The organism is Erwinia rhapontici, assembly GCF_012271765.1.
Lineage (GTDB): Bacteria > Pseudomonadota > Gammaproteobacteria > Enterobacterales > Enterobacteriaceae > Erwinia > Erwinia rhapontici.
Map to the genome: position 1 here is coordinate 802,460 of NZ_VRKO01000016.1, position 115,343 is coordinate 917,802.

105 protein-coding genes (2 of these 105 running past the window's edge) are annotated in these 115,343 nt (G+C 54.0%); 84 read left to right on the forward strand and 21 right to left on the reverse strand.

The window, feature by feature from the left end; translation table 11 throughout:
- The 42 genes from FVB43_RS20775 to acpS form a co-directional block, all read left to right on the forward strand.
- Window positions 1-680, forward strand: the 3' portion of a protein-coding gene (locus tag FVB43_RS20775; protein WP_167864669.1) for an antitermination protein Q. 85 nt of this gene lie to the left of the window's left edge; 680 of the gene's 765 nt are visible here — the last part of the coding sequence; its start codon lies off the left edge, out of view; it ends in the stop codon at window positions 678-680.
- Between the two features lie 208 nt (window positions 681-888).
- Complete coding sequence (locus tag FVB43_RS20780; protein ID WP_167864670.1) at window positions 889-1,080, forward strand: TrmB family transcriptional regulator; 192 nt, start codon at window positions 889-891, stop codon at window positions 1,078-1,080.
- 147 nt (window positions 1,081-1,227) lie between these two features.
- The gene (locus FVB43_RS20785; RefSeq protein ID WP_167864671.1) at window positions 1,228-2,292 is read left to right on the forward strand and encodes a DNA-methyltransferase; all 1,065 of its coding nucleotides are present in this window, start codon (window positions 1,228-1,230) and stop codon (window positions 2,290-2,292) included.
- 285 nt (window positions 2,293-2,577) lie between these two features.
- Window positions 2,578-2,883, forward strand: coding sequence for a hypothetical protein (locus tag FVB43_RS20790; protein WP_167864672.1), 306 nt, complete (start codon window positions 2,578-2,580; stop codon window positions 2,881-2,883).
- On the forward strand, window positions 2,884-3,423 hold the full coding sequence (locus FVB43_RS20795; protein ID WP_167864673.1) for a lysozyme: 540 nt from the start codon (window positions 2,884-2,886) through the stop codon (window positions 3,421-3,423).
- Window positions 3,420-3,791: a hypothetical protein gene (locus FVB43_RS20800; protein ID WP_167864674.1), complete on the forward strand. Its 372-nt coding sequence runs from the start codon at window positions 3,420-3,422 to the stop codon at window positions 3,789-3,791. The genes FVB43_RS20795 and FVB43_RS20800 overlap by 4 nt, the downstream gene beginning before the upstream one ends.
- A 111-nt stretch (window positions 3,792-3,902) precedes the next feature.
- Complete coding sequence (locus FVB43_RS20805; protein WP_167864675.1) at window positions 3,903-4,538, forward strand: putative metallopeptidase; 636 nt, start codon at window positions 3,903-3,905, stop codon at window positions 4,536-4,538.
- Between the two features lie 32 nt (window positions 4,539-4,570).
- Entirely contained in the window at window positions 4,571-5,050 is a 480-nt protein-coding gene (locus FVB43_RS20810) for a DUF2280 domain-containing protein (protein WP_167864676.1), read from the forward strand.
- On the forward strand, window positions 5,037-6,509 hold the full coding sequence (locus tag FVB43_RS20815; RefSeq protein ID WP_167864677.1) for a phage terminase large subunit family protein: 1,473 nt from the start codon (window positions 5,037-5,039) through the stop codon (window positions 6,507-6,509). Before FVB43_RS20810 ends, FVB43_RS20815 begins: the two co-directional genes overlap by 14 nt.
- 11 nt (window positions 6,510-6,520) lie before the next feature.
- Window positions 6,521-7,966 carry an anti-CBASS protein Acb1 family protein gene (locus FVB43_RS20820; RefSeq protein WP_167864678.1) on the forward strand — a complete coding sequence of 482 codons (1,446 nt, stop codon included), beginning with the start codon at window positions 6,521-6,523 and terminating at the stop codon, window positions 7,964-7,966.
- Between the two features lie 10 nt (window positions 7,967-7,976).
- Complete coding sequence (locus FVB43_RS20825) at window positions 7,977-8,897, forward strand: phage minor head protein (protein ID WP_242462172.1); 921 nt, start codon at window positions 7,977-7,979, stop codon at window positions 8,895-8,897.
- 26 nt (window positions 8,898-8,923) lie between these two features.
- The gene (locus tag FVB43_RS20830; protein ID WP_167864679.1) at window positions 8,924-10,303 is read left to right on the forward strand and encodes a DUF2213 domain-containing protein; all 1,380 of its coding nucleotides are present in this window, start codon (window positions 8,924-8,926) and stop codon (window positions 10,301-10,303) included.
- Window positions 10,303-10,749, forward strand: a complete 447-nt coding sequence (locus FVB43_RS20835; RefSeq protein ID WP_242462173.1) for a hypothetical protein — start codon at window positions 10,303-10,305, stop codon at window positions 10,747-10,749. The genes FVB43_RS20830 and FVB43_RS20835 overlap by 1 nt, the downstream gene beginning before the upstream one ends.
- A gap of 11 nt (window positions 10,750-10,760) precedes the next feature.
- Window positions 10,761-11,792: a major capsid protein gene (locus FVB43_RS20840; RefSeq protein ID WP_167864680.1), complete on the forward strand. Its 1,032-nt coding sequence runs from the start codon at window positions 10,761-10,763 to the stop codon at window positions 11,790-11,792.
- A gap of 33 nt (window positions 11,793-11,825) precedes the next feature.
- Window positions 11,826-12,152, forward strand: a complete 327-nt coding sequence (locus FVB43_RS20845) for a hypothetical protein (protein WP_167864341.1) — start codon at window positions 11,826-11,828, stop codon at window positions 12,150-12,152.
- Between the two features lie 2 nt (window positions 12,153-12,154).
- Complete coding sequence (locus tag FVB43_RS20850; RefSeq protein ID WP_167864681.1) at window positions 12,155-12,535, forward strand: DUF7370 family protein; 381 nt, start codon at window positions 12,155-12,157, stop codon at window positions 12,533-12,535.
- A 168-nt stretch (window positions 12,536-12,703) separates the two neighbouring features.
- On the forward strand, window positions 12,704-13,057 hold the full coding sequence (locus FVB43_RS20860) for a hypothetical protein (protein WP_167864683.1): 354 nt from the start codon (window positions 12,704-12,706) through the stop codon (window positions 13,055-13,057).
- A 1-nt stretch (window position 13,058) separates the two neighbouring features.
- The gene (locus FVB43_RS20865) at window positions 13,059-13,427 is read left to right on the forward strand and encodes an HK97 gp10 family phage protein (protein WP_167864684.1); all 369 of its coding nucleotides are present in this window, start codon (window positions 13,059-13,061) and stop codon (window positions 13,425-13,427) included.
- Window positions 13,424-13,807: a phage tail termination protein gene (locus tag FVB43_RS20870; protein WP_167864685.1), complete on the forward strand. Its 384-nt coding sequence runs from the start codon at window positions 13,424-13,426 to the stop codon at window positions 13,805-13,807. The genes FVB43_RS20865 and FVB43_RS20870 overlap by 4 nt, the downstream gene beginning before the upstream one ends.
- 24 nt (window positions 13,808-13,831) lie before the next feature.
- Window positions 13,832-14,572: an Ig-like domain-containing protein gene (locus tag FVB43_RS20875; protein ID WP_167864686.1), complete on the forward strand. Its 741-nt coding sequence runs from the start codon at window positions 13,832-13,834 to the stop codon at window positions 14,570-14,572.
- Between the two features lie 59 nt (window positions 14,573-14,631).
- A complete protein-coding gene (locus FVB43_RS20880; protein ID WP_167864687.1) occupies window positions 14,632-15,303 on the forward strand; it encodes a DUF6246 family protein in 672 nt (223 codons plus the stop codon).
- 81 nt (window positions 15,304-15,384) lie between these two features.
- Window positions 15,385-15,669, forward strand: a complete 285-nt coding sequence (locus FVB43_RS20885) for a hypothetical protein (RefSeq protein ID WP_167864688.1) — start codon at window positions 15,385-15,387, stop codon at window positions 15,667-15,669.
- 60 nt (window positions 15,670-15,729) lie between these two features.
- Window positions 15,730-18,843: a tape measure protein gene (locus FVB43_RS20890; protein WP_167864689.1), complete on the forward strand. Its 3,114-nt coding sequence runs from the start codon at window positions 15,730-15,732 to the stop codon at window positions 18,841-18,843.
- Window positions 18,844-18,855: 12 nt separating this feature from the next.
- A complete protein-coding gene (locus tag FVB43_RS20895) occupies window positions 18,856-19,206 on the forward strand; it encodes a phage tail protein (protein WP_167864690.1) in 351 nt (116 codons plus the stop codon).
- Window positions 19,203-19,907, forward strand: coding sequence for a phage minor tail protein L (locus FVB43_RS20900; RefSeq protein ID WP_167864691.1), 705 nt, complete (start codon window positions 19,203-19,205; stop codon window positions 19,905-19,907). Before FVB43_RS20895 ends, FVB43_RS20900 begins: the two co-directional genes overlap by 4 nt.
- Window positions 19,904-20,632 (forward strand): C40 family peptidase, encoded by a 729-nt coding sequence (locus FVB43_RS20905; RefSeq protein ID WP_167864692.1) that lies wholly within the window; start codon window positions 19,904-19,906, stop codon window positions 20,630-20,632. The genes FVB43_RS20900 and FVB43_RS20905 overlap by 4 nt, the downstream gene beginning before the upstream one ends.
- Window positions 20,575-21,105: a tail assembly protein gene (locus FVB43_RS20910; protein WP_167864693.1), complete on the forward strand. Its 531-nt coding sequence runs from the start codon at window positions 20,575-20,577 to the stop codon at window positions 21,103-21,105. Before FVB43_RS20905 ends, FVB43_RS20910 begins: the two co-directional genes overlap by 58 nt.
- 8 nt (window positions 21,106-21,113) lie before the next feature.
- Window positions 21,114-24,251 (forward strand): TipJ family phage tail tip protein, encoded by a 3,138-nt coding sequence (locus FVB43_RS20915; RefSeq protein WP_167864694.1) that lies wholly within the window; start codon window positions 21,114-21,116, stop codon window positions 24,249-24,251.
- 9 nt (window positions 24,252-24,260) lie between these two features.
- Window positions 24,261-24,569 carry a hypothetical protein gene (locus tag FVB43_RS20920; protein WP_167864695.1) on the forward strand — a complete coding sequence of 103 codons (309 nt, stop codon included), beginning with the start codon at window positions 24,261-24,263 and terminating at the stop codon, window positions 24,567-24,569.
- Between the two features lie 35 nt (window positions 24,570-24,604).
- Window positions 24,605-25,234: a hypothetical protein gene (locus tag FVB43_RS20925; protein ID WP_167864696.1), complete on the forward strand. Its 630-nt coding sequence runs from the start codon at window positions 24,605-24,607 to the stop codon at window positions 25,232-25,234.
- An 80-nt stretch (window positions 25,235-25,314) separates the two neighbouring features.
- On the forward strand, window positions 25,315-25,605 hold the full coding sequence (locus tag FVB43_RS20930; protein WP_167864697.1) for an energy transducer TonB: 291 nt from the start codon (window positions 25,315-25,317) through the stop codon (window positions 25,603-25,605).
- 39 nt (window positions 25,606-25,644) lie between these two features.
- A complete protein-coding gene (locus FVB43_RS20935; protein WP_167864698.1) occupies window positions 25,645-27,402 on the forward strand; it encodes a hypothetical protein in 1,758 nt (585 codons plus the stop codon).
- Window positions 27,399-27,785, forward strand: a complete 387-nt coding sequence (locus tag FVB43_RS20940; RefSeq protein ID WP_167864699.1) for a tail fiber assembly protein — start codon at window positions 27,399-27,401, stop codon at window positions 27,783-27,785. Before FVB43_RS20935 ends, FVB43_RS20940 begins: the two co-directional genes overlap by 4 nt.
- A gap of 109 nt (window positions 27,786-27,894) precedes the next feature.
- Window positions 27,895-28,137 carry a DNA polymerase V gene (locus tag FVB43_RS20945; RefSeq protein ID WP_167864700.1) on the forward strand — a complete coding sequence of 81 codons (243 nt, stop codon included), beginning with the start codon at window positions 27,895-27,897 and terminating at the stop codon, window positions 28,135-28,137.
- A complete protein-coding gene (locus FVB43_RS20950; protein ID WP_167864701.1) occupies window positions 28,137-28,460 on the forward strand; it encodes a S24/S26 family peptidase in 324 nt (107 codons plus the stop codon). The genes FVB43_RS20945 and FVB43_RS20950 overlap by 1 nt, the downstream gene beginning before the upstream one ends.
- Before the next feature lie 192 nt (window positions 28,461-28,652).
- On the forward strand, window positions 28,653-30,452 hold the full coding sequence (gene lepA, locus FVB43_RS20955) for a translation elongation factor 4 (RefSeq protein ID WP_133845832.1): 1,800 nt from the start codon (window positions 28,653-28,655) through the stop codon (window positions 30,450-30,452).
- 29 nt (window positions 30,453-30,481) lie between these two features.
- Complete coding sequence (lepB, locus tag FVB43_RS20960) at window positions 30,482-31,417, forward strand: signal peptidase I (RefSeq protein ID WP_133845833.1); 936 nt, start codon at window positions 30,482-30,484, stop codon at window positions 31,415-31,417.
- Between the two features lie 140 nt (window positions 31,418-31,557).
- Window positions 31,558-32,238 (forward strand): ribonuclease III, encoded by a 681-nt coding sequence (rnc, locus tag FVB43_RS20965; protein WP_133845834.1) that lies wholly within the window; start codon window positions 31,558-31,560, stop codon window positions 32,236-32,238.
- Window positions 32,235-33,140, forward strand: coding sequence for a GTPase Era (era, locus tag FVB43_RS20970; protein WP_133845835.1), 906 nt, complete (start codon window positions 32,235-32,237; stop codon window positions 33,138-33,140). Before rnc ends, era begins: the two co-directional genes overlap by 4 nt.
- A 5-nt stretch (window positions 33,141-33,145) precedes the next feature.
- Window positions 33,146-33,883: a DNA repair protein RecO gene (gene recO, locus FVB43_RS20975; protein WP_133845836.1), complete on the forward strand. Its 738-nt coding sequence runs from the start codon at window positions 33,146-33,148 to the stop codon at window positions 33,881-33,883.
- Between the two features lie 74 nt (window positions 33,884-33,957).
- A complete protein-coding gene (gene pdxJ / locus FVB43_RS20980) occupies window positions 33,958-34,689 on the forward strand; it encodes a pyridoxine 5'-phosphate synthase (protein WP_133845837.1) in 732 nt (243 codons plus the stop codon).
- Window positions 34,689-35,069: a holo-ACP synthase gene (gene acpS, locus FVB43_RS20985; protein WP_159338031.1), complete on the forward strand. Its 381-nt coding sequence runs from the start codon at window positions 34,689-34,691 to the stop codon at window positions 35,067-35,069. Before pdxJ ends, acpS begins: the two co-directional genes overlap by 1 nt.
- Here acpS and FVB43_RS20990 read toward each other — a convergent pair.
- The 3 genes from FVB43_RS20990 to FVB43_RS21000 form a co-directional block, all read right to left on the reverse strand.
- Window positions 35,066-35,320, reverse strand: a complete 255-nt coding sequence (locus FVB43_RS20990) for a YfhL family 4Fe-4S dicluster ferredoxin (protein ID WP_167864702.1) — start codon at window positions 35,318-35,320, stop codon at window positions 35,066-35,068. The two genes, acpS and FVB43_RS20990, sit on opposite strands and share 4 nt — an antisense overlap.
- Before the next feature lie 9 nt (window positions 35,321-35,329).
- Window positions 35,330-36,238, reverse strand: coding sequence for a glycosyltransferase (locus tag FVB43_RS20995; RefSeq protein WP_167864703.1), 909 nt, complete (start codon window positions 36,236-36,238; stop codon window positions 35,330-35,332).
- 131 nt (window positions 36,239-36,369) lie between these two features.
- Window positions 36,370-37,209, reverse strand: a complete 840-nt coding sequence (locus tag FVB43_RS21000) for a MurR/RpiR family transcriptional regulator (RefSeq protein ID WP_133845964.1) — start codon at window positions 37,207-37,209, stop codon at window positions 36,370-36,372.
- 187 nt (window positions 37,210-37,396) lie between these two features.
- Here FVB43_RS21000 and murQ point away from each other — a divergent pair, with 187 nt between their 5' ends.
- Genes murQ through tadA form a run of 4 tightly spaced genes read left to right on the forward strand, consistent with a single transcriptional unit; the run spans window position 37,397 to window position 40,868 of the window.
- Entirely contained in the window at window positions 37,397-38,293 is an 897-nt protein-coding gene (murQ, locus tag FVB43_RS21005) for an N-acetylmuramic acid 6-phosphate etherase (RefSeq protein WP_133845840.1), read from the forward strand.
- 17 nt (window positions 38,294-38,310) lie between these two features.
- Complete coding sequence (locus tag FVB43_RS21010) at window positions 38,311-39,675, forward strand: PTS transporter subunit EIIC (protein ID WP_133845841.1); 1,365 nt, start codon at window positions 38,311-38,313, stop codon at window positions 39,673-39,675.
- A gap of 3 nt (window positions 39,676-39,678) precedes the next feature.
- Window positions 39,679-40,317, forward strand: coding sequence for a phosphatidylglycerophosphatase C (gene yfhb / locus FVB43_RS21015; protein ID WP_133845842.1), 639 nt, complete (start codon window positions 39,679-39,681; stop codon window positions 40,315-40,317).
- A 41-nt stretch (window positions 40,318-40,358) separates the two neighbouring features.
- Complete coding sequence (tadA, locus tag FVB43_RS21020) at window positions 40,359-40,868, forward strand: tRNA adenosine(34) deaminase TadA (RefSeq protein ID WP_197931309.1); 510 nt, start codon at window positions 40,359-40,361, stop codon at window positions 40,866-40,868.
- Between the two features lie 43 nt (window positions 40,869-40,911).
- Here tadA and mltF read toward each other — a convergent pair whose 3' ends face one another.
- Window positions 40,912-42,369 carry a membrane-bound lytic murein transglycosylase MltF gene (mltF, locus tag FVB43_RS21025; RefSeq protein ID WP_133845844.1) on the reverse strand — a complete coding sequence of 486 codons (1,458 nt, stop codon included), beginning with the start codon at window positions 42,367-42,369 and terminating at the stop codon, window positions 40,912-40,914.
- Between the two features lie 270 nt (window positions 42,370-42,639).
- On the opposite strand from mltF, the gene purL reads away from it, so the two are divergent.
- The 5 genes from purL to glnB all read left to right on the forward strand — a co-directional run bounded on the left by purL (window position 42,640) and on the right by glnB (window position 51,152).
- Window positions 42,640-46,524, forward strand: a complete 3,885-nt coding sequence (gene purL, locus FVB43_RS21030; protein ID WP_159338032.1) for a phosphoribosylformylglycinamidine synthase — start codon at window positions 42,640-42,642, stop codon at window positions 46,522-46,524.
- Window positions 46,525-47,144: 620 nt separating this feature from the next.
- Window positions 47,145-48,575: a sensor histidine kinase gene (locus tag FVB43_RS21035; protein ID WP_133845846.1), complete on the forward strand. Its 1,431-nt coding sequence runs from the start codon at window positions 47,145-47,147 to the stop codon at window positions 48,573-48,575.
- Entirely contained in the window at window positions 48,575-49,306 is a 732-nt protein-coding gene (gene qseG, locus FVB43_RS21040; protein ID WP_167864704.1) for a two-component system QseEF-associated lipoprotein QseG, read from the forward strand. The genes FVB43_RS21035 and qseG overlap by 1 nt, the downstream gene beginning before the upstream one ends.
- Window positions 49,303-50,637, forward strand: a complete 1,335-nt coding sequence (gene glrR / locus FVB43_RS21045) for a two-component system response regulator GlrR (RefSeq protein WP_133845848.1) — start codon at window positions 49,303-49,305, stop codon at window positions 50,635-50,637. The genes qseG and glrR overlap by 4 nt, the downstream gene beginning before the upstream one ends.
- Before the next feature lie 176 nt (window positions 50,638-50,813).
- Window positions 50,814-51,152 (forward strand): nitrogen regulatory protein P-II, encoded by a 339-nt coding sequence (glnB, locus tag FVB43_RS21050; RefSeq protein WP_062744629.1) that lies wholly within the window; start codon window positions 50,814-50,816, stop codon window positions 51,150-51,152.
- A 57-nt stretch (window positions 51,153-51,209) separates the two neighbouring features.
- Here the strand turns inward: glnB and hmpA are convergent, their stop codons facing one another.
- On the reverse strand, window positions 51,210-52,394 hold the full coding sequence (gene hmpA / locus FVB43_RS21055; protein ID WP_133845849.1) for an NO-inducible flavohemoprotein: 1,185 nt from the start codon (window positions 52,392-52,394) through the stop codon (window positions 51,210-51,212).
- 332 nt (window positions 52,395-52,726) lie between these two features.
- Here hmpA and glyA point away from each other — a divergent pair, with 332 nt between their 5' ends.
- Window positions 52,727-53,980 carry a serine hydroxymethyltransferase gene (gene glyA, locus FVB43_RS21060; RefSeq protein ID WP_133845850.1) on the forward strand — a complete coding sequence of 418 codons (1,254 nt, stop codon included), beginning with the start codon at window positions 52,727-52,729 and terminating at the stop codon, window positions 53,978-53,980.
- A 121-nt stretch (window positions 53,981-54,101) separates the two neighbouring features.
- Window positions 54,102-55,238, forward strand: a complete 1,137-nt coding sequence (locus tag FVB43_RS21065; RefSeq protein ID WP_133845851.1) for a 3-phenylpropionate MFS transporter — start codon at window positions 54,102-54,104, stop codon at window positions 55,236-55,238.
- Here FVB43_RS21065 and csiE read toward each other — a convergent pair whose 3' ends face one another.
- Window positions 55,239-56,507, reverse strand: coding sequence for a stationary phase inducible protein CsiE (gene csiE / locus FVB43_RS21070; RefSeq protein ID WP_133845852.1), 1,269 nt, complete (start codon window positions 56,505-56,507; stop codon window positions 55,239-55,241).
- A gap of 201 nt (window positions 56,508-56,708) precedes the next feature.
- On the opposite strand from csiE, the gene FVB43_RS21075 reads away from it, so the two are divergent.
- Both FVB43_RS21075 and FVB43_RS21080 read left to right on the forward strand, forming a co-directional pair.
- Entirely contained in the window at window positions 56,709-57,287 is a 579-nt protein-coding gene (locus FVB43_RS21075) for a DUF1007 family protein (RefSeq protein WP_241008257.1), read from the forward strand.
- Window positions 57,278-58,279, forward strand: coding sequence for a nickel/cobalt transporter (locus FVB43_RS21080; protein ID WP_167864705.1), 1,002 nt, complete (start codon window positions 57,278-57,280; stop codon window positions 58,277-58,279). The genes FVB43_RS21075 and FVB43_RS21080 overlap by 10 nt, the downstream gene beginning before the upstream one ends.
- 62 nt (window positions 58,280-58,341) lie before the next feature.
- Here FVB43_RS21080 and suhB read toward each other — a convergent pair whose 3' ends face one another.
- Entirely contained in the window at window positions 58,342-59,145 is an 804-nt protein-coding gene (gene suhB / locus FVB43_RS21085; RefSeq protein WP_133845855.1) for an inositol-1-monophosphatase, read from the reverse strand.
- Between the two features lie 268 nt (window positions 59,146-59,413).
- Between suhB and trmJ the strand changes: the two genes are divergently transcribed.
- From trmJ to sseB, 5 genes are all read left to right on the forward strand, one after another.
- Window positions 59,414-60,139 (forward strand): tRNA (cytosine(32)/uridine(32)-2'-O)-methyltransferase TrmJ, encoded by a 726-nt coding sequence (trmJ, locus tag FVB43_RS21090; RefSeq protein ID WP_133845856.1) that lies wholly within the window; start codon window positions 59,414-59,416, stop codon window positions 60,137-60,139.
- A 168-nt stretch (window positions 60,140-60,307) separates the two neighbouring features.
- Window positions 60,308-60,805: a Fe-S cluster assembly transcriptional regulator IscR gene (iscR, locus tag FVB43_RS21095; RefSeq protein ID WP_133845857.1), complete on the forward strand. Its 498-nt coding sequence runs from the start codon at window positions 60,308-60,310 to the stop codon at window positions 60,803-60,805.
- Between the two features lie 141 nt (window positions 60,806-60,946).
- Window positions 60,947-62,146, forward strand: a complete 1,200-nt coding sequence (locus FVB43_RS21100) for an IscS subfamily cysteine desulfurase (RefSeq protein WP_167864706.1) — start codon at window positions 60,947-60,949, stop codon at window positions 62,144-62,146.
- A gap of 183 nt (window positions 62,147-62,329) precedes the next feature.
- Window positions 62,330-63,619, forward strand: coding sequence for an aminopeptidase PepB (gene pepB / locus FVB43_RS21105; RefSeq protein WP_133845859.1), 1,290 nt, complete (start codon window positions 62,330-62,332; stop codon window positions 63,617-63,619).
- A gap of 86 nt (window positions 63,620-63,705) precedes the next feature.
- A complete protein-coding gene (sseB, locus tag FVB43_RS21110; RefSeq protein WP_133845860.1) occupies window positions 63,706-64,485 on the forward strand; it encodes an enhanced serine sensitivity protein SseB in 780 nt (259 codons plus the stop codon).
- 86 nt (window positions 64,486-64,571) lie between these two features.
- Here the strand turns inward: sseB and sseA are convergent, their stop codons facing one another.
- Window positions 64,572-65,426 (reverse strand): 3-mercaptopyruvate sulfurtransferase, encoded by an 855-nt coding sequence (gene sseA, locus FVB43_RS21115; protein ID WP_133845861.1) that lies wholly within the window; start codon window positions 65,424-65,426, stop codon window positions 64,572-64,574.
- Between the two features lie 182 nt (window positions 65,427-65,608).
- On the opposite strand from sseA, the gene FVB43_RS21120 reads away from it, so the two are divergent.
- The 14 genes from FVB43_RS21120 (at window position 65,609) to FVB43_RS21185 (ending at window position 87,522) form a co-directional block, all read left to right on the forward strand.
- Complete coding sequence (locus FVB43_RS21120) at window positions 65,609-71,563, forward strand: alpha-2-macroglobulin family protein (RefSeq protein WP_167864707.1); 5,955 nt, start codon at window positions 65,609-65,611, stop codon at window positions 71,561-71,563.
- A gap of 24 nt (window positions 71,564-71,587) precedes the next feature.
- Window positions 71,588-73,903 (forward strand): penicillin-binding protein 1C, encoded by a 2,316-nt coding sequence (pbpC, locus tag FVB43_RS21125; protein ID WP_167864708.1) that lies wholly within the window; start codon window positions 71,588-71,590, stop codon window positions 73,901-73,903.
- 219 nt (window positions 73,904-74,122) lie between these two features.
- Window positions 74,123-74,554: a nucleoside-diphosphate kinase gene (gene ndk, locus FVB43_RS21130; protein ID WP_062744669.1), complete on the forward strand. Its 432-nt coding sequence runs from the start codon at window positions 74,123-74,125 to the stop codon at window positions 74,552-74,554.
- 169 nt (window positions 74,555-74,723) lie between these two features.
- The gene (rlmN, locus tag FVB43_RS21135) at window positions 74,724-75,893 is read left to right on the forward strand and encodes a dual-specificity RNA methyltransferase RlmN (protein ID WP_133845864.1); all 1,170 of its coding nucleotides are present in this window, start codon (window positions 74,724-74,726) and stop codon (window positions 75,891-75,893) included.
- Between the two features lie 87 nt (window positions 75,894-75,980).
- Window positions 75,981-76,712, forward strand: coding sequence for a type IV pilus biogenesis/stability protein PilW (gene pilW / locus FVB43_RS21140; RefSeq protein ID WP_133845865.1), 732 nt, complete (start codon window positions 75,981-75,983; stop codon window positions 76,710-76,712).
- On the forward strand, window positions 76,702-77,685 hold the full coding sequence (gene rodZ / locus FVB43_RS21145) for a cytoskeleton protein RodZ (protein ID WP_167864709.1): 984 nt from the start codon (window positions 76,702-76,704) through the stop codon (window positions 77,683-77,685). Before pilW ends, rodZ begins: the two co-directional genes overlap by 11 nt.
- 40 nt (window positions 77,686-77,725) lie before the next feature.
- Window positions 77,726-78,847, forward strand: coding sequence for a flavodoxin-dependent (E)-4-hydroxy-3-methylbut-2-enyl-diphosphate synthase (ispG, locus tag FVB43_RS21150; RefSeq protein WP_133845867.1), 1,122 nt, complete (start codon window positions 77,726-77,728; stop codon window positions 78,845-78,847).
- Window positions 78,848-78,911: 64 nt separating this feature from the next.
- Entirely contained in the window at window positions 78,912-80,189 is a 1,278-nt protein-coding gene (gene hisS / locus FVB43_RS21155) for a histidine--tRNA ligase (protein ID WP_133845868.1), read from the forward strand.
- A 37-nt stretch (window positions 80,190-80,226) separates the two neighbouring features.
- Entirely contained in the window at window positions 80,227-80,847 is a 621-nt protein-coding gene (locus FVB43_RS21160; RefSeq protein ID WP_133845869.1) for a YfgM family protein, read from the forward strand.
- A 44-nt stretch (window positions 80,848-80,891) separates the two neighbouring features.
- Window positions 80,892-82,073, forward strand: coding sequence for an outer membrane protein assembly factor BamB (gene bamB / locus FVB43_RS21165; RefSeq protein WP_133845870.1), 1,182 nt, complete (start codon window positions 80,892-80,894; stop codon window positions 82,071-82,073).
- A 219-nt stretch (window positions 82,074-82,292) separates the two neighbouring features.
- Window positions 82,293-83,792, forward strand: a complete 1,500-nt coding sequence (gene der, locus FVB43_RS21170; protein WP_133845871.1) for a ribosome biogenesis GTPase Der — start codon at window positions 82,293-82,295, stop codon at window positions 83,790-83,792.
- A 65-nt stretch (window positions 83,793-83,857) separates the two neighbouring features.
- Entirely contained in the window at window positions 83,858-84,076 is a 219-nt protein-coding gene (locus FVB43_RS21175; protein ID WP_133845872.1) for a zinc ribbon domain-containing protein, read from the forward strand.
- A gap of 261 nt (window positions 84,077-84,337) precedes the next feature.
- Window positions 84,338-86,764: a glucose/quinate/shikimate family membrane-bound PQQ-dependent dehydrogenase gene (locus tag FVB43_RS21180; RefSeq protein ID WP_167864710.1), complete on the forward strand. Its 2,427-nt coding sequence runs from the start codon at window positions 84,338-84,340 to the stop codon at window positions 86,762-86,764.
- Between the two features lie 224 nt (window positions 86,765-86,988).
- Window positions 86,989-87,522 (forward strand): hypothetical protein, encoded by a 534-nt coding sequence (locus FVB43_RS21185; protein WP_167864711.1) that lies wholly within the window; start codon window positions 86,989-86,991, stop codon window positions 87,520-87,522.
- Between the two features lie 61 nt (window positions 87,523-87,583).
- On the opposite strand, the gene xseA is transcribed toward FVB43_RS21185, so the two are convergent.
- Entirely contained in the window at window positions 87,584-88,969 is a 1,386-nt protein-coding gene (gene xseA, locus FVB43_RS21190) for an exodeoxyribonuclease VII large subunit (protein WP_167864712.1), read from the reverse strand.
- 170 nt (window positions 88,970-89,139) lie between these two features.
- Between xseA and guaB the strand changes: the two genes are divergently transcribed.
- Together guaB and guaA are read left to right on the forward strand one after the other, a co-directional pair.
- Complete coding sequence (gene guaB / locus FVB43_RS21195) at window positions 89,140-90,606, forward strand: IMP dehydrogenase (protein WP_133845876.1); 1,467 nt, start codon at window positions 89,140-89,142, stop codon at window positions 90,604-90,606.
- An 84-nt stretch (window positions 90,607-90,690) separates the two neighbouring features.
- Entirely contained in the window at window positions 90,691-92,271 is a 1,581-nt protein-coding gene (gene guaA, locus FVB43_RS21200; protein WP_167864713.1) for a glutamine-hydrolyzing GMP synthase, read from the forward strand.
- Window positions 92,272-92,367: 96 nt separating this feature from the next.
- Here the strand turns inward: guaA and FVB43_RS21205 are convergent, their stop codons facing one another.
- From FVB43_RS21205 to FVB43_RS21215, 3 genes are read right to left on the reverse strand one after another with little or no spacing between them, the layout of a single operon-like run.
- Window positions 92,368-92,994 carry an SMI1/KNR4 family protein gene (locus FVB43_RS21205; RefSeq protein ID WP_167864714.1) on the reverse strand — a complete coding sequence of 209 codons (627 nt, stop codon included), beginning with the start codon at window positions 92,992-92,994 and terminating at the stop codon, window positions 92,368-92,370.
- A gap of 22 nt (window positions 92,995-93,016) precedes the next feature.
- Window positions 93,017-93,586 carry a hypothetical protein gene (locus FVB43_RS21210; protein WP_167864715.1) on the reverse strand — a complete coding sequence of 190 codons (570 nt, stop codon included), beginning with the start codon at window positions 93,584-93,586 and terminating at the stop codon, window positions 93,017-93,019.
- Window positions 93,586-94,518, reverse strand: a complete 933-nt coding sequence (locus FVB43_RS21215) for a hypothetical protein (protein WP_167864716.1) — start codon at window positions 94,516-94,518, stop codon at window positions 93,586-93,588. Before FVB43_RS21215 ends, FVB43_RS21210 begins: the two co-directional genes overlap by 1 nt.
- 139 nt (window positions 94,519-94,657) lie before the next feature.
- Here FVB43_RS21215 and FVB43_RS21220 point away from each other — a divergent pair, with 139 nt between their 5' ends.
- Both FVB43_RS21220 and FVB43_RS21230 read left to right on the forward strand, forming a co-directional pair.
- Entirely contained in the window at window positions 94,658-95,434 is a 777-nt protein-coding gene (locus FVB43_RS21220; protein WP_167864717.1) for a DUF3750 domain-containing protein, read from the forward strand.
- Between the two features lie 485 nt (window positions 95,435-95,919).
- On the forward strand, window positions 95,920-96,429 hold the full coding sequence (locus FVB43_RS21230; protein ID WP_159338048.1) for a helix-turn-helix transcriptional regulator: 510 nt from the start codon (window positions 95,920-95,922) through the stop codon (window positions 96,427-96,429).
- Here the strand turns inward: FVB43_RS21230 and denD are convergent.
- From denD to FVB43_RS21250, 4 genes are all read right to left on the reverse strand, one after another.
- Entirely contained in the window at window positions 96,383-97,369 is a 987-nt protein-coding gene (gene denD, locus FVB43_RS21235) for a D-erythronate dehydrogenase (RefSeq protein ID WP_167864718.1), read from the reverse strand. The two genes, FVB43_RS21230 and denD, sit on opposite strands and share 47 nt — an antisense overlap.
- Window positions 97,370-97,386: 17 nt before the next feature.
- Complete coding sequence (locus tag FVB43_RS21240) at window positions 97,387-98,706, reverse strand: MFS transporter (RefSeq protein WP_133845887.1); 1,320 nt, start codon at window positions 98,704-98,706, stop codon at window positions 97,387-97,389.
- 222 nt (window positions 98,707-98,928) lie between these two features.
- The gene (gene mgtE, locus FVB43_RS21245) at window positions 98,929-100,365 is read right to left on the reverse strand and encodes a magnesium transporter (RefSeq protein ID WP_133845888.1); all 1,437 of its coding nucleotides are present in this window, start codon (window positions 100,363-100,365) and stop codon (window positions 98,929-98,931) included.
- Window positions 100,366-100,488: 123 nt separating this feature from the next.
- Window positions 100,489-100,671, reverse strand: coding sequence for a YfgG family protein (locus tag FVB43_RS21250; protein WP_133845889.1), 183 nt, complete (start codon window positions 100,669-100,671; stop codon window positions 100,489-100,491).
- A 314-nt stretch (window positions 100,672-100,985) separates the two neighbouring features.
- On the opposite strand from FVB43_RS21250, the gene FVB43_RS21255 reads away from it, so the two are divergent.
- Window positions 100,986-103,232 (forward strand): EAL domain-containing protein, encoded by a 2,247-nt coding sequence (locus FVB43_RS21255; protein WP_167864719.1) that lies wholly within the window; start codon window positions 100,986-100,988, stop codon window positions 103,230-103,232.
- Here FVB43_RS21255 and tehB read toward each other — a convergent pair.
- Genes tehB through ppk1 form a run of 3 tightly spaced genes read right to left on the reverse strand, consistent with a single transcriptional unit; the run spans window position 103,222 to window position 107,524 of the window.
- Window positions 103,222-103,908 carry a tellurite resistance methyltransferase TehB gene (tehB, locus tag FVB43_RS21260; protein WP_133845891.1) on the reverse strand — a complete coding sequence of 229 codons (687 nt, stop codon included), beginning with the start codon at window positions 103,906-103,908 and terminating at the stop codon, window positions 103,222-103,224. The genes FVB43_RS21255 and tehB overlap by 11 nt on opposite strands.
- A gap of 23 nt (window positions 103,909-103,931) precedes the next feature.
- Window positions 103,932-105,458 (reverse strand): exopolyphosphatase, encoded by a 1,527-nt coding sequence (gene ppx, locus FVB43_RS21265; RefSeq protein ID WP_133845892.1) that lies wholly within the window; start codon window positions 105,456-105,458, stop codon window positions 103,932-103,934.
- A gap of 5 nt (window positions 105,459-105,463) precedes the next feature.
- Entirely contained in the window at window positions 105,464-107,524 is a 2,061-nt protein-coding gene (gene ppk1, locus FVB43_RS21270; RefSeq protein ID WP_133845893.1) for a polyphosphate kinase 1, read from the reverse strand.
- A 144-nt stretch (window positions 107,525-107,668) separates the two neighbouring features.
- On the opposite strand from ppk1, the gene FVB43_RS21275 reads away from it, so the two are divergent.
- Genes FVB43_RS21275 through pstB form a run of 3 tightly spaced genes read left to right on the forward strand, consistent with a single transcriptional unit; the run spans window position 107,669 to window position 112,259 of the window.
- The gene (locus tag FVB43_RS21275) at window positions 107,669-109,825 is read left to right on the forward strand and encodes an ABC transporter permease subunit (RefSeq protein ID WP_159338052.1); all 2,157 of its coding nucleotides are present in this window, start codon (window positions 107,669-107,671) and stop codon (window positions 109,823-109,825) included.
- Window positions 109,822-111,468, forward strand: coding sequence for a phosphate ABC transporter permease PstA (gene pstA / locus FVB43_RS21280; RefSeq protein WP_167864720.1), 1,647 nt, complete (start codon window positions 109,822-109,824; stop codon window positions 111,466-111,468). Before FVB43_RS21275 ends, pstA begins: the two co-directional genes overlap by 4 nt.
- 23 nt (window positions 111,469-111,491) lie before the next feature.
- The gene (pstB, locus tag FVB43_RS21285) at window positions 111,492-112,259 is read left to right on the forward strand and encodes a phosphate ABC transporter ATP-binding protein PstB (protein ID WP_420361221.1); all 768 of its coding nucleotides are present in this window, start codon (window positions 111,492-111,494) and stop codon (window positions 112,257-112,259) included.
- Between the two features lie 63 nt (window positions 112,260-112,322).
- Here pstB and purN read toward each other — a convergent pair whose 3' ends face one another.
- On the reverse strand, window positions 112,323-112,961 hold the full coding sequence (gene purN, locus FVB43_RS21290) for a phosphoribosylglycinamide formyltransferase (protein WP_133845897.1): 639 nt from the start codon (window positions 112,959-112,961) through the stop codon (window positions 112,323-112,325).
- On the reverse strand, window positions 112,958-113,998 hold the full coding sequence (purM, locus tag FVB43_RS21295) for a phosphoribosylformylglycinamidine cyclo-ligase (protein ID WP_133845898.1): 1,041 nt from the start codon (window positions 113,996-113,998) through the stop codon (window positions 112,958-112,960). Before purM ends, purN begins: the two co-directional genes overlap by 4 nt.
- Before the next feature lie 245 nt (window positions 113,999-114,243).
- Here purM and upp point away from each other — a divergent pair, with 245 nt between their 5' ends.
- The gene (gene upp / locus FVB43_RS21300) at window positions 114,244-114,870 is read left to right on the forward strand and encodes a uracil phosphoribosyltransferase (RefSeq protein WP_133845899.1); all 627 of its coding nucleotides are present in this window, start codon (window positions 114,244-114,246) and stop codon (window positions 114,868-114,870) included.
- 337 nt (window positions 114,871-115,207) lie between these two features.
- Window positions 115,208-115,343, forward strand: partial view of a uracil permease gene (gene uraA, locus FVB43_RS21305; protein WP_133845901.1) — the beginning only. 1,154 nt of this gene lie beyond the right edge of the window; 136 of the gene's 1,290 nt are visible here — the first part of the coding sequence; the start codon lies at window positions 115,208-115,210; its stop codon lies beyond the right edge, outside the window.

Consider the following 115,343-nt stretch of genomic DNA (forward strand, 5'->3'; position numbering starts at 1 on the left):
TAAGCGGCACTGACGTGATGGCCGCTATCGGCATGTGCCAGGCGTCCGCCAGTTTCGGTATGAGCGCTTACCTCGGTAAAGCGGGCATCAGCCAGCACGATCGGGAAGATGCCGCCAAAGCACTGGCGCTGTATGCCCGTAAAACCGCCCCTGCGCTTCTCAGTAAGGCCGCTGGCAGAAAAATGGGACAGTGCATGATAGTGCTGGCTAAATTCGCCTACGACGATTACGCGCGTTCTGCTGCTGACACCAAAAATTGTCCTGACTGCCGGGGGCGAGGTGTCACGAATACACTGGCAAATGTCATGACGCATCCGGGGTGTGGGGAGAAAACTCCGCCAACTTATCAGTTGCAGCTGGTGGAAAATCAATGCGTGACATGTCACGGCAAAGGAAAGCTGTCAGCGCGCTGCCGCTGCGGTGGTACCGGGCGGGTTCGTGACATCGAGAAATCAAAGCTGGTGGGTGCTCCGGTTGAGAAAGATTGCGAGCGGTGCGATGGGCTTGGATTCAAGCGCCAGCCTTCCACGCTGGCGTTTACCGCCATCAGGCACCTGGTCCCTGACCTAAACGAACGCACGTGGCGCCGCAACTGGAAACCGTTCTATGAAAAGCTGATCACTAAGTGCGAGATTGAGGAGAGTTGTGCAGGGGATGAGTTCCAGAAAATTACCCGCTGATGAACAAATTACAGCAAATGCCTATTGCTTTTTGTCCGAAATTGGATAAATATCTCTCCCATCGTGGGATTTTAATGCCCACAGACAATTAAACGAATTCGAAGGCTCCGCAAACGCGGGGCCTTTTTTCTTTCTGCGTGCTGAAAAGAGTTGCTGGATAAGTGAACGAGAGTTATTTGTGTGTCACGGTAAGAATTAGGAAAAAGACATGCAAAACCAGCAACATATGACAGAGGCAGCAAAGGCTGTTTTAAATGAATTGAATGATATTCCGGCTACTGCCGGGGAAATTGCACAGAATACGTACCTGACGCTTGAGCGCTGCCAGTTGATACTTACGCAGTTGGTGATGGCAGGTTTTTCAGAGTGCGTGTTCGGATGCTATAAGCGCCTCCACTAACGGAGGCTTATGCTGTGAAATGGGCGGCTGGTAGATGTTGGTAGCATCGACCAGCCATTCTCCCGTTGAAGAGATCACGGGTGAACCAAGGCCCACCGCTTAGTCGACAAGCGAGAATGAGCCTATCAAAAAAGGCCCAAACGATCCATGAAAAACACTGGTTATTTATCCAGTATAGAGTTGGTGAACGCTGACTCACTCTCTTACATCAAAACTCTGCCTGATAACTCCATCGACCTCATAGCCACTGACCCCCCGTATTTCAGGGTAAAGGATTGCGCCTGGGATCGTCAGTGGGAAAATATTGCTGACTATCTGGCCTGGCTGGATGAGTTTCTTTCCGAATTCTGGCGTGTTCTGAAGCCGAACGGCAGCCTGTATATGTTTTGCGGCTCAAAACTGGCGGCTGATACTGAGTTGCTTGTGCGCCAGCGAATGCAGGTGTTGAATGTTATCACCTGGGCTAAACCCAACGGGCCGTGGTTGAGACAGAATAAAGAATCCCTACGCGCATTTTTTCCGGCCACTGAGAAAATCATCTTTGCCGGACATTATGGGTCTGAAGGTTTCGCGAAGGGGCAGGCGGGGTATGCCTCAAAGTGTGCTGCACTAAAAGGTCAAGTCTTTGGGCCTCTGATTGATTACTTCATCAGTGCGCGTGAAGCTCTGAATATCTCAGCAAAAGAGATTAACCAGGCCACTGGAAGCAAGATGTGTAGCCACTGGTTCTCGCGGTCGCAATGGCAGCTTCCCAATCCCGCCCAGTATGAACAGCTGCAAATGTTGTTTGAGCGCAAAGCAAGGGAGATGGGTATCACCAGCCCGCTGGTGGGTGACCATTCTGGCCTTACTGAGAAATACCAGGGTTTACAGGCGCAGTATTCAGCGTTACGCGACGAATATGATGATCTTCGCCAGCAATATGAAAACCTGCGACGTCCTTTCAGCGTCACCCGAGACGTGCCTTATACCGACGTCTGGACATTTGCACCTGTTGCCAGCTATCCCGGCAAGCATCCCTGCGAGAAACCAGCGGATCTGATGGAACACATCATTTCAAGTAGCAGCAGGCCGGGGGATGTTGTTGCTGATTTCTTCATGGGATCGGGGGCAACTGTCAAAGCGGCTAAGAAGCTGGGCCGCCGTGGGATCGGTGTCGAGCTTGAAGAAGAGCGTTTTTTACAGACTAAAGCAGAGATAGAAGCAGAATAAAAAAATGCGTCCACTGCGTCAGTGCGGGCTATTAATGTGAAAATGCACCCACACAGTGGCCTTTCAGCTTTTATGGGATGTCACGATGTGGGGCATAGAGCTTTCCTTCAACAACGATGGCAAGTGGCATTCACTGCATATTTCAAGGCTGCCATAGAGCTTCCTTATTTCGTTTCAACGCCATCCCAATCCATAACTTTCCCCTGATTTCACTGCGGGGTGGCGTTCTTTTATTCCCTTTCCCATCACACACACGGCACCAACGGCAATCGCCGAGGTGAGAATATGAAAATGGATCAACAACCTGGCAATATCGTCACCCAATTCTTTGCGTGGCTCGGGATCATTGCGTCGGGCCTCGGATGGTCCACCCAAGAACTGATTTATTTCATCTTCGGTGCTGTGGGCCTCGTCATTTCACTCGCTTCATATATCAACGGGCGTATTGATGCCCGGGCGGCCCGGAGAGAAGACGAGCGCCGGACAAAAATCATGGAAGACTACATCCGCGATGTTCAGCAAAAACCATTAGAGCAGCGCCCCAGTGCTGTTGAAGTCATCTCTGAAGCAGCAGCAAAAGCAGAGGCGTGAATGGCAAACCTGAAAACAAAGCTGAGCGCTGCGGTTCTGGCGCTAGTGGTCGGTGGTGCGTCAGCCCCGGTGATTCTGGATCAGCTGCTGGACGAGAAAGAGGGCAATCACCTCACGGCTTACCAGGACGGTTCGAACATTTGGACAATCTGCCGTGGTGTCACCCGCATTGATGGCAAGCCTGTTAAACCCGGCATGAAGCTGACCTCTGAAAAGTGCAGGTCCGTTAATGCTATCGAGAATCGCAAGGCTTTGGCCTGGGTTGAGGCTAACGTACGAGTCCCTCTGACTGAGCCACAGAAAGCGGGTATTGCCTCTTTCTGCCCGTATAACATTGGACCGGGCAAGTGCTTCACTTCAACGTTTTACAAAAAGCTCAATGCCGGGGACAAGCCGGGTGCCTGCGCTGAGATTAAGCGCTGGGTGCATGACCGGGGGCGCGACTGCCGGCTGACGAAAGGTCAGGTGAATGGCTGCTATGGTCAGGTCGAGCGCCGGGATCAGGAAGCCGAATTAACGTGTTGGGGGTTGGATAAATGACGTGGCGAGCTTTCATCATCACTCTGGCAGTGATAGTGGCTATCTCCATCGGCTATGGAGAGGTTCGCTACCTGAACGGCTGGTATGCGCATTCAGCGAAGGTTAACGCCGATGCCGCGAAGAAGGTTACTAAAGCCAATAAGGCGCTTGAACCAGCAGAGGCGAAGGCGGCAAAAGCACAGGCCGAAGCAACTGTTATTTACCGGACAATAACCCGTGATGTGGTGAAATATGTTCAAGACCCGAATCGCACTGTCTGCAAGTTTGATCCTGATGCTGTCAGCATGCGGCAACGCGCCATCGACGCTGCCAACAATATCCCAGGATTTGATGCAGGAGCCGTGCAGACTCAGCCCGGCCGGAAGTGATAGCGATGCTGACCTGCAATCGGATGTGGAGAGTGCTGCATGCGTTGCACAGCTACGCCTGAACAACTACCGATGGCAGGAATGGTATAAGGCAGCACAGTGAGCATCAATATGAGCGAATCAGAAGCGGGATATGATCGCCCCTCGCCACATGGCAGTTTACTGAATGAATTCCATCCGTACACACGTCTTATTCCCGCCCCGGAAATCAACGATTGGGTTAGCGATCAAATCCTTTCTGCTGATGGACACCTGCATAATCCTGATCATATTCACTTAATTGACGCTGATATCCGCTTTATGTGGGCATCCTCTGCGTTCACGAAAAAAGGGCGCACCGTGCTGGGCCAGGCGGAAGAGGTATCTATGCGCGCCGGTGGCTGGCAGAAGGCCCGCATGGAACAGCAGATGCATGAATGGTTCGGCGAGGTGCCGAAGTACATCATCACGCTGGCTGCCGACTTCTGCGCGCAATGTACGGATCTGGAGTTCTGCGCATTGGTAGAGCATGAGCTGTACCACATTGCCCAGCAGACGGATGAATTCGGCGCACCGGCATTCACCCGGGAGGGCCAGCCGAAGCTGACAATGTGTGGTCATGACGTGGAAGAGTTCATTGGTGTGGTACGGAGATACGGTGCCAACAACGAAGTACAACAGCTGATCGACGCCGCATCGGAGCGGCCGGAGGTGGCGAAATTAGACATAGCCAGAGCGTGCGGTACCTGCATGCTGAAACTGGCCTGATTACCTGGACTGACCTGGACGGATGGTGAATTATGGCGGCGCTAAAAAATGACGTTAAAGCGTACATAGTTCAATCGCTTGCGTGCTTCGATACTCCCTCTCAGGTTGTCGAATCTGTCCTGGTAGAATTCAAGGTGAAGATCAGCCGCCAGCAGGTCGAATCCTATGACCCCACGAAGGCCAGCGGCAAAGCACTCGCGGCACGCTGGGTCGAGATGTTTAACGCTACCCGCGCGCGCTTCCAGAACGAAATTGCCGACATCCCGATCGCGAATAAAGCGTACCGACTTCGTGTGCTCGATCGCATGGCGACCAAAGCCGAGGGAATGAGGAACCTCTCTATGACCGCTCAATTGATCGAGCAGGCAGCGAAGGAGTGCGGCGACGCTTACACGAATAAGCAAAAGGTGGAGCATACCGGGGCGAACGGTGGCCCAATTGAATCGGCCACCCTGACAAAGGAAGAATACAAGAAAGCTCGACAGGAGATGCTGGAGGATGACGACTGTTGAGCAGCGGAACTATGCCCGCAAGATAGAGTGTGAAGAGGACGGGCTATATTACTCCCGCTACTTCTTCAAACAGCGCACCGGCGGCAAGATGATTGTCGCTCCGCATCATAAGGTGATTCAGGACACGCTGGACCGAGTTATATCCGGTGAAATTAAGCGCCTGATCATCAACGTTCCGCCTGGCTACACGAAGACCGAACTGGCCACCATTAACATGATGGGGCGCGGTCTGGCGCTGAACCGCCGCGCCCGCTTCATGCACCTGTCTTATTCGCACAATCTGGCGCTGCTGAACTCCTCAACCACGCGCGGCATGATCAAATCGAAACTCTACCAGGCTATGTGGCCGATGGAGTTGCGCGACGATGCCGACAGTAAGGCGATGTGGTGGAACGAGTTCGGCGGAGGCGTGTACGCCTCTTCGGCAGCTGGTCAGGTTACTGGCTTTCGTGCCGGGCACATGGAACCAGGCTGGCAGGGCGCGCTGATCATCGATGACCCGGTCAAACCCGATGACGCATACAGCGAAATCGTGCGCGACGGTGTGAACAACCGCTTTAACGAAACCATCAAATCGCGACTGGCCGTCGAAACGACGCCGATGATCGTGATTATGCAGCGCATTCACTACCACGACCTGAGCGGCTATCTGCTGCGTGGTGGTAGCGGCGAGGAGTGGCACCACCTCAATCTCCCGGTAATCATCGACAACAGCCAGAGCTATGCCGATGTGTACCCCGAGAACACCCACGCTATACCCATCGACCATGGCCTGCCTGATGGCTGGCTGTGGCCGTTTAAGCATAACGAGGCGCACCGGGTTTCTCTGTTCTCGCACCGGCGCACCGCCGACGCGCAGTACATGCAGAATCCGAAGCGCTTCAATGCCGAGGGCGCGCTGTGGAACGAGGAGATGATCAACGCCGCGCACGAAATGCGGATCACGCAAGAGCTTGCGCGAACGGTGGTCGCCATCGACCCGCAGGCCACCAATAGTGATGAGAGCGATGAGTCAGGCATTGCGGTTGCCAGCGTTTATGGCAGCGGCGATGAACGCCAGTACACGCTGGACGCTGACTACAGCGGAAAATACTCCCCGAACGGCTGGGCTACCCGCGCTATAGAGGCGTATCACCATCACGATGCTGATGCGATCGTCATCGAGACAAACCAGGGTGGTGATATGGCCGAGGACACACTGAAAAATGCCGGATTTACCGGGCGCATCATCCGTGTGCACGCCAGTAAGGGTAAGTATGCCCGCGCCGAGCCTATTTCAGCGCTCTATGCTCAGGGCCGTGTGGCTCACCGGGGCAGCCTCTACCAGGTGGAAAACCAGTTTATGGAATATGTGCCTGCCACTGCCAAGAAATCACCTGACCGACTCGACGCAGCCGTTTACGCGCTGACCGAACTGTCTGAACCACAATCAATCGGCATGTTGGTGCGCTCGCGCTGACGGAGGAAACCGTGAACGAAAGCCAAATGAAATCGCAGAGAGCCAACAACTCGGTGATCGAGAAGGAGCGGGTAAGAGTGCTGGCCTCGCTATTCAACGGAACCAGCAATACTAAGCGCCAGCGCCTGTATCAGGAGTTTGGCTACCCTGTCGAACTGACATTTGAAGACTTCTATCGCGCCTACACCCGAAACGCGATCGCCGGTGCATCGGTTAGCCGCATGGTTGATGGCTGCTGGGAAGACTTACCAGAAATTTACGAGGGAGACGAAACCAAAGACGCGACCAAACAGTCAGCGTGGGATAAGAGCATCAACAAGCTGCTGAAGCGCTGCTGGAAGCAGATTAAAGGCGCCGACCGCCGCAATCTGGTGGGCCGCTATGCCGCGCTCCTGATCCAGGTGAAGGACAGCAATCCATGGAGTGCACCGGTCGATAAGACCATCGTTTCCCGCATGGCTGAGAAAGCGCTGGTAAAGCTGATCCCCGCATGGGAAGCGCAGATTGAGCCGATAGAGTGGGACAGCGACCCGGATAGCGAGACGTTCGGCGATGTGAAAATGTACTCGTTCACGGAACTGTCAGTTGGCAACAATCAGGACGCGCGGCCAGGGCGAATTATCAACGTCCACCCGGACCGTGTAATTCTCCTGGCTGAAGGCTCTGAAGATGGGTCTATCACCTCCGGCCGGTCGATGCTCGAGGATGGCTTTAACAAGCTGCTGGATATCGAGAAGGTGAGCGGCGGCGCGTCGGAGGGCTTCTTAAAGAATGCCAGCCGACAGCTGAACTACTCATTCAGCGAAAAAACCAACTTTGCTGCGCTGGCCAAAGCGCTCGGGGTGCCGGAGAGCCAGCTGTCTGAGGGGCTGGATATGCAGGTACGCCGGCTGAACGACAGCACCGACAGCGCGAGCTTCATGCAGGCAGGTACTGCTGAGGTGCTATCAGTAGCCGCTGCCGACCCCGAACCAACGTGGCGAACGGCGCTGAGCGAGTGGTGCGCCACCGTGCCGATCCCGATGAAGGAGCTGGTGGGCATGCAGACGGGCGAGCGCGCATCCACAGAGGACGGCAAGAGCTGGGCTAAAACCCGCATGTCGCGGCGCAATGGCATTCTCACCGAGTTCATCACCGATATCATCACGCGCTTTTGGACGCTGGGGATCGTCCCGGCGCCCGAAGGTGATGAAATTACCGTCGGCTGGTCCGATTTACTGGCGCCAAGCCGCGCCGAGAAGATTGCGAACATGTCCGCTATGGCCGATGTCGGCGTGAAGACGGCCAGTGCCTTCGGCAGGTCTGCTATAACCGAAAACGAGGTGCGCGCCGAAGGCGAGATGCAGGCAATAACCGATCCGGGTGATGATGATGGCGAACCAAAGCAGCAGCGTCCTGACCCTCTTGCCGACGATGAGTCTGAAGCCGAAAAGTCCGGTAGTGCCAAGGTCGCGTAATGATCCGACGATGTCAGGCAGTGCAGTCAGCCGGATGGCAAAGGATATTGATGAACGGTATTACCAGATAAAGCTGGCGCTCAAGGCGCTGTTCGACGAGCGCATGACCGGGCGGGAGCGTGAGTGGAACGGCCAGAAATGGAATTTCCTCTGCCACCAGTCCGGTGATATGCCAACGCTTTACGCGGCGAATGCCTCCACCTTTGTCTATGACATGACGGCGGCGCAGATCTCTGACCTCTTGAAGATTGTTCAGACCATTCTTGATGATTATCTGCTGGAGGGTGGAGAGCAGGACCTGTGGTCGCTGCAATACGTAGCCGCAGAATACGAGCGCGGCACGCACCAGGCGTTCACAAACCTCTCGACCCAGTCTCAGGCATACGCCCAGCAGACCACCATGGCACAACTGCTGAGCAGCCCCGCTTACCAGAACCAGATAGCAGCAGCCTATGTGTCTACCTACAGCGACTGGAAGGGCTTAAGCGACGCCGCGCGCACCGACCTGGCTAATGTGCTTTCAGACGCCATCGGTCGGGGTGTCAATCCTCGCGACACTGCCAGGGTGATCAGCAAGCGCCTGGATGTGTCGATGGCCCGGGCAAAGAATATTGCCCAGACAGAGCAGGTTGGCGCGCTCCGACAGGCGCAGTGGGCTGAAACCGACTGGAGCGCTGAACGGCTTGGACTGCGGACCGCGCTGCTGTGGATCTCTGCGCTGAAGCCAACCACGCGCCCCTGGCACGCATCGAGGCATGGACAGGTATACACGACTGAAGAGGTGCGAGCCTTCTATGCCGTGAACGGCAACCGCTACCGCTGCTATTGCAGCCAGATACCGTGCCTGGTGGACGAGAAGGGCCAGATAGTGAATCAGGGGCTTATCGACCGCCTTATCGAAGAGAGAAAGCAGTGGAAGAAGGCTGCCTGACAATTCAAACCAAATGAGGATCCAGCGTGAAGCTATCAAGCATCCACGTTAAATCCTTCGCTGTTAACGCCTCCAACATCTCAACTAAAACCATCGACGGTGACGAGCATTACGTCATTCGCGGCGTTGTGCCTGTCGTTGATGACGTGGTGATGAATGGTGGCCTGTACCCGGCGGAGGAAATTAACAGTAGCTATGGCAGCATCGAGGGGAAACTTACCCCACTGCCACACCCCAAAGTCGACGGCAAGTTTGTCAGCGCCAACGATGCCCGCGCGCTGAACAAGTTCCACGTTGGCGCATGGGCCCAGAACGTCACCAAATCCGGCGACAAGGTGGTGATGGACGTTTATGTGAATAAGCGCGTTGCCGACCAGTCGCCGGACGGTAAGCGCCTGATTGCTCGCCTCGACGATATGATCGCCGGGAACAGCGTCGAACCCATCCACGTTTCCACCGGCCTGCTGCTCAACAAAGAGAACAGCAAGGGAGAGTCAAAAGGCAAAAAGTACAGTTGGATAGCCCGCAACATGCGCTTTGACCATGTGGCCATCCTGCTGGACGAACCAGGTGCGGCTACACCAGCTGAAGGCGTTGGCATCTTTGTGAACGCTGACGGCGAGGAGGGGGCAGTAGAAGCGGCCAGCCTGACGGAAACCGCTAACAATATGAAAGACGGCCTGATCAACAAGGCGAAGTTCTTCCTGCACCATAACGGCGACGCATCGTTTGACGAGATTTATTCGATGCTGCGCGATGCCATCCGCTCAACAGCCGGCACCGACCTTTATCGCTACGTCACCAGCGTTTGGCCGGACAAGTTCATTTACGAGGAAGGGAAGCAGCTCTTCCAGCAAAAGTACCTCATTGACGATGGCGCGGTGACGCTGGTCGGTGAGCCTGTCGAAGTTATTCGCAAACCCACTGAATATGAAGTCAAAACCAACGGAGATAGTAACCCGATGAAAGAGAAGATGATCGCCGCGCTCAATGCCGCAGGCGTTAAAACCGAAGGGCTGACCGACGATCAGGTCTGGGATGCCTTTAACCAGCAGACGCTAAAGAAAGAAGGTGGCGGCGATCCGGCTGGTGCGCAGCAGGCTAATGCCGCTGCCATTACTGCCGCAGTCAATGCAGCCATTGCACCGCTCACTGATAAGTTGACCACGCTGGAAACTCAGCTTCAGGCGAACTCGGTGAACGAGCTGAAGCAGAAACGCGATGCGGTGAAACTGTCCATGAACATGAGCGACGAAGAAGTGGCTGACCTGCATGGTAAAGCTCTCGACCGTCTGTATGCCAACTGCCAGAAGTCCCACGGTCTTATTGGTGGGTTCCATCCCAATAGCCAGGCTCCCGATCAGTGGGCTGACTACGACCTTAACGCTGAAATGGAGAAAAAATAATGGTGGCACATGTCATTTATCGCGGCCCGGTCGAGCGTGAGCCGGAAACCATCAACCTGCCAGTGGCTGGTGCTTACCTGCCCGGTGTGGTGGTAAAGAAAAACACGACTGGCGGTGTGACTGTTGCTGCGGATGCTGCAGGCCGCCTGCTGATTTTGGGCAACCGCCGCTTCATTGGTCAGGACATCAACACCGCATACGCGGCGAACGAAACTGGCGTCCAGTATCGTGTTGAAGTTGATCAGGAATACAACGTGCGCCTGGCCGCAGCTGCTTACACCGTCGGCCAGGAGCTGACCGTTGGTGCTGGTGGCATCTTCAAAGCCGCAGTTGCTGGAGACATCGTTGTGGCTACCTTCGACGAAAAAGCAGGCCGCACTCTGGCCGCCGCTGGCTTCGCTGATGTTGTGATCGTTAACTCTTACGCTAAGCCGGCTTCGGCCTAAGGAATTACAGAATGCTGAAGTTTACTAAAGAGCAGCAGGCGCTGATCCTCAACGGTCGCCGCCGCTGGGAGCACTCCCACAACATGATGGCTGCGCAAAACGGCTTTGATGTGAACCATGCCAACGGCGCACTAATCGCTCACAACGAGCTGATGGGTAATGCCTCCACCCTGCCCAAGGATGTATGGGGTGAGTGGGACCGTTCGGCGATCACCGTGCAGCGCGATGTGCTGTCAGTGTTTAATGACCTGGCTGCATCCGTATCCCGCCCGATGCGCCTCGGAAAAATCATCCACTACTTCATGACCCTGTCTGATTCCGGTGATGTGAACATCAGCCTGGACGGTCGCGGGAAGGCGAAGGCGGATTCACCAGTAATGAACTATGAAGGCACGCCGCTGCCGATCATCGACTCAGAACTGAGTTTCGGCTGGCGTCAGATGCTGGCGGCACAGACTGAAGGCTACTCGTTGGACAGCGACGCGATCGGTAACCATCAGCGTAAAGTGGCTGAGAAGATGGAAGACATGGTGCTGAATGGCGACACAACCATTCGCGTCGGCGAGTCGACCATCTACGGCTTCCGCAACGCTCCTCAGCGCGCAACCGGGACGCATGGTTTTGATCTGGCCGCTGCCACCGGCGCACAGTGGGTGAGCGTTATCACAGCAGCCATTGCAGCGCTGCATGCGAAGAATTATTACGCCCCGGTAACGCTGTATGTGAACTACTCGGACTGGTTCTATGCATCCGTGACCGACTATGCAGCTAATTATCCGAAAACCATTCTGACACGCCTGATGGAGATCCCAGGTCTTGCTGGCATCGTTCCGGCTTCCAAGGTTCCAGCCAATGAAGTGCTGGGCGTTGTGAAACGTCCTGACGTTGTGCAGATCCTCAATGGTATGCCGCTAACCATCCGTCCGAAAGCGCGCATCAACCCTGAAGATGATTATATCTACAGCGTATTGGCCGCTGTGGCGCCGCAGTTCAAACACGATGATGAAGGTAACGCCGGTTACGTTCAGCTGACCAAAGCATAAGGGGCATCGGCCCCTCTTTTCTGGAGATTTACCATGTCAGACAAAAAGCAGAAATGGATCCTCACCCATGACAGCCACAAGCTGAAAAAGGGTGAAGTTTACGAAGGCACCACCCTCCCGGCTTGGCTGAACGGCAAGGCGACTCTGGTATCAGCTGATATTTTTGAAGTAGCCACGCCGGGTGGTGCTGATCTGGAAAAGCTCAACGCTGAGCTGGCAGCGCAAACTCAGCGCGCTGACGCGGCAGAGAAAGACCTCACTACGGCGCAACAGGCACATGTCGCAGCTCTCGAAGCAGAAACGAAACGCGCTGACGCGGCAGAAGCCGCACTGATTGAAGCAACCAAAAAAGGTAAATAGCGATGGCAGCCCAGATCACTCCAGCGGATGTTAAGTCATTGCTCACTGAGCTGGGCTATACCATCCCTGATGCTTTGCTTACGCCGATCCTGTGTAGCGTCAATAAAATCGATGACTGCCTCGATGGCGCTGGTTACGACGAGTGCACGCAGACGCTGATCAAACTGTATGCGGCGTCGCTGATGTCGGCATCTTCCGGGGCGCGGCGCATCAAATCGCAGGGCGCGCCATCCGGTGCTTCCCGGTCATTTGAATATGGCGAGGACAGCACCACTTGGCTGCGTAACTCGCTCTCCACGCTGGATACGTCAGGGTGCGCGTCTGGCCTGCCTATCAGCGCTGGATCCAGCATAGGTTTCTTCATGGTTGCTGGAGGTTGCTAATGTCGACATCAGCATCAGAACGCCTACCCCGGAAATTCCAGCGTGTGTGGGTGAAGACGGATAGCGGGAAGGAAACGACCGCTTACGTTAACGCAGCGGGTGAGTGGCGCATTAACTGCCCGCGCATTGCTGCTGAGAATCCCACTGTCGTTAGCTGGAGGGAATAGAGTGAGTTCACTTGCTGCGTGGAGTTACACCGCGCCGTGCACGATCTGGAAGCGGCTGCCAGACGCCTCGACAGAGTACGGCGATGAAGCGGTTTATGCCGAACCGATAGTTATCATGGCTGACTACCAGGGCGGCCTTTCTAAGCGCATCGGTAGCCTGGGTACAGAGCGCGTGGTTAAAAACACGTTCTGGACTGAGTTTGATCTGGCTGATGCCGGGGATTACATCCTGATTGGCGAATCGACTGCGCCGGATCCGCTGGCCGCTGGCGCTGACGAGGTGATGCAGGTCATCCGGTATGCTGACACCTTTGAGCGCATTGCTGACGATTTCGCGATAATTACGGGAGTCTGATATGGGCGTGAAAATTAAAGGTGTGCGTGAAGCCAAGCAGAACCTCAATCGTCTGGTGGATGATATTCAGGGGCGCAAGGCTGTGAGGGCGTTGCAAAGTGCGCTGATTATCGGTTCATCTCAGGCAGCGCTTTACACGCCTATCGACACCTCAACGTTAATCAATAGTCAGTTTCGCGAACTGGAAGTCAAAGGGACGCGGCTAACCGGGAGAGTGGGCTACTCAGCAAACTATGCGGTTTATGTTCATGATCCAGAGGTAACTCAGACATTCCGGCGAGCCACTGCTCAGAAAGAGTTCCTGACGAGAGGCTTCGAAGATACGCGCGAGTTGATCGACCGCACCATTAAAAAGGAGATGGCACTGTGACCCCTCCTATGCACAAGCGTGTGCTCAATTATTTCAATGATGCCGCTCTAACTACTGGATATCTCGCTCAACTTCTGGTGTGGAATGACACCGGAAAGCTCACCGATAACTTCATGATTTTCCGTCCTAATGGTGGCAGTGCTGTCCGCAACCAGCTTGGCGGTGATTATTACGTGATGGTCGATGTTATCGGTGCGAAAGGTGCCAATGGTGCGGTAGACGAGCGCGTACAGGCGATCATCGATTTCGTTCAGCAAAACCCAATGGTCGACGCCTGCGTTGGCTATCTGGAAAATCTCGGCGGCATTCCTGCCCCCGTTCAAACAACCGAGGGCCGCCTGGTCTATCGGCTTCAGTTTGTTGCCACCTTCGGCAGCTAAATAAACGTCAAAGAGGAATTACCCATGGCAGATTGCCAGAACAGCAACGAACGTTTGTTCGGTGGCGCCGTTGTGCTTGAAGTTGCCGATGGCTGTAGCGACACGCTGCCGCAGGAATCGGAATGGAAAGCACTGGCTGCCGGAACGAGCAAAGGGTGGGACTTCTCACCAAACACAGTCACATCGGATGCAGATGACGGTGGCGGCTTTGTTGAGAGCATTATCACCAACTCTGATTTCACTATCAGCTTTGAAGGTGAGGTGCGCAAGAAAGGCAAGCTGGACCAATACGGCGTAGGCCGATTCATCAAGTATTTCGCCGCAGAGCTGAAGGCCCGGCGCCAGCCAGGCATCTGGGTGCGCATGGAGTACGGTGAGGTCACTTTCCGTGGCTACATGGTGGTTACGGCGCTGAGTTCCGATGGCGGCACTAATGACATCGTGACGTTCACCACTGAGTTCAAGGTGGGTGATGCTACAACCATCGAGGTTCTGGATAGCGATGACACAGTGCCAGCTACAGGCGTCACTGTTACTCCTGCCACGACATCTCTGACCGTTGGTGCGACCCGCCAGTTGACCGGAACAGTGCTGCCGGCTGACGCAACAGATAAATCCGGCACCTGGACAACCTCTGACGCGACAAAAGCCACGGTCAGCTCTACCGGGTTGGTTACTGGTGTTGCAGCAGGAACAGCAACAATCACCTTCACCTCAACTGACGGTGCATTTACTGGCTCTACTGCGGCAACCATCACCGCATAACTGCCATTTCAGGGGCTTCCGCCTGGTGGCCCCGAAAATGTCTGTTACAGGATTAACCCATGACACCATACAAAGAAATCGGCGAGTGCCTGATTACTGCGGGAGAGGATGAGTATTTCTTCAGGCCATCATTCGCCGCCATGAGCCGTATTGGTGAGCCACAGGAGATTGTGCAGGCATTCCATGATGTCCATTACAACATCATTCAGAACGCCTACCAGGCTTACGGAATGATTCCGAAGTGGGTAATGGAGAAGGCTTCATCGCCAGATTATGTGAGAATCCCGGCTCTGGCCTCAATGGCGATACTTCAGGCTTGCTGCCAGACAGACCTGGGGAAATTAATTGGTGAAATAGTCCCAAGTAAGTCTGGAAAGTTTGGAAGAGGCGCATTCGTCTACCGAAAAGGGGTAATGCCACTGAGTGACATGATACTCATCGCCCAATCACTAATTACTCACGGCATCATCGGAAAAGCGAAGGTGCGGCAGCTTCAGCGCCACGAAAGCAACCAGGCTACATCTGAGTTCAACGCTTTCGAATATATCAGCGCAGCACGAAACCACTTCGGCATAAGCCGGGGTGAAGCTGAGCAGCTATCGATGACCGAGTTTCAAATGATGCTGGCAGCGAAATACCCCGATCAGAAGGGGTTCACTCGCGATGAATACGAGGCAGTGGCTGATGATTATCTGGCTAAAAAAGCGAGAAGGTTGGCGAAGGCTGCATAGCAGATCTTGCTGCTTTGTTGCTTCCCATTGCATCAGCTTCCCTTTAGGATTATCGCCATACTTATGAATGGGGATAGGGATATGAAGAAAGGTTTTTTTCTGCTGGTGATGACCATTTTTTTTCCGCAGATATCTTCGGCTGAACAACAATCAATGGACATGTTGAACCAGCTACATGAGGGGGTCTGCAAGGACCATCAGAAGCCGGAGCTTTGCAAAAGGATTGTTGGAATCATCATGAAGGGCGTAAAGCAAAATGACGATATCTATATTGAGTGCATGAAAAATAAACCATCTACTCCAGAAGATGCGATGTACTGCCAGAGCGCAAAAGACATCAGAGCAAAAATAGACTCGTACAACTGAATTAATAAAACATTAACAAACCTCGCTCCGGCGGGGTTTTTTTATGCCCGGAGATAAGCAATGGCAGGTGAGCAGCAGGTAGGAAATATCGTTTATGAAGTAGAAATGAACGTAGCCAAGCTTATCGAGTCACAGCAAAAAGTTAATGCTCGCCTCGATGACATGGAGGGGAAATTTGAGAAAACTGGAAAAGCAGTCTCTGGTACAGAGAGGTCATTCTCATCACTAACAAGAGTAGCTAGTGCTCTCACGGCTGCATTATCAGTGCAGCAGGTTGCGAACTATGCTGATGCATGGACCACGCTTAACAACAAACTGGCGAACTCCATCAGGACAGGGGAAAGCCTTGTTCAGGTGACGCAGCGCGTGTTTGATATTACGCAGTCTACCCGCTCAAGCCTTGACGCTACCGCATCGCTCTACGCTCGATTGGAGAGGGCTACCCGTGAGTACGGCACCAGCGCAGAAAACGTGGCGAAGCTCACCACGATCATCAACCAGGGGTTTGTCGTATCTGGCGCCACGGCGCAGGAAGCAGAGAACGCCATTATTCAGCTTTCACAAGGACTGGCGTCCGGCGCCCTTCGCGGAGAAGAGTTCAACTCTGTGAACGAGCAGGGCAACCGACTGATCGTAGCCCTGGCGGATTCCATGGGGGTTTCCATAGGTCAGATGCGTGCAATGGCTGCGCAGGGCAAGCTGACTACTGATGTCGTTGTTAATGGGCTGCTGGGCCAAGGCGATGTGATCGGCAAAGAGTTCGCCAACACCACACAAACTATCGGGCAGGCATTCCAGACAGCCGGGAACAACATCACGCAGTTCGTCGGTAGCTCGACAACTGTTAAAGCGGGCGTGGCAATCTTCAATGATGCCGTGGTTACCCTGAGCGAAAACCTTGATGTTGTATCAACTGTAATTTTGGCTGTGACTGCCGTGATGGGATCGCGTTACGTGGCGGCGCTTGTTCTTGCCACACAGAAACAGTTAGCTCTTGCAGCCAGTTCATACAGCGCAGCAACAGCGCAGGGGGCGTTAGCAGCTGCCTCATCTGGATTACGCGGAGCAATGGCTTTAGTAGGCGGGCCTGCGGGCGTGGCAACTCTTGCAGCAACAGCAATATTCTTTTTCTATCAGAAAGCGCAGCAGGCGAAACAGGAAGCCAATGACCTGGCAGATGGCGTTGGTGCACTGGTAGCAAAGTTCAAGGAAATGTCAGCGACAGAACTTGGCGCATCAATAGCCAGAATGCGTGAAAGCATGGGCAGCCTCAGCGATAGCGTCGATGACGCGCAGAAAGCATATGACAATGCTACATATCGGGTCAGCGACCTGCGAAAAGAAATTGATAACTGGGGCAAAGGCACTACCAGAGGAAGGCAGGCTGCTGACGCTCTATCTGGCGCCATGGATGATCAGTATATTGCCGCCGATGCACTTGAGAGGGCACAGAAAAGGCTCAGCCAGACACAAAGCGCTATAACTCTCGGTCAGGCACAGCTTACTACCGGCCTGAAAACAGGTATCGACCTGCTGAGTCGCGAATCAACAGCGGCAGGTGATGCCGCTGGAATGATGAATCATTTCGCTAAGTCGATAAATCTGGCGGCTGCTGCGAAAGAAAAATTCAACGCTTCCAGCCTGCAAATTCCCCGAAGCGAAAAAGCAGACGATTACAATAAAAGCCTTGAAGATGAAAACGCGCTACTGGCTATCACTGATAAGCGTCTCAGGGCTGTTACTAAAGCCAGAATGGAGGCTACAGCCAAAGGCGGAAACCAGAACCAGATCAATACTGCTGCAGAGCTTGCTGGGGCGCAATATGACCTCCAGAGAGCAGAGGAACAACGTAACGCGGCAGTGAAAGAAGGTACGTCCCTGAGCAATAAAGCAGCAACCCAGGCGGAGAGCGTTGCGCAGAAACTGGAAAATCTCAAAGAACAATCAGAGATGGCAGCAGACTCAACTCGGGAATTAAGTCGTGAGCAGGCTATTCTGGCGGCTCAGCAGTCTCTTGGTAATGCCGCGACTCAGGCTGACATTAAGCTTGCTGGACAGTATGCAGCAGCTAAATGGGATACAGGCAACGCAATTCGGGCGCAGGCCGCAGCGGAAAAGCTTCTCCCTGAAAGAAGAGAGAACGCCAGCTATCAACAAGACGTATCGGATCTTAATACAGCCTTGTCTGCGAAGAAAATCAGCCAGGAGCAGTACAACGCCACATCTGAACAACTCGAGCAGCAACACCAGATTAATCTTGCGAAGATTCGCTCAGAGCAAGCTGTGTCGCCTCAGTTGGCAGCGGCAGGAACAGTTGACCCGGTACAGGCTCTGGCGAATGAAAACGCTCAGAAATTAGCTCTTATTCAGCAGTTCGAGCAGCAGAAAGTGATAACGCAGCAGCAGTCTATCGCCCTGATGAATGCAGCGAACACCCAGTATGAGCAGGCTCGGATCAATGCTGCCTGGCAGATATGGGAAAACCAGAACACTGCTAACCAGCTTCTCGGTAGCGCTATCGACTCACTGCAAGGTGGTGCTACCAACGCAATCACTGGTCTTCTTAATGGTACTCAAAGCCTGAGTGAGGCGTTTGCCAACATCGGCTCCACAATCCTGAATAGCGTAGTGAGTGGCCTTGTTGAGATGGGCCTGCAGTACGTCAAAAACATGATTATGGGCCAAGTTGCTGCCACTGCCGCACTTGCATCCACTACAGCGCAAGCCACCGCCGCCGCTGCCGCATGGGCACCAGCCGCAATCAGCGCATCGATTGCAACGATGGGAGCTGCGTCGGCAACAGGCACCACTGCCTACAGCACTGCGTTGGTTGCTTCGAAAGGCCTGGCAATAGCAGGGGCACGTAAAGATGGCGGCCCGGTCAGCGCTGGTAGCATGTACCAGGTAGGCGAGGGCGGAAAGCCGGAAATCTATCAGGCGAGCACTGGCAAGCAGTACATGATTCCCGGTGACAACGGCAAGGTGATCAGCAATAAGGACATGATGGGTGGTTCAGAAAGTGGTGGCGGGGTTGTTATGAATGTGGCGTTCCACGTCCAAACCACGAACGGCATTGACGAAGCAACGCAGAAGCAGATGGCGCAGATGATGCAGACTGTGGCGATCCGTACCATCAAAGACCAGCAGCGGCCAAACGGCTTACTCCGCAAGTAACAGGAAAACCCCATGCCAGAAACATTTACATGGAGTCCTCAAAAAGGCTACACGATTAGCCGTGCGCCGAATGTGGCCGTCGTTAAGCTCGGTGACGGCTACGAGCAGCGGCAGGTTAAAGGAATCAACCCACTGATGGACAGCTACCCACTGACGTTTATCGGTGTTGATGGGCTGTGCGGCAGGACTAACTTTGCGAAGGAAGCAGAAGCGTTCCTGAAGGCACGGATGGCTGTCGAGTCGTTTTACTGGACGCCATCTGATACCGGAGTGCAGGCGCTCTTTGTTTGTCGGTCATGGCAGGGAAAGAAAACAGGTGGCCAGTACGAGCTGACCGCCACTTTTGAGCAGGTGCCACGATGAGAGACATACCAGCAGAACTAATCATCGACAGCGTTGATGCCGGAGTTGGCGCGATGCTTGACCTTTTCGAAGTCGACCTGCAGTCGTTCGGTGGTGATGTAATCCGGTTTCATGGCGGCACCAACGGCTATTACGGGAACGTTATCTGGAAGGGTTTGGCTTACTCGGCATATCCGATATCGGTAGAGGGCTTCGAAACCAAATCAGAGGGAACTTATTCGCGACCGACGATGAAGGTAGCGAACATTACCGGGCTGATTACCGGAATAAACAGCGATTTTGATGATGCTCTTGGTGCGGTGATTACGCGGCGGCAGGTTCCTGTTAAGTACCTCGATGTCGTTAACTTCCCCGGTGGCAATCCGGATGCGGATCCGACGATGGAGGCTGTTTCCCGGTACGTCATTGAAGAGATGACGGAAGAGACATTCGAAACCGTCACCTATAGCCTGGCAACTCCTGTTGACTGCGATAACGCTATCATCCCGGCCAGAACCATCCTCGCTGATGTTTGTCAGTGGATTTACAGGGGAGAAGGTTGTGGCTATGACGGCCCCCCGGTAGCTGACGAAAAAGATGTTCCCACCAGTGACCCGACAAAGGACAAATGCTCAAAGCACACATCCGGATGCCGGAAACGTTACCCGAAGCCGTCAGCGATGCCGTATGGCGGATTCCCCGGATCTGCGAAGGTCTCATGATGATTGACGATGAGTGTCTGGAGTATGCCGCCACCTCCTCTGACGAGGTCTGTGGGCTGATTATCGATGGTAATACGCTTGTGCGCTGCCGGAATATTCACCCGGATCCGGGGCTGCACTTTCGAATAAGTGATGATGACTGGTTATCAGCAGAAGCGGCGGGAGAAATCACCGCCGTTTTTCATTCTCACCCTATGCCAAAGCTGGCGTTATCCGGTGCTGACCGTCAGGCGCAACTGGCTACCGGGGTTGAGTGGTGGTTGGTCAGTGATGGAGAACTTCGAAAATTCCGGCCTGTACCTCACCTGCTGGGCCGCACATTCAGCCACGGGTTCATGGACTGCTACACCCTGTTCCGTGACGCCTATCACCTGTGCGGTATTGACCTGCCGGATTTTGAACGCACTAACGGGTGGTGGCTGCGTGGCGAGAACCTGTATCTGAAAAACATGGCTGCTAACGGCTTCCATGAAGTAAGCATGTCTGACATCCAGCCCGGTGACGTGATTATCCGGCGGGCATTCGCTGAAACTGACCCGTGCCACGCGATGATTTACCTCGGTGATAACACCATTCTGCATCATGAAACGCATGGCCGGCTAAGCCGTCGCGAAGTCTTACGGCCCGCTTACCTGCGCCTGACCCACTCTGTCTGGAGGCATGAACAATGCTCATCTTTAGATTTGCGGGGAATCTCAGACGACATTTCCGCCAGATCGCTTTAAACGTCGAAACCCCCGCACAGGGGCTTCGCTTGCTACTCGCACAGCTTCCTGAGTTCAAGCGTGATTTTTACAAATCCCGGATCCGCATGCGCATTGATGGCGCTGATGTTTCTGCCGACACTCTCGGGTTTCACATGGACAGACACCTGAAGGACGGTGCGACCGTTCTCTTTGTGCCGATTGTTGAGGGTGCTGCGCTCTCAGCTGCAGCAGTGATGTGGGTAATGGTGGCAATCACCGTGGCATCAGTCGCTTATTCGCTCTACATGACGTCGAACATGAAGACAAAAAACTCAGCTGATGCAGCTCAATCCAACTCGATAACTAACAACTCTTTCACCAGCGCAGAGAACCGTGTTGGGCAGGGGCGACCTGTACCGTTGTTGCTGGGTGAAATGGTCGTTGGTTCGAATGTTGGCTCGCTGGGTATCGACACAACGAACAATAAAAACTGGAATATTTCCATAAGTTAAGGTGAATCATGGGTTCAGGTGGCGGCGGCGGTAGCACTCCTACTCTTATTAACGACAACCTCAATTCTAAGCAGTTTTACAAAGTCCTCGACATCATCTCAGACGGTCCAATTTATGGGCCTGTAGACCAGCGCCACCTCTCTTCATTTCGTGTAAACAAGACCCCTGTAACAAGCGCGTCAGGCACCGTGAATATCCCCGGGGTCAGCGTTGCATGGCGTCCCGGTTCTGCTGACCAGTTACCCATTACCGGATTCGCTGCGATTGAGGCAACGGTGATCATAAACACCGATGTCACGCAGGCAACTCCCCTGGTGCGCACGGTCACTGATAGCGATGTTACCCGGGTTCGCTTCAACCTTGGCGTTAATGCGCTGGTTCAGCAAGACACGAAAGGGAACCAGGAGAACACCAGTGTCACGATGGTCATAGAGACCCGCACTGGAAATAATGCATTCCAGATTGCGCAGACGGTCACCATAAGAGGGAAAATCTCCGGCGAATATCTCGAAGCGCACGTTATCAATGCGCCGCAGACAAAGCCATTCGATATCCGCGTTCGCCGCATCACACCCGACAGCACAAGCGACTTGCTGAATAACGGCACTGTGTGGAACAGCTACACGGAAATCACAGACGACAATCTGTCATACCCATTCACGGCTGTGTGTGGAGCGGTCATAGACCGTGACCAGTACACCGACACCCCGAACCGCACCTATCATCTGCGCGGCATCATTGTTGACGTGCCGGATAATTACAACCCGCTAACGCGGACCTACACCGGAATATGGACGGGTGGATTTAAATCAGCCTGGACAAATAACCCGGCGTGGATTTTCCGTGCCCTGGTAAAAAACACACGCTACGGGCTGGCACGCAGGGCGGGATATATCGATGTCGATGACGGCAGCCTTTATGTGCTGTCGCAGTTTTGTGATCAGGAAGTTGACGACGGGTATGGCGGCAAAGAGCCACGCTTCACGCTAAACGCCTATATCACTGAGCAGAAGAGTGCCCGTGAGTTGCTGGACGATATCGCCGGGATGTTTCGGGGTATCGCTCTGTGGGATGGCATGCGCTTTTCCATCATGATTGACAGGCCGCAAGACCCGGTTGCAGCGGTAACCAACGCTAGCGTAGTGGATGGACTGTTTACGTATAGCTCTATGAAGCGCTCAGAGCGATTTAACGCCGTGGTCGTATCATGGACTGACCCGAACAACGGCTGGGAGCAGGTGAAGGAGTATTACTCAGATGACGCGATGATCGGTCGCTATGAGTATAACGAAACCACGATTGAGGCATTCGGCTGTACATCTCGTGGTCAGGCACTTCGCACCGCAAAATGGCTGGTAGAGAGCGCCAAGCTTGAAGATAAAAAGGTCACATTTAAGATGGCAAGGGACGCTATAGCATTTCTGCCAGGCGACATTATTGAGGTAATGGATAACAACCATGCTGCCACGCGACTTGGTGGCCGGATAATCTCTCACGCTGGTGCTGTTATCAATGTAGATGCCGATGTGTCTGAGCTTGTTGGTTCAGGTGACAAGATGTCGATCATGGGCGCAAACGGTAAGTTTGAGAAGCACGATATTGTCAGTGTGTCCGGCGCAATCATCACATTGAAATCTGTGCCTGCCTGGGTGAAGGACGGCACGGTATTCGTCATCTCAACAGGGGAGGTCAGCACTCGCCTGTGGCGAATCATGGCCGTGTCGGAAGATGATAATAACTCGCTGTATAGCATCTCTGCGACACTGCATAACCCCAACAAGCAGGCGATTGTTGATGAGGGAGCCGTGTTCGAAACGCCATCTGACACGCTGAATGGCTACCGGGTTCCGAACATTGAGAACCTGAAAATCATCAACACGAACAGCGAGACGGTACAAGTTACAGCAACGTGGGAAACGGCGACAACAACGAAAAAGTTGATGTTTGAGCTGTACGTGTACACGACAGAAGGAGCGCTGGTCGCACAGTACGAAACAGACCAGTTCCGCTATGAGTTTTACGGGCTGGATGCTGGCGATTACACACTGGGTGTGCGTGGGCGTAATGAGAACGGGATGAAGGGCGCAGAAACCCAGGTCAGCCTTGTTATAGGTGCACCATCAGCACCGACTTATGTGCAGTGGATTGCTGGCCTGTTCTCTGCGGTCATTGTCCCTGTGATGTCTGTAACGGCGACAACTGATACCAGCTATGAATTCTGGTGGGCTGGAGAGACGCCAGTTACCGGGATTGATGACGTGGAGGATACAACGCAATTCCTGGGTCGTGGAACGCAGTGGAGCGTCCAGGGGCTGAAAGCAGATACCACGTATTACATGTACGTTCGTACCAAAAACGCATTTGGCGTTTCTCCGTTCGTTGAGGTTTCCGGCGAGGCTTCTGCTGATATCCCTGGCATGATTGACCTCATTGATGAGGCTATTCGCGACTCTGAAGCATTTGAACGCCTCGATGGGAAAATTGATACAAACATCAATGGACTGCTGGAACTTGCATCTGCAGTTAACGCCTCGGTGGATCATCAGTGGAAACAGTACGGAACAGTGCGCGCAGATATCCTCATTGTTAAAACCACTGTCGCTGATGCAGCTAAGGCGATGGCTGAACTTTCCACACGGATTCAGGCTCAGTTTGATGACGTCACCGCCTCAGTAAATGAAAAGCTCACTGCCACGGTAAAATCAGATGGAACTGCATCAGCATTCTATGATGTCGGACTGCAAATAGAGCGTAACGGGGTTTATTACAAAAGCGGAATGTCGATGGGTATTGAACCAGACGGCAGTTCGTATAAATCCACAATTGCTTTTAATGCTGATCAACTTGGAATTTACACAGGAAATGAGGCTAACGGGTATCAACTGGTATTCGCAACCATAAACGGGCAAGCATTCCTTGATACAGTTTTCATTAAAGACGGCTCAATTGATAATCTGAAAATTGGTCAGTACATCCAGTCAGATAATTTTGTTACAGGCGTTTCAGGATGGCGACTGGATAAGGGCGGAACTCTTGAACGTAATGCTTCAAATGGAGCTGGTCGCACCTGGGATAATGGCATTGAACGACGCGTATATGATGCCAATGGCACACTGCGCATCAGAGACGGCATCTGGGACGAGTAAGGGGAAATTATGCCAGCTGGTTTGCAGTGCTGGGATGCTAATGGGAAACTGATTGTAGATATCGGAGACTATAATCTTTTGCTCTTCTCAACAACTTCAGTTACTTTTCCTCAAAATGGAACTGTAATCACAGTACCTTATTCAGGTGTCACGGCAGAAGGTTTTTTTGCTGCGATAGTCGCTCCTGGTGACTGGGCTAATAATTATTACGTGGAAAGCCTTGTAACCCGAACTTATAACGGTGGGTTTAGAGTGATAAACACAGCTGGTGACATGTCTCGCGTTGTCCTAAATATTAATATTTATAGGTTTATATGAGTGGGTATCAGATATTCAATGACAAGGGTGCCTTGGTGATAAGCTCTGATTATGTCGGTGTTAGATATTTAGACTCAACCATACTGCAGATAGAATCAAACACTAAAGGCTCAGCAGCATTCATTACGTCTATCGGTCGTGGTGAGGATATGTACCTCACGCGTAATGTACCTATACCAAATTTTAATCTTCAGTGGTTCAGGTTTAATGAAGGTGGTCAGGCAATGTTCTCGGCAGGAACAGGCCCTTACATATCTCCGGGAGCCGGGATTATAGTAAGAGCCAATACAAAGGTACCTATTGTATCGGGCTATAGGAATGTTTATAGCAGCAAAGGCGAGCTGGTCTGGTCCGCTGTTTCTGCTGCGCTTACACCAAGGGTTATTGGTTTTTTTGACATACCAGCTGGAATTGATATCGACAACGGGAGGGTGTACTCGCAGAACATAGGTACTGGGAGGTTCATTCTTTCCAGTATGTCTCCGGGTAACATATCTGCTGGCGATGGTGAAGCGTCACCGGCTGCATGGTCTGGTTTATTGTTCAGATTTTCTGGTGGGGTGCTAAGCACAACATGGGTGACTAAGTATCAAAATTCTTGGGCTGGGACACTGAAGCCATATGGACTAAGAATACCATATGCTATATTCCCAAACCTCAATTAAATAAAAAGATCTGTTCGATACAAGACGTGATTTGCCGTGATGGGTTAACAAGGGTAGATTGCAATAAGTATAGGGAGGTTATGATGAATTTTTTTATTACAGTGGCTTTGTCATTATTACTACTGGGCTGCTCTCAGCAAAACCGCAACGTGACTTATCCAGAACAAGCCAACATGCTGCGCATTGGTGGCACAGTAACTATCATCTACAACATTAACTCGCAGGGAATGGCTGAAGATGTGCGCGTACTTAAGGCTGACCCATCCGGCGTGTTTGAAAAATCACTGCTGAATGATGCACGCGGTTGGCGATTCGATAAAGGCAAGCCGCTATGTGATCAAACATTAACCGTACATTACGGCCAAAAATAAATAACCGCTTCGGCGGTTTTTTTTCGTCTGGAGAAAATTATGCCAGCAGGCACTATTGCACTAACGAACAACTCAAGCGCCGCAACCGGAACAGGAACATCTTTCGATACTGAGCTAAACGCCGGAGATTTTCTCTCTGCTGTCGTTGGGCAGGTGCGTTATACGCTCGGGATTAAATCTGTAGACTCCGCCACCGGAATAACCCTCATCCGCCCATTCAATGGCCCGTCAACTTCTGGACTGGCTTGGACGCCTATCCCGCGAGACGTGCTTGTTGATACCACCGCTCAGATTGCAGCAGACCAGGGGTTAGTCATTCGTGGCTTTTTGCTGGATAAAGCCAACTGGCAACAGGTGTTTAGCGACGAAGACGACATCACTGTTACGCTGCCGGACGGAAGTCAGTTCCAGGGCCCAAGCTGGCGCAAAATCTCCGAACTGCTCGCAACGCTGGACGTCGGCAGCATTACTGAGATTGCAGCTCAAATTCATGCTGATGCGGAACAGGTCGCATCTGATAGTTCTATCGCAGAGAGCGCAAAGACCGATGCTGTTTATGCTAACGAGAATGCGCAACAAGCAAAGACAGATGCTCAGGCTGCAAACACATCGGCCCAACAAGCAAAGGCGGACGCAACTACACAAGCTGAGATAGCCACGACCGAGGCTGACAGAGCAAAAGCGGAAGCAGACCGGGCTGCGGCATCGAACCCTGATAACTCACTGCTGAAAAGCCAGAATCTTTCTGACCTTCCTGATAAATCCGTGTCTCGTAATAACTTGGATGTGTACTCAAGGGCGGAGGTAGACGGTAAAGGCGGGGGCTATGTTGGCCGGGTGTTCTGGCACCCTCTGCGTACATCCGTGCCGGGCGGGAACTCCCCAGGCGATGGTCAGATGGTCAACAGAACGGGTACCTACGCGTCCGTGTGGGCTGAGTGTGCAGCAGGGCGGCTACCAGTCGTCACTGATGCGGTGTGGCTTGCTGATCCGACCAAACGCGGGTGCTACTCAAGTGGTGATGGCTCAACAACATTTCGCTTCCCCGACTACAACGGCGTTCAGTCTGGCTCAATCCCAGCTCCTGTAATGCGTGGTGACGGCGGCTTGACGGACGGGACAATTCAACAGAACGCCGCACCAGCAATCCGAGGCAGTGTTGGCGGATATTGGCGGGCAATTACTGCACCTGATGGTGCTTTTGCTGCGAGTGCCCCGGTTAGTAGCAACACCGCAGGCACAGCAACATCGACTTACACTGATACTAACTTTGATGCCGGTCGTTCAAGCCTTGCTTATGGCCGCGATGGCGCACTTGAAGTTCGCGGTAACAGCATTGTCGGGTGCTGGGTTATTCAGTTTGCCGGGGTTGCAAATAACTCAGGCAGCATTGACGCGCTAGCTCTGGCAACACACATCGAGCAAGTATCGCAGTCAGTTACTGCCGTGAGCAATAGAATAGGCTACGCGCTAGTGACTGCAACTGACCTTGCGTTGGGGTCGCGTACATCCTTTGCCAATCCCTTTGGTAACACAACCCCGGTAATCCTCGTTGCTGAGTTTTATCACCAGACGTTGGGGGTATGGGTGAGCACTGGTCTGGGTTGGAATACGGGCAACGGCAACAGCTACGGAATAGCTGCTTACCAGAACATGTCAGCAGGTTTGGTGCTATGTATCGGCTCCGCAGGGTATGCTGCCAATACTGCTGCGTTTCCCTTTTCAAGCAGCACTCTATCCATTAACTACACAACGCCGGGTCCAATAAGGGTCCACGTTTGGAAGGTAACGCAATGATAATCTACGTATCAACACACGACTACCGCTCGTATGGCTTCAGCCCAGACCTGTGGGAGGGGGCCGTGATCCCGGTAGAAGTGCCTGAGGAGTTTAGCGGCGGGAATATGACCTATGATCCGGGGGCAGACACCTGGATCGTGGATGTGCCCGCGAAGTGGGACTACGTAGGCGAAGCTAATTCTAAAAAACAGGAGCTGACTGCACTATTCTGGTCAGAAACTGAAAACTGGCGCTTAGACTTGCAGCTGGGCGACATCAGCGAAGCGGACTCCGACAGCCTGAAATTGTGGGTGGCATGGCGCAAAGCCGTTGAGGCTATCGACACGTCTACAGCATCAGAAGAAACCCCAGTCGAGTTCCCTGCACCGCCTGCAAGCTAAATTTCCCGCCAGATCATTGCCCTGACAATTTTCCCCGCATGGCACGGTTGATCATTATTGTTAGCTGATCAAATAATACTGTATATCCAAACAGTTCTAGGGGTGAGTAGTGGGCAGACGAGATGACATACCGGCGGCGTTCCGTGCGAGCATTAAAATTGAGTCAAGCGGGCGGCGAACAGTAGCCACCGCTGACTTTATCGTAGCGTTAGCGCGGGTTAACTACGAATGGACGCTGAAAGAGGCTAACCAGTGGATAGAGCACTATCAGAGCACGTTCCGTGATATTTCCACTGAAGAAGGTGAGCGCCGAACGTTCCAGTTGTTTAATCCGAATAACGGAGGTTACTGATGGGCTTTCCATCCCCAGCTGCTGATTACGTTGAAGATCGGTTTTGCCTGAATAGGGCATTCGTTCCACACCCGTCAGCGACATCGCTTGTTGATTTCGGTGGCATTACATATGTCATTGATGCTGCGCTTACTCCCCGTGATGGAGATACGCTGTGTTATGAGATGTTCGGGGAACTGGCGATCGGTAAAATGATGGGTGGGTGCATAATCACGCCCGAAGGTGAAGCAATTGAAGGCGAGGCGCTGAGTGAAGTGATCGTGATCGGGAAGGTCGTACTGACGATAACGCCGCTTTACGATTTTAACGGCCCTGCAATATAAGGTGCATGCTGGTCATTAACATTGAGTTTTGCTTACCCCCGGTTACGTCATGTTCTTTCGCGTGCGGGTCTAACAGTGTAAGATGCCGCTCATATTACAGATGGGTGTAACGTGGGTGCATTACAAGAAGTGTCCATAGGTGTGTCCATTCTGAAGAAATCAACGATTCAACATGCGAAAAAATTCATATAAATGAAGCACATAAGAAACTTTTCTATCATCGCCCACATCGACCATGGCAAATCAACGCTTTCTGACCGTCTGATCCAGATTTGTGGTGGATTGTCTGAACGTGAAATGGCTGCGCAGGTTCTGGATTCTATGGATTTGGAACGCGAGCGCGGTATTACCATTAAAGCGCAAAGCGTTACCCTCGATTACCATTCGCCAGATGGTAAAACTTACCAGCTCAATTTTATCGACACCCCAGGTCACGTAGACTTCTCGTATGAAGTTTCACGCTCTCTGGCCGCCTGCGAAGGTGCATTGCTGGTGGTAGATGCCGGGCAAGGCGTAGAAGCCCAGACCCTGGCAAACTGCTACACCGCAATGGAAATGGAACTGGAAGTCGTACCTGTATTGAATAAGATCGATTTACCTGCTGCCGATCCCGATCGTGTTGCCCAGGAAATTGAAGACATCGTCGGCATTGATGCCACCGATGCCGTGCGCTGCTCGGCAAAAACGGGTATTGGTGTGCCTGACGTGCTTGAACGTCTGGTCCGTGATATCCCGCCACCACAGGGTGACCCGGATGGCCCGCTGCAGGCGTTGATTATTGACTCCTGGTTCGACAACTACCTTGGCGTCGTCTCTCTGGTGCGTATTAAAAACGGCACCATGCGCAAAGGCGAAAAAATTAAGGTGATGAGCACCGGTCAGACGTACAATGCTGACCGTCTGGGCATCTTCACCCCGAAACGCGTTGATACCGATGTCCTGAACTGCGGCGAAGTCGGCTGGTTGGTCTGTGCGATCAAAGACATCCTCGGCGCACCAGTAGGGGATACCCTGACGCTGGCTCGTCACCCGGCAGACAAAGCACTGCCTGGTTTCAAAAAGGTTAAACCTCAGGTTTATGCCGGTCTGTTCCCGATCAGCTCTGATGATTATGAAGCCTTCCGCGATGCGCTCGGTAAACTGAGCCTGAACGATGCGTCTCTGTTCTATGAACCAGAAAGCTCTACCGCGCTGGGCTTTGGTTTCCGCTGTGGCTTCCTTGGTTTGCTGCACATGGAGATCATCCAGGAACGTCTGGAGCGTGAATACGACCTTGAGCTGATCACTACCGCGCCGACGGTGGTTTATGAAGTCGTCACAACGGACAATCAGACCATTTACGTTGATAGCCCGGGCAAACTGCCACCGCTGAACAACATCGAAGAATTGCGTGAGCCGATTGCAGAGTGTCATATGCTGTTGCCGCAGGAGTTCCTCGGTAACGTGATCACGCTGTGTATTGAGAAGCGTGGCGTGCAGACCAACATGGTTTACCACGGTAATCAGGTTGCGCTGACGTATGAAATTCCGATGGCGGAAGTGGTGCTCGATTTCTTCGACCGTCTGAAATCCACCTCTCGCGGTTATGCGTCACTGGATTACAACTTCAAACGTTTCCAGGCATCGAACATGGTGCGCGTAGATGTGTTGATCAACTCCGAGCGCGTGGATGCGCTGGCGCTGATTACGCACAATGATAACGCGCCGTACCGTGGCCGTGATCTGGTTGAGAAGATGAAAGAATTAATCCCGCGTCAGCAGTTTGATATTGCGATTCAGGCGGCGATTGGTAACCACATTATCGCCCGTTCTACGGTTAAACAGTTGCGCAAAAACGTCCTTGCCAAATGTTATGGCGGTGACGTCAGCCGTAAGAAAAAGCTGCTGCAGAAACAGAAAGACGGTAAGAAACGCATGAAACAGGTCGGTAACGTTGAGTTACCGCAGGAAGCGTTCCTTGCCATCCTCCACGTGGGTAAAGACAGTAAATAAGCCCGGCTTCGGGCTTCGAGGGAACTGGAATGGCTAATATGTTCGCCCTGATTTTGGCGATAGCAACGCTGATTACCGGCATTGTCTGGTGTATCGACAAATATAAATGGGCACCGGCCCGGCGTGCGAAACGTGCTGCCGCGCAGGCACAAGGTATCGAAGCCACCAAGGCAGACAAACAGCCAGGTTGGGTAGAAACAACGGCTTCGGTTTTCCCGGTGCTGTTCGTGGTGTTTGTGGTGCGTTCGTTTATTTATGAGCCGTTCCAGATCCCGTCAGGTTCAATGATGCCGACGCTGTTAATCGGTGATTTTATCCTGGTGGAGAAATATGCCTACGGCATTAAAGATCCGATTACCCAAACGACGCTGATCGAAACGGGTCATCCGAAGCGTGGCGATATCGCGGTGTTCAAATACCCGAAAGATCCCAGCATGGATTACATCAAGCGTGTCATCGGGTTGCCGGGCGATCGGGTGACTTACGATCCGCTGAGCAAAACCGTGTCGATTCAGCAGACATCTACTGCGCTGCCCGTCACTTACTCGGATGTTGAAGAGAGTGACTTCATTCAGACCTTCAGCGGTTTCAGTGGTAATGAACTGGGCAACGGGTTCTTCCAGAAGCCGAAAGGTGAAACGATGCAGGGTGGCGTGCGTTTAGCCACCCGCAACGAGACGCTGGGGGATGTCACTCACCGTATTTTACTGATTGCACAGGCACCGAGCCAGCCAGGCTCTTACTACCAGCAGGCAGGTCAGCCGCAGTCCACCTGGGTCGTGCCTGAAGGCATGTACTTTATGATGGGCGATAACCGTGATAACAGTGCTGACAGCCGTTACTGGGGCTTTGTTCCTGAGCGTAATCTGGTGGGTAAAGCGACCGCAATCTGGATGAGCTTTGATAAGCAGGAAGGCCAATGGCCAACCGGCGTTCGCCTGAGTCGTATCGGCGGCATTCATTAATGATCGCCTGCGGGCGACATTAGCAAAGGGTGGTCTGCCAGGTTTGGCAGGCCACTGCACACGAAACAGATCGTGTTGGTGTTCAGGCTCAGCCCTGTTCCGTGTGCAGGATAATTGACGCATTAAGAAATTGGTAACGCATGAACCCCATCGTAATTAACAAGCTTCAACGAAAGCTGGGCTACACTTTTACCCATCAGGAATTGTTACAGCAGGCGCTGACTCACCGTAGTGCCAGCAGTAAACACAACGAAAGACTGGAATTCCTGGGCGACTCTATTCTGAGCTACGTGATTGCTAATGCCCTTTATCAGCGCTTCCCGCGCGTGGATGAAGGTGACATGAGCCGTATGCGTGCCACGCTGGTTCGCGGCAACACGCTGGCAGAGATGGCACGGGAATTTGACCTTGGCGAGTGTCTGCGCCTTGGGCCGGGTGAACTGAAAAGCGGCGGCTACCGCCGTGAATCGATTCTGGCTGACACCGTAGAAGCGCTGATTGGCGGGGTATTCCTCGACAGCGACATTCAGTCGGTGGAACAACTCATCCTGAGCTGGTACGCCAGCCGTCTTGATGAGATCAGCCCGGGCGATAAACAGAAGGATCCAAAAACGCGTCTGCAGGAGTTCTTGCAGGGTCGTCATCTGCCGTTACCATCCTATCTGGTGGTACAGGTTCGGGGCGAAGCGCACGATCAGGAATTTACTATTCACTGTCAGGTAAGCGGCATGGCAGAACCGGTTGTGGGAACCGGATCCAGCCGTCGCAAAGCTGAACAGGCAGCAGCCGAACAGGCGCTGATTAAGCTGGGAATTGAATGAGCGAACAAACTACCCATTGCGGCTTTATTGCTATTGTAGGCCGTCCGAACGTTGGTAAATCTACCTTACTGAACCAGTTACTGGGACAGAAGATTTCCATCACCTCGCGTAAGCCACAAACCACGCGTCACCGCATTATGGGCATCCATACCGAAGGGGATTATCAGGCGATCTATGTCGATACCCCGGGCCTGCATATGGAAGAAAAACGGGCGATCAACCGCCTGATGAACCGTGCTGCCAGCAGCTCGATCGGTGATGTTGAAATTGTGATCTTCGTTGTTGAAGGGACCAAGTGGACTGCCGACGATGAGATGGTACTGAATAAGCTGAAAGACGGCAAAGTACCGGTGCTGTTAGCGATCAACAAGGTCGACAACCTCACAGACAAAAGTATTCTACTGCCACACCTGCAATTCCTGGGTCAGCAGATGAACTTTATGGATGTGGTGCCGATCTCAGCCGAAAAAGGCACTAATGTTGATACTATCGCCAGTATCGTCCGTAAGCGCCTGCCGGAAGCGGAACATCACTTCCCGGAAGACTACATCACCGATCGTTCCCAGCGCTTTATGGCGTCTGAAATTATCCGTGAAAAACTGATGCGCTTCCTCGGTGCCGAACTGCCGTACTCCGTCACGGTTGAGATCGAACAGTTCCTGACGAACGAGCGTGGTGGTCTGACGATCAATGGTCTGATTCTGGTCGAACGTGAAGGCCAGAAGAAGATGGTGATCGGTAACAAAGGCGCCAAAATAAAAGTCATCGGTACGGAAGCTCGCCGTGATATGGAAGAGATGTTTGAGGCGAAAGTTCACCTCGAACTGTGGGTGAAAGTGAAGTCCGGCTGGGCGGATGATGAACGCGCCTTACGCAGCCTGGGCTACACCGACGACCTCTGATACTGATGGATGGCTGGCAACGCGCATTTGTCCTGCATGGACGTCCCTGGAGCGAAACCAGCCTGCTGCTTGACCTGTTTTCTGAACAGCATGGCAGGGTACGGGTGCTGGCTAAAGGCGCCCGTTCCAAGCGCTCCAGTCTGAAGGGCGCGTTGCAACCCTTCACGCCGCTGCTGGTACGCTGGGGCGGCCGTGGCGAGGTGAAAACCCTGCGCGGCGCTGAACCTGTGTCGCTGGCGCTTCCTCTCAGCGGTACAACGCTCTACTGCGGCCTCTACGTCAATGAACTTCTTTCGCGCGTGCTGGAAGATGAAACCCCCTTTAGCGAGCTTTTCTTCGACTACCTGCACTGTATTCAGGCGCTGGCGGCTGACGCCGGGTCACCCGAACCTGCACTCAGGCGTTTTGAACTGGCTATGCTGGGTCATCTTGGTTATGGCGTCGATTTTCTTCACTGCGCAGGCAGCGGCGAAGAAGTCGCCGATGGCATGACGTACAGTTATCGTGAAGAGAAGGGGTTTATTGCCAGTCTTGTGGTCGGGCATCGCAGTTTTACCGGTCGCCATTTACGCGCACTGTATCTGCGCGAATTCCCGGATGCAGACACCCTGCGCGCAGCCAAACGTTTTACCCGCATTGCCCTTAAACCTTATCTGGGGGGCAAACCGCTAAAGAGCACGGAACTGTTTCGCCAGTTTTTGCCGAGAAAACGACCAGATGCAGCCCTTCCTGGTGATGAATAGCCACGGGTAATATCCCTGCGTGCCGTGAACGTTGTACACTCCCTAAAACCTTTCGCGATCTTCAGAGGACTATCATGGCAGAGCTGTTGTTGGGCGTTAATATCGATCATGTTGCTACCGTACGTAATGCACGTGGTACGCATTATCCGGATCCGGTACAGGCGGCATTTGTCTCTGAGCAGGCAGGAGCAGACGGTATTACCGTGCATCTGCGTGAAGACCGCCGTCATATCACCGATCGCGATGTGCGCATCCTGCGTCAGACCATCCAGACACGCATGAACCTGGAAATGGCCGTTACGGATGAAATGGTGGACATTGCCTGTGACATCCTGCCGCACTTCTGTTGTCTGGTCCCTGAGAAGCGCGAAGAAGTGACGACCGAAGGTGGGCTGGATGTGGCCGGACAGCAGGACAAAGTGACGGCGGCGGTAAAACGGCTGAATGATGCCGGCATCCTGGTATCACTGTTTATCGATGCTGACCATCGCCAGATTGATGCCGCTGTTGCTGCCGGTGCACCTTATATCGAGATCCACACCGGTGCTTACGCTGAAGCCGAAGAAGGCACGGCACGCGATGCTGAGCTGGCGCGGATTGCTGAAGCTGCCACCTATGCCGCCGGGAAAGGCCTGAAGGTCAATGCCGGACACGGCCTGACGTACCACAACGTGCAACCGATCGCCGTTCTGCCAGAAATGCACGAGCTGAACATCGGGCATGCCATTATTGGGCGTGCTGTATTTAGCGGTCTGGCTGAGGCAGTGAAAGAGATGAAACTGCTGATGCGTGAAGCACGTCGTTAATGGCAATCCTGGGTCTGGGTACAGATATTGTCGAGATCGCCCGCATTGAAGGGGTGATCTCCCGGTCCGGCGACCGCCTGGCAAAGCGTGTGCTGAGTGATAATGAGTGGGCACAGTACCAGGCACACCAGCAGCCGGTGCGTTTTCTCGCCAAGCGTTTCGCGGTAAAAGAAGCGGCAGCCAAAGCCTTTGGCACCGGGATCCGTGGTGGCCTGGCGTTTAATCAGTTTGAAGTCTATAACGACGAGCTGGGTAAACCCGGACTGCGTTTTTTCCAGCATGCTGAAGAAGTGGCGAAGAAGCTGGGGGTGGCGCACGTGCACGTTACGCTGGCTGATGAACGACACTATGCCTGTGCGACGGTAATTATTGAGAGCTAGCCCGCAGGATGCAGCACCACGAACTTTTCCCACAGTCGGTCATGACTCTCGATATGCAGCGGATCAACGATAATCGTATGATCAATCGGGCACACCTGCTGGCAGGTGGGGGAGTCGTAATGGCCGATGCACTCCGTACAGCGATCGGTATCGATCTCGTAGAATTCATCCCCCATTGAGATCGCTTCGTTAGGGCACTCCGGTTCACACATATCGCAATTGATACAGCGTTTGGTTATTAACAGTGCCATTGCGTCGGACTACTCCACGTTAACCAGGGTGTTAAGGATCAGCTTATCAGGACGCAGGCTGTTCTCATAGTAACGACGGTTTTCAACCATCATGGCATATCGAGCCTCGTGATTTTCCAGCAAATGATTGATTGAAGATACCAGACTACTTTCATCACTGAAGCTAAGAAAGTTTTTTCCATCAGCAAAATTACCGGGAAGGTTGTAGTGAAGCGGTTCCGAAATAATAGCCCTTGAAGCCGCAATATACTCACCAAAACGCCCACCAATTGAACCATGTAGTCCACTGGTGGTAATGCAGATATCGTGCTGTTTCATCACTTTAATAAAATAAGGTCTGTCGGTCATTTTTTCTGCCAGGATCATATCGCTTGCGAATTGACGAGTAAAATCACGATTACCATTCACGCCGAAAGTGGAACAATGCGCAAAATGACTCTTTATCACTTTTAGTGCATCAAGGCGATTTTGAGTAATTTGCGCGACTTCTGCTTGTACAGCAGGATCGACGAATTCTGCTGGATCCCACAGGCCGGTAATAAACAGGATCTTAGGCTGTTTTGAAAGTGATGGCAGTGCTTCCAGGTCCTTATGCCGCATATCGCCTTTCCCTCTTAGACGACGAATATTCTGCGAAAGATAGTCTAGTATGCCGTAGGCGGGGGTCAGGCTATAGTTAAAACCAAGAGGGCGGCATTTGGGATATTGAGCAGCCAGTTTTTCGCTACAGCTTCTTTTATAGTAACGAGCGCACCAGTTGTAATCTGCCTGAGAGAAGAACCCGCGTTCAATCTGAGCACCGTCTTCTGCGTCATAAACAAATTTAATGCCGTTAACGGTTGCCCGTAGAATATTCTTCTTAATCGCGCTGTCCCGTACAATCTTTTCAATTTTAATCACGCCCGCTTTTTGTAACATTAAAAAGCCATAAATATATTGGTTTATATGTCGTGATTTTTGGAATCTCAACGTTACGTTTAGCATGATTAAAAATTTTTCCCCGGACATATCTTAAAAAAATCCGCGAGTAGTATACGCGCACTCACGACTCAAACCAGCTTTTTCACCAGTGCTTCACTGTGGCGAATATGACTGGAGGCACGTTCTGGATCGCGCTGAATCAGTGCCATAAACAGCAGGTCTGTCAGCGCCAACTGCGCAGTGGTTGACGAGATGGCGGCGCTGCGTGTTGTCTGCTCTTCTGCAACGGTATACAGACAGTGGCTGGCCGACTGTTGCAGTGTATTCGGTGTAAAGCCTGTAAAGGCCAGCACGGTGGCACCAATGCGCTGTGCTTCCTGTGCTGCGAGGTTGATTTCGCGGCGTTCACCGGTATAGGAGATAGCCAGTAGCACATCACCCACATCTAGTGCCTGCACGCTGGACAGCAGTGCATGCATATCCTGCTCGGCCACGGCACTGATGCCAATCTTCATTAGCTTCCAGGAAAAATCTTTCGCTACCAGACCTGAAGCACCAATCCCGACCAGCACAATACGCCTTGCCTGCTTCAGCAGACGCAATGTCTCCAGCAGCATCTCTTCACTGTTAATATCCAGCGTAGCGCGAATGGCAGAGCTTTTCTCGGTGAACAGTTTTTCGCCAACCACCTTCAGCGCATCATCGCTGAGAATATGGTTATGCACGGTAATCGCATCTTTCTCGGCCAGCGATTCACTCAGCGCCAGCTTCAGTGCAGGGAACCCTTTATAGCCGAGTTTTTGCGCAAATTTTACCACGCTTGACTGACTGACGCCTGATTCATCCGCCAGCTTTTGTGAACTCAGGTGGCGTGCCCGGTCAGGCTGCGACAGCAGGTAGTCAGCTAACCGACGTTCGTTCAGCGCCAGGCTAGGATAAAGCTGACGGATACGCAGCAATGAACTCATCATTTTTCCTCTTGCGAAATCAGGCCCATCATATTGAATTATCTGTAATGATAACATTCAGCAGGCTAAGTCTAACGCGACATTTAATGGTTTCCATGATTAAGAACGGGAAAATGTGTCGTCGCGTAGAATAAAATATTCATTTATTATAACTTAAGTGCGAATTAAAAATTCAAAAGGAGAAATAATGAATCTCGGTTCACTGGTATCAGAAACGCGTAACCCGGACACATTCGACCTCGACAATCTGTCAACGCTTGAGATGGTGTCTAAATTTAATCAGCAGGATGCGACCGTTGCTGCGGCCGTTGCCCTGACATTACCGCAGGTTGCAATGGCGGTGGATGCGGCCGCTGCTGCGCTCACCGCGGGCGGCCGCCTGATTTATATGGGGGCGGGCACCAGCGGCCGTCTCGGCGTGCTGGACGCATCCGAATGTCCTCCTACCTTTGGGGTGGCGCATGGCGTTATTGTGGGGCTGATTGCCGGTGGCCCTGGTGCGTTACTCAAGGCGGTGGAAGGAGCAGAAGATAACGAGCAGTTGGGCATCAGCGATTTACAGGCGCTGAATCTGACGGTGAACGACATGGTGGTGGGTATTGCCGCATCTGGCAGAACGCCTTACGTCATTGGCGCGTTGCGGTATGCCCGGCAGTTTGGCTGCCGCACTGCGGCGATCTCCTGTAACCCGGACTCACCGATCGCACACGAAGCAGAGATTGCTATTTCACCGGTTGTCGGGCCGGAGGCACTGACCGGTTCAACCCGCCTGAAGTCCGGCACAGCACAGAAGCTGGTGTTGAATATGCTCTCTACTGGCGCCATGGTGAAAATCGGTAAGGTGTACCAGAACCTGATGGTGGACATGCAGGCGACCAATATCAAACTGGTCGATCGTGCGCGGCGTATGGTGTGTGAGGCGACGGGCTGCGATGCAGAACAGGCCGAAACAGCCTTGCTGCAGGTGCACTACGAAGTTAAGACGGCCATTTTAATGATCCTGGCGGATCTCCCGGCCGAGCAGGCAAAGCAGCGGCTGACACAGCATAAAGGATTTTTACGCGCGGCACTTTCTAACGAATAACGGAAAAAGGATCCCTCATGGACAAATCCACCCGGCTGGCACAGGCGCTGTTACAGGGCATTGGCGGAGCCGCCAATATTGCCCGACTGGAAAACTGTATGACGCGGGTACGCGTTGAAGTCATTGATGAGAGCAAACTGGCGCTGGATAACCTGCGTCAGCTGGAGGGGATAAAAGGGTACGTGAAGCAGGGAAGTCAGCACCAGTTTATCGCAGGTCCCGGAGCGGCAGCAAAAGTGACGGACGCGATGCGCAACCTCATCTCACCCGCAGGCGTTATCGCGGCGGGCGACACTGTGCAGCAGAACAAGGCACAGGCGAAAGCGAAATATCGTGCGCCGCTGAGTGATGCATTACGTCAGTTGGCGAATGTGTTTATCCCGCTGATCCCGGCATTTATTGCCTCCGGTTTGATCACCGGGCTGATCAATATCATCAAACGTCCGGATATCGTGGGGAATATTGCTACGCAGTACCCTAATCTGATCGGTCTGGCCGCGATCTTCGGCAGTGCCGTTTTCACGATAATGAATATTCTGGTTGGGGTGAATACCGCCAAAGTTTTTGGCGGTTCCACCGCGCTGGGTGGCGTGATGGCGGGCATTCTCTCCAGCCCCGCACTGGCGCAGATCACGTTATTTGGTGAGCCGCTACAACCGGGGCGCGGTGGGGTAATAGCGGTTCTGCTGGTGGTGGTACTGATGTGCTGGATTGAAAAACGTCTGCGCCAGCGTCTGCCCGAATCGCTGGAGCTGATCCTCAACCCACTTCTGACTACACTTATTACTGCGTCACTGGCTATTGTACTGTTACAGCCTGTCGGTGGGATGATCTCTGATACGATTGCCCATGGGGCGACACTGGCGATCGACCGCGGTGGTGTGCTGGTCGGTGCCTTGTTGGCCGGAACCTTCCTGCCACTGGTGCTGACCGGTTTGCATCAGGGACTGGTGCCGATCCACGTTGAACTGGTTCAGGCGCACGGTGCGAATGCGCTGCTGCCGATCCTGGCCATGGCCGGGGTAGGGCAGATTGGCGCATCGCTGGCGGTACTACTCAAAACACGTAACGCAAGGCTGAAAAAACTGGTCAAAGGTGCACTGCCGGTAGGTATTCTTGGGATTGGCGAACCGTTGATTTTTGGTGTCACCCTGCCGCTGGGGCGCCCGTTTATTGCCGCCTGCCTCGGCGGCGCTGTTGGCGGAGCGGTCATTAGCTATGCTAAGGTCGCCACGTTGATTACGTTTGGCCTTTCCGGGCTGCCACTGGCACTGACGATTGTGGCCGGTAAGGTCATGATGTATCTGGCAGGCTGGTTGACCGCAGTTATCTGTGGTTTCCTGTTTGCCTGGTTTATGGGCTTCAATGACCCTGAGGAGTAAGGTTTGACAACCAGTCGGGAACGACGCGTGGTATTTTTTGACCTTGATGGCACCCTGCACCAGCAGGATATGTTTGGCACTTTTATGCGCTGGCTATTGTGGCGTCAGCCGCTCAATTTATTGCTGGTGGTGCCACTGCTGCCGGTGACAGGGCTTGGGTTGCTGATTAAAGGTCGTGCGGCGCGCTGGCCGATGAGCCTGCTGCTATGGTCGATTACGTTTGGCCGCAGTGAAGCGCGTCTGGCAGAACGAGAGCAGCAGTTTGCCCATTGGTTCCGCCAGCGAGTGACCGCATTTCCCGTAGTGCAGCAGCGGCTGACAGATTATCTCAGCAGTGAAGATGCCGATGTCTGGCTGATAACCGGTTCACCGCAGCCGCTGGTCGAACAGGTCTATTTTGACTCCGCATTTTTGCCGCGCGTCAAATTGATCGCCAGCCAGATGTCACGCGCTTATGGTGGCCGGGTACTCTCGATGCGCTGCCTCGGCCATGAAAAGGTCGCGCAGCTGGAAGAGCAAATTGGCACGCCGTTACAACTTTACAGCGGTTACAGCGACAGCAAGCAGGATAACCCACTGCTGTTTTTCTGCCAGCATCGTTTCCGAGTGACACCTGTAGGTGAGTTACAACAGTTGGAATAAGCGTCTGGCAGGATAGTCTCTCCGCGACATTTAACGCTATAATGCCGCGCTTTTTTTTGCTGGAGACTCAGGTGACCGACATTAACGATGAATTCTGGATGCGCCACGCGCTTCAACTGGCTCAGCGCGCCTGGGACGAGGGCGAAGTGCCGGTGGGTGCCGTTCTGGTGCATGAAGGAAGGGTGATTGGTGAAGGCTGGAACCGCCCGATTGGTCACCATGACCCAACGGCGCATGCCGAAATGATGGCAATACGTCAGGGCGGCAAAGTCATTGAAAATTACCGCCTGCTGGATACCACACTGTACGTCACGCTGGAACCCTGCGTGATGTGCGCGGGGGCGATGGTACACGGTCGTATTGGACGTCTGGTCTTTGGCGCGCGAGATGCAAAAACCGGGGCAGCCGGTTCGCTGCTTGATGTGCTGCGACACCCGGGGATGAATCATCAGGTGCAGATTGAGCAGGGGGTCCTTGCTGAAGAGTGTGCTGCGCTGCTGAGTGAATTTTTCCGCCAGCGGCGTGCCGAAAAGAAGGCCCAGCGCCCGTAGGGACGGACCTTCTTTTTTCTGTCCGCCTGTCTGAGCTGAGTCATCAGTTCAATGCGATTTTCGCTTCAACCGTTGGATAGCCGTTACCCAGTTCGGCTTCCGTTGCCGCCTGTTGTGCCAGCTTTCTTTCCTGATCCTGCAAATAGCCGACAAGGCTTATCTGGTATTTGCGGATATTTTCCACATAGGCATAGGCTTCATGGCCGCGGGCATAGCCGTAACTGGTCTGGCTGTAATAGCGTTTCTGGCTGAGCATCGGCAGGCGAATCTTCACGTCGGCCCAGCTATCCGGATTACCCTTCTGTTTATCCGTCAGTTTACGCGCGTCCAGCATATGGGCGTAACCCATGTTATACGCCGCCAGAGCAAACCAGATGCGTTCGTCTTCAGGGATCGTTGGCGGTACCTTTTCCATCATACGCACCAGATACTCACTGCCGCCACGAATGCTCTGTTCCGGATCGGTCCTGTCACTGACATTCAGGCTATCCGCAGTATTGCGCGTCAGCATCATCAGGCCACGCACGCCAGTCGGGGATGTGGCCTGTGGGTTCCAGTGGGACTCCTGGTAAGAGATGGCTGCCAGTAAACGCCAGTCAATAACCTGCGCGTACTTCTCGAAAAGTGGCTGGAAGTCTGGCAGCGTTCCGTCAATGGCACGCAGAAAGGTGCGAGTATCGACATAATCGAACGTGCCGACGTGCCCCAGGTACTTCTCATCCAGACGGGCCATTGCGCCTTCTTCGCCCATCTGATTAAAGAAGTCGAGTAGCGCGGCATTCATGCTGTCATCCTGTTCACGCTGGACATACCAGGTGACCGGCTCTTCATCCGTGATATCAAAAGCCACTGCCAGCTGTGGATGGATGCGCTGCATCAGCGCGATAGTGACGGAATCGCCCACGGTATAGTCGAGTTTGCCATCGGCCACGGCTTCCAGCAGGCCCTGAGGCGTTTGATCGGTCGAGATCGCCCAGTCAAGATCGGGGTACTGATGCGCTTTCATTTCACGCAGGGTCGACAGATAAGCCGATCCTGACGCCGCCGTCAGGCGCCCCTTCAGATCGCCCAAATTTTTCGGCCGTGGTGCGCCGATACGGTACACCAGCTGTTGTGAAACAGAATAGTAAGACGGACCCGCACGAAAACGCGCCAGCCGTTCATTATTGTAAATTAACCCTGCCGCCAGCATGTCGGCTTTATCATCTTCGAGGTCATCAAACAGATCGCCCAGGTTCGGACGCACGGTGATTTCCAGCTTAACCCCTAAATAATCGGCGAAGCGCTTCGCCAGCTCGTAGTCCATACCCGCTGGGGATTGATTGACTGTGTAGTAAGTCAGCGGAGAATTTATGGTGCTGATACGCAGCACTCCCCGCGATTTTATCTGTGCGATACGGTCGGTCGAACCGCCGTACCACGGTATCGAGGGCCACAGTGCCAGCGCAAGAAGCACGGTGATCAGCCCGACCAGCAGATAATTAAATTTAAGGCGTTTCAAATAGTTATCTCTCGATGGTTCTCAGGTATCTGTCTTCTATGGCAGTATTTATTGTCTATAATTGGTCCTGAGCGTGGGGCATTCTGCTCAACTCCGCGCAGCTCCGCAACTGAAATCCACCTGTTTTGTGCGTTTTTCAGTCAATTCCTTATCGCGATTAATTCTGCGCAAACGGTTTCGTAACCGGTGGGGATTCTCTATAATACCGCCCGTTTTCCCCTGTTGCGCCCAATGAAGCGTCGCCCGGCGCTTCGAGACGAGAGATCTTTAATGATGGAAATTCTGCGTGGTTCGCCCGCTCTGTCGGCATTTCGTATTAACAAACTGCTGACCCGCTTTCAGGATGCTCACCTGCCGGTGAGTGATATTTACGCTGAGTACGTCCATTTTGCCGATGTCAGCGCGCCGCTGAGCGAGGATGAAAAATCCCGTTTGCAGCGTCTGCTGAAATACGGTCCCTCTCTGGCTGAACATACCCCGGAAGGCCGCCTGCTGCTGGTCACTCCGCGTCCTGGCACTATCTCGCCGTGGTCTTCGAAAGCGACAGACATCGCCCACAACTGCGATCTCCCTCAGGTACTGCGTCTTGAGCGCGGCTTGGCCTTCTATGTGAAGGCACCGCAGTTGAGCGAAGCGCAGTGGTCAGAGCTGGCTGCACTGCTGCATGACCGCATGATGGAAACCGTCTTTGCCGATCTGAGCCAGGCCGATGCGCTGTTTGCTCATCATCAGCCTGCACCGCTGCAAAGCGTCGACCTGCTGGGTGAAGGCCGCAACGCGCTGGTTCAGGCCAATATCAAACTGGGCCTGGCACTGGCCGATGACGAAATCGACTACCTGCAGGCGGCGTTTGAAAAACTCGGGCGCAACCCGAACGATATCGAGCTGTATATGTTTGCTCAGGCTAACTCTGAGCACTGCCGTCATAAAATCTTCAACGCCGACTGGGTGATTGATGGCAAAACGCAGCCGAAATCGCTGTTCAAGATGATCAAAAATACCTTCGAGAAAACCCCGGACCATGTGCTGTCAGCGTATAAAGACAATGCGGCCGTTATGGAAGGTTCTCAGGTAGGGCGCTTCTACGCCGATCCACAGGGCCGCTATGATTTCCATCAGGAAGATGCGCATATCCTGATGAAGGTTGAAACCCATAACCACCCAACGGCGATTTCTCCGTGGCCGGGTGCGGCGACCGGTTCCGGTGGCGAAATTCGTGATGAAGGTGCAACCGGGCGTGGCGCTAAACCGAAAGCGGGTCTGGTCGGCTTCTCTGTTTCTAACCTGCGTATCCCGGGCTTTGAACAGCCGTGGGAAGAAGATTTCGGTAAGCCGGACCGTATTGTGACGGCACTGGACATCATGACCGAAGGCCCTCTGGGTGGCGCGGCATTTAACAACGAATTTGGTCGTCCGGCGCTGACGGGTTACTTCCGTACCTACGAAGAACGCGTTAACAGCCATAACGGCGAAGAGCTGCGCGGTTACCACAAACCGATCATGTTGGCAGGCGGTATCGGTAACATTCGTGCCGACCACGTGCAGAAAGGTGAAATCACCATTGGTGCCAAGCTGATCGTGCTGGGTGGCCCGGCAATGAACATCGGCCTGGGTGGCGGAGCGGCGTCTTCAATGGCCTCAGGCCAGTCTGACGCGGATCTCGATTTCGCTTCCGTACAGCGCGACAACCCGGAAATGGAACGTCGTTGCCAGGAAGTGATTGACCGCTGCTGGCAGTTGGGTGAAGAGAACCCGATTCTGTTTATCCATGACGTGGGCGCGGGCGGTCTGTCTAACGCCATGCCGGAGCTGGTGAGCGACGGCGAACGTGGCGGTCGTTTCAACCTGCGTGACATCCTTAACGATGAGCCAGGCATGAGCCCGCTGGAAGTGTGGTGTAACGAATCTCAGGAACGTTATGTTCTGGCTGTATCGCCGGATAGCCTGGCGCTGTTTGATGCGCTGTGTAAACGTGAGCGCGCACCGTACGCCGTGATCGGTGAAGCGACCGAAGAGATGCACCTGTCGCTGGCTGACAGCCATTTCGACAACACGCCAATTGATATGCCGCTGGACGTGCTGTTGGGTAAAACCCCGAAAATGACCCGTGACGTGACCACACTGAAAGTGAAAGGTGACGCGCTGGTGCGTGAGGGAATGACTGTTGCAGATGCCGTGAATCGCGTACTGCACCTGCCAACCGTGGCGGAAAAAACCTTCCTGATCACCATCGGTGACCGTTCGGTAACCGGTATGGTTGCCCGTGACCAGATGGTCGGCCCGTGGCAGATCCCGGTAGCGAACTGTGCGGTGACTACCGCCAGCCTCGACAGCTACTACGGTGAAGCGATGTCGCTGGGCGAACGTGCTCCTGTCGCGCTGCTGGATTTTGCGGCCTCCGGTCGTCTGGCCGTCGGCGAAGCACTCACCAACATTGCGGCAACCGACATTGGCCCGCTGACGCGCATCAAGCTGTCAGCCAACTGGATGGCCGCTGCCGGTCACCCGGGTGAAGATGCCGGCCTGTATGAAGCGGTGAAAGCGGTGGGTGAAGAGCTGTGTCCGGCGCTGGGTATCACTATCCCGGTCGGCAAAGACTCTATGTCGATGAAAACCCGCTGGCAACAGGGGAATGAGCAGCGTGAGATGACTTCTCCGCTGTCCCTGGTGATCACCGCATTTGCCCGAGTGGAAGACGTGCGTAAAACCGTCACCCCGCAGTTGCAGACCGGTGATAACGCGCTGCTGCTGATCGATCTGGGCAAAGGGGCCAACGCCCTCGGCGCAACGGCGCTGTCACAGGTTTACCGTCAGCTGGGTGATAAGCCTGCCGATGTGCGTGATGTGCAGCAACTGGCTGGCTTCTATAATGCCATCCAGGCGCTGGTGGCCGACGGCAAACTGCTTGCCTACCACGACCGTTCTGACGGCGGCCTGCTGGTCACGCTGGCTGAAATGGCCTTCACGGGTCACTGCGGTGTAGACGTCGACATCGCGGCACTGGGCAGCGATAGCCTGGCTGCCCTGTTTAACGAAGAGCTGGGTGCGGTGATTCAGATCGCAGCGGCCGATCGGGCGGCGGTTGAGCAGGTCTTTGCCTCTCATGGGTTAGCTGACTGTGTGCATGTGCTGGGCCAGGCCGTGGAAGGGGATCGTTTTGTGATCACTTCCGGCGGCTCTGCCGTGTACAGCGAAAGCCGTACCACGCTGCGTACCTGGTGGGCTGAAACCACGTGGCAGATGCAGCGTCTGCGCGATAATCCAATCTGTGCCGATCAGGAACATGACGCGAAGAAAGACGATCGCGATCCGGGCCTCAACGTTGCACTGACCTTTAAGCCACAGGAAGATATTGCTGCGCCTTATATTGCGACCGGTGCACGTCCTAAAGTGGCTGTGCTGCGTGAGCAGGGCGTTAACTCTCATGTTGAAATGGCTGCGGCCTTCCATCGTGCCGGGTTTGATGCGGTAGACGTGCATATGAGCGACCTGCTGGCTGGCCGTCGTGGTCTGGATGACGTGCAGGCGCTGGTTGCCTGCGGCGGCTTCTCTTACGGTGACGTCCTGGGTGCGGGTGAAGGCTGGGCGAAGTCGATTCTGTTTAACGCCCGCGTACGTGACGAATTCGAAACCTTCTTCCACCGTCCACAGACACTGGCTCTGGGCGTCTGTAACGGCTGTCAGATGATGTCTAATCTGCGTGAACTGATTCCGGGCAGTGAAGAGTGGCCACGCTTTGTGCGCAATCAGTCCGAGCGTTTTGAAGCCCGCTTCAGCCTGGTTGAAGTGGCTGCCAGCCCTTCTCTGCTGCTGGACGGCATGGTCGGTTCCCGTATGCCAATCGCCGTATCGCATGGTGAAGGCTTCGTGGAAGTGCGTAATGATGCTCATCTGGCCCAGCTGGAAAGCAAAGGTCTGGTGGCGCTGCGCTTCGTGGATAACTTTGGCAAAGTGACCCAGCAGTACCCGGCGAACCCGAACGGTTCCCCGAACGGTATCACGGCGGTGACCAATGAAAGCGGTCGCGTGACCATCATGATGCCGCACCCGGAGCGTGTGTTCCGCACGGTCAGTAACTCATGGCACCCGGCAGAATGGGGCGAAGACAGCCCGTGGATGCGTATCTTCCGCAATGCGCGTAAACAGCTGGGCTAATCCTCTGCGTTGACGCGATGGTAATAAACCGGCCTGAACGTGTGGCCGGTTTTTTTCGCCTGTCTTAAAGGGATTAGCAGGGGAGTGTTGCCATTTCACAACAAATTAGATGTGAGTTGTCGTTAAATGGAGACGTTTAATTTATTGATTTTAATGGTAAAAATTAAATTTATCTGTGGGTGTTGTTATATGGCGACACTTAACCGGACCCGATGGTCAAAATTACCTGCCCGATGAATACTTCCAATGTATAAGGTTTTATTTATTAATGGCTTATAAATTTATTTTCAATGTGGCATGTTAATTGCTATAATCACCTCAGTGGCTCATTCACCTGGTTATAACAGCCCTGCGTAAGCGGACAAGTGCTCATAACACCCAGAATGACGCACAATACGGTGCCTGTCGTCCACCTCACCGATAATCGTTCACTCTGTGACGTTATCAAACATCGGACGCAACGTTGAGTAAGGCACCACCTATTCAGTTACGCTGGCTCACCAGCGTAACGCCAGTGGCCGGTTCAGTGAACCGGCCATTTTCATTTTACGCTTTCACACTTTCTTCTCTGCTCACTCTCAGCTAGCATCGCCCTAACTCCTGGAAAGAGAAATTGTGTCGTGAAGAAATGGCGTCTGTTACCGCGATCGCTACGTCAGCTGGTGCTGATGGCGTTTTTACTGGTGTTATTACCGCTGCTGGTGCTGGCCTGGCAGGCATGGGAAAGCCTCTCGGCGCTGAGCGACCGGGCGGCCGATACCAATCGCACCACGCTGACCGATGTGCGTCGCAGCGAAGCCATGGCCCGTACCGCCCTGGAACTGGAACGTAGCTACCGCCAGTATTGCGTGTTAGATGATCCGATGCTGGCACGCCTCTACCAGACGCAGCGCAGCCGCTATTCACAAATGCTGGATGCCCACGCCCCGGTACTGCCGGATATTCGTACCTGGCAAAGCCTGCGTCAGAACCTCACTCAACTCAGCCAGATGAAATGCGAAAACAGCAGCCCGGTGTCGCAGGCCGCCGATCAGCTCGAGCTGTTCTCTGCCGCCAACGGTCAATTGGTTCAGGCTACACGTGAAGTGGTGTTCTCACGTGGGTTACAACTGCAACGAGAGATTGCCGAACGCGGCCAGTATTTTGGCTGGCAGGCATTGATTCTTTTCCTGCTCAGCCTGGGGCTGGTGTTGCTGTTTACCCGTATGATTATCGGCCCGGTAAAAGCGGTAGAGCGCATGATTAATCGTCTGGGGGAAGGGCGGCCGCTGGGGCACAGTCTGGCGTTCAAAGGCCCGCGTGAGCTCCGTTCACTCGGACAGCGTATTATCTGGCTCAGTGAGCGGCTGGCCTGGCTGGAGTCGCAGCGTCATGAGTTTCTCCGCCATATTTCCCATGAATTAAAAACACCGCTGGCCAGCATGCGTGAGGGCACTGAATTGCTGGCTGACGAGGTTGCCGGGCCGCTGACTGCTGACCAGAAAGAGGTGGTCAGCATTCTTAACGACAGCAGTCGTCATCTACAAACGCTGATTGAACAGCTGCTGGACTACAACCGAAAGCTGGCTGATGGCCCGGTAGCGCTGGAAGATGTTCAGCTGCGGCCGCTGATCGACTCACTGGTTGCCGCTCACAGCCTCACGGCCCGCGCTAAACAACTCCATATCAACATCGACCTTAAGGCTGACAGCTGTCGTGCCGAACCGACGTTGTTGTTGAGGGCAATCGATAATCTTTACTCCAATGCGGTACACTACGGCGCTGAATCTGGAAATATCTGGATCCGCAGTCTTCAGCAAGGAAACCGCGTGGTGATTGAGGTCGCAAATACCGGCCCGCCTATTCCTGCGGCTGAGCGAGCAATGATCTTTGAACCGTTCTTCCAGGGAAATCTACAGCGCAAAGGCGCGGTAAAAGGAAGCGGGCTGGGATTAAGCATTGCGAAAGACTGCCTGCGCCGGCTGCAGGGCGATCTGCAACTGATCGACAGCGTTGATGCTGATGTCTGCTTTCGCATCGAATTAAACACTACCGCCGGGACGTTATTATAATGCAATCATCACGTTTTTCTGCCTTACTGCAACACGGGCGTATAGGCAGACTGACCGGCGCCTTCATACTGGCGTTTGGCCTGCTGGGGTGTAGCCAGCAGCCGTCGCAAAAGGTGGCCAGCCGCGCCGATATCACACTGAATGAGCCTGATGTTAAAATCGTCGACTATCAGCTGGTGTCCTGTGAGCATATATGGGCATTTAACGATGAGGCCGCAACGGGTAATCCTCTTTACTGGCTGCGCGCTATTGACTGTGGCATCCGGCTATCGCCAGCCGATGCACGTGCTGAAGCACGGCGCTGGCCAACGGATAACTGGCAGAGTGCCTTCAAACAGGCCGTATTGTTGAATAATGGCAATATTACCCCCGTTGAGCGTCGCCAGTATTTGAACCGTCTGGACAGTTACAGCTATGATTATCCGGCCTCTGTGCGCCCGTTAATGATGTTGTGGCGTGAAGGGCAGGGATCGCTTTTACAGCTATCCGAAGAGCGGATGCGTTATGCCCACCTTCAGGAGAGCAGTGATGGTCAACTGGATGGGCTGCGTCAGCAGCAAATCGCCCTGAAGAACGATCTCGCTGTCACCCGGCGCAAACTTGATACGCTGACGGATATTGAACGCCGACTCTCTTCGCGTCGCTCCCCGGATGCCACTGACACCAACAGCCACGGTAATGACAAAAACAACCCGGCTGATAACGCGTCACAGGATGATGACAATCCATGATCAAAAAATCGGCACGGTTACTGCTGGTAGATGATGACCCCAGCCTGCTGAAACTGCTGGGGATGCGTCTGAGCAGTGAAGGGTTCAGCGTTACTACCGCTGAAAGTGGTCCGGACGCGCTGCGCGTGCTTAACCGCGATACGCTTGATCTGGTGATCAGCGATCTGCGTATGGACGAAATGGACGGTATGGCGCTGTTCGCTGAAATCCAGAAGCTCCAGCCAGGCATGCCGGTCATTATTCTTACCGCCCACGGTTCCATTCCGGATGCCGTGGCGGCAACTCAGCAGGGCGTATTCAGTTTCCTGACTAAACCGGTCGATCGTGATGCGCTGTATAAAGCGATAGATGATGCCCTGGTCCATCGGGCGCCGACCAGCGATGAAGCCTGGCGCGAAAGCATTGTCACCCGTAGCCCGCTGATGCTGCGCCTGCTGGAGCAGGCGCGCATGGTGGCGCAGTCGGATGTCAGTGTACTGATTAACGGACAGAGCGGAACTGGCAAAGAAGTGCTGGCGCAGGCTATCCACGCGGCCAGCCCGCGTGCAGGTAAAGCCTTTATCGCTATTAACTGCGGCGCGTTACCGGAACAACTGCTGGAATCAGAACTGTTTGGTCATGCGAAAGGGGCCTTTACCGGTGCCGTCAGCAGTCGTGAAGGGCTGTTTCAGGCCGCAGAGGGCGGCACGCTGTTCCTCGATGAAATTGGTGACATGCCGCAGGCGTTGCAGGTGAAATTGCTGCGCGTCTTGCAGGAGCGTAAGGTACGCCCGCTTGGCAGTAACCGCGACCTCGACATTGATGTGCGTATTGTCTCTGCCACCCATCGCGATCTGCCAAAAGCGATGGAAAAGAAAGAGTTTCGCGAAGATCTGTTTTATCGTCTTAACGTGGTGAATCTGAAGATCCCTGCACTGCATGAGCGGGCAGAAGATATTCCCCTGCTGGCCAATCATCTGTTGAAGCAGTCGGCTGAACGGCACAAACCTTTTGTACGTAGCTTTTCCACCGATGCCATGCGACGTCTGATTGCCGCTGCCTGGCCGGGCAACGTCAGGCAACTGGTGAATGTGATTGAACAGTGTGTCGCGCTGACCTCCGCGCCAGTGATTGGAGAGGCGCTGGTGGAACAGGCGCTGGCAGGAGAAAATACCGCGCTGCCTACTTTTGCTGAAGCCCGCAACCAGTTTGAACTCAATTATCTGCGTAAATTGTTGCAAATGACCAAAGGCAATGTGACTAACGCGGCAAGGCTGGCGGGGCGTAACCGTACTGAGTTCTATAAACTGTTATCGCGTCATGAGTTGGATGCTGCCGATTTTAAAGAATAATTTTCACTGCGGTAACGCTGCCTGATTATGGTAGTTTAGCTGCCTGAAAAGAGACGGACGTCCGGTATACCTCAGACATGTTCGGTCTGCTGCCCGTACGCAGGCAGGCTGAGCGTAACGGGTATATAGTTAACTGATTATCCGTCCGGGCACGGAGGGAGAGAAAAGGGTCTGCCATGAAAAAGATTGATGCAATTATCAAACCGTTCAAACTGGATGATGTGCGTGAAGCGCTGGCGGAAGTCGGCATCACCGGGATGACCGTGACTGAAGTGAAAGGCTTTGGTCGTCAGAAGGGCCACACCGAGCTGTATCGTGGCGCAGAGTACATGGTCGATTTTCTGCCAAAAGTGAAAATCGAAATCGTGATTGCGGACGACATCGTGGATACCTGCGTTGATACCATCATGCGTACGGCGCAGACCGGTAAAATCGGCGATGGTAAAATCTTCGTGTTCGACGTTGCGCGCGTGGTGCGTATTCGTACTGGCGAGGAAGACGAAGAAGCGATCTGATTGTCGTTTTCGGGGTCCCAACGGGCTGACCGCATTGCGCGGCCAGCCCGTTTGCTTTTATAACGCTTTATGCGGCCCGAACACTTCGTAGTGGATGTGCTCTTTTTTAACCCCTAACTCTAGCAGCCCCTTTTCTTCCGCTTCCATAAAGGCCAGTGGGCCGCAGAGATAATAGTGCATTGCCGGATCGCTGACGCGTGATTCCAGCGGCAGCAAGTTCATCAGCCCACGCTGGTGATATTTCCCTTCATCCTGCGCCTGCGGATGGTTGTACCAGATGTGTTGCCAGAACTGCGGCAACTGCGCCCCCAGCGCGGTCACTTCCTCAGCGAAAGCATGGGTTGCGCCATTCTCGGTGGCGTGCAGCCACTGTACTGTGGCGGGATGTTTATCTTTCGCCAGCTGGTTTAGCATCGCCAGCATCGGCGTCAGGCCGACACCACCCGACATCAGTGTCACCGGCGTCTCAGCCGTGATATCAAGGAAGAAATCCCCGGCAGGGGGGGCCAGATGAACGCGCTGGCCGGGCTGCTGCTGATGCAGCCAGCTGGACATCACACCGCCTTCATCATGGCGCACGGCAATACGATAGTCACGACCGTTGGGCGTGCGCGTCAGGGAATACTGGCGAATCTCCTGATTCTCAAAACCCGGGTCTTTCACCCATACCGCCAGATACTGCCCGGCTTTATAATCTGCGACCGGTTGGCCATCGACGGGAGTCAGGATAAAACTTTTGATCACGGAACTCTGCGGGACGATCTCGCTGATAACAAATTCACGATGGCCACCGCGCCAGCCGCCGACTTTTTCTTCGGTTTCTTCATAAATCTGCTCCTCACGCTGTACAAAAATTCCGGCCAGTACGCCGTAGGCTTTGCCCCATGCTGCCAGCACCTCTTCACCCGGATGCAGCATTTCATCAATACTCGCCAGCAAGTGCTCACCGACGATCGGATAGTGATCGGGACGAATAGCGAAACTGGTGTGTTTCTGCGCAATTTTCTCTACGGCAGGGCCCAGCGCGGCGAGGTTATCCAGATTGCTGGCGTAGGCGCAGATGGCATTAAACAGCGCTTCCGGCTGATTACCTGTGCTCTGGTTGCTCATATTAAAGATGTCTTTCAGCTCAGGGTTGTGGGCAAACATCCGCTGATAGAAATGCGAGGTCAGGCGAGGGCCGAGTGCAGCAACGGCGGGGATAGTAGATTTGACGATGGCAATGGTTTGGCTGTCCAGCATGGTGTGCTCCTTAGCAAGAAATTAAACATGTATTTAAAATGCATGTTATTCGCAACATACTCCGCTGTAAATACACCTTTAGAGTGAGAGGGTATTTTTCCGCACGCGATGTACGGTCTTGTTGAAAAAACAGCATCTGGCAGATGAGGAGAATTCCTTATCCGGGACTTGCAAAGAACAGTAACTAACCCTTGCCACACCTGAAGCCAATCGTTTGCGTAAAAAGGCAGTGGTTAAGCTATTCAACAGGTGCATAAACAGTTTAAACTATTGCCCATCGCTCCCCAGCGGGGGCATTCATTATTGCAAGTCAGTTGAGTCAGGAGATGCAAATGTTAAAACGTGAAATGAACATTGCCGATTACGATGCCGATTTATGGCAGGCGATGGAGCAGGAGAAAGTGCGCCAGGAAGAGCACATCGAGCTGATTGCTTCAGAGAATTACACCAGCCCACGTGTTATGCAGGCTCAGGGATCTCAGCTGACGAACAAGTACGCTGAAGGTTACCCGGGCAAGCGCTACTACGGTGGTTGTGAGTACGTGGATATCGTTGAGCAGCTGGCTATCGACCGTGCTAAAGCCCTGTTTGGTGCAGACTACGCCAATGTGCAGCCACACTCCGGTTCCCAGGCTAACTTCGCGGTATACACTGCGCTGCTGCAGCCGGGCGATACCATTCTGGGTATGAACCTGGCACACGGCGGTCACCTGACTCACGGTTCCCCGGTTAACCTGTCTGGTAAGCTGTATAACGTCATCCCTTACGGCATCGACGAGACCGGCCAGATTGATTACAACGAACTGGCTGAACTGGCGAAAAAGCACCAGCCAAAAATGATCGTTGGTGGTTTCTCTGCTTACTCTGGCGTGTGCGACTGGGCAAAAATGCGCGAAATCGCAGATACCGTTGGCGCTTACCTGTTCGTTGATATGGCGCACGTGGCGGGTCTGATTGCGGCTGACGTGTACCCTAACCCGGTACCTCATGCGCACATCGTGACCTCCACCACGCACAAAACCCTGGCAGGCCCACGTGGCGGCCTGATCCTCGCGGCTGGCGGTGACGAAGACCTGTACAAAAAACTGAACTCTGCTGTCTTCCCTGGTGGCCAGGGTGGCCCGTTAATGCACGTTATCGCGGGTAAAGCGGTTGCCTTCAAAGAAGCGATGGAACCTGAGTTCAAAACCTACCAGCAGCAAGTGGCTAAAAACGCTAAAGCAATGGTGGAAGTGTTCCTGGCACGCGGCTACAACGTGGTTTCTGGCGGTACGCATAACCACCTGTTCCTGCTGGACCTGGTAGACAAAAACCTGACCGGTAAAGAAGCTGACGCAGCCCTGGGCCGTGCCAACATTACCGTGAACAAAAACAGCGTGCCTAACGATCCGAAAAGCCCGTTTGTGACTTCAGGTATTCGTATCGGTTCCCCGGCTGTCACCCGTCGTGGTTTTAAAGAAGCAGAAGTGCGCGAACTGGCAGGCTGGATCAGCGATATTCTCGACAATATCAATGATGAAGGCGTGAGCGAGCGTGTGAAGAAGCAGGTGCTGGAAATCTGTGCACGCTTCCCTGTATATGCATAAATCCGTCCTTACCTCCTGATTTAATGGGAGCCTGAGTACAGATAGCGGGACACGAAAGTGTCCCGCTATTTTTTTATCCTGTGCGGCGGTGTACATTAGCCTCCACTTTGTCGGAGGGAAAATGACGATACGTTCCACGTACTGGCTTGGACTGAGCTACTTCACCTATTTCTTCGCCTATGGCGTCTATTTACCGTTCTGGGGCGTCTGGCTAAAAGACAGCGGCCTGCAACCGGAAAAAATCGGCCTGCTGCTGGGCTGCGGCATGATTGCCCGCTTTGCCGGTAGCCTGCTTATCGCCTCACGCGTCACTAACCCTTCACGACTGATTAGCGTCCTGCGCCTGCTGGCTTCGCTGACGCTGTTATTTGCGCTGGGCTTCTGGGCAGGTTCCCAGTGGGTGTGGCTGCTGCTGGTGATGGTCGGATTCAATCTGTTCTTCTCACCGCTGGTGCCGTTGAGCGATGCGCTGGCCGCAACCTGGCAGCGACAGATCGCCCTGCCTTACGGTCCGGTGCGGTTGTGGGGTTCCCTGGCGTTTGTGATCAGCTCGGCGCTTACCGGTGTGCTGGTGACACATTTTTCCTATCACGCCATCCTGATGCTGCTGTGTGTGGGATGCGGGGCGATGATTGCAGGTATGATGCTACGCCCGGCGGTGATGCCGCAGGGGATGGAAAAACAAACCGAACATAGCGGATGGGCGCAGTGGAAGCAGATGCTCAGTGAAACCGCCGTCTGGCGCTTCCTGCTATGCGTGACGCTGATGCAGGGGGCGCATGCCGCCTACTACGGCTTCAGTGCCATTTACTGGCAGGAAGCAGGCTACTCGTCGAGCATTGTGGGCTATTTATGGTCGCTGGGCGTCGTGGCTGAAATCGTGGTGTTTGCCGCCAGCAACCGACTGTTCCGCCGCTGGAGCGCACGCGATCTGCTGTTGCTGTCCTGTGTCTGTGCTGTTTTACGCTGGAGTATGATGGCGTCGTCCACGGAACTGGGTTGGCTTGTCGTTGCACAAATTCTGCACTGTGGCAGTTTCACTATTTGTCATCTGGCGGCTATGCGCTTTATCGCTGCCCGCGACGGGAGCGAGGTGATCCGCCTGCAGTCAGTCTATTCCGCACTGGCAATGGGTGGTGGCATTGCTCTGATGACCATGGTGTGTGGTGTGCTGTTCCAGCACCTGCAAGGCGGCGTGTTCTGGGTGATGGCACTGCTGGTTGTGCCAGTGCTGTTCCTGCGGCCAAAAGTGACCTGATTATGACTCCAGCAGCAGGCGGATACTGCGCTGCTGGTGTTCGCCCAGCGGCAGTTCAGCATGGATCAGCGGTGGTGAGTAGAGCGGCAGCGGCGTGGCATAAGGCGTGATCACCAGCGCGATCCCTTTCGGTGCGCTGTGGCGCTGAAAGTCGGCAACATCCTGGTACTTAATCGTCAGCGGCAGCAGCGTCAGTTCACGCAGCTGCTGCTCAACCTGCTGCTCCAGTTCGCTATCACGACCAATCAATAACAACACCTGCTTCTCTTGCAAGGCGCTTTCCTGCATCAGCCATGCGCCAAAAATAATCGCAATCAGACCCATCTCTTCATCGGTGAACTGCACGCTGTATTGTTGTTCCAGCGCGGCGATAGCCTCACGCGTAGTACGCAGCAGACGCGGGTACTGCTGGGCGATATCGTCAACCAGATTGTGATCGATGCCGATGGAAAACAGAGTACGCTCCAGCGCCTGCGCCAGATGCGTATAAAGTTGTGCGCTTAGGCCCGCGTCATTACTGAATACCATGCCAGACAACGCCTGAAAGCGCTGAATTAACAGCTCCACGGACTGGAGAAGTTGGCGTTCATGAGCGCTGAGGGTGTGTTGTCTCTGGGGAACATGCAGTTGGCTGAAGAGCAGGGCGAGTAACGCAACCTCATTAACCGCCGCCTGATAGCCGCGTTTACTCCAGCAGCGGGCAATCGCCTGTGCCAGTGAAAACTCCGGTTTACCTTCGATCCAGTGCAGTTGCTGTGCGGTAAAGTCCGGCTGGCAGTGCCAGGCGAGAGCATAGCGCAGCCAGACCTGTAAAAATTGGGTATCGCGAGCGCTGAACTCGCGGTCCAGATGAAGTGAACAATACTGGACCAGTGCTGCCAGGTTATGCTCATCGTACAAGGCCTTATCCACTGGCAGCGTCTGAAGTTGTTGCTTAATGACGGAGGAAAAGTCGTTATGGATAAACGCCGGAGACAGCCGCAGAGCCCGCCGTAAGTTATGTAGCAGGCACAGACGCTGATCTAAATGCGTTCCACGAAGGCGCAACGCGCCCAGCTCATCCAGCTCAATGGCAAGATGGTGATAGCGCTGGATTTCCTCTGCCACCTCCGCTATATCTTGCCGGGTTACGGCGTGATCCACACCGTTAAGCTGGCAAACCGATTCCACAGTGACGAAGGATTCAGGCAGGCAGAGCATTAAAAGCAGGTGGCAACGGCGCTGTGGACTGGAGAGGACAGACATTTCAGGTGAGTGTGTACTCATCATCTGTGATCCCAGTAGCGATTGATTATGCTAAGAATAGCCTTAGCCAGCCACGTTGTGGTCAATCGAGTCAGTTTTATTCAGAGCTTTTAAGACAGGTCACAAAAATAATCGACAAAAACTGGAGTGGAGTTTAATTTGTTACATTATAACAGGTGTGCAGTGGGGGCCGCAGGGCTGATAATCGTTTTGTCCCCGGTTGCCATGGCGCATCCGCACAGCTTTATCGATATGCAGACCACGCTGGTTCATCAGGGCGATCGGCTCACCGGGCTGAAAATGCGCTGGGTGATGGATGAAATCACCTCTGCCGATCTGTTATACGATGCAGGAACGGCAAAACCGGATTCAGTGGTTTGGAAAAAACTGGCGGCAGAAGTGATGGCTAATGTGTTAGGCCAGCATTACTTCAGCGAATTCTGGCACCAGAAGCAGCCGGTGAAGTTCGATAATCTGCCGCCGGAATACCATCTTTCACGGCAGGGGCATCAGGCGGTGCTGGAGTTTATTCTGCCGCTGGCACATCCGCAGTCGCTAAAAGGCCAGCGGTATACGTTTTCCACTTTTGATCCCACTTACTTTGTAGATATGTATTACGACTCTGAAAAAGCACTGACAGTCCCGGCAGAACTGGTATCACAATGTCATTTCGAGCTGCAAACCCCCAAACCGGATGCCTCCATGCAAGCCTATGCGCTGTCACTGGATAAAGCAGATGCGCCAGCGGAAGAGATGGATCTTGGTCGCCAGTTTGCCCAGACGGTGACGCTGATATGTCAGTAAGTGGCCTCAGCCGCGCTCCGCGTAGAGGGGCGATATGGCCGTTCGCGCTGTTGATGTCAGGGATGCTCCTGGGAGGGCTGTGGATTTGGCAGCACTGGCCGCAAATCCTGTTGCAAAGCATTATGTGGCAGAAGAGTCTGCATCAGCAGATGACCGGGCTGTTACAACAGGTTGCCAGCAATCCTCATCAGGCCGGGCTGGCGCTAATGGGTTTCAGCCTGCTTTATGGCGTATTACATGCGCTCGGCCCCGGCCATGGCAAAGTGGTGATAGCCACCTTTCTTGCTACCCACCCGACGAAAATGAAAACCAGCCTGCAACTGACGCTGGCCGCGGCTGTAGTGCAAGGGGCAGTGGCGATTGCGCTGGTGACGATAATGCTGGGCGTGTTGCAACTCTCTTCGCGCCAGATGCATCTCAGCAGCTACTGGCTGGAAAAAGGGAGCTATCTACTGGTGATCGGCCTGGGCCTGTGGCTGTGCTGGCGAGCCCTGAAAAAATTGTGGCTGCAGCTGCGCCCGGCACCTGTCCGAATGACCATCACCCGTATTTTGCCTGCGGGGCATCAGCACAGTGAACACTGTGGTTGTGGGCATCAGCATGTGCCGGACAGTGCGATGTTGTCGCAGGCGACGGGATGGAAAACGAAGGTCGCGGTGGTACTGTCGATGGGGTTACGGCCCTGCTCGGGGGCCATTATGATGTTGCTGTTTTCAAAGGTGATTGGTGTTTACTTCTGGGGGGTGCTATCCGCGCTGGTGATGGCGGTGGGAACGGCGTTAACGGTATCGTGCATGGCGCTGGTGGTACAGCTCTCGCGCTCCCTCGCACAGCGTTTAACACGTAATACAGGATCTGCTGCCTGGCATGTAGTGGCATTGAACTGTCTGGCTCTGACCGGTGGCGTGCTGCTGATTGCCGCTGGAGCCATGCTGTGGCTGAGTGCGCAACCCGCGATGTCAGGCGGTATCCGACCGATGTTCCTGCAGTAAATCTTGCGCAGGGGGCAGGCATGCCTGACTCAGGGCGCGGCATGCCGCGCCCCTGGGACGAATTAACGCTTCAGCGCTTCACTCAGTTCATCACGCATGTTGGCCAGCATCGCTTTCACGACGCGTGGGTTACCTGCAACGATGTTACCTGAATGCATATAACCATGCGCGCCAACAAAGTCAGTCACCAGACCGCCAGCTTCACGCACCAGCAGCTCACCCGCGGCGAAATCCCATGGCTTCAGACCAATCTCGAAGTAACCGTCCACGCGACCCGCAGCCACATAAGCCAGATCCAGCGCAGCAGATCCGGTGCGACGGAAGTCAGCACACTGGGTGAACAGTTTGCCGAGGATATTGATATACGGAGTGGCGTGCTGCTTCAGTTTGAACGGGAAGCCGGTGGCCAGAATGGTGCCATCCAGATCGCGGGCGGTGCCGCCGCGCAGACGATAGCCGTTAAGCTGGGTGCCCTGGCCGCGTACGGCGCTGAACAGCTCATTACGCATTGGATCGTAAACAACGGCAACTTCAGTACGGCCTTTGATGCGAACGGCAATAGAAATACAGAAGTGGGGAAGGCGTTTGATGTAGTTGGTGGTGCCATCCAGTGGATCGATAACCCATTGCACATCCTGGTCTTCGCCTGGCAGTTCACCGCACTCTTCAGAGATGATGGTGTGCTGTGGGTAAGACTTGCGGATCACTTCAATAATCTGGCGTTCCGCTTCACGGTCAACATTGGTGACAAAGTCATTGCTGCCTTTCTGGCTGGCTTCGACGGAGTCCGGGGTTTCATAGTGCTTGGCAATTACGTTTCCGGCCTTGCGCGCAGCGCGCACGGCAATGTTGAGCATTGGATGCATAGTTAAGTTTCGTCTCGCTGGATGTTAAAGAACGGTTTACCCTTCATGCTTGAAGCTGTCGCTGTGTTAGCTGCACTCACTCACCCGAATCACTTACTTAAGTAAGCTCAGTGGGATTCGCTCTCTTGCTGCCTTGCTACAGCATCAATCACTTTGGATAAATATCATAATCTGATAGAAAACGGCGCGTAGTATAGCAGGGCAGAACGGCAAATGTCCTGGAAATATGTTAGCATCGTCGAATTAACTCTCAGACCCCAGAATCCTTATGCTGCAAAATATCCGAATTGTGCTGGTGGAGACCTCTCACACTGGCAACATGGGCTCTGTCGCTCGTGCGATGAAAACCATGGGTTTAACGAACCTTTATCTGGTCAATCCTCTGGTCAAACCGGACTCACAGGCTATTGCCCTGGCGGCCGGTGCCAGCGATGTGATTGGCGATGCGAAAATTGTCGACACTTTCGATGAAGCGATTGCCGGGTGTGGCCTGGTGGTCGGCACCAGTGCGCGCTCGCGCTCTCTGCCGTGGCCGATGCTCGACCCACGCGAGTGCGGTTTAAAAAGTGTGGAAGAGGGCCAACAGGCGCCTGTTGCGCTGGTATTTGGTCGCGAACGCGTTGGCCTGACCAACGAAGAGTTGCAGAAGTGCCACTACCACGTCGCCATTGCTGCTAACCCGGACTACAGCTCGCTGAACCTGGCGATGGCTGTGCAGGTCATTACCTATGAAGTGCGTATGGCCTGGCTGCAGTCGCTGGAAGCGGAGCAAGAAGCGCCGGTTGAGTCACCTTATCCACTGGTCGATGAGCTTGAGCGCTTCTATCAGCATATGGAGAAAATGATGATCGGCAGCGGTTTTATCCGTGAAGCCAGCCCGGGGCAGGTGATGAGTAAAATGCGTCGCCTGTTTACCCGTGCTCGCCCTGAACGTGACGAGCTGAATATCCTGCGTGGGATGCTCTCTTCACTGGAGAAGCCACGGGGCGAGTAAGGGTGTATCGGTGAATAAAATAACAGCATAATAGTTGAGTATTTTACTTGGTTAAATAGTTGAGTGTTTTAGTAGGTTAAATACTTGACCAATTTAGTCAGGAATGTCAGACTTGCGTCCATATTTTGTTAACACCCATCCAGGGTTATAACCGAGGTTGTAAACGCCATGAGACTGACATCCAAAGGCCGTTATGCTGTTACCGCTATGCTTGATGTTGCACTGCATTCCCATGAAGGCCCGGTGCCTTTAGCGGATATTTCAGAGCGTCAGGGCATTTCCCTTTCTTATCTTGAGCAGCTGTTCTCCCGTCTGCGTAAGAATGGTCTGGTGGCCAGCGTACGTGGTCCGGGTGGCGGTTATCTGTTGGGCAAAGGCTCTGATGCCATCGCAGTGGGCGCAGTGATTACTGCCGTTGACGAATCTGTCGATGCCACTAAATGTCAGGGTAAAGAAGGCTGCCAGGGCGGCGAGCGTTGCCTGACTCACGTGCTGTGGCGTGATCTGAGTGAGCGCATCAGCGACTTCCTCAACAATATTACACTGGCAGAACTGGTCAATAACCAGGAAATCCTGGAAGTGGCTGACCGTCAGAACAGCAATGAAATCCGTCGTGCGCCAAACGGCCGCATGCAGGAAACAATTAACGTCAATCTGCGCGCCTGATCGCAGTCTGGGCGGGGTTTGTTCTTCGCCCCCGGAAATGAATAAAAGGCCTGACGGGCCTTTTATTCATTTCTGCTTCCAGCAAAGATTTCAGGGCGCAGAAGGGCGGCAATCAAGAAACCTCCCGGAGCTTAACGAGCAATGAAATTACCGATTTATCTGGATTATTCCGCCACCACACCCGCCGACCCTCGTGTGGCCGCAAAAATGATGCAGTATCTGACTCTGGACGGAACCTTCGGTAATCCGGCCTCGCGATCGCATCGTTATGGCTGGCAGTCAGAAGAAGCGGTGGATGTTGCCCGCAACCAGATTGCAGAGTTAGTGGGCGCTGACCCACGTGAAATCGTCTTTACCTCCGGTGCAACAGAAGCCAACAACCTCGCCATCAAAGGTGCAGCCACTTTCCATCAGGAAAAGGGTCGTCACATCATCACTTGTACCACGGAGCATAAAGCGGTCCTGGATACCTGTGCTCAGTTAGAGCGTGAGGGATTCAGCGTCACTTATCTGAACCCGCGCCCTGATGGCACGTTGGATCTGCAACAGCTGACCGCGGCGCTGCGTGATGACACGGTGCTGGTGTCAATTATGCACGTCAATAATGAGATCGGGGTGGTGCAGGATATTGCCACTATCGGCGAACTGTGCCGTGAGCGCGGGGTGATTTTCCATGTTGATGCCACGCAGAGTGTGGGTAAATTACCTATCGATCTGAGTATGCTGAAAGTCGATCTGATGTCTTTCTCTGCGCATAAAATTTACGGACCGAAAGGCATCGGTGCGCTCTATGTCAGCCGTGCACCGCGTATCCGTCTGGAAGCCCAGATCCACGGTGGCGGTCACGAACGCGGTATGCGTTCCGGTACGCTGCCGGTGCATCAGATTGTGGGAATGGGTGAAGCCTATCGCATCGCCAAAGAAGAAATGGCCAGCGAGATGGCACGCCTGGGTGCGCTGCGTAGCCGCCTGTGGGCGGGTATTGGCCATATCGAGGAGGTGTACCTCAATGGTTCACTGGAGCAAGGTGCGGCGAATATTCTCAACGTCAGTTTTAATTACGTTGATGGTGAATCACTGATTATGGCGCTGAAGGATCTGGCGGTCTCAACCGGCTCAGCCTGTACCTCTGCCAGTATGGAGCCGTCTTACGTGCTGCGGGCCATTGGTCTCAACGATGAGTTGGCACACAGTTCGATCCGCTTCTCTCTCGGGCGTTTTACCACCGAAGAAGAGATCGACTACACCATTCAGCTGGTGCAAAAATCCCTTAGCCGTCTGCGTGAGCTCTCCCCTCAATGGAAAGCGTTTAAAGCCAGCGGTGCTGTTCAGGCAGGTTGATCCTCACTCCCGCACAAACAGTAACGGGCCAGATTCTGGCCCGTTCTGCGTAGTACGCAGCATCCCGCGAAAACATCCCTGTCACATTTCTGTTAGTCTGGTTGTACAATCCTCCTGCGGAAAAATCGCAGCGGCCGGTCAAACCCCGGTCTGAAAGATGAAATAATGAAAAGGAGCCATGCGATGACCACCTCTATGAATATTACCCTGTCAACGGCTGCGGCCGATCTGCGTTGGGGCGAAAAAGCGATCCTGAGCAGCAACGACAGCGGCCTGACTATCCATCTTACCGGCAGTGAACCGCTGGCCACTATCCAGCGCGCTGCGCGCAAAATTGATAGCCAGGGTATCCGTCATGTCAGCCTGAGCGGCGATGGCTGGGATCTGGAGAACAGCTGGGCGTTCTGGCAGGGCTACCGTGGTCCAAAAGGCGAGCGCGAAGTGCAGTGGGCCGCGCTGGCAGATGCCGAACAGGCGGAGCTGAACAACCGTCTGAAAATTATCGACTGGGTGCGTGACACTATTAACCTGCCCGCTGAAGAGCTGGGGCCGGAACAGTTAGCCACCCGTGCCATTGACCTGCTGTGTGATGTGGCCTGTGATGCGGTCAGTTACCGCATTACGAAAGGTGATGACCTTAAAAAGCAAAACTATCTGGGGCTGCATACTGTCGGGCGCGGTTCATCGCGCAGTCCGGTACTGTTGACGCTGGATTATAATCCCGGTGGCAACGATGAAACCCCGGTATACGCCTGCCTGGTCGGCAAAGGAATCACCTTTGATACCGGCGGATACAGCCTGAAACAGAGCGGCTTTATGGACTCCATGAAGTCGGATATGGGAGGGGCGGCAACGCTGACCGGTGCTCTGGCGCTGGCAATCAGCCGTGGTCTGAACAAACGTGTGAAACTGATCCTGTGCTGCGCGGATAATATGGTCAGCGGCAATGCCTTTAAACTGGGCGACATTATTCGTTACCGCAATGGCAAAACCGTTGAGGTGATGAATACCGATGCTGAAGGCCGTCTGGTACTGGCCGATGGGCTGATTGATGCCAGTGCGCTTAACCCTGAACTGATTATTGATGCGGCGACCCTGACGGGTGCAGCAAAAACCGCATTAGGTAACGATTACCACGCGTTGTTCAGCTTTGACGATGCACTGGCGCAGTCGTTGCTGGAAAGTGCTGCCGGGGAGAACGAGCCGTTCTGGCGTCTGCCGCTGGCGGAGTTCCACCGCAGTCATCTGCCGTCAAATTTTGCTGATTTGAACAACATTGCCAGCCCGTCGCACTCTGCCGGGGCCAGCACCGCCGCTGCGTTCTTGTCGCATTTCGTGAGTGAATACAAGCAGGGCTGGCTGCATATCGACTGTTCTGCTACCTACCGTAAAGGTGCCGTGGATCAGTGGTCTGCGGGTGCCACCGGGCTGGGTGTGCGTGCCGTTGCGAACCTGCTGTTAAACAAAGCGTAATATAACGGGCCGATCGCAACACGATCGGCCCTTGTAGGGACGGACCCTTTTTCCGGTCCACCCGCAGTCTTGTCTGGAACACATTCATGAACGATCTTAACCCGCGGCTGGAAGAGGTGCTGAAACTGGCAGCAGTAGAGCCGGCGCACCGTCCGGAGTTTTTTGCCCTGCTGATGGATGCCAGCGTTGTGGTCCCCGGCGAAAGCGCCCAGCCTGAGCAGGCGATCGATGCCAGCACTCCAGTTGATTTACAGCACTGGGAAAAAGAAGACGGCACCAGCATTATTCCGTTCTTCACCTCAGCGGAAGCACTGCAACAGGCCGTGAGTGGCGAGCAGGCTTATCTGGTGATGCCGGTGCGCACTTTGTTCGAAATGACTCTGGGCGAAGCCCTGTTTCTGAACCCCAAATTGCCTAACGGCAAAGAGTTTTCTCCGCGTGAAATTGCCCACCTGTTAGATGAGGGCAGCAGTGCTCTCAGCCAGCAGACGGTGCTGGAAGGCGGAACCTCGCTGTTGCTGTCGGAAATTGCTGAGCCTCCGGCACAGATGATCGATTCGCTGACCCAGCTTTTTGCCAAGTATAAAACCGTGCGCCGCGCCTACGTGGCGGAGATCAAAGAACATGCTGACCAGCCCGCTAATCTGCTGATTGGCATTGAAGGCGATGGCGATCTTGAAGCAGTGATTCAGGCGGCCGGCAGTGTGGCAACGGATACGCTGCTGGACGATAGCCCAATTGATATTTGCCAGGTCGTGGAAGGGGAGAAAGGTATCAGCCACTTCTTTATTGCCCATATCACGCCATTCTATGAACGGCGTTGGGGAAGTTTCCTGCGAGATTTCAAAGTCAAAAACATCGATTAACGATCGTTTGCTGCATGGGACGACCCTTTTTTAGTCGTCCCACGGGCGATCCCCGTTGCTGCTGGCGGATCGAAGACGATCCGCCGCTACAGTGAATCGTTAACGATCGGCAGGTCGTTACGGGCTCCCCATTCGCCCCAGGAACCGTCGTATAACGCGACGTTTTTCACGCCGAGGCTGGTTAACGCCAGAATCACCACCACCGCGGTGACGCCAGAACCACAGCTGGCAATCACAGGCTGCGACAAATCCACACCCTGCTGACTGAATATTGCCTGTAATTCCGCAGAGGGTTTCAAACGCCCTTCGGTGACCAGCGAGTTCCAGGGAACGTTCAGGCTGCCTGGAATGCGTCCACGGCGCAGTCCAGGACGCGGTTCATCCACTTCTCCGTGAAAACGGTTAGCAGCACGGGCATCAATAATCTGCGCGCCACCTTCATGACTAACCAGCAGGACATCAGTGACGCGTTTGACTTCGCCTTCACCCTGTTCGGCCTCGAACTCGCCTTCCGCGATGTCCAGGGCACCACTTTCCAGCGGCAGTTGCGCCTGTTTCCAGCCCGCCAGCCCGCCAGCCAGAATGGAAATTTGCTTCACACCAAAGTGACGCAGCATCCACCAGGCGCGGGGAGCCGAGAACAGATTGCCCTCATCGTAGATAACCAGATGTTTGTCATCGCTGATCCCCAGTTCACGCATTGCCACTGCGAACGTTTCCGCTCGCGGCAACATATGCGGGTAAGCACTGGTATGGTCCGACAGGGCCTCAATATCGAAGAAGGGCGCATTTGGCAGATGCTCTGCCAGATACTCTTCCTGGATGTTGCGGGTTTTCTCCTGCCCTGGCGGCAGCATACGTGCGTCCAGAACCTGGATGTTGTCATTGGTCAGATGCTCTGCCAGCCAGTCAGCAGAAACAAAAAGAGAGGGAGTCGTCATCGCGGCCTCATTGTCAGTAACGTTTAGCTGAGTGTCAGCGATTTTGTTAGCTATCACAAGGCGAAATGACACTATTCAGAGCCACCTCTGGATTCCTGCAAATTGTTTGCATTCGCAGATAGAAATTGCGCAGATAAACTATTACTCTTTGACCAATTTTGTAACAGGGAAGGTTCTATCTGATGGATGTGCTCAAATTTCTCCTGCGCTTACCGTTCACCGTGCTGAAAGCACTGTGCTGGCTGCTCTCGCGCCTTTTTCGCGTGCTGGGACTGTTGCTGCGCCCGCTGCTGGGTGAGATCAACTGGCGCGGCCCAGGCTGGGTTTCACCCCTTAAAGCAGGCTTCGCCCGGCTTGAGCAGGGGATTGACCGACATCCGAAGACCATTGCCCTGAGTGTGCTGCTGCTGGCGGCTGCAGGTGTTGCCAGCGTGTATGGCTGGCAGTGGTGGCAGAACCGACCTAAACCGATTGACGTTGCCCCGCTGGCCATCCAGAACAGCAGGGTAGAGGTCGTCAACCCGGAAGGGATTGACTACACCGCCGCAAAACCTGCCGTGCAGGTGCTCACCCTGAGGTTCAATCAGTCGGTTGCCCCGGTCACGCTGGTCGGAAAAAAGGTCAGCGCAGGGATTAGCCTGAAGCCCGCCTTAGCCGGGGAATGGCAGTGGCAGAATGCCTGGACGCTGATTTTCACCCCGCAGCAGCCGCTGCCAATGGGGGCGAGCTATGAGGCGACTCTTGAGCCTGACACTTTGCTGGCCCCGCAAATCCGTATTGAACAGACGCGCCACCGCTTCATTGTGCCTGCTTTTGACTATCAAATTGGCAGCAGCGAGTACTATCAGGACCCGCAGGACAGCAGCCAGCACAGCGCTATTTTCAATATCAAATTCAACGCGCCGGCCGATGTGCAGAGCGTGGAAAAACAGTTGTCGCTCGGCCTGAGCGCCGCGCAGGGGCAGCCAGAACAGCCGCTTAAGTTCAGCGTAACCTGGGATGAAAAGAAACTGAATGCCTGGGTGCGTTCCACTGCGCTACAGCCAATGGATCACGGCGGAGCTGTGCATTTGCAGGTGAGCAGCGGGGTGAAATCCTCACGTCCTGGCAATCCGGTGACGCGTAAAAGTGATGGATGGGTGACGGTCCCGAATCTTTACAGCCTTAGCCTGAGTGATGTCAGTGCGGAAGTGGTCGATAAACCCGGCAGCCAGGGCGAACGCGCACTGATTGTTGGCTTTAGCGATGCCGTACGTGACAACGATGTTCGCAAAGGGGTGAAAGCCTGGCTGTTGCCACAGAAGGACCCACGTCGTCCGGCCAGTGAGCAAACAGAAGAGGAATTCATTCCCTGGGATGTGAGCAATATCGATCAGAGCGTGATTAACCGCTCTCCGGTCGTGTCGCTCAGCCTGAACGAAGCAGAAGAAACCTGGCAACCGCAGTTCAGCTTCAAATTTGATGCCCCGGCAAAACGTTATTTGCTGGTGTCGGTGGATGCTGCGATGACGTCCAATGGTGGCTACAAAATGCCGGAAAAACAGTGGCGCGTGGTTCAGGTGCCAGACTATCCGAAGCTGCTGCAGTTTGCCGCTCAGGGGGCGCTACTGTCAGTTAACGGCGATAAACGCATTAGCGTGGCCGCACGTAACGTGCCGGGGCTGCGCGTGGACATCAAACGTGTTATTCCCAGCCAGTTGCAGCATATCGTCTCATTTAAAAGCCGCCAGTTCGCTTCGGCTGATTTCAATCGCCTGAACGACGAATACTTCACCGAGCGCTTTCGTTATCAGACGCCGGTGAATAATGATAAACCCGGTGAGGTCAGCTATCAGGGCATCGACCTGTCGCGCTATCTCTCAACCCGTCCCGATTCCCATCGCGGCATCTTCCTGCTGACCCTGTCTGAATGGTCTCCACAGCAGAAAGAGGCCCAGCCTCAGGAAGAGGAGTATCAGGAAGAGGAATCGCAGCAGGCGATCACCGGGGATTCACGCTTTGTGGTGGTGACCGATCTGGGCATCATTGCCAAACGTTCGCAGGATAAAACGCGTGACCTGTTTGTGCAGTCGATCAGCGGCGGTCAGCCAGTGGCGGGTGCGCAGGTCTCGGTCGTGGCGAAGAACGGTGAAAAACTGCTGACCCGTCAGACGGGCAGCGATGGTCACGTCAGTTTCCCGTCGTTGGAGGTGTATACCAACGAACGTGAACCGGTGATGTTCCTGGTGGAAAAAGAGGGGGATGTCTCCTTCCTGCCGACCGGCCGTGACAACGATCGTGGCCTCGATTTCTCCCGTTTTGATGTGTATGGCGAAACCACACCGGACGATACCCGCACTCTCGGAAGCTATCTGTTCTCTGATCGTGGTGTCTATCGCCCGGGCGATACCTTCCATATTGGTCTGATCACCCGCGCCGCCGACTGGTCCGTGCCGGTAGGCGGCATACCGGTTCGCGCTGAAATTCGCGACCCACGCGATAAACTGATGCGTACCGTTCCGTTGACCCTCAGCGCCAGCGGATTTAACGAACTGAGTTTTACCACGGAAGAAAGCTCGCCTACGGGCGAATGGAATATCTATCTCTATCTGCCGGGTAAAGACGACGACTCAACACGCCTGCTCGGCAGCACGGCGGTTAACGTCAAAGAGTTCGAACCGGATCAGCTCAAGGTCAAGCTGACCCTGACCCCCGACCATCAGCAAGGCTGGGTCAAGCCGGATGCACTGAAAGCCAATATTGATGTCCAGAACCTGTTCGGCACCCCGGCACAGGGGCGCCGTGTGGCGTCCAAAATGACGCTGCGTCCCGTCTACCCGGCGTTCGATCGCTATGCAGATTACGCCTTCTATGAAGCGCGTTCGGCCAGTGACGGTTATGAAACTGAACTGGAAGACAGCACCACGGATGATAACGGTGCGGCAGCGATTAAACTGGATCTGAGCGGTTTCGGTGAGTCGACCTATCAGCTGCAATTACTGTCGGAAGCCTTTGTCGCTGGCGGCGGTCGTTCAGTGGCAGCTACCGCCCGTACGCTGGTCTCTCCGTATGATTATCTGATTGGTGTGAAAGCCGATGGAGAGTTGGGTTACATTCATCAAAATGCCCAGCGCAACGTGAATCTGATCGCGATTAATCCGTCGCTGGATACCATTGCGCTTAACGGCCTGACGCTGCGCCTGTTAGAGCAAAAATATCTGTCGGTGCTGACGCGTCAGGAGTCCGGTGTCTATAAATATCAATCCAGGCTGAAAGAGATCCCGGTTTCCGATGCTGCATTTGACTTGCCTGCCAGCGGTCACTCGATGGCACTGGCGACCAATAAGCCCGGTGATTTCGTGCTGGTGGTAGAAAATGCCAAAGGTGAGGTGCTGAACCGCATCGCTTATAGCGTGGCGGGTGAAGCCAACCTGACCCGTTCGCTCGATCGTAATGCCGAACTGAAACTAAAGCTAAACAGCGACAAGTATCAGCCGGGCAGTGAAATTGAAGTGGCGATCAACGCACCCTATACCGGCAGCGGCCTGATCACCATTGAAAAAGATCGTGTCTACAGCTGGCAGTGGTTCCACACCACCACCACTAACTCGGTACAGAAGATCCGCATTCCGGCAGAGCTTGAGGGCAATGCCTATATTAACGTGCAGTTCGTCCGTGATATTAACTCGGATGAGATCTTCATGAGCCCGCTCAGCTATGGTGTGATGCCGTTTAAAATCAGTAATGAAGCGCGGAAAAACACCCTGAAACTCGATGTGCCAGAGGTGATTAAGCCAGGTGAAGATCTCACCATTAACGTCACCACGGATGCCCCGCAGCAGGTGGCCGTTTTTGCCGTAGATGAAGGGATCTTGCAGGTGGCGCGTTATCGTCTGACCGATCCCCTGGATTACTTCTTCCGTAAGCGTGAACTGAACGTTGAGAGCTCGCAGATTCTTGATCTGATCCTGCCAGAGTTCAGCAAGCTGATGTCGCTGACTTCAGCCCCAGGCGGTGATGGCGGTGAAGGCCTCGATCTACACCTCAACCCGTTCAAACGTAAACGGGACAAGCCGGTGGCGTACTGGTCGGGGATCACCGAAGTGAACGGCCACGCACAGTTTACTTATCCGGTGCCGGACTATTTCAACGGTAAAATTCGGGTGATGGCGATTTCGGTCACGCCAGAAAAAATAGGTAAAGCGCAAACCGGCACCACCGTGCGTGACAACTTTATTCTGACGCCGAACGTCCCCTCAATGGTCGCTCCGGGGGATGAATTTGACGTCAGCGTGGGCGTGAGTAATAACCTGGAAGGCCTGGGTGATGGCAAACTGCCGGTGGCAATCAAGGTGACGCCTCCGCCGCAGCTGGAAGTGGTCGGGCAGCCGGAACAGTCGCTTGAACTGGCGGCTAAGCATGAGGGTGTGGTCAACTTCCGTCTGCGTGCTAAATCTGAATTGGGTGATGCGCCACTGGTCTTTAGTGCGCAATACAGTGATAAAACCAGCCGCCGGACGATCAGTACATCGGTACGCCCGGCAATGCCGTTCCGAATCCAGACGGTGATGGGACGGATGAATGGGAATCAGCAGCAGGTGGATAATTTACGCCAGATGTTCGGTGCTTATGCACAGCGTCAGGCTGCGGTCTCGAACTCACCGCTGGTGTTAACCAGCGGGCTGGCAAGTTATCTGGCGGACTACCCGTACTACTGCTCTGAACAGATTGTCAGCCAGTCGATCCCGCTGTTGCTGCAGAGTGAACACCCGGAACTGCGTGGCAATCTGGATGCGGATAAAGTGCGTCAGCAGCTGAAAGGCATTCTCGACGTGTTGCGTTCACGCCAGAACGCTGACGGTGCTGTCGGGCTGTGGATGGCGTCACCACAGGCCGATCCGTTTATCACACCGTATGTGGTGCAGTACCTGCTGGAGGCGAAAGCCGCCGGTTATCCGCTGCCTGCCGGTATGCTGGACGATGCCAATGTTGCACTGCGCGCACTGGCGGCCAACGGTTATGAAGACCTCTACCACCTTCGCCTGCGCGCCTGGGCCGTTTATCTGCTTACGCGGCAGGGCGAAATCACCACGAATGCGCTGGCCTCAGTGCAGGAGACACTGAAAAAACGCTACCCGGACAGCTGGCAAACCGATCTCAGTGCGCTGTATCTCGCTTCCTCATGGCGCTTACTCAAGGCCGATGATGAAGCTGAACGGTTGCTGGCGCCGGGTTGGAAGGCGCTGGACAAGGCCTATAACAAAAGCTGGTGGACGCAAAACTACTACGATCCGCTGGTGCAGGATGCGACCCGGTTGTACCTGATTACCCGTCACTTCCCGGAAAAAGTATCGGCTATCCCGCCACAACTGCTGGAAAATATGGTGCAGGCACTGAGGGAAGAGCGTTACACGACCTTCTCCGCGGCGATGAGCATTCTGGCGCTGGAAAGTTACTCAGAACAGGTGGCACAACAAAACGATCCGCAGGCGCTGACGATTAACCAACTGGGGCGTGACAATAAAGTTCCTCAGCTGATTTCTGCGCTAAAGGGGCGGTTTGCACAGGGTAACTTCAGTGGGGATGCGGCTTCTGTTCAGTTCCGCAATGCAGGAAACGCACCCGCCTGGTATGTGGTCACACAGGCCGGTTATGACCTGGCTGCACCAGAGAAAGCGATCAGCCGTGGGCTGGAAATCAGCCGCGATTACACCGATGCCGCAGGTAAAACGGTCGACAAGGTCTCACTCGGTCAGACCATTAACGTGCATCTGAAAATCCGTGCGAATTCAAAAGCAGCGCTGAGTAATCTGGCGATAGTTGACCTGTTGCCGGGTGGATTTGAAGTGGTCCAGCAAACGCCTCCACCGCCAGAGACGGATGATGAGGAACAGCAGGATGCATCTTCTGCAGGCTGGCAGTCGCCGCTGGCGGCAAGCGGATCAACCTGGGCACCTGACTTCAGCGATATTCGTGAAGATCGTGTGATCATCTATGGCAGTGCCACCACGGAACTGCAGGAGTTTGTTTACCAAATCAAAGCCACCAACACCGGAAGTTTTGTCATTCCTCCGGCGTACGGTGAAGCGATGTATGACCGTGAAATTCAGGCGATGTCAGCCAGCGCAGGCAAGATTGATGTGGTACCGGCTGAATAGCCGGGCTTCGGGTAGCATGAACACATGAAACGTCTGTTGCAAAATCTGGCAGTGGCGCTGGGATTACTGGCGCTGCTGGTGACAGGCTTTCGTTTGTGGCCACATCCGCCGTTATCACAAGGTGTCCCGCTGTCCACGGCATGGTATGACCGTCATGGCACATTGCTACGGCTGTCGCTGGCCAGCGACGATCGCTATCGTCAGTGGACGCCTCTGGAGGCGATTTCGCCGTTGGCGGTGGACGGACTGTTGCTGCATGAAGATCGCTGGTTCTGGTACAACCCCGGCGTAAACCCGCTAAGCCTGGCGCGGGGCTTCTGGCGCAGCTATGTGCTGGGCGGCAATAAGCAGGGCGGATCGACCATCACCATGCAACTGGCGCGCATGGTGTGGCAACTGAATACCCGATCGCCAAAAGGCAAGATAGTTCAGGTGTTGCGCGCCCTTCAGCTTGAACTCAGTTACTCCAAACACGATATCCTGGAAGCCTATCTGAATTACGCTCCGTATGGGCGTAACATCGAAAGTATTGGTGCAGCCAGCCTGATCTACTTTGCCAAACCCCCTGCACAGTTGACGCTGGCAGAGGCGTTGACGCTGGCGGTACTGCCTCAGTCACCCAGTTTGCGTATTAATCCTCGCAGTGATGAAGTCAGCCCGCCGCTGATGCAGGCGCGCAACCGCTTGTTCCTGCGCTGGCAGCAGCATTATCCCACCGACCACAGCCAGCAAGCGCTGTTTCAGCTGCCGTTAGCCCTGCGTCAGCCGCAGGATTTGCCTTTTATCGCACCGCACTTCATTGAACAGTTGCAGATCGGAGAGCGTCAACCCCGTGTGGACACCACGCTGGATGCCAGTCTGCAACGGCTGGTTGAAAGACAGGTCAACGCGTTTATTCGTCGTAATCAGAGCCGGGGGATTCATAATACCGCCGTGCTGCTGGTGGACAGCCGCGATATGGGAGTACGTGCTATGGTCGGCTCGGCCGACTATTACAACCGCCAGATTCAGGGGCAGGTGAATGGCACAAACGCTAAACGTTCCCCGGGTTCCGCGTTGAAGCCCTTTATTTATGCACTGGGGATGGAGCAGGGCGTGCTGCATCCGATGACCGTTCTGAAAGATGTGCCTTACTCCTTCGGCAGCTATGCGCCCGAGAACTTTGACCGCCGCTTCCTCGGGCCGGTGACTGCGACCGACGCCCTCAATTTCAGCCGAAATATTCCGGCGGTGACCATTGCTTCACGGCTGCGCCAGCCGGGTTTCTATCAGTTTTTACAGTTGGCGGGTATCAGTAATCTTGCCAGCGAAAAACATTATGGACTGTCGCTGGTGCTGGGGGGGGGAGAGGTGACTGCCCAGGAACTGGCGAAACTCTATGCGATGCTGGCTAACCGGGGCGAAGTTCGCGCGCTGCGGCTGCGTCAGCAGGACCCTCAGTCGCCGGCATTTCGCCTGCTGAGTGAAGAGGCCAGTTTTATGACGCTGGATATTCTGCGTCAGCACCGCCGCCCTGGCGATACATTAGCGCAGCGCCCGTCATCGCTTCCTGTTTACTGGAAAACCGGCACCTCCTGGGGCTTTCGCGACGCATGGAGCGTCGGTATTTTTGGTCCTTATGTGCTGGTGGTGTGGCAGGGGAACTTTAACGGGCAGGGCAATAACGCGTTTGTCGGCGTTGAGGCTGCCGCACCGTTGTTTTTCAATATTATCGACAGTGTGATTGCCAGCTATCCGGGACTGAGTGAGCCTAAGCATCGCTTCCCGGTGCATCTGAAACGTGTGGAAATCTGCCTGCCGAGTGGCGATCTGCCCACGCAGTGGTGCCAGCAGCGCGGCAAAAGCTGGTTTATTCCGGGTAAATCCCCGATTAAAGTGGATACGGTTTACCGCCCCTTACGTATTGATAATCAGAGTGGGCAACCCGTCTGTGCCCCCTGGGATACAGAGACCAGCCATATTGAAGTGTTTGAGTTCTGGCCCTCCGATCTTGCCAACGTCTTTATGCAAGCCGGGTTGCCCAAGCGCCAGCCGCCAGCGGTTACCTGCCAGCAGGGCGCAGTGGGAGGAGATGCACCACGCATAACGTCGCCGTTGAAGAACACCACTTACCAGCTGCGTCAGTCGCAGAAAGGGCGGGACAATATCAGTTTCAGCGCGGTGACCGATGCGGACAGTGCCACTGTTTACTGGTTTGTTGATGATGTTTATCTTGGTAGCAGTGCCAGTAAAACGCCCCTCGACTGGCGGCCCTCCCGCCCGGGGAAATATCGTATTCGTGCGGTAGACGACCGTGGCCGTGCCGACAGTCGTCTGATTAATGTGGCGTTGATCAACTAATTTCAGACGGATCCCCAGGCGCTTTTCTGGTCATCAATCCACGGGCTGCGTAAAATAGCCGCAGGTGGGGAAAAAATGTCGCGATGAGGATCGGGTTTTTCATTAAATTATTGAATCTCCGATAGGCATCTCTCGCGATGCCCCCTATAATCTGCGGCCATTTTCCCGGCCGGGAACCGTTTTCGCGGCTAAACTCGAAAGATAATACAGGGGTCAACAATGACTATTGAGCGTACATTTTCCATCGTAAAACCAAACGCTGTGGCAAAGAATGTTATCGGTGCCATCTTCAACCGTTTTGAAAGCGCTGGCTTCAAAATCGTTGGCAGCAAAATGCTGCACCTGAGCAAAGAGCAGGCTGAAGGTTTCTACGCTGAACACCAGGGTAAACCTTTCTTTGATGGCCTGGTTGAATTCATGACCTCTGGTCCGGTTGTTGTTTCCGTACTGGAAGGCGAAAATGCCGTACAGCGTCACCGTGACCTGATGGGTGCAACTAACCCGGCGAACGCGCTGGCGGGTACGCTGCGTGCTGACTACGCAGACAGCTTCACCGAGAACGCGACTCACGGTTCTGATTCTGCTGAATCTGCTGCCCGTGAAATCGCTTACTTCTTCGGCGAAGGCGAAATCTGCCCGCGTACCCGTTAATTCGGTTGCCTGACGGAAAAGGGTTTACAAAAAAAGTGTGTTTGCTGCTTTAACCCTTACGAAGTCATGAGTACAATAATGCGCCCCTGACGTTGTGTTCAGGGGCGCTTCTATTTTATTCACTCCAAACCCAGAGCCATAACGTGTAACAACGAGGCCAGAGAATATTATGTCAGAACTTATTGTGACGCCGTCGTCCGAATCTCCTGCAATTGCCATCCCTAAAAAAGACAAAATCAACCTGCTCGATCTCAATCGTCAGCAGATGCGTGAGTTTTTTGCCAGCATGGGTGAAAAACCGTTTCGTGCCGATCAGGTGATGAAATGGATCTATCACTACTGCTGTGATGATTTCGATGAGATGACCGACATCAACAAGGTTTTCCGTAACAGGCTGAAAGAGGTCGCTGAAATACGCGCACCAGAAGTCGCGGAAGAACAACGCTCAGCCGATGGCACCATTAAATGGGCCATTCAGGTGGGTGGGCAGCAGGTAGAAACCGTCTACATTCCAGAAAAAGATCGCGCCACGCTGTGTGTCTCTTCCCAGGTGGGCTGTGCGCTGGAATGCAAATTCTGTTCAACGGCGCAGCAGGGCTTTAACCGTAACCTGCGTGTATCCGAAATTATTGGTCAGGTATGGCGTGCAGCTAAAATAATCGGTGCCGCCAAAGTCACTGGCCAGCGCCCTATCACCAACGTGGTGATGATGGGGATGGGTGAGCCATTGCTCAACCTGACCAATGTGGTTCCGGCAATGGAAATTATGCTGGATGATTTTGGCTTTGGCCTGTCAAAACGCCGCGTGACGCTATCCACGTCGGGTGTAGTTCCTGCGCTGGATAAGCTGGGCGATATGATCGATGTGGCGCTGGCGATCTCGCTGCATGCGCCTAATGACACAATTCGTGACGAAATTGTACCGATCAACAAAAAGTACAATATTGCGACGTTCCTGGCATCCGTCAGCCGTTATATCGGCAAGTCTAATGCTAATCAAGGGCGTGTGACCATCGAGTACGTGATGCTCGATCACATCAATGACAGCACTGATAATGCGCATGAATTGGCCGCGTTGTTAAAAGATACGCCGTGCAAAATTAACCTGATCCCGTGGAACCCCTTCCCGGCAGCACCTTATGGTCGCAGTTCGAACAGTCGCATCGATCGCTTCTCTAAAGTGTTGATGGATTACGGTTTTACTACTATTGTGCGTAAAACCCGTGGTGATGATATTGATGCTGCGTGTGGTCAGTTGGCAGGTGATGTTATTGACCGTACTAAGCGCACGTTGAAAAAGAAATTGGCTGGAGAAGCCATCTCTGTGAAGGCGATCTGAAACCCGGTGTTTTCCTGCCTAATTCCGTATTGAACCTGGCAATATTGGCGTACGATAAGTGGCTGATAAAAACAGGGAGAGACAGGGATGCGGGCAGGGATAATCGCCTTTGTGCTGATAATGTTGCTGGCGGGATGTCAGACTTCGCCACAGCCAGATGCACTGGTTGAAACACGGATTCAGTTGGGAATGGCCTGGTTGGCGCGCGGTAACAATGATGCTGCACGCAGGAATTTGCAGCGTGCAATCGCCATTGCACCAGGCGATTACCGTACCCAACTGGCGATGGCTCGCTACCAGCAGCAGACAGGCAACAACAGCATGGCGCAGCAACATTATCGTCACGCCCTGAAATTAGCAGCGCAAAACAGCTATGTGCTTAATAATTACGGTGCGTTTCTCTGCGGATTAGGGCAGTATGATGCGGCACAACGGCTGTTCAGCAGGGCAATGGATGATTCAGCAAATGGGCTTCGTGCCGACAGTGTTGAAAATTCCGGCTATTGTTTTTTGAATGCCGGCCAGCATGAAAAAGCGCGAGAAGCGCTGAAGGATGCGGTGAAAATCGATCCGACCAAAGGAATGCTAATGCTGGCAGAAGCCGAAAGGCGATTTGGAAAGGGGAGTCGTGCAGATTCACGGCTCCTGTTAGATGTTTATCAACACAACTTTCCTGTTTCGGCAGAAAGCCTGTGGTTAGAGATTCGCTTCGCCGCGCAGGTCAATCAGCCCGATGAAGTTCATTATTATGGGGCTCAACTTGCGCGAATTTTTCCACAATCGATACAGTACCAGCATTTCTTAGCTAATGAATACTGAAGCCACTCAAGACAAACCTAACGTAAATTCAACAGGCGAGCGCCTGCGTGGTGCCCGTGAACTCATGGGCCTGACTCAGCAGAATGTTGCTGAACGCCTCTGCCTGAAACTTTCCACTGTTCGTGATATTGAAGAGGACAAGTCGCCTGCCGACCTGGCATCGACCTTTTTGCGTGGCTATATCCGTTCTTACGCGCGTTTGGTTCGCGTGCCGGAAGAAGAGCTGCTACCGATGATGGCCAAGCAGGCCCCGGTCAGAGCCGCGAAAGTTGAACCGATGCAAAGTTTTTCCCTCGGTAAACGCCGCAAAAAACGCGACGGCTGGTTGATGATTTTCACCTGGCTGGTGTTGTTTGTGGTGGTGGGATTGACGGGAGCCTGGTGGTGGCAGAATCACAAAGCCGCTCAGGATGATCTGGTTTCAATGGCCGATCAAAACGCGTCGTCCGAAGGGGATAACAGTCAGTCGATCCCTTTGACCGACAGTAATGCCAACAGCGCCACTGATAGCAGTGGGCAAACGGCCATTCCACTGGATACCAGACCAGCAGCAGATTCTGCGAACACGGGCAGCACTCCAGCTGCCACGGCGCAGGTACCTGCGGCAAATACTCAGGCTGATAATTCTCAGCCTGCTGTGGTTTCACCAAGTCAGGCACCGGCTGAGGCCGGTGTCAGTGGGCAACTGCCTACCAGCAGCGCCGGCGTCAGCCAGCCTGCTGTTGACCCAAACGCCGTAGTGATGACTTTTTCCAGCGATTGCTGGCTGGAAGTAACCGATGCAGCAGGCAAGAAACTGTTCAGCGGTATTCAGCGTAGTGGTGGTAAACTCAGCCTTGCCGGCACCGCCCCCTATCGTTTGAAGATTGGTGCGCCGGCCGCAGTACAGATCGAATATCAGGGTAAACCTGTCGATCTGAGTCGTTTCATCCGTACTAACCAGGTTGCTCGCCTGACTATCGGTGCGCAATAACGCATCTTCCTCTGGTCGCGAGTGATTGTGGAGAAAGAATATGCATAACGAAGCACCCATTACCCGTCGCAAATCAAAGCGCATTTACGTCGGCAAGGTGCCCGTGGGTGACGGTGCACCTATTGCCGTCCAGTCCATGACCAATACCCGCACTACCGACGTTGCCGCTACGGTCGCTCAGATCAAAGCTCTGGAGCGCGTTGGTGTCGATATCGTGCGTGTGTCCGTACCAACGATGGATGCCGCAGAAGCTTTCCGTCTTATCAAACAGCAGGTAAATGTCCCGCTGGTCGCTGATATCCATTTTGACTACCGTATTGCCCTTAAAGTTGCCGAATATGGCGTGGACTGTCTGCGCATCAACCCCGGCAACATTGGTAATGAAGAGCGTATTCGCTCTGTGGTGGATTGCGCGCGTCATTACAATATTCCCATCCGCATTGGTGTTAACGGCGGATCGCTGGAAAAAGATTTGCAGGAAAAGTACGGTGAGCCCACTCCGCAGGCGCTGCTGGAATCCGCGATGCGTCATGTGGACATCCTCGATCGCCTCAACTTTGATATGTTCAAAGTCAGTGTGAAAGCCTCCGACGTGTTCCTGGCCGTTGAGTCCTATCGACTTCTGGCGAAGCAGATCGACCAGCCGCTGCATTTGGGCATCACCGAAGCGGGTGGTGCACGTGCGGGTGCCGTCAAATCGGCCATTGGCCTGGGGTTGCTACTGTCGGAAGGCATCGGCGATACGTTGCGTATCTCGCTGGCGGCCGACCCGATTGAAGAAGTAAAAGTCGGCTTCGATATCCTTAAGTCGCTGCGTATTCGCGCGCGCGGTATCAACTTTATCGCCTGCCCAACCTGTTCACGTCAGGAATTTGACGTGATCGGCACGGTGAATGCGTTAGAAGAGCGGCTGGAAGATATCATCACACCGATGGATATTTCGATTATCGGCTGTGTGGTGAACGGCCCGGGTGAAGCCACCGTTTCCACGATGGGCGTCACTGGCGGCAGCAAGAAAAGCGGTTTCTACGAAGATGGCGTGCGTCTGCGCGAGCGTCTGGATAACGACAATATGATCGATCAGTTGGAAGCCCGCATTCGTGCGAAAGCCACCATACTGGACGCATCGCGCCGGATTGATGTCCAGCAGGTCGAAAAATAAACTGCAAGGGGCGGCCTTTTATTTCGGTCGCCCCTTGCTGAATCAAATTGATGAGAGAAAACTAGTGGCGAAGAATATCCAGGCCATTCGCGGCATGAACGACTATTTACCTGCTGATACCGTGGTATGGCAGCGTATCGAACAGATCCTCAAGCAGGTGCTGGGCAGCTATGGATTCAGCGAAATTCGCCTGCCGATTGTAGAGCAGACCCCGTTATTCAAACGCGCTATCGGTGAAGTGACCGATGTGGTTGAAAAAGAGATGTACACCTTTGATGACCGCAACGGTGAAAGCCTGACGCTGCGTCCTGAAGGTACCGCGGGTTGTGTACGCGCGGGCATTGAACACGGTCTGCTGTACAATCAGGAACAGCGTCTGTGGTATATCGGCCCGATGTTCCGCTATGAGCGTCCACAAAAAGGGCGTTATCGTCAGTTCCATCAGATTGGTGCTGAAGTGTTTGGTCTGCAAGGCCCGGACATCGATGCGGAACTGATCATGATGACGGCCCGCTGGTGGAAAGCACTGGGTATCTCTGAGCATGTCAGCCTGGAGCTGAACTCCATCGGTTCACTGGAAGCCCGTGCCAATTACCGTGATGCGCTGGTGGCCTTCCTCGAACAGCATATTGACGTGCTGGATGAAGACTGCAAACGCCGCATGTATACTAACCCGCTGCGCGTGCTGGATAGCAAAAACCCGGATGTTCAGGCACTGCTGAATGATGCACCAACGCTCGGTGATTATTTGGATGACGAGTCCCGCGAGCATTTCGCCGGGCTGTGCAGCCTGCTCGATGCAGCCGGTATTGCTTATACCGTCAACCAGCGTCTGGTGCGTGGCCTCGACTATTACAACCGGACCGTGTTTGAATGGGTGACCAGCAGCCTCGGTTCACAGGGCACCGTCTGTGCCGGTGGACGTTATGATGGCCTGGTTGAACAGTTGGGTGGACGTGCAACCCCGGCGGTCGGTTTTGCGATGGGCCTGGAACGTCTGGTCCTGCTGGTGCAGGCGGTTAATCCAGAATTTGAACCGACGCGTATTGTTGATGTCTATGTTATCGCTTCGGGTCAGGGCGTACAGAGCGCGGCGATGCTGCTGGCAGAACAGCTGCGTGACGCGCTTCCGGAACTGAAGCTAATGACTAACTTTGGTGGCGGTAACTTCAAGAAGCAGTTTGCCCGTGCAGACAAGTGGGGCGCCCGCATTGCACTGGTACTCGGTGAAGATGAAGTGGCCAATGGCCAACTGGTGATTAAAGATTTGCGTAACGGCGAGCAACAAACGCTGGCACAAAGTGCTGCGGCAGCTACGCTGGCATCGATGTTACAGCGTTAAGCCTCTGCGGCGGCACGATTTAAAGGAGTAGGATTGCGTGGAAGTGTATAGCAACGAGAACGAACAGGTAGATGCGCTGAAGAACTTCTTTGCTCAGAATGGCAAAGCGTTAGTGGTTGGCGTTGTTCTGGGCGTCGGCGCATTACTGGGCTGGCGTTACTGGAGTAATCATCAGGACAGCGGATCGCGTGAAGTGTCCGCGTCTTATCAGCAGGTGACGTCGGCGCTGGACGCCACGAAACCCGCTTCGCTTGACGCAGTAGCTAAATTTGCCAGCGAAAACAGCAATACCTACGGTGCACTGGCTTCTCTGGATTTGGCAAAACGCTATATTGACAACAATCAGTTGGATAAAGCGGTAGACCAGTTGCAGAGCGGCCTCAAGAGCACCAAAGATGCTAACTTGCAGTCGGTTCTGAACCTGCGCCTTGCACGCATCCAGTTACAGCAGAAGCAGCCTGACGCCGTGTTGAAAACACTGGAAAGCGTTAAAGGTGACGGCTGGGCAGCTATCGTGGCTGATGTACGCGGTGAAGCGTTACTCAGCAAAGGCGATGTCAAAGGCGCACGCGATGCGTGGAGCAAAGGAATCGCTTCTGATGCGTCTTCGACGCTGAAAGAGATGCTGCAAATGAAAGTGAATAATCTGCCGGGCTAAATAGCTCCTTGTACATTTGGCCTTACAGGCACAAGAGGGATTTCATGGAATTGCGTAAGTTACTTCTGCCGGGACTGATGTCAGTCACCTTGCTCAGCGGATGTTCATGGTTCAGCGGTGAAGAAGATGTTGTCAAAATGTCACCGTTGCCGACAGTGCAGAATCAGTTCGAACCAGAAAAAGTCTGGAGCACCTCAGTGGGCAATGGCGTAGGTGATTTCTACTCCAACCTGCACCCGGCCTGGTCTGAGAATACCGTCTATGCCGCTGACCGCCACGGTGTGGTCAAAGCGCTGAATTCAGGCGATGGCAAAGAACAGTGGAAAGTCGACCTGGCAGAAAAAACCGGTTGGTTATCCAGCAATATTCCCGCGCTGCTTTCCGGTGGCCTGACCGTTGATGCGGGTCATGTCTATGTCGGTAGTGAGCGTGGTCAGGTTTATGCGCTGAACACCAGCGATGGCTCTATCGCCTGGCAGACTAAAGCGGCCGGTGAAGTGTTGTCCCGTCCGGTTGTCAGCGATGGCCTGGTGCTGGTTCATACCAGCAACGGCATGCTGCAAGGTCTGGATCAGACCAGCGGTAACATCAAGTGGACCGTTAACCTCGACGTGCCAGCCCTGAGTCTGCGCGGTGAGTCTGCACCTGCGACGGCCTTTGGTGCTGCCATTGTTGGTGGTGATAACGGCCGCGTCAGCGCGGTGATTATGAACCAGGGCCAGATTATCTGGCAGCAACGTATCTCCCAGCCAAGTGGTGCGACGGAAATCGATCGCCTGGCCGACGTAGACACAACGCCGGTTATCGTTAACGGTGTCGTGTATGCCTTAGCCTATAACGGTAATTTGACCGCGCTGGACCTGCGTTCAGGCCAGATTCTGTGGAAACGCGAAATCGGTTCCGTTCACGACATGATCGTCGACGGTGGCCGCATCTTCCTGGTAGACCAGGATGACCGTGTGATTGCACTGAATACCGACGGTGGCGTGAGCCTGTGGCGCCAGAGCGATCTGCTGCACCGTAACCTGACATCACCCGTTCTGTATAATGGCTATCTGGTCGTCGGTGACAGCGAAGGTTATCTGCACTGGATCAATACTGACGATGGCCGTTTTGTTGCTCAACAGAAACTGGACAGCTCCGGTTTCCAGACCGAACCGGTTGTTGCCAGCGACAAGCTGCTTATTCAGTCTAAAGACGGTGAGGTTTACGCGATTACGCGTTAATTCCTCAGCAAGTCTGTGCCCCACAGAATTCAGCCTGCCGCGACTGCAGCGGGCTGAAAGTTGAAGGGTAAGCGGCTCCTGATTGTTCAGGGGCCGTTTTGTTTTATCCAAGGCGTGTTATTCTAGGCGCCATCGGCCTGAGTACAGCGGCAGTTTATCTGCCGGAACAGCGAATAATATCGCAGCCAGGCGCTTATTTTTTAGTTATGAGGCTTCACTATGGTACCTGTGGTCGCGCTTGTCGGGCGTCCCAATGTGGGAAAATCCACCCTGTTTAACCGTTTAACGCGTACACGAGATGCGCTGGTGGCGGATTTTCCAGGGCTGACTCGAGATCGCAAATATGGTCGCGCCGAAATAGAAGGGCGTGAGTTTATTTGTATCGATACCGGTGGTATCGACGGCAACGAAGAGGGCGTGGAAACACGCATGGCGGAACAGTCGCTGTTGGCGATTGAAGAAGCCGATGTTGTGCTGTTTATGGTCGATGCGCGTGCCGGGCTGATGCCTGCTGACACCGCTATTGCCAAGCACCTGCGTTCGCGCGATAAGCCAACCTTTATCGTTGCCAACAAAACCGATGGCCTGGATGCCGACTCTGCCGTGGTCGATTTCTGGTCACTCGGTCTGGGCGAAATCCATCCGATTGCTGCTTCCCACGGGCGTGGTGTCACCAGCCTGCTGGAACTGGTATTGCTGCCATGGATGGATGTTGTTGCGCCAGAACGTGAGCTGACGGAAGAAGAAGAAAACGAAGCCTACTGGGCGGAGTTTGCGGCAAAAGAAGCCAAAGCCAACGGCGAAATGCCGGAAGACGAAGAAGATGATTTCAACCCGCTGGATCTGCCGATCAAGCTGGCGATTGTCGGTCGTCCGAACGTAGGTAAGTCAACGCTCACTAACCGTATTCTCGGTGAAGAGCGCGTGGTGGTTTACGACATGCCGGGTACCACGCGTGACAGTATTTATATCCCGATGGAGCGTGACGGGCGTGAATATGTCCTGATCGATACGGCCGGGGTGCGTAAACGCGGAAAAATCACTGAAACCGTTGAAAAGTTCTCGGTGATCAAAACCCTGAAAGCGATTGAAGATGCCAACGTTGTTCTGCTGGTCATTGATGCGCACGAAGGCATTTCCGATCAGGACCTCTCACTGCTGGGCTTTATCCTCAATAGTGGGCGCTCACTGGTGATTGTGGTCAACAAGTGGGATGGTCTGTCACAGGAAATCCGTGATGAAGTGAAAGAGCAACTGGACTACCGTCTGGGCTTTATCGACTTCGCCCGTATTCACTTTATCTCTGCTCTGCACGGCAGTGGCGTGGGTAACCTGTTTGAATCGGTGACCGAAGCTTACGACTGTTCAACACGTCGTGTTAACACCTCCATGTTGACGCGTATTATGAACATGGCTGCCGATGACCATCAGCCGCCGCTGGTGCGTAGCCGCCGCGTGAAGCTGAAATATGCCCACGCCGGGGGATATAACCCACCGATTGTGGTCATCCACGGAAACCAGGTGAAAGACCTGCCGGACTCCTACAAACGTTATCTGATGAACTACTTCCGTCGTTCACTGGAAATCATGGGTACGCCAATCCGTATTCAGTTCAAAGAGGGTGAGAACCCTTATGAAGGCAAACGTAACCTGCTGACGCCAAATCAGCAGCGTAAGCGCCAGCGCTTAATGAGCCATCTGAAAAAGAACAAACGTTGATCCACAAGGGGGCCTGATGGCCCCCTTTGTTTTATGCTGAAAAGCAAAGACGATGGAGAAACCCGATGGACAGACTTTGCCCGCATTGCCAGCACCCCCTCACGACCACGGACAGCGGTGTTTTCTGCCCGCACTGCCAGCATCATTTCGTTGCCTGTTGCCCTGATTGCCATCTTCCTCTGACTGTCCTGAAAGCCTGTGGCGCAGTGGACTACTTCTGTGAGCATGGGCACGGCTTGATGTCCAAAAAACACCTGCTATTACTCCCCGTTGATAATCCATAAACCCCGGAAATAATCACGATAATCATTTTGTGCGATTTCCCGTCTATAGTTATCGAAGATAGACGGGTTGTTAATTTTCTGTTTATCAGATTATGAACCTGGTGGTACAATCCTGCCGCTTGCTACCGGTGCTCAGCCACGCCAGCCGTGAGGTCAGAGCATCAGCGGTGAAAGCAGGACGGGATCGCTTCCGTGTAACATGTTAATAAAAATAAGGTATTCATAAAAAGCTGCCTTATTTTCTCCAGGAGTATTTCTGCTATGCCTCAAATAAATGCCGGGTCATCTAAATGGCTGGGCCTGTGGTGTTTCTTGCTGGGATTAATTTTACTGGCAACAGGCCTTTACTTTGTCATTGGTGGGGGAAAATTAGTTTCACTCGGTGGGAGCTGGTATTTCGTGATTGCCGGTATTGTCACCGTGCTGTCCGCCATCCAGTTCTTCCGTCGCCGGGCTTCCGCAGTGGTGATTTTTGCTCTGGTGTTTATTGGTTCCGCCATCTGGGCTGTGCTGGATGCCGGTATCGACTTCTGGCCGCTGGTTTCCCGCCTGATGTTCCTGGCAGGTATGCTGCTGCTAGCGTTGATCACCTGGCCGTCTCTGCGCAAACATGAAGGCAAACCTGCCTGCGCGAAAGGGGCTTATGGCCTTGGCGTGGTGACCGTGGTTGGCCTGCTGGCAACCCTTTATGGCATGTTCCAGCCGCATCCGACCGTCGCAAATGGTCAGGAGCTGCCGCTGGTGCCCGTTGATAAGTCAACGGAGCAGAAAAACTGGGATAACTACGGTAACACCGCAGGCGGTAGCCGCTTTGTGGCTCTGGACCAGATCACCCGCGATAACGTGAAAGATCTGAAACCTGTCTGGACCTACCACACCGGTGATATCCCGGAAAGCCCGACCGGCAGCGGCGCTGAAGATCAGCAAACACCATTGCAGATTGGTGATCGCGTATTCCTCTGTACTCCGCATAACAACGTGATTGCTCTGGATGCTGATACCGGTAAGCAGCTCTGGAAAACCGAGATTAACGCACAGTCTCAGGTCTGGAACCGCTGCCGTGGCCTGGCCTATTTCGATGTCAGCAAACCGCTGGAACAGCCTACCGTTCCTAACTCAACGCCTGTCACACCTGTGACGCTGGCTGCGGGCGATACCTGTCAGCGCCGTATTCTGATGAACACCATCGATGCGCGTCTGGTCGCGATCAACGCCGACAATGGTGAAATGTGCCAGAACTTCGGTGACAAAGGTTTTGTTGACCTGAAAGCCGGCCTGGGCGATGCCAGCGATCCGAAATATCAGTTAACCTCAGCGCCAACTCTGGCCGGTACGACTGTTGTCGTCGGTGGCCGTGTGGCGGATAACGTGCAGACTGATATGCCTGGCGGCGTACTGCGCGGCTTTGATGTGATCACCGGTGAAATGCGTTGGGCCTTTGACCCGGGCAACCAGGATCCAAATGCGAAACTGGAAGAGGGTAAAACCTTCGTTCGCAGCACGCCGAACTCCTGGGCACCGATGTCCTATGACGCGGGCATGAACACCGTGTTCCTGCCGATGGGAAGCTCGTCTGTTGACCTGTGGGGTGCGAACCGTAACGCGCTGGATCATAAATACGGTGCTTCGATTCTGGCACTGGATGCGACCACCGGTAAAGAGAAGTGGGTTTATCAGACCGTGCATAACGATCTGTGGGACTTCGATATTCCGATGCAACCAAGCCTGATCGACTTCCCACAGAAAGATGGCAGCACGAAGCCAGCGGTGGTGTTTGGTACGAAAGCGGGCCAGATCTTTGTGCTGGACCGTCTGACGGGGCAGCCTCTGACGGAAGTGAAGGAAGTGCCGGTTAAACCAGGTAACATCCCGAACGAGCAGTACACCCCAACGCAGCCGAAATCCGTAGGTATGCCGGAGATTGGTGCGGGTACGCTGAAAGAGTCTGACATGTGGGGCGCGACGCCATTTGATCAGCTGGCTTGCCGTATTGGTTTCAAATCCATGCGTTACGATGGCCTGTACACTGTACCGGGGACTGACCTCTCTCTTAGCTTCCCGGGATCGCTGGGTGGCATGAATTGGGGCAGCCTGTCGACCGATCCGAATAACCACTACATCTTCGCCAATGACATGCGTCTGGGCCTGTGGGTGCAGATGGTGCCGGTGAAAGCCGATGCGAAAGCCAGCGATGGCGGTGAAGCGGTTAACACTGGTATGGGGGCCGTTCCGCTGAAAGGCACGCCGTATGCCGTGAACAAAAACCGCTTTATGTCGCCAATGGGTATCCCTTGCCAGAAGCCACCATTTGGTACGCTTTCGGCTATCGACCTGAAAACACAGAAAGTGGTATGGCAGGTTCCGGTTGGCACCGTGCAGGACACCGGTCCGCTAGGCGTGAAAATGCATGCACCGATGCCGGTAGGTATGCCGACACTGGGCGGTACGCTGGCAACACAGGGCGGCCTGGTGTTTATCGCAGGAACGCAGGATTACTACCTGCGTGCATTCGATACCTCAACCGGTAAAGAAGTATGGAAAGCCCGTCTGCCAGTGGGCAGCCAGGGTGGCCCGATGAGCTACAAATCACCGAAAACCGGTAAGCAGTACATCATCATCTCTGCGGGCGGTGCGCGTCAGTCCCCCGATCGTGGTGACTATGTGATCGCTTACGCACTGGACAAATAAGGCGCAGCGACTCACTCGCTAACCTGATGTCAAAAAAGCCCCTTCATCGCTGAAGGGGCTTTTTTTGTCGGTCACTTTGTGGAGTTAACACTATCCGTCCTGGATGAGGGGGTAAAATCATGCAATTATCGGATCTTTTGAGCCAGGGCGGGAAACACTAAGCGCGCTGTTATAATTGAGTCATAACGTTTATCCCCTCTGATAATGAATAAAAGGAGAGATTAATGGAAAAGATAGAAAACCTGATAATAACACTGAAACAGTGCATTCCAGCATTGGATACCGCGCCATTACAGAGCGAAAAACCACTTAATGATGAGCAGTTTACGCTCTTAGAGTGGCTGTATAAGCACCTTAGCGCGCAAAACCTCATGGTCTATGAGGAATGGAAAGAATACACCGGTGATATTCCCGCATTAAAAACGCTGTCTGATTTATCTATGCCTGAAGCACCCGCGGACTTTATTTTTTCAGCTATCGAGAAAATAGATTGGTCAACAGCCAGTATTGATCCCTATGAGATAGCCTATTTCGTGCCGTGGCTCGAGCATATTAATTTTTATTTAAAGCCGCACGCATTAAGGTTAATCACCCTGCTGCCATTTGAAAATGCCTATATTTTCTGTGTGCGGGATGATGAAGTCTTACTGCAAAAACTGGAGGCAAGCCTGCAAGCTTTTGACATGGGCATCCATGACCGGCAGCCAATGGATCAACAACAGGTATTAGCGGACATCGAACAGCTGATTTCTCAATAACGACCGGCAACAGACATTTGCCGGGGTGAAATGAGTCAGTCGGTCTCAACGGCCGCCAGACTCATTTGCGTGACAAAGACTCGCTGCGTTTACGCGCTTTCTTCAGCGGCGTAATAGCGGTGACTTCACTCTCCACCCAACCGTCATCCAGGCGGGTTTTCAGCACGTCACCAGGGTGTAGCTGTTGCGTCTTTTTCACGACCTGGCCGTCTGCCGCTGTGGTGACACTGAAACCACGTGCCAGCGTGGCCAGCGGGCTGACCCCTTCCAACTGGGCCGCAAGATTGCCGAAGCGCTGTTTATTGGCGTTGAGCTGCTGCTGCATGGCCTGTTGCAGGCGGTGATGCCACTGCTGGAGCTGCTGTCCGGCGCGCTGGACGCGCATTTCCGGGCGAATGGCACTCAGACGCTGCCCCACGCGCTCCTGCTGGCGTACTGCCTGGCGAAGCCTGAGCTGCATGGCATCATCCAGTCGGCGCTGTAGCTTCATCAGCGCCGTCTGCTGGCGTGCCAGACGCAGTTGCGGGTGCTGTTGTTGCAGACGATGTTGAATGCGGGTGAAAGTCCGCTGCTGCTGCGCGAGGTAATAATCCATCGCCATTTCCAGCCGCTGCTGTTGTGACTGGAGCTGGCGCAGCAGTTCGATCTGATTACGACTGACCAGCTCCGCTGCCGCAGAAGGCGTGGGCGCGCGCAGGTCGGCCACAAAGTCGGCGATGGTCACATCGGTTTCATGCCCGACGGCGCTGACAATCGGAATGCGGCTGGCATAAATTGCCCGCGCCACACGCTCATCGTTAAAACTCCAGAGGTCTTCCAGCGAGCCGCCGCCGCGTCCCACAATCAATACATCGCACTCATTGCGCGCATTGGCCAGCTCAATGGCCCGTACGATGCCTGAGGGCGCTTCTGCGCCCTGTACCTGGGTCGGGTAGATAACCACGGGCAGTGACGGGTCGCGTCGCTGTAGCACGCGTAGCACGTCGTGTAGCGCGGCACCGCTGGCAGAGGTGATCACCCCAACCTGGCGTGCCGGGTCCGGCAGTGCCTGTTTATGGCTCTGCTCAAACAGTCCTTCTGACATCAGCCGCTGCTTCAGTTGCTCGAACTGTTGCTGCAACAGGCCATCTCCGGCGGGTTGCATACTTTCGGCAATCAACTGGTAGTCGCCGCGTGGCTCATACAGCGTAATGGTGGCGCGCACCAAAACCTGCTGGCCATTTTGCGGACGGAAGATGACACGGCGGTTGCTGTTGCGGAACATCGCACAGCGAACCTGGGCGCCATCATCCTTCAACGTGAAGTACCAGTGACCGGAAGAGGGCTGGGAGAAATTTGAGATCTCCGCGCTCAACCAGACCTGGCCCATTTCCATCTCCAGTAGCTTGCGCACTGTCGTATTGAGACGGCTGACGGTAAAAATATTGGCGGTTGGAGGTAGCGACATGTGATGAAGATCAAACTTTAAATCAGAGGGTTAATTAACCGATACTACATGGCTCAGTCAGGGGATCAAGAGTTTTTCGTAAATAATGCTGGAGGCAATCGATTACGCCCTGTATAATGCCGCGGCAATATTTTACAAGTTCTCATTCACCCTGAGGTTGAGATATTGCCATGCTAAGAATCGCTAAAGAAGCCCTGACATTTGACGACGTTTTGCTCGTTCCTGCACATTCAACTGTACTGCCAAACACGGCTGACCTCAGCACCCAACTTACCAAAACCATCCGTTTAAACATTCCTATGTTGTCCGCTGCTATGGATACCGTGACCGAAGCGGGTCTGGCTATTGCACTAGCACAGGAAGGTGGTCTGGGCTTTATTCACAAAAACATGTCCATTGAGCGCCAGGCTGAAGAAGTGCGCAAAGTGAAGAAACACGAAAGTGGCGTGGTTACTGACCCGCAGACCGTGTTGCCCACCACTGCCCTGAGCGAAGTAAAAATTCTGACCGAACGTAACGGCTTTGCCGGTTACCCGGTGGTGAACGGCGAAAACGAACTGGTGGGGATCATCACCGGCCGTGACGTCCGCTTCGTGACGGATTTGAGCCTGCCTGTTTCTGCCGTGATGACGCCGAAAGAACGTCTCGTGACGGTGAAAGAAGGCGAAGCGCGTGAAGTTGTGCTGCATAAAATGCACGAAAAACGCGTTGAGAAAGCGCTGGTTGTGGATGACAGCTTCCACCTGCTGGGCATGATCACCGTAAAAGACTTCCAGAAAGCCGAACGTAAACCTAACGCCTGTAAAGACGAGCACGGCCGCCTGCGCGTAGGCGCTGCTGTGGGTGCCGGTGCCGGTAACGAAGAGCGTGTGGATGCGCTGGTCGCGGCCGGTGTTGACGTGCTGCTGATCGACTCCTCACACGGCCATTCTGAAGGCGTACTGCAACGTATCCGTGATACCCGTGCAAAATATCCTGACCTGCAAATCGTGGGCGGTAACGTCGCGACAGGCGCTGGTGCACTGGCGCTGGCTGAAGCAGGCGTGAGCGCGGTGAAAGTCGGTATCGGCCCTGGCTCAATTTGTACCACCCGTATCGTAACGGGCGTAGGTGTGCCGCAGATTACCGCTGTTTCTGACGCGGTAGAAGCGCTGGAAGGCACCGGGATCCCGGTTATCGCCGATGGCGGTATCCGCTTCTCCGGTGATATCGCCAAAGCGATTGCCGCGGGCGCTGCTGCCGTGATGGTCGGTTCCATGCTGGCCGGGACCGATGAATCTCCGGGCGAAATCGAACTCTACCAGGGCCGTTCATTCAAATCCTATCGCGGTATGGGCTCCCTGGGCGCGATGTCGAAAGGTTCGTCTGACCGTTACTTCCAGACCGACAATGCCGCTGACAAACTGGTGCCGGAAGGTATCGAAGGCCGCGTAGCCTACAAAGGCTACCTGAAAGCGATCGTACACCAGCAAATGGGTGGCCTGCGCTCCTGTATGGGCCTGACCGGCTGTGCTACCATCGACGACCTGCGCACCAAGGCTGAATTTGTGCGTATCAGCGGTGCGGGTATTCAGGAAAGCCACGTTCATGACGTGACCATCACCAAAGAGTCGCCGAACTACCGCATGGGTTCCTGATAACCCTGTACTGCACGCCCGGCTTCACTGCCGGGCGTTTTACTCGTAATCCCGAATTTGTACTACATCGCCTGGAATAGCCCAATGACGACGGAAAATATTCATAAACATCGCATCCTGATCCTCGATTTCGGTTCGCAGTATACGCAACTGGTTGCCCGCCGCGTGCGTGAACTGGGTGTCTACTGTGAACTGTGGGCGTGGGACGTGACCGAAGAGCAGATTCGTGGTTTTAACCCGAACGGCATCATCCTCTCCGGCGGCCCTGAAAGCACCACTGAAAACGACAGCCCTCGCGCACCTGACTATGTGTTTAACGCAGGCGTTCCGGTTCTGGGCGTGTGCTACGGCATGCAGACGATGGCGATGCAGCTGGGCGGCAAAGTTGAAGGCTCCAGCGAGCGTGAATTTGGTTATGCTCAGGTTGAAGTACAGACCAACAGCGCGCTGATCCGTGACATCGAAGATGCGATCAGCCCAGCCGGTAAGCCGCTGCTGGACGTGTGGATGAGCCACGGCGACAAAGTGACGGCGATCCCGTCTGACTTCGTGACCGTTGCCAGCACCGACTCCTGTCCGTTTGCCATTATGGCCAACGAAGAGAAGCGCTTCTACGGCGTACAGTTCCACCCGGAAGTGACACACACCCGTCAGGGTCTGCGTCTGCTGGAGCGTTTCGTGCTGGATATCTGCCAGTGTGAAGCCCTGTGGACCCCGGCTAAAATCATTGAAGATGCCGTTGAACGTCTGCGTGTGCAGGTCGGCAACGATAAAGTGATTCTCGGCCTGTCCGGCGGCGTTGACTCCTCTGTGACCGCAATGCTGCTGCACCGTGCGATTGGCGACCGTCTGACCTGCGTCTTTGTCGACAACGGCCTGCTGCGCCTGAACGAAGCAGAGCAGGTGATGGAGATGTTTGGTGACCATTTCGGTCTGAACATCATTCATGTGGAAGGCGAAAAACGCTTCCTCGACGCACTGGCAGGCACAGATGAGCCGGAAGCCAAGCGTAAAATCATCGGCCGCGTCTTCGTTGAAGTCTTCGATGAACAAGCTCTGAAGCTGGAAGACGTGAAGTGGCTGGCCCAGGGAACTATCTACCCTGATGTGATTGAATCAGCCGCTTCTGCTACTGGCAAAGCGCACGTGATCAAATCGCACCACAACGTGGGTGGTCTGCCGAAAGAAATGAAGATGGGCCTGGTTGAACCACTGCGTGAGCTGTTTAAAGACGAAGTGCGTAAAATCGGCCTGGAACTGGGCCTGCCGCACGCAATGCTGTTCCGTCACCCGTTCCCGGGCCCGGGCCTGGGTGTGCGCGTACTGGGTGAAGTGAAGAAAGAGTACTGTGACCTGCTGCGTCGTGCCGATGCGATCTTCATTGAAGAGCTGCATAAAGCCGAGCTGTACAACAAAGTCAGCCAGGCCTTTACCGTCTTCCTGCCCGTCCGTTCTGTCGGCGTGATGGGCGATGGCCGTAAGTACGACTGGGTGGTTTCCCTGCGTGCTGTCGAGACCATCGACTTTATGACCGCACACTGGGCGCATCTGCCGTATGATTTCCTCGGCCGCGTATCCAACCGCATCATCAACGAAGTCGACGGGATTTCCCGTGTGGTTTACGATATTTCAGGTAAACCACCGGCGACGATTGAGTGGGAATGATTTTTCTCCCTCTCGTTATCACTAACAGATAACTGAATGAACGAAGCCCGCATTCGCGGGCTTTTTTATTGGATTCCGGCAGCATTTTCCGTCACCTCAATACATCCACTTCTCCACGATAGCATCGCCCAGATGCTCACGCAGCAGCTCCTCATTGTCCTCCTCACCGTGAACGGCCAGCAGGCACATAAACATCAGCACGTCGAGGTACTGGCCCACGTCGCTGAAGATTTGCGTCAGCATCGGCGAGCTGTCGTGATCGAAATACCACACCTCGCCGGTCTCAACATGAAAGCACCACATATTGCCGTTGCCCAGATAGTCACCGAAGACGACCAGTTGCCTGACCAGCGCCCAAAGCGCGTCGGCATCGGGTGCATCTTCCAGAATGTCACTGATGCCGGGGTAGGCGTTATGCAGTGGTTCAATGCTGGCGTATTTGGCAGGTGTCACGCTACACAGCGTTTCGGCCAGGTCCAGCGTGCCAATCTGCTCATGATACGTGCGCAGTAACGGAGGGAGGGTGCAGCCCAGGCGCTGTTCAAGTGCGACCACATCTTCTGGTTTAACAGGCGTCAGCGGAGACGGATTATCCCACTGGTCGAGCCAGGCCAGTGCGCAGACACGCCACCAGTCCAGCCGGGCGTTATCATCGGCAAATTCTGGCCAGGCCAGAGGGGGAAGGTCGCTGGCCGGGGCTGGCGAGTGGGTGTCTGAATTCATAGCTGACGTTGCCTCAGGATAATTAATAAGTGCTGCTGTCGATGGTGAAACGATAGTTGATATCGACCTTAGACGTAATATCGGCGCGTTCAGTTTTCGTTAAAACGAACTCAAAAGCGGGTTCGTAGTCCTCACCTCTGAGCACTTCACCGCCGAGGATTTCAACATTATACAGGCCATTCTCAAGCGCGATCTGTGGCCGTCCCGGCTGGCGATAGCGTTCCTGCAGTGAGTGGATATCGGCATCGGTGAAGTTTTGCAGAATCCGCCATGTGAAGAGCAGGAGCTGCTGGTTTTCAATCCGCAGGAAGTAGCCGCCGCGCCGATGCTGTAAACGGCTCTCCGGCTTAAGCAGCTCCGGCATCTCATTCGAAAGGTTGAAAATAATCGTGTACGGGTAATTTTCAATGCCCGCTAAAGGGATGACGATGCCGTTCTGCACAGCCCTGTCACCGCTGTCATTGCTGGCAAATTCCGAGGCCAGATCGTCACTGAGTAGGTTGTCGTCCTTGAATTTTTTCAGCAGACGAAGGTCGCCAATCAAAAAGTAATCAATCAGGTCGTTAAGGACTTCAACGAATTCATAGCGCATCAATCAGCTGCTCCGTTATTTTTACCCTTGTTAAACTCAACGCCCCACATTGAAACGCCCTGGATCATCTGCAGTATGGCGCAGGTATGAATACTCAGGGAAACGGCATTTGAGTATTTACTGGCATAATTTTCACTGATCGGCTGGAAATAAAGTCGGCCTAACGTGTTCAGTATCGCCCTGTTCTTTTTCATTGCCTGATAGAGTTCCGCGGACTCCTTCAGTGAAAAGTGCTCGGTAACGCCCTCGACGATCAGGTCATCCAGCACCGTTGCACTTGCCTGAAACTGAGGTTGCAGCCTTTCCAGCTCAGCGCGGAAAGGGGCGATTTCGCGCTGCATGGTTAATAACAGCTCTGCATTTTGTTCCGGGTTGATGCGTGATTTCAGTTCGGATACCAGATGGCAAAAATAGATATCGTTCTTCAGATCGCTTTCAAGAAGACGGTTGGGATCGGCCAGATATTTTTGTTGTGAAACCGCTCTGAAATCGGCATCACCTGAGTGGCTGTCCAGGGCGTTCAGGTGGTCTTCAATGTGAATAAACGCTGCCAGTCTCCATGTCAAATTTTCTGCGGTTTGCCAGGCTAACTGCCCGCGAAATGCCCAAAAAACCATTTCGGAACTTTCATGCAGCAGATGGCGTAAATAACGCGGCGTGTGGTTCTTGAGATCAAAGCGATCGAACTGATGCACGACGTTGGTCAGCGTTTCCCCTGCCAGCCTGCTGAGCTGCGAAATGTCGTCTTTGTGGCGATCGCGGATCTGTTTTAACGCTTTACGATAGGGGGCGTGCTGTTCAGAGAGATAGGAACGGTAATCATTATGCGCGGCTATCCGGGAATGCTGATTCTGTTGCTTTGCATAACGCATACTGACCATCGAGACAACCAATGCCGCAAACGCCACACAGTCAGATACGGTGATATTCATTCTGTCCTCCCTGTGAATGCCAATTATCTTAGCGCAGTGAAAATGTGTGTAAACCCCGACGGGATGATACGCCCCGGCGCTGTGCAACCCCGGGCAATCAGGTATGCTGATAAATCCACTCCTGTCAGGAATCCCCGCTATGTTCTCACTGAAAGCCCTGAGCCTGATTTTGCTCTGTATTACGCTGTTGTCGCTGGGAGCAAGCCTGGCACAGGCCACGCGCCATAATGATGCGGGTGCACAGGGCTGGGCGACGGCGCGGAGTGATTCTTCCGGGCAGGCACCCGATCCTCAGCGTTTTGCCAACATGGCGATTGTGCAGGTCTATGCGGCCCCCACCTACGGCTGGAAAGGGGCAGTGGCAGTGCATCCGTGGATTATTTTTAAACGTGCAGGGGAAACCCGCTACAGCCGGTATGAAGTCATCAGTTGGGGAAGCGACGATAAAGTGCGGCGTAACCGCAATCTTCCGGATGCGTACTGGTATGGCTCGCGTCCTCGCTTGCTGGTGGATCATCGCGGAGCAGAAGCTGAAGCGATGATCCCTGGGATCGTGGCGGCGATTGGTTCTTATCCCTGGCCGCAAACCTATCACGCCTGGCCGGGACCCAACAGCAACACTTTTCTCGCCCATATTGGCCGTGAAGTCCCGGCATTGAAACTGAATCTCCCCGCGAATGCGATTGGCAAAGATTATCGTTCGCTGCTGAATCCGATCGGGTTGCCGCCTTCCGGGCGTGGATTACAGGTGTCGGTGTTGGGTGTGGCAGCGGTCACACTGGGCGCAGAAGAAGGATTTGAGATCAACGTACTGGGGCTGAACCTCGGACTGGGTTTCTCACCGCTACAGCTCCGCCTGCCTTTTATCGGCGGGCTGGGTGACGATAATTTGCAAAAAGAAAATTCGGGGATCTGAGTCGGTTATTTTCCTGTTCGCAGACGGCGCGATTTGCGAACAGATACGCAAATATTTTTCCCTGCCTGCAACCCGAAGCAATAGTTCCCGACATGCTTCGCAGTCAGTTACCACACCACTGGTACTTTCCCTTTATCGGAGACATTATCTCATCATTCCATTAAGGTTGTCAGTTGACAACCGGTATATGGCGATAGATACTGGAGGGGAAATATGGCGCGTCGTACTCATGCTATCAAGGAAATCGAAATAGTCCTCAAACATGCCGAGCAGCAAGGCTGGCGGGTGGTCTGTGGTGGCAGTCATGCCTGGGGGAAAATATATTGTCCCTGGAATAGCGCACAGTGCCGTTGCGGAGAGTTCTGCATCAGTTGTGTATGGAGTACGCCAAAAAATGCAGTGAATCACGCCAGGCAGCTTAAGCGCGTTGTGGATCACTGCACGATGAGCCAACGATTTGAACGCAATGGAAGGAATAAGACGCCATGGAATACACCTTTACACTAAAATATCAGTTAGTTGGCCAGACAGAAGAAGACGGCGATGCACTCGTTGAACGGCTGGCTGAGGCGGGTTGTGATGATGCCCTGATTGGCCTGGGCATCCCAGGGCGTATCGCGCTGGAGTTTATCCGTGAAGCATCGTCAGCGCAGCAGGCGATGGAGAGCGCACTGGAGCAGGTCCGGAGCGTACTGCCGGATGCCCGACTGTTTGAAGTTTCACCGGATTACGTAGGCCTGACGGATGTCGCTGATCTGATAGGTGTTACCCGGCAAAATATGCGCAAGCTGATGCTGGCGCATTATCATACCTTTCCGGCACCGATCCATGAAGGCACTGCGACGATCTGGCACCTTGCCGAGGTGCTGACATGGCTGGAAAAACGCGGCGGTTACCGCGTTCCTGAGAATGTTCAGGAAGCGGCTGCCGCTGCGCTAAACCTCAATCTCAGCAAAGAGATTCAGCGGCATCGCTCTCAGCCAGATATTCTCTGACCATTTCATCAAATGAGGCATTGGCCTGGAAACCCAGGCGGTTGGCATAGTGGGCATGGAAATCACCGGGCCAGGAGTTAACGATCTTAACGATAGCCGGGTCGGGCTGATGGCTGATTCGTGATAAGACTCCATCACCGCTGATACGCCTGAGTGAAGCCAGCATCTCTTCTACCGTCACCGACAGGCCGCACAGATTAATGACGCGGCCCTGATCCAAATCTTCACCGTTCAGTTCGTGCCCAAGGAGCAGCGCCTGTACAGCCCGGGCTGGAGACATTAACCACAGACGCGTGGCCAGGCTGACCGGGCAGTTCGCACGCTCTCCGTTGATGGGTTCGCGAATAATACCGCTGGCAAAGCTGGAGGCGGCTGCATTCGGCTTACCCGGGCGTACAACGATAGTGGGCATACGCAGGCTGCGCCCATCGAGGAAGCCCTTACGGCTGTAGTCGGACAGCAACAGGTCGTTCATGGCTTTCTGAGTGCCATAGGAACTTTGCGGCATCCAGACCTGGTCGTCAGGGACTTTCTCGGGGAGCTTGCCGCCGAACACCGCCACCGAACTGGTGGTGACCAGGCGTACGCACTGTGGCAATGCACGCAGTCGCTCCATAACCTGACGGGCAGCGTCAACGTTGATTTTCATCCCCAGATCGAAATCCTGTTCGGCCTGACCTGAAACGATCGCCGCCAGATGAAAAACACTGTCTGTTTGCGCATCAATCAGCGTTTCCAGCTCGGTACGGTTGCTGATATCCCCACAGCGGACGATCAGGCGTCGGTCATCAATGCCACTGAGGGGCGCAATATCAATGGCCGTAATCTGTTTAATCGGCTGTGGCTGTCCGTTTGCATCGTGCAGTGAACCTTTTGCCAGCAGTGCCTGAACCAGTTTTTTTCCCAGGAATCCGGCAGCGCCGGTAACAACGATATTCATAATATGCCTCATTGAGGTTAGCGGTTGACGATGCGACCAGGGATCAAAAAGATAGCCGCAGCGCCCACGAACAGGGTGCAGGAGATGATCATCATGCCGGTCAGGGTGGAGTGCGTGAGGTCGGTCAGTATTCCCATCAGATAAGGCGCAACAAAGCCGGCAAGGTTACCGAAGGAGTTAATCAGTGCGATACCTACGGCTGCCATCGTGCCTCCCAGGAAGGCTGTCGGCAGGCTCCAGAACAGTGGCAGAGTACTCAGTCCACCTGCCGCCCCCAGTGTCAGGCCGAACATGGCGATCCACAGGTTGTCGCTGTAGAGAGCGGAAATCACCATGCCCACGCCGCTGATAACGGCAATGACGGCGAGGTGCCAGCGGCGTTCGCGGTGACGGTCTGCGCTGCGCGAAGCCACGATCATGGTGACAATCGCCGCGGCATAAGGGATGGTCGTCAGCAGGCCCACGGTGAAGACATCCTCGACCCCGGCATTGCGTACCAGCGTCGGCAGCCAAAAGCTGACGGTATAAAAACCGGCAATCAGGCAGAAGTAGATAAACGTCAGCAACCACAGCTTGCCGTTACGCAATACACTACCCAGTGTCGCCTGCGCACCAGGGGAATCTTGCACTGCATCTTCTTTCAGGCGGATATTCAGCAGGGTCTTTTCTTCCGCACTCAGCCAGTTTGCATTTTCAATGCGGTCGGGGAGTAAAAAGAACACCAGTATGCCGATCAGCAGAGAAGGGGTTCCCTGAATGATAAACAGCCACTTCCAGCCTGCCATCCCGTGGGCATTATGGAAATAGTCCATAATCCAGCCGGATAGTGGCCCGCCAATCAGTCCTGACAAGGGAACCGCTGCTGCAAACAGGGCAAACATTTTCCCACGCCGATAGGAGGGGAACCACAGCGAAAGATAAAGGATGACCCCGGGGTAAAAACCGGATTCCGTCAGGCCAAGCAGGAAACGCACGGCGTAAAACTGAAAAGGTGTCGACACCAGCGCGGTAAGCGGTGCAATCACTGCCCAGGAGGCGAGCAGTGCGGCCAGCAGACGGCGGGCACCAAAGCGGTGCAGCGCCATATTGCTTGGCACCTGAAAAAAGAAGAAGCCGATAAAGAAGATCCCAGCACCGAGACCGTAAACCGTTTCGGAAAAGGCGAGATCGCTGGACATTTGAAGTTTGGCAATGCCGACGTTGATTCTGTCGAGATAGGCGAAAATATAACTGACAGTCAAAATCGGCAGGATACGCCAGACGGCGCGTTTCCAGGCATTTTCTTCCAAATCGCTGACCGCAGAGGGTGGCGGGAGAGCCGATATCGATGAATTCATTGGGTTTCCTTTGTCGGATAGAGTAGGAGATGTGCTTTATTCAGGCAATAGTCATCCTGTTCCCGGTGCACAGGGCTAGCCTGTGACCCGGAAAGGTGAATTGACGAGAATGTTTGTTATTTTTTGTTAGATTAGGCGGTGGGGGGGAAATTTTCTGCGCAATGAATCACATAATTAACCATTAATTATCATTTTATAACAAAATACGTAATATCTTATTCATCAGTGCAACAGGAACAGCGTCGCCAGACCGAGGAAGATAAAGAAGCCGCCGGTATCTGTCAGCGCGGTGATCAGCACGCTGGAACCGACCGCCGGATCGCGTTTCATTTTGATCATCAGTAGCGGGATCAGGACGCCCATCAGAGCGGCCAGCAGCAGGTTAAGCAACATCGCCAGCATCATCACACCACCCAGCGCCGGGTTGCCGTACATCGCCCAGGTTACCCCTCCCATAATGCCGCCCCAGAACAGGCCGTTAATCAGCGCCACGCCAAGCTCACGGCCAATAAGAAACGTAAAGTTCCCCGGTTCCACCTGGTGAAGCGCCAGTGCGCGCACAATCATGGTGATGGTCTGATTACCGGTGTTGCCACCAATCCCGGCGACAATCGGCATGAGTGCGGCCAGTGCCACCAGTTGTGAAATTGTGTGCTCAAACAGGCCAATAACGCGTGACGCGATAAACGCTGTGCACAGATTGATCGCCAGCCAGGCCCAGCGAGTGCGGACTGATTTTCTTACCGGCGCGAAGACATCTTCCTCCGGGTTCACCCCCCCCATTTTACGAATGTTACTGTCGTTCTCATCGTTGACCAGGTCGATCACATCCTCAATGGTCACGCGCCCCATCAGCTTGCCTTTGGCATCAATAACGGCAGCAGAAATCAGGTTATAACGTTCGAAGGAACCGGCCGCATCTTCGGCTTTATCATCGATCAAAAAAGTGGTCGGGCGATCGTTCATCACCTCATGCACCCTTTTGTCCGGCGTATTCAGCAGAATTTCCGTCAACGGCAGTTCGCCAAGCAGGCGATTATTTTTATCGGTGATAAACAGTTTATCGGTGCCATCGGGAATGGACTTTTTCCGGCGCAGGAAACGTTGCACGGTAGCCAGAGTGACATCGGCCCGCACGGTGACCAGCTTGAAGTCCATAATGCGACCAACGCGGTCGCGGTCGAAATGCATCACGTCCAGTACGCGTGAACGCAATTCCGGATCAAGGGAGGTCAGCAGCCGGCCAGTTAAGTCGCGCGACAGATATTTAGCAAGGTAGGCCTGTTCATCAATGTCCAGCGGTGCGATAGCGCGCAGCAGGTCGCGGTCACTCATCTCCTCAATCAGGCTTTCCCAGACGTTTTCTGACGCCTCTACCAGCACCTGACCACGGCGGTCATTGCCAATCAGTCGCCACAGTGCCAGGCGTTCATCTTCCGGCAGCGCTTCCAGCAGGTCAGCAATGTCGGCAGCATGCAGCAGGGGAAGGGTGCGTTTAATCTCATCAACCTGCTCACGATGCGCTTCGGCTTCGGCGGGAGATTCACGCAGTGGGCGTTCATGTAACGTGTCAACAAGATCGCTATCATTCAGCAGGAGATTAAGGATACGGCTACGAATTTCGGCCAGCTGCTGAACATGAGAAGGTGCTACAGACATACAACATCCTTTTGTCTGGCTAACGAAGAAGACGAAATGAGGTTATAGTCTAGCGGATTTCAGACATAACTAATCTGCAAAAGCTCCGAAAAGCGTCTGCTTATCATCGCCACCGGGTTGTGGCTACTTATCGTTTACGACGGTTGTGGGGATCGCAGGAGCGTTCTTTTTCTGCTGGTGATGTTCGATAGCACCGGGAACGACATAGATCAGTCGTCCTAATAGAATGATAAAGCTGACCAGCAAAATGACCCGGGTCATGCGTCCGGTTTTCTGACGTTTTCTGAATGACATAGCGCTATTCACGCAAAATTTCCTGTTATTAACCCAAAAGGGCGATGAGTAATTTACGCACAGCGGGCTACTGAGGTCAATGGGAGAAGGCGATCGCGATGACAACGTGGATACGGTAAATAGATTCATTTAGTTAACATACGGATAAATACAGTGCTTTTACGTGCGCATTAATTGCCATTAAATTGATTTGAATCAATTTAACATGAGATGTTACTCCTACAATATCGCAACATTTCATAAGATACTTTCGTTCATAAGTATCGCCATGGCTGGCATTTTTGAATAAAAACGTAACAACACCACTTAAAAAATATCCTGACTCAATGAAAAAAGCGGCTCTTCTGAAGCGCTTCATCAACCGTTGGTGGGGATTACCTCTGATACTGGCCTTGTTGCTTATGCCATTGTCGTCCTCGCTATCCGTCAGGCTCTGGATCCCTGGCGGCTATGTCTATCTTATCTATCTGCCTCTGGCGATGATGATTGCAATGTTAATGGTTTTTGACTGGGCGGCACTGCCAGGCATTTTTATCGCGTTATGTTTCCACTATTTTTTCCGTTATACCCACTTGCAAGCAGTGTTGATCATCTCTATTTTCCTTGTCACTTTGACGTTCTGCTGGTGGGGATATCGCAATCAAGAGAAAGTGCGCTGGGGTGTCAGTTTTGGTGAACTGCATCTGGCCACGGTGCGTCTTTTCTGGCTGGCATTTGCTATGCCGACGGTATTTATTTTGCTGAATCAGCTGATGATGCCGTTGGGTATTTTACCGAAAAGTAACTCTGTTTTTGCCCCTGACCCTTTTTCAGTGCATACCCTGCTCAACTATCAATCGACACTGCTGGCCTCGCTTGCCCTGGTGCAGCTGTTCTATTTTTTGATTCGCATTTTGCGTACACCCCGGTTTTTATTCATTTTTATCGACCGCTGTAAACGACAATGTTCCCCTTCGGTAACGCGCCATGAGTGGTTGATATGGCTGGTGATGCTGATGACGTCACTCATGATGCTGACACAGCTCCGATCCAGCCCGGAAAATTTGCTGACCACCGAGTACGGGGTGCCTTTTTTATTGCCGCTGATGCTCTGGGCTGCCCTGCGTTTTGGTTATCTTTTTACCTCCCTCAGTTGGGGAATATTGCTGGTGGTGCTGTACCAGTATCACGATCGATTTATGAATACGTCAGTGAAACCCCATGACCTTGCGGTTGTTTCTGCTAATCTCCTGGTTTTCACCTTGACGATTTTACTGATGTCCGCCATCAGTACCCGGCAGCGTCGACTGCTGGCTAAAGCCCGAGAAATGGCGCTCACCGATCCGGTCATCGGTTTGCCGAACTTGCGTGCGCTCAGTAAGGATCTGGCGGTCAGCTCCAGCTCTGTGCTCTGTTTTTTGTGTATTCCCGATCTGGATAGACTGAGCCGGACCTATGGCCTGCAACTGCGTATCCAGTATAAGCGCAGCCTTGCCGTACATCTCCAGCCCTGTCTGCTTCCCGGAGAAGATGTTTATCAACTTCCCGGTTTCGATCTGGTTTTACGTCTTGAGCATGCAGGGCATCAGTCACGGATCGAAGGGATTGAAGCCCGCCTGAAGGATTACCATTTGAGCTGGGATGGCCTGCCTATTCATCCTGATGTCGGGATCAGCTATTGCTCGGTTATTCCGCCAGTACTTCATCTGTATGAGCTTTTGGGTGAGATGAGTGCCATGGCACAAATGTCATTGCGCAGCGGCCACGCAGAAAATATGCAGCAGGCACAAAATGTGCCGGTACAAAGGCACATCGCGGAAAAACTGGTGATGCTGCACACTATCCAGCAGGCGTTACAGAGCGGGGGTTTTCATCTGATGGCGCAAAGGATAAAGGGTATTCGCGGCGACGATTACTATGAAATCCTGCTGTTTATGGTAAATGCACAGGGTGAACATATTAAACCCTGGCATTTTCTGCCGGTGGTGCGTGAGTTCGGTCTGACCTGGGAAGTGGACAGTATGATGCTTGACCAGGCCCTGGCATTTATCCATCGCCATCGGGAACAATTGCCGGGGATCCGTCTTGCTGTCAATTTTTTTGCGGCAACGTTGTGTCGTCCACAGTTTGTGGAAGACATTGCATCACGTCTTAAAGTGCATGACATCGAGCCGTGGCAGTTGATTGTTGAAGTGGAAGAGTCACCGATTCTCAGCGATCACAGCTGGGGAAATCGTTCCATTGCTCAACTGCGCCAGCTTGGCTGCCGGGTGGCGATTGACGATTTTGGTAAAGGTTATTCCAGCTATTCGCGCCTGAAACTGATACAGGCCGATATACTGAAAATCGATGGCAGCTTTGTGAACAATATGCTGGATAACAGCCTGGATTATCAGATTATACAATCGATTTGCGCCGTCGCACGGCTGAAACGGATGCAGGTGGTGGCTGAGTGCGTTGATACCGATGACACTGCCGAAGCACTGCGTAAGTTGGGCGTGGATTACTTGCAGGGGGCTATCGTGGGTCCGCCGATACCATTATATGATCTGGCCTCTGCACAGACAGCGGCCAGTCTGGCTGTCAGACTTTAACCATCGACTTCTGTGCCAGCAACGTGGCAAAACGCAGGGAAATACGTTGGCCATTTTCATCGATTCGGTGCAGTTGGCCGACATCTTCATTGTATTTAACAATATGCCAGTTACGGTAATAGTGGCTCAGTTCACCTGATTTAAAGGCGAACGGAAAGCCCTGGTTGCAAGGATAGTCGGTGGTGTCCATGGCGGCGACGATCAGGTTATAACCGTCCCGCACCGTGCTGGCTTGCATATCCGCAATCAGCTGTGGGATGGTTTCGGGCTGCAGGAACATCATCACTACCGTGGACAGCACCAGGTCATAAGCCCCGTTAAAGCGCAGCTGGTTGAGGTCCTGCTCGGCGGTATGAATACCGCTCAGGTTTTCTGCGGAGATAATCTGGTCAAGCCGTGCCAGGCTGGCCGGGTTTTTGTCCCATGCCGTCACATCAAAGCCTTTGCTGTTCAGATACAGCGTATTTCGTCCACTGCCGCAGCCGACATCCAGCGCTTTACCGCCGTCAAAATAACGTGAGGCTTCCACCACTTCAGAATGGGGCGCGGTCAGCCCGTATTGCTTGCTGAAATCTCTTTCCAGGTGTTGAGTCATGATTATCAGTTCATCATTTTCCAGTGGGTCATGCCGGTGGCTGACCAAAAATAAGGCCACTCTGCGCGATGATAAGCGCATGAGTGGCCGTTTACCGATAACGCTTAGCTTTCTTCCTGAATGGTCAGTTGCCAGCCCGTGACATCTTTCCAGTACGTCTGCTCACGTTCTAAATCCAGCTGAACCAGGTTGTTCTGGCTGAAGTAGCCGGCTGGGAACGTCAGGGTCCAGTTGCCATCATCGGTTTGCAGTTGAAGATCGCTCGGTTTAGTCGTCGCCTGGCGCTGATTATTGAGCAATGTCCCTAAACGCAACAGGAAAACCAGCGGCAGGAACTGCTTACGTTTAAACAGCGTAAGGCGCGGCATATCTTCCACTTTCACGCCTTTACGGTGGTAGCGTACCAGCGTGGCCAACAGCGTTTGTTGATCCTGATTAAACCCCGGGAGATTGGTATTTTGCAGGATATAAGCGGAATGCCGCTGCATACCGCTGTGGTTGATCGTCAGCCCAACCTCATGCAGCATCGCCGCCCACTTCAACAGAGCGGCAAGCTGCGGGTTCGCCTGCCGGGTATTCTGTGCGCGCCACTGCTCGTAGAGTAACTCTGTCGTTTCCAGAACTCTGCGCGCCTGATCGCTGTCGATAGCATAATGGTTCGCCAGGCTCTGGGCTGTGCGGCTGCGAATATCCTGATGACGGAAGCGGCCTTCCATTTCATACAACACACCTTCACGCAGTGCGCCGTCTGACAGGCGCAGTTCGCGGATCGCCAGGGCATCAAACACGCCACAGAGAATGGCAAGGCCAGGCACAAAGACGCCTTTACGCTCGTCAGAGAGGCCTGGCAGGCTGAGTGCATCAAACGACTTGTGCTTGATAACCTCGTTGTACAGCAACTCAAGGCGCTCCGGGGTGATCAGCTTTTCTTTCTCCCCCATCGCCAGCAGTACTTCGCAGGCTGCTTTAATCGTGCCAGAAGCACCCAGCGCAAACTGCCAGCCCATCAGACGATACTGCCACGCCAGGGTTTCCAGTTTTTGCACTGCTGCCAGCCGGGCGCGGTTAAAGTTCTCTTTACTGATGGCGCCGCCAGGGAAGTACATATTGGCAAAGCTCACACAGCCCATGCGGCGGCTTTCAACCAGCTTGGGTTCAAAGTCTTCACCTATAACGAGCTCGGTGGATCCGCCACCGATGTCAATTACCAGCTTGCGGCCTTTTTCCGGTTGGGTATGTTCTACGCCCATAAAGATTAAACGGGCTTCTTCATGGCCGGAAATCACTTCAATCGGGTAAGGGATCACATCGGCTGCACGCTGGAGGAAGTCTTCCGCGTTAATTGCCTGGCGCAGGGTATGCGTACCGACAATCGTAACGTTGGCCGGGCTGAAACCCTGTAAACGTTCGGCAAACAGCGCCAGACAGCCTAAACCGCGCTGAATAGCCTCTTCGCTCAGGACGTTATTGCTGTCCAGCCCGTCAGCCAGATGCACGCGTTGTTTCAGGCGTCCGAGCACCTGCATCGCCCCGTCAACTACGCGGGCAATCACCATGTGAAAACTGTTCGAACCCAAGTCAATGGCAGCAAATTCCTGCGGTTTGGGCGTACTTTTATGGGAAATTGGCATAGTGATTAATCAGGTTGCTCGAGAGATTTAATGTAATCGTAAATTGCAAGCTGGGCCCGGACCTTGCGGCGGTTACCGCGCGGAACATATCGGTTGCTTAACTCTTTATCGACGTAACGTGCTTTCAGCGTATCACTTAACAGGATGGCAATAATATCCAGCACACGCTGTTTAAGAATGGGGTCAAGTATGGAGACAGCCACTTCGATACGATAATCGATGTTGCGTGTCATCCAGTCTGCGGAGGAGAGGAAGACTTTTTTGTCGCCGCCGTTATCAAAAATATAGACCCTGTCATGCTCAAGATAACGGTCAACAATGCTGATCACACGAATATTATCGCTGATCCCTTCCAGATTGGGGATCAGGGAGCACATGCCGCGCACCAGCAGATTAACCTTAACGCCAACGCTGGAGGCGGTATACAGCCGATCGACCAGCCCCTTATCCACCAGGTTATTGATCTTCAGCGTAATACCCGCCGAAATTCCTTTTTGCGCATTGGCAATCTCGGCATCAATCAGTTGGTACAGCATTTTGCGCGAGTTCTGCGGTGACACCATCAGGTGCTCAAAGCTGACCGGGCGATACGGGTTTTCGATAAAGTTAAACACCCGGCGCACTTCGTTAGTGATACGCGCATCGGCGGTCAGCAACGAGTAGTCGGTGTAGATACGCGCGGTTTTCTCGTTAAAGTTACCGGTGCCGATGTGCGCATAGCGGGCAATCTCTCCGTTTTCACGGCGCGAAATCAGGAACAGCTTGGCGTGAATCTTCAGTCCGGGAGCGGAGAAAATTACATGCACGCCGGCTTCCGTCAGGCGTTTCGCCCAGTGAATATTGGCTTCTTCATCGAAACGCGCCTGCAGCTCGACGACCACGGTAACTTTCTTACCGTTATAGGCGGCATGGATCATCGCATCGATGATGCGTGAATTCTTCGCCACGCGGTAAATATTGATTTTTATTGCCAGTACCGCCGGGTCAAATGACGCCTGGCGCAGCAGTTCAAGCACATGCTCGAAGGTGTGATACGGATAATAGAGCAGCACGTCACGGTTGCGGATCGCATCAAAGCCGTTGCGGAAGCGATCAAACCAGATATGGCGCAGCTGCGGCAGAGGTTTGTTGACCAGATTCGCTTTGCCCACGTTCGGGAAGCTGATGAAGTCTTTGAAGTTATGGTAACGACCGCCGGGCACAATGGAGTCGTAATTGGAAATGTTCAGCTTTTTACGCAGCAGTTCAACCATGGCATCAGGCATATCGCGCTGATAAACAAACCGTACCGGCTCGGCATTCAGGCGCTGTTTCAGGCTTGAGGACATCAGCTCCAGCAGGCTCGATTCCATTTCAGTGACCAGATCGTACTCGGCGTCACGGGTCATTTTCATCGAGTAGGCATTCAGCGCATCGTAGTCGAAGAAGCCACGAAAAATGTCACCCAGGCAATAGCGCAGAATATTATCCAGCAGAATCATTGGTTTTCTGCGACGCGGGGTTTCCGGCGGCAGATTGACGAAACGCGGAACTTTATCTGACGGAATTTCCAGCAACGCGTAACGAATGTCTTCACCACGAATAATCTCTACGGCCAGGTAGGTATAATCGTCTTTCAGGAACTCGATCAGATCGGTGTCGTGATTGATCAAGATCGGCGTGATGTGCTGGCGAAGATGGTGTTTAAAATAGTGCCGCAGCCAGCTCTGCTGATTAGGAGAGAGCTGGCGTTCGTTGATCAGGAAGATCTGATTACGCGCCATTTCCAGCAACAGGTCGTTATACAGACTGTCGAACTCCTGGTCAGCTTTCAGCACCCGCGCCTGAATTTTTTTTAGTAAATGGCGTGGCGTGCTGGGGGAACCCTGCTCTTCTCCAATCAGAATGCGGCGTTTGAGATCGGCAAAACGAACTTTATAAAACTCTTCCAGATTATTGGAATAGATACCAAGAAAGCGCATACGTTCAATCAGCGGGTTGGTTTTGTCTGCCGCTTCTTGTAAAACGCGTTCATTAAAGGATAGCCAACTTAACTCTTTCTCTATATACAGCTTTTCCTGACCCATTTTTACTCCGTTCGGCTGATTCAGGATGAAGGTATCCATTGTCCTGAAACATTATGGCGAGAGTATGGCAGCATTGTCCAATGCCCGATGAATGTTGATTGTCTTATTAATCACATACGGGCAACATAGCGGCTTCTAAGCATAATGGAAAACCACCCTGATATGACTGATCGCCCAATCCCTGTTCACGACAACGCCGGGCGCCGCCGCAGGATTGATCGGCTGACGCGACGTGTGGTAACGGCGTGTGGGGTGGCGATCCTGCTGGTGATGACACTGCTGTTCTTCTGGCTGATTTGGGTGGTGGTGCCACTCTTTATCAGCCCTGGGATGCAGGCAGATAACAACATTAAGCTCTGGCAGAGCAGTCCTGCGGTTGCCATGGGAATGGACAGGCAGCAACAGTGGGGCTGGCGCATTGACCGTCAGGGCAGCGGGCGCTTTGTGCCGCTCAGTGCTCAACCTCCTTCCTCTGCAGTAACGCTGTTGCGCGGTACTATCCGGGCAGCGAGCAGTGCCGATCATAGTAGTGTGCTGTTGTTGTCAGATAGCGGCTCAATGGTGTTAGTTAAACCCGATTTTCCTCCCGGTGAGGAACCCCGCTGGACATTCCCGCTGGGCGATGTCCCACTTTCCAACGGGGAAGATCATGTGCGTCAGTTCAGTCTGGCGCAGACCGCTGAAAACCGCTGGCAGGTTGCACTGGCGACCGCCGATCATATTACGCTATGGCAACTCAATGCTCAGCAGCCAGCGCAAAACTACCGGCTGAACGTGCGTGACGTCGATCAGTTGCTGTTATCGCCCGATGGCAGCCTGTTATTTACCCTTTCTGGCGCTCAGTTGCGCGTCTGGCGACTTGGTAACGGTGAGCCCCAGCTGCGTGATTCTCTGATGCTGGCCGAGCCACCGAAAAACATCGCGTTGCTGAGTGGGGGGAATTCCTTGCTCATTTCCGATGGGCAGGGGATTTCCCAGTGGTTTGATATTGCAAGCTCCAGTGGCCCACATTTGCGTTATATCCGTCATTTTGAGGGGGCGCAGTGGCAGCCTCTGCTCTTTACCGAACCGCACCGTCGTGTTTTCGCCACCCTGAGTCCGCAGGGTGAGCTGAAGCTGTTTGCCAGTAAGCAGCAGGGCGCGATCCTCAGCCGACAGCTGGCGCCGGGTATTGAACTGGCGCAGTTCTCCCAGGAGGGCGATGGCTTATTGGTTGAACGTGCCGGGCACTGGCAGCATTATCGTCTGACTAACCCGTGGCCCGATCTCAGCTGGCGCAATCTGTGGCAGAAAGTCTGGTATGAAAACTATCCGGAGCCGGCCTGGGTCTGGCAGTCCACCTCGGCCAATGATTACTACCAGGGGAAATTTAGCCTGATCCCGATGGTGGCGGGCACGTTGAAAGCCGCAGGGCTGGCGATGCTGTTTGCGACGCCACTGGCACTGGCGGCCGCCATGTACACCGCCTGGTTTATGACGCCTCAGCTACGGCGTTGGGTGAAACCCACCATTGAAATGATGGGCGCGTTACCCAGCGTGGTGATTGGTCTGATTGCCGGGCTGTGGCTGGCCCCAAAAATTGCCGATCGGCTGCTTGGGGTACTGCTACTGCCTTTACTGCTGGCTGCGGTGCTGTTGCTGTGTGGTTGGATGGTGCAAAAACTGCCCCCTCGCTGGCGTAAACGTGCGTTTGCTGAAGGGCGTGAAGTCCTGCTATTGCTGCCGCTGTTGTTACTGACGGCGACAGGCTCCCTGTGGCTCATCCCGCTGGCGGAGCAGGCACTCTGGGGACAGGGACTGGCCGATCACATCAGCGCAGACTATCAGCAGCGCAACCTGTTGGTGGCGGGTGTGGCGATGGGCTTTGCTCTGGTCCCACTGATTTTCACGCTGGCAGAAGATGCTATTTTTAGTGTTCCGGCCTCACTGGGGCAGGGATCGCTGGCGCTGGGGGCGACACCGTGGCAAACCCTGACGCGCGTGGTACTGCCGGGGGCCTCTTCCGGTATCTTCGCCGCCCTGATGATCGGGTTTGGCCGCGCGATTGGCGAAACGATGATTGTGCTGATGGCTACCGGTAATACGCCGGTGACCGACGGGGGGCTGTTTGAAGGATTACGTTCACTGGCGGCCAATGTGGCGGTAGAAATGCCGGAAGCGGCGGCGGGCAGCACCCATTACCGTATTCTGTTCCTGTCGGCGCTGGTGCTGCTGATCTTCACGCTGGTGGTCAATACCGTTGCCGAGATGGTGCGTCAGCGACTGCGGCAGCGTTACAGCCAGCAGGAGGTGCAGGGATGAATGCGGTAAAGAATAATCACCGCTGGCGCTGGCTCACTGGTGGCGCTGTTGCCGTCAGTCTGCTGGCCTTCCTGTTGCTGATTACCCTGCTGGCCTGGCAGGGGCTGCGTTATTTCTGGCCGCAGCCGCTGGAACTGTTCACGCTGAATACCCCGCAAGGTCAGGTACAGGTACTGGGCGAGGTCACCCAGCAGCAGACCGTATCGCGCCAGCAGCTGGTCGCCAGCGGCCAGCGAGATGCTGCGGGTCTGCCTGACAGCGTGACACGTTATCTGATTAAAACCGGTAACCGTGATTTCGATGCGCCTGACTTTCGTACGGTACTGTCCAGCGATGCGATCGCCAGGGAAACACCCCCGCAGGTCATCGTGTTGCAACGCCGCTCAGGCGGCAATGCCTATGGCTGGTTCGAAGGGCTGCGTGAAGATAGCCATTTGTTAACCTCCCAGGACCCTGGCAAGACCTTACAGCAGCGTTTATTGCAGGCTCGTCAGCGGATTGACGAGGCAGAGAAACTGCGGCGCAAGAACATGGCGCGGCTGAACGCACAGATGGAGTCGCTGGAGCAACAGCGGCAGCATCTGCGAGACGAAAAGCGCTATAACCCCGAGGCCCAGTCGGTGTATCAGGCGGATCGCGCCGAACTGCAACGTCAGTTCGCCCGTCAGGCGGCCAGACTCGCAACGCTTCAGCGTGAAAGCAACAATACGGCGGTGCTGCTGCGGGATGCCAGCGGTGTGCAGCATGAGATTTCGCTGGCGCAGATTATTGCTGCCTGGCAGCCCAATGCGATGACCACCGGTATGAAGTGGCGACATTTTGGCAGCCAGCTGTGGCACTTTGTCAGTGATTCTGGCGGCGGGAGCCAGGGAGAGGGCGGTATCTTCCCGGCAATCTTTGGTACGGTACTGATGGTGTTGCTGATGTCGGTGGTGGTGATGCCGCTGGGGGTGATTGCCGCCATCTGGCTACATGAGTATGCCGGACGCAATCTGTTAACCCGGCTGGTGCGTATTGCCGTCGTCAACCTGGCGGGGGTGCCATCGATTGTCTATGGCGTGTTCGGCCTGGGGTTCTTCGTCTGGTTTATGGGCGGCAGCCTCGATCGTCTGTTTTTCTCCAGCGCCTTGCCGAACCCGACCTTTGGCACGCCAGGCCTGCTCTGGGCATCACTGACCCTGGCGTTGCTGACATTGCCAGTGGTGATTGTCGCCACTGAAGAGGGGCTGTCGCGCATTCCGGGTTCATTGCGCCAGGGTGCGCTGGCGCTGGGGGCGACGAAGGCAGAGATGCTGTGGCACGTGGTGTTACCGCAGGCATTACCGGCGATGCTTACCGGGCTGATCCTGGCGGTGGCACGTGCCGCTGGAGAAACCGCTCCACTGATGCTGGTGGGCGTGGTGAAGATGGTCCCGGAGCTGCCGATAGACTCGCTGTTCCCTTATTTACATCTGGATCGTAAATTTATGCACCTTGGTTTTCAGATTTACGATCTGGCGTTCCAAAGCCCCAATGCCGAAGCCGATCGCCCGCTGGTATTTGCCACGGCGCTGCTGTTGGTGTTGCTGATTCTGGGGTTAAATCTGATGGCGATGGTCCTTCGCCACCGTCTGCGCGAGCGCTACCGTGCGCTGATGCATTAACACGGAATTCCGTTATGACTGCGATGTTTGATGACAACGAAACCGCGCTTGAGATTGATAACCTCTGTTTGTGGTATGGCGATAAAGCCGCGCTGAATAACATCAGCCTGAGAGTGCCTAAAAACCGCATTACGGCGTTGATTGGTCCATCAGGCTGTGGGAAATCAACGCTGTTACGCTGTTTTAACCGTATGAACGATCTGATTGATGGTTGTCGCATTGAAGGGGATATCCGCCTGCAACAGCAGTCAATCCTCGGCCATAATCAGGATCTCTCTGCGCTGCGTCGCCGCGTGGGCATGGTGTTTCAACGGCCTAATCCCTTCCCGAAAACCATTTACGATAATGTGGTATACGGTCTGAGGTTGATGGGCGTGCGTGACAGGCGTGTACTGGATGAAGCGGTGGAGCGTGCGCTGCGTGCTGCGGCGCTGTGGCCAGAGGTGAAAGATAACCTTTGGCAAAATGCCCTCACGCTGTCGAGCGGACAGCAGCAGCGCCTGGTGATCGCCAGGGCTATCGCCATTGAGCCTGAAATCCTGCTGCTGGATGAGCCGACCTCGGCACTGGATCCGATTTCGACGCTGGTGATAGAAGAGCTGATGACATCGTTAAAACAGCACTTCACGCTGATTCTGGTCACGCACAATATGCAGCAGGCGGCACGTGTGTCGGACTATACGGCGTTTATGCACCAGGGGAGTGTGGTGGAGTTTGGCATGACCGATGATCTGTTTACGTCACCGCGTCAGCGTCGTACTGAGGATTATATTACCGGACGATATGGTTAATTTGGTGGAGGTCATTGATATGGGCGGACAGGAAAAAAGGTCCGCCCTTACGCAGGTAAGGCATTATTCGAATGCATGTCCTTCAGCGGACAACGGCTGACCGTCAAGCCATGCGGCATCGTCGCGCATAGCCAGTCGGCCATCCACAAACCAGCCGACGACCAGTGGATAAATCGCATGTTCCTGGTGCTGAACGCGCGCAGCAACATCCGCTTCGCTGTCGTTGCTGTACACCGGCACTTTTGCCTGCAGGATCACCGGACCGCCGTCCAGCTCTTCGGTGACAAAATGCACCGAGGTGCCGTGCTCGTCGTCACCGTTCTCGATGGCCTGGCGATGCGTATGCAGCCCCGGGTATTTCGGTAACAGCGAAGGATGGATATTCAGCATCCGACCGGCATAGTGCTGAACAAATGCCGGGCTGAGGATGCGCATGTAACCGGCCAGTACCACCAGATCGGGGGCGTAAGCGTCAATCTCCAGCATCAGTTGGCGATCGAACGCTTCACGGTCGGCAAACTGCGCAGCAGACAGCGCATGAGCAGCAACGTTCGCCTCACGCGCACGTTCCAGACCAAAGGCCTCAGCCTTGTTACTGAACACGGCAGCAACGCTGCCGTGAATCCGTCCCTGCTGGCAGGCGTCCAGGATTGCCTGTAAATTGCTTCCATTACCGGAAACCAGCACGACTATGCGTTTCATGCGTTAATAACCACACGTTCTTCAGAGTCAGAGGCTTTGATGACACCGATTTTCCAGGCTTTTTCGCCTGCATCAGTCATCAATTGTACCGCTTTGTCGGCGTCTGCCGGACTCAGGGCAATCACCATGCCGACACCACAGTTAAAGGTGCGGTACATCTCAAAGCGGCTGACGTTACCGGCCTGCTGCATCCAGCCAAAGACGGCTGGCCATTCCCAGCTTGACTCGTCCAGAACAGCCTGAGTGTTATCCGGCAGTACGCGCGGAATATTTTCCCAGAAACCGCCGCCAGTCAGGTGGGCAATCGCATGGACATCCACCTGTTCGATCAGGCTGAGGATGTTTTTCACGTAGATGCGGGTTGGAGCCAGCAGATGGTCAGACAGCGTTTTGCCTTCAAGCTGAGTGGTTTCCGGGTCAGTTTTGCTGACTTCCAGAATTTTGCGCACCAGCGAGTAGCCGTTGGAGTGAGGGCCGCTTGAACCCAGGGCGATCAGAACGTCGCCATCGGCCACTTTGCTGCCGTCGATAATTTCGGATTTCTCAACCACGCCGACACAGAAGCCTGCCACGTCGTAATCTTCACCGTGGTACATACCTGGCATTTCAGCGGTTTCGCCGCCCACCAGCGCACAGCCAGACTGTGAACAGCCTTCAGCGATGCCGGTGATCACACTGGCTGCCGTGTCAACGTCCAGCTTGCCGGTTGCATAATAATCCAGGAAGAACAGAGGCTCTGCGCCCTGTACCACCAGATCGTTAACGCACATCGCGACCAGATCGATACCGATGGTATCGTGGCGTTTAAGGTCCATCGCCAGACGCAGCTTGGTGCCGACGCCGTCAGTGCCGGAAACCAGGATAGGTTCACGGTATTTTTGCGGCAGTGCACAAAGGGCACCGAAACCGCCCAGTCCACCCATCACTTCCGGGCGACGAGTCTTTTTCACTACGCCTTTGATACGGTCGACTAAAGCATTGCCAGCATCGATATCTACGCCGGCGTCTTTATAGCTGAGAGAGGTTTTGTCGGTCACTGCGAAATCCCCACGCGGTTTGCGGTTGGTGTGGTGGTAAGTTTAAGCGCGGCAATTCTAGCAGCGCAGGCAAACGTTTGCGAGTGCCATCTTATTGCGCATTGCGGATAGCTGGATTTTAGCTAATTCTTAGAGGGGTTGCAGGAGATGTGCAAAGTATTGCACTAAGTCATATGGCGCCGGGGATAAATGGCGCTATAATCTCGCGATTTTTTTTTGCAGCTTAACACTCCGGGAGTACAACAATGAAGATCGTGGAAGTCAAACACCCGCTGGTCAAACATAAACTGGGTCTGATGCGGGAACATGATGTAAGCACCAAACGTTTCCGTGAACTCGCATCAGAAGTGGGAAGTCTGCTGACTTATGAAGCCACTGCCGATTTGGAAACCGAAACCGTGACCATTGAAGGCTGGAACGGTCCGGTTGAAATCGAACAGATCAAAGGTAAAAAAATTACCGTTGTCCCTATTCTGCGTGCTGGTCTCGGCATGATGGAAGGTGTGCTGGAACATGTGCCAAGCGCCCGCATCAGTGTCGTTGGCGTGTACCGCGATGAAGAAACACTGGAGCCAGTACCCTATTTCCAGAAGTTGGTGTCCAACATCGAAGAGCGCCTGGCACTGGTGGTTGACCCGATGCTGGCAACCGGTGGTTCGATGATTGCTACTATCGACCTGCTGAAAAAAGCGGGCTGTAACAGCATTAAGGTGCTGGTACTGGTCGCGGCACCGGAAGGTATTGCTGCGCTGGAAAAAGCGCACCCGGATGTTGAGCTGTACACTGCCTCAGTCGATCAGGGGCTGAACGAGAAGGGGTATATTATCCCAGGCCTCGGCGATGCAGGCGATAAGATCTTCGGTACTAAATAAGCCGGCTGCGGGCGAGGCGTGCCTCACCCCTACGAACCCCGTAGGGGCCGGGCATGCCCGGCCCGGCAAGCGCCGAATCCGCGAGTAATTCGTAGGGGTGGGGCATGCCCGGCCCGGCAAGCGCCGAATCCGCGAGTAATCCGTAGGGGGCGGGCATGCTCGGCCCGGCAAGCGCCGAATCCGCGAGTAATTCGTAGGGGTGGAGCATGCCCGGCCCGGCAAGCGCCGAATCCGCGAATAATCCGTAGGGGGCGGGCATGCCCGCCCCGATAAGCATCAAACCGACCAGAGAGTCGGTTTTTTTATAGCAAAGGCAAACTCAAGGGGTAATAACATCATGACGCGTCGTGCAATTGGCGTACACGAGCGGCCACCGCTGCTGCAAACCATTCCACTCAGCTTCCAGCATCTGTTCGCCATGTTTGGCGCGACGGTCCTGGTACCCATCCTGTTCCATATCAACCCGGCCACGG

Bases quoted from the DNA above. Each gene is read 5' to 3' on its own strand.
- FVB43_RS20780 (WP_167864670.1), top strand. From the start codon at position 889: ATGCAAAACCAGCAACATATGACAGAGGCAGCAAAGGCTGTTTTAAAT.
- FVB43_RS20785 (WP_167864671.1), top strand. From the start codon at position 1,228: ATGAAAAACACTGGTTATTTATCCAGTATAGAGTTGGTGAACGCTGAC.
- FVB43_RS20790 (WP_167864672.1), top strand. From the start codon at position 2,578: ATGAAAATGGATCAACAACCTGGCAATATCGTCACCCAATTCTTTGCG.
- FVB43_RS20795 (WP_167864673.1), top strand. From the start codon at position 2,884: ATGGCAAACCTGAAAACAAAGCTGAGCGCTGCGGTTCTGGCGCTAGTG.
- FVB43_RS20800 (WP_167864674.1), top strand. From the start codon at position 3,420: ATGACGTGGCGAGCTTTCATCATCACTCTGGCAGTGATAGTGGCTATC.
- FVB43_RS20805 (WP_167864675.1), top strand. From the start codon at position 3,903: ATGAGCGAATCAGAAGCGGGATATGATCGCCCCTCGCCACATGGCAGT.
- FVB43_RS20810 (WP_167864676.1), top strand. From the start codon at position 4,571: ATGGCGGCGCTAAAAAATGACGTTAAAGCGTACATAGTTCAATCGCTT.
- FVB43_RS20815 (WP_167864677.1), top strand. From the start codon at position 5,037: ATGACGACTGTTGAGCAGCGGAACTATGCCCGCAAGATAGAGTGTGAA.
- FVB43_RS20825 (WP_242462172.1), top strand. From the start codon at position 7,977: ATGTCAGGCAGTGCAGTCAGCCGGATGGCAAAGGATATTGATGAACGG.
- FVB43_RS20835 (WP_242462173.1), top strand. From the start codon at position 10,303: ATGGTGGCACATGTCATTTATCGCGGCCCGGTCGAGCGTGAGCCGGAA.
- FVB43_RS20840 (WP_167864680.1), top strand. From the start codon at position 10,761: ATGCTGAAGTTTACTAAAGAGCAGCAGGCGCTGATCCTCAACGGTCGC.
- FVB43_RS20845 (WP_167864341.1), top strand. From the start codon at position 11,826: ATGTCAGACAAAAAGCAGAAATGGATCCTCACCCATGACAGCCACAAG.
- FVB43_RS20850 (WP_167864681.1), top strand. From the start codon at position 12,155: ATGGCAGCCCAGATCACTCCAGCGGATGTTAAGTCATTGCTCACTGAG.
- FVB43_RS20865 (WP_167864684.1), top strand. From the start codon at position 13,059: ATGGGCGTGAAAATTAAAGGTGTGCGTGAAGCCAAGCAGAACCTCAAT.
- FVB43_RS20875 (WP_167864686.1), top strand. From the start codon at position 13,832: ATGGCAGATTGCCAGAACAGCAACGAACGTTTGTTCGGTGGCGCCGTT.
- FVB43_RS20880 (WP_167864687.1), top strand. From the start codon at position 14,632: ATGACACCATACAAAGAAATCGGCGAGTGCCTGATTACTGCGGGAGAG.
- FVB43_RS20885 (WP_167864688.1), top strand. From the start codon at position 15,385: ATGAAGAAAGGTTTTTTTCTGCTGGTGATGACCATTTTTTTTCCGCAG.
- FVB43_RS20890 (WP_167864689.1), top strand. From the start codon at position 15,730: ATGGCAGGTGAGCAGCAGGTAGGAAATATCGTTTATGAAGTAGAAATG.
- FVB43_RS20895 (WP_167864690.1), top strand. From the start codon at position 18,856: ATGCCAGAAACATTTACATGGAGTCCTCAAAAAGGCTACACGATTAGC.
- FVB43_RS20900 (WP_167864691.1), top strand. From the start codon at position 19,203: ATGAGAGACATACCAGCAGAACTAATCATCGACAGCGTTGATGCCGGA.
- FVB43_RS20905 (WP_167864692.1), top strand. From the start codon at position 19,904: ATGATGATTGACGATGAGTGTCTGGAGTATGCCGCCACCTCCTCTGAC.
- FVB43_RS20910 (WP_167864693.1), top strand. From the start codon at position 20,575: ATGCTCATCTTTAGATTTGCGGGGAATCTCAGACGACATTTCCGCCAG.
- FVB43_RS20915 (WP_167864694.1), top strand. From the start codon at position 21,114: ATGGGTTCAGGTGGCGGCGGCGGTAGCACTCCTACTCTTATTAACGAC.
- FVB43_RS20920 (WP_167864695.1), top strand. From the start codon at position 24,261: ATGCCAGCTGGTTTGCAGTGCTGGGATGCTAATGGGAAACTGATTGTA.
- FVB43_RS20930 (WP_167864697.1), top strand. From the start codon at position 25,315: ATGATGAATTTTTTTATTACAGTGGCTTTGTCATTATTACTACTGGGC.
- FVB43_RS20935 (WP_167864698.1), top strand. From the start codon at position 25,645: ATGCCAGCAGGCACTATTGCACTAACGAACAACTCAAGCGCCGCAACC.
- FVB43_RS20940 (WP_167864699.1), top strand. From the start codon at position 27,399: ATGATAATCTACGTATCAACACACGACTACCGCTCGTATGGCTTCAGC.
- FVB43_RS20950 (WP_167864701.1), top strand. From the start codon at position 28,137: ATGGGCTTTCCATCCCCAGCTGCTGATTACGTTGAAGATCGGTTTTGC.
- lepA (WP_133845832.1), top strand. From the start codon at position 28,653: ATGAAGCACATAAGAAACTTTTCTATCATCGCCCACATCGACCATGGC.
- lepB (WP_133845833.1), top strand. From the start codon at position 30,482: ATGGCTAATATGTTCGCCCTGATTTTGGCGATAGCAACGCTGATTACC.
- rnc (WP_133845834.1), top strand. From the start codon at position 31,558: ATGAACCCCATCGTAATTAACAAGCTTCAACGAAAGCTGGGCTACACT.
- era (WP_133845835.1), top strand. From the start codon at position 32,235: ATGAGCGAACAAACTACCCATTGCGGCTTTATTGCTATTGTAGGCCGT.
- recO (WP_133845836.1), top strand. From the start codon at position 33,146: ATGGATGGCTGGCAACGCGCATTTGTCCTGCATGGACGTCCCTGGAGC.
- pdxJ (WP_133845837.1), top strand. From the start codon at position 33,958: ATGGCAGAGCTGTTGTTGGGCGTTAATATCGATCATGTTGCTACCGTA.
- acpS (WP_159338031.1), top strand. From the start codon at position 34,689: ATGGCAATCCTGGGTCTGGGTACAGATATTGTCGAGATCGCCCGCATT.
- FVB43_RS20990 (WP_167864702.1), bottom strand. From the start codon at position 35,320: ATGGCACTGTTAATAACCAAACGCTGTATCAATTGCGATATGTGTGAA.
- FVB43_RS20995 (WP_167864703.1), bottom strand. From the start codon at position 36,238: ATGTTACAAAAAGCGGGCGTGATTAAAATTGAAAAGATTGTACGGGAC.
- FVB43_RS21000 (WP_133845964.1), bottom strand. From the start codon at position 37,209: ATGAGTTCATTGCTGCGTATCCGTCAGCTTTATCCTAGCCTGGCGCTG.
- murQ (WP_133845840.1), top strand. From the start codon at position 37,397: ATGAATCTCGGTTCACTGGTATCAGAAACGCGTAACCCGGACACATTC.
- FVB43_RS21010 (WP_133845841.1), top strand. From the start codon at position 38,311: ATGGACAAATCCACCCGGCTGGCACAGGCGCTGTTACAGGGCATTGGC.
- tadA (WP_197931309.1), top strand. From the start codon at position 40,359: ATGCCGCGCTTTTTTTTGCTGGAGACTCAGGTGACCGACATTAACGAT.
- purL (WP_159338032.1), top strand. From the start codon at position 42,640: ATGATGGAAATTCTGCGTGGTTCGCCCGCTCTGTCGGCATTTCGTATT.
- qseG (WP_167864704.1), top strand. From the start codon at position 48,575: ATGCAATCATCACGTTTTTCTGCCTTACTGCAACACGGGCGTATAGGC.
- glrR (WP_133845848.1), top strand. From the start codon at position 49,303: ATGATCAAAAAATCGGCACGGTTACTGCTGGTAGATGATGACCCCAGC.
- glnB (WP_062744629.1), top strand. From the start codon at position 50,814: ATGAAAAAGATTGATGCAATTATCAAACCGTTCAAACTGGATGATGTG.
- hmpA (WP_133845849.1), bottom strand. From the start codon at position 52,394: ATGCTGGACAGCCAAACCATTGCCATCGTCAAATCTACTATCCCCGCC.
- glyA (WP_133845850.1), top strand. From the start codon at position 52,727: ATGTTAAAACGTGAAATGAACATTGCCGATTACGATGCCGATTTATGG.
- FVB43_RS21065 (WP_133845851.1), top strand. From the start codon at position 54,102: ATGACGATACGTTCCACGTACTGGCTTGGACTGAGCTACTTCACCTAT.
- csiE (WP_133845852.1), bottom strand. From the start codon at position 56,507: ATGATGAGTACACACTCACCTGAAATGTCTGTCCTCTCCAGTCCACAG.
- FVB43_RS21075 (WP_241008257.1), top strand. From the start codon at position 56,709: ATGGCGCATCCGCACAGCTTTATCGATATGCAGACCACGCTGGTTCAT.
- FVB43_RS21080 (WP_167864705.1), top strand. From the start codon at position 57,278: ATGTCAGTAAGTGGCCTCAGCCGCGCTCCGCGTAGAGGGGCGATATGG.
- suhB (WP_133845855.1), bottom strand. From the start codon at position 59,145: ATGCATCCAATGCTCAACATTGCCGTGCGCGCTGCGCGCAAGGCCGGA.
- trmJ (WP_133845856.1), top strand. From the start codon at position 59,414: ATGCTGCAAAATATCCGAATTGTGCTGGTGGAGACCTCTCACACTGGC.
- iscR (WP_133845857.1), top strand. From the start codon at position 60,308: ATGAGACTGACATCCAAAGGCCGTTATGCTGTTACCGCTATGCTTGAT.
- FVB43_RS21100 (WP_167864706.1), top strand. From the start codon at position 60,947: ATGAAATTACCGATTTATCTGGATTATTCCGCCACCACACCCGCCGAC.
- pepB (WP_133845859.1), top strand. From the start codon at position 62,330: ATGACCACCTCTATGAATATTACCCTGTCAACGGCTGCGGCCGATCTG.
- sseB (WP_133845860.1), top strand. From the start codon at position 63,706: ATGAACGATCTTAACCCGCGGCTGGAAGAGGTGCTGAAACTGGCAGCA.
- sseA (WP_133845861.1), bottom strand. From the start codon at position 65,426: ATGACGACTCCCTCTCTTTTTGTTTCTGCTGACTGGCTGGCAGAGCAT.
- FVB43_RS21120 (WP_167864707.1), top strand. From the start codon at position 65,609: ATGGATGTGCTCAAATTTCTCCTGCGCTTACCGTTCACCGTGCTGAAA.
- pbpC (WP_167864708.1), top strand. From the start codon at position 71,588: ATGAAACGTCTGTTGCAAAATCTGGCAGTGGCGCTGGGATTACTGGCG.
- ndk (WP_062744669.1), top strand. From the start codon at position 74,123: ATGACTATTGAGCGTACATTTTCCATCGTAAAACCAAACGCTGTGGCA.
- rlmN (WP_133845864.1), top strand. From the start codon at position 74,724: ATGTCAGAACTTATTGTGACGCCGTCGTCCGAATCTCCTGCAATTGCC.
- pilW (WP_133845865.1), top strand. From the start codon at position 75,981: ATGCGGGCAGGGATAATCGCCTTTGTGCTGATAATGTTGCTGGCGGGA.
- rodZ (WP_167864709.1), top strand. From the start codon at position 76,702: ATGAATACTGAAGCCACTCAAGACAAACCTAACGTAAATTCAACAGGC.
- ispG (WP_133845867.1), top strand. From the start codon at position 77,726: ATGCATAACGAAGCACCCATTACCCGTCGCAAATCAAAGCGCATTTAC.
- bamB (WP_133845870.1), top strand. From the start codon at position 80,892: ATGGAATTGCGTAAGTTACTTCTGCCGGGACTGATGTCAGTCACCTTG.
- der (WP_133845871.1), top strand. From the start codon at position 82,293: ATGGTACCTGTGGTCGCGCTTGTCGGGCGTCCCAATGTGGGAAAATCC.
- FVB43_RS21175 (WP_133845872.1), top strand. From the start codon at position 83,858: ATGGACAGACTTTGCCCGCATTGCCAGCACCCCCTCACGACCACGGAC.
- FVB43_RS21180 (WP_167864710.1), top strand. From the start codon at position 84,338: ATGCCTCAAATAAATGCCGGGTCATCTAAATGGCTGGGCCTGTGGTGT.
- FVB43_RS21185 (WP_167864711.1), top strand. From the start codon at position 86,989: ATGGAAAAGATAGAAAACCTGATAATAACACTGAAACAGTGCATTCCA.
- xseA (WP_167864712.1), bottom strand. From the start codon at position 88,969: ATGTCGCTACCTCCAACCGCCAATATTTTTACCGTCAGCCGTCTCAAT.
- guaB (WP_133845876.1), top strand. From the start codon at position 89,140: ATGCTAAGAATCGCTAAAGAAGCCCTGACATTTGACGACGTTTTGCTC.
- guaA (WP_167864713.1), top strand. From the start codon at position 90,691: ATGACGACGGAAAATATTCATAAACATCGCATCCTGATCCTCGATTTC.
- FVB43_RS21205 (WP_167864714.1), bottom strand. From the start codon at position 92,994: ATGAATTCAGACACCCACTCGCCAGCCCCGGCCAGCGACCTTCCCCCT.
- FVB43_RS21210 (WP_167864715.1), bottom strand. From the start codon at position 93,586: ATGCGCTATGAATTCGTTGAAGTCCTTAACGACCTGATTGATTACTTT.
- FVB43_RS21215 (WP_167864716.1), bottom strand. From the start codon at position 94,518: ATGAATATCACCGTATCTGACTGTGTGGCGTTTGCGGCATTGGTTGTC.
- FVB43_RS21220 (WP_167864717.1), top strand. From the start codon at position 94,658: ATGTTCTCACTGAAAGCCCTGAGCCTGATTTTGCTCTGTATTACGCTG.
- FVB43_RS21230 (WP_159338048.1), top strand. From the start codon at position 95,920: ATGGAATACACCTTTACACTAAAATATCAGTTAGTTGGCCAGACAGAA.
- denD (WP_167864718.1), bottom strand. From the start codon at position 97,369: ATGAATATCGTTGTTACCGGCGCTGCCGGATTCCTGGGAAAAAAACTG.
- FVB43_RS21240 (WP_133845887.1), bottom strand. From the start codon at position 98,706: ATGAATTCATCGATATCGGCTCTCCCGCCACCCTCTGCGGTCAGCGAT.
- mgtE (WP_133845888.1), bottom strand. From the start codon at position 100,365: ATGTCTGTAGCACCTTCTCATGTTCAGCAGCTGGCCGAAATTCGTAGC.
- FVB43_RS21255 (WP_167864719.1), top strand. From the start codon at position 100,986: ATGAAAAAAGCGGCTCTTCTGAAGCGCTTCATCAACCGTTGGTGGGGA.
- tehB (WP_133845891.1), bottom strand. From the start codon at position 103,908: ATGCGCTTATCATCGCGCAGAGTGGCCTTATTTTTGGTCAGCCACCGG.
- ppx (WP_133845892.1), bottom strand. From the start codon at position 105,458: ATGCCAATTTCCCATAAAAGTACGCCCAAACCGCAGGAATTTGCTGCC.
- ppk1 (WP_133845893.1), bottom strand. From the start codon at position 107,524: ATGGGTCAGGAAAAGCTGTATATAGAGAAAGAGTTAAGTTGGCTATCC.
- FVB43_RS21275 (WP_159338052.1), top strand. From the start codon at position 107,669: ATGGAAAACCACCCTGATATGACTGATCGCCCAATCCCTGTTCACGAC.
- pstA (WP_167864720.1), top strand. From the start codon at position 109,822: ATGAATGCGGTAAAGAATAATCACCGCTGGCGCTGGCTCACTGGTGGC.
- pstB (WP_420361221.1), top strand. From the start codon at position 111,492: ATGTTTGATGACAACGAAACCGCGCTTGAGATTGATAACCTCTGTTTG.
- purN (WP_133845897.1), bottom strand. From the start codon at position 112,961: ATGAAACGCATAGTCGTGCTGGTTTCCGGTAATGGAAGCAATTTACAG.
- upp (WP_133845899.1), top strand. From the start codon at position 114,244: ATGAAGATCGTGGAAGTCAAACACCCGCTGGTCAAACATAAACTGGGT.